Annotated in this window: 101 protein-coding genes, 1 tRNA gene and 3 pseudogenes (2 of these 105 only partly in view); 59 read left to right on the top strand and 46 right to left on the bottom strand. The window is 63.1% G+C overall.

Going from position 1 to position 115,343, the window contains the following annotated elements; all coding sequences use genetic code 11:
* The 3 genes in view from B597_RS27410 to B597_RS27420 are tightly spaced (at most 21 nt apart) and all read left to right on the top strand, a layout consistent with a single transcriptional unit that may run on beyond the window.
* On the top strand, window positions 1-1,221 hold the 3' portion of the coding sequence (locus tag B597_RS27410) for an aldehyde dehydrogenase family protein (RefSeq protein WP_003295930.1). It extends 222 nt beyond the left edge of the window; 1,221 of the gene's 1,443 nt are visible here — the last part of the coding sequence; the start codon falls outside the window, past its left edge; it ends in the stop codon at window positions 1,219-1,221.
* 21 nt (window positions 1,222-1,242) lie between these two features.
* Entirely contained in the window at window positions 1,243-2,193 is a 951-nt protein-coding gene (locus tag B597_RS27415; RefSeq protein WP_003295931.1) for a LysR family transcriptional regulator, read from the top strand.
* Complete coding sequence (locus B597_RS27420; protein WP_003295932.1) at window positions 2,180-2,812, top strand: UbiX family flavin prenyltransferase; 633 nt, start codon at window positions 2,180-2,182, stop codon at window positions 2,810-2,812. The genes B597_RS27415 and B597_RS27420 overlap by 14 nt, the downstream gene beginning before the upstream one ends.
* A gap of 41 nt (window positions 2,813-2,853) precedes the next feature.
* Here the strand turns inward: B597_RS27420 and B597_RS27425 are convergent, their stop codons facing one another.
* Entirely contained in the window at window positions 2,854-3,633 is a 780-nt protein-coding gene (locus B597_RS27425) for an alpha/beta fold hydrolase (RefSeq protein WP_003295934.1), read from the bottom strand.
* An 88-nt stretch (window positions 3,634-3,721) separates the two neighbouring features.
* Between B597_RS27425 and B597_RS27430 the strand changes: the two genes are divergently transcribed.
* The 10 genes from B597_RS27430 to B597_RS27475 all read left to right on the top strand — a co-directional run bounded on the left by B597_RS27430 (window position 3,722) and on the right by B597_RS27475 (window position 15,209).
* Entirely contained in the window at window positions 3,722-4,687 is a 966-nt protein-coding gene (locus B597_RS27430) for an XdhC family protein (protein ID WP_003295935.1), read from the top strand.
* Complete coding sequence (locus tag B597_RS27435; protein ID WP_024161693.1) at window positions 4,677-5,300, top strand: nucleotidyltransferase family protein; 624 nt, start codon at window positions 4,677-4,679, stop codon at window positions 5,298-5,300. The genes B597_RS27430 and B597_RS27435 overlap by 11 nt, the downstream gene beginning before the upstream one ends.
* Before the next feature lie 2 nt (window positions 5,301-5,302).
* The gene (locus tag B597_RS27440) at window positions 5,303-6,166 is read left to right on the top strand and encodes a helix-turn-helix transcriptional regulator (RefSeq protein WP_003295937.1); all 864 of its coding nucleotides are present in this window, start codon (window positions 5,303-5,305) and stop codon (window positions 6,164-6,166) included.
* Between the two features lie 330 nt (window positions 6,167-6,496).
* Window positions 6,497-7,261 (top strand): sulfite exporter TauE/SafE family protein, encoded by a 765-nt coding sequence (locus B597_RS27445; protein WP_003295939.1) that lies wholly within the window; start codon window positions 6,497-6,499, stop codon window positions 7,259-7,261.
* A gap of 568 nt (window positions 7,262-7,829) precedes the next feature.
* On the top strand, window positions 7,830-8,348 hold the full coding sequence (locus tag B597_RS27450; RefSeq protein ID WP_003241180.1) for an Hcp family type VI secretion system effector: 519 nt from the start codon (window positions 7,830-7,832) through the stop codon (window positions 8,346-8,348).
* Between the two features lie 108 nt (window positions 8,349-8,456).
* A complete protein-coding gene (gene tssI, locus B597_RS27455; protein ID WP_024161695.1) occupies window positions 8,457-10,508 on the top strand; it encodes a type VI secretion system Vgr family protein in 2,052 nt (683 codons plus the stop codon).
* A complete protein-coding gene (locus B597_RS27460) occupies window positions 10,505-11,080 on the top strand; it encodes a DUF4123 domain-containing protein (protein ID WP_226924948.1) in 576 nt (191 codons plus the stop codon). The genes tssI and B597_RS27460 overlap by 4 nt, the downstream gene beginning before the upstream one ends.
* Complete coding sequence (locus B597_RS27465) at window positions 11,077-13,758, top strand: toxin VasX (protein ID WP_003295944.1); 2,682 nt, start codon at window positions 11,077-11,079, stop codon at window positions 13,756-13,758. Before B597_RS27460 ends, B597_RS27465 begins: the two co-directional genes overlap by 4 nt.
* Complete coding sequence (locus B597_RS27470; RefSeq protein WP_024161697.1) at window positions 13,749-14,705, top strand: hypothetical protein; 957 nt, start codon at window positions 13,749-13,751, stop codon at window positions 14,703-14,705. Before B597_RS27465 ends, B597_RS27470 begins: the two co-directional genes overlap by 10 nt.
* Window positions 14,706-14,759: 54 nt before the next feature.
* Window positions 14,760-15,209: a hypothetical protein gene (locus tag B597_RS27475; protein ID WP_003295949.1), complete on the top strand. Its 450-nt coding sequence runs from the start codon at window positions 14,760-14,762 to the stop codon at window positions 15,207-15,209.
* Window positions 15,210-15,282: 73 nt separating this feature from the next.
* Here the strand turns inward: B597_RS27475 and B597_RS27480 are convergent.
* The 6 genes and pseudogenes from B597_RS27480 to B597_RS27500 form a co-directional block, all read right to left on the bottom strand.
* Window positions 15,283-15,689, bottom strand: a pseudogene (locus B597_RS27480) (type II toxin-antitoxin system HicB family antitoxin).
* A gap of 87 nt (window positions 15,690-15,776) precedes the next feature.
* Window positions 15,777-15,937 (bottom strand): annotated as a pseudogene (locus B597_RS47520) (type II toxin-antitoxin system HicA family toxin).
* Entirely contained in the window at window positions 15,924-17,180 is a 1,257-nt protein-coding gene (locus tag B597_RS27485; protein ID WP_003295951.1) for a tyrosine-type recombinase/integrase, read from the bottom strand. The pseudogene B597_RS47520 and the gene B597_RS27485 overlap by 14 nt, the downstream one beginning before the upstream one ends.
* Window positions 17,181-17,481: 301 nt before the next feature.
* A complete protein-coding gene (gene guaA / locus B597_RS27490; RefSeq protein ID WP_003295953.1) occupies window positions 17,482-19,062 on the bottom strand; it encodes a glutamine-hydrolyzing GMP synthase in 1,581 nt (526 codons plus the stop codon).
* 110 nt (window positions 19,063-19,172) lie between these two features.
* Window positions 19,173-20,642, bottom strand: a complete 1,470-nt coding sequence (gene guaB, locus B597_RS27495; protein WP_003295955.1) for an IMP dehydrogenase — start codon at window positions 20,640-20,642, stop codon at window positions 19,173-19,175.
* Between the two features lie 126 nt (window positions 20,643-20,768).
* Window positions 20,769-21,320, bottom strand: a complete 552-nt coding sequence (locus tag B597_RS27500) for a hypothetical protein (protein WP_003295956.1) — start codon at window positions 21,318-21,320, stop codon at window positions 20,769-20,771.
* Between the two features lie 128 nt (window positions 21,321-21,448).
* Here B597_RS27500 and xseA point away from each other — a divergent pair, with 128 nt between their 5' ends.
* From xseA to B597_RS27520, 4 genes are all read left to right on the top strand, one after another.
* A complete protein-coding gene (gene xseA / locus B597_RS27505; protein ID WP_003295957.1) occupies window positions 21,449-22,825 on the top strand; it encodes an exodeoxyribonuclease VII large subunit in 1,377 nt (458 codons plus the stop codon).
* A 108-nt stretch (window positions 22,826-22,933) separates the two neighbouring features.
* Entirely contained in the window at window positions 22,934-23,758 is an 825-nt protein-coding gene (locus B597_RS27510; protein ID WP_024161698.1) for a peptidoglycan DD-metalloendopeptidase family protein, read from the top strand.
* Between the two features lie 19 nt (window positions 23,759-23,777).
* Entirely contained in the window at window positions 23,778-24,320 is a 543-nt protein-coding gene (locus B597_RS27515) for a hydrolase (RefSeq protein WP_003295961.1), read from the top strand.
* A 93-nt stretch (window positions 24,321-24,413) separates the two neighbouring features.
* Window positions 24,414-25,703 (top strand): mechanosensitive ion channel family protein, encoded by a 1,290-nt coding sequence (locus B597_RS27520; protein ID WP_003295963.1) that lies wholly within the window; start codon window positions 24,414-24,416, stop codon window positions 25,701-25,703.
* A 46-nt stretch (window positions 25,704-25,749) separates the two neighbouring features.
* Here B597_RS27520 and B597_RS27525 read toward each other — a convergent pair.
* Together B597_RS27525 and B597_RS27530 are read right to left on the bottom strand one after the other, a co-directional pair.
* Window positions 25,750-27,934 (bottom strand): annotated as a pseudogene (locus B597_RS27525) (TonB-dependent copper receptor).
* Window positions 27,935-27,986: 52 nt separating this feature from the next.
* Window positions 27,987-28,337: a DUF2946 domain-containing protein gene (locus B597_RS27530; RefSeq protein WP_024161699.1), complete on the bottom strand. Its 351-nt coding sequence runs from the start codon at window positions 28,335-28,337 to the stop codon at window positions 27,987-27,989.
* A 319-nt stretch (window positions 28,338-28,656) separates the two neighbouring features.
* On the opposite strand from B597_RS27530, the gene leuA reads away from it, so the two are divergent.
* The 6 genes from leuA (at window position 28,657) to B597_RS27560 (ending at window position 34,687) form a co-directional block, all read left to right on the top strand.
* Complete coding sequence (gene leuA, locus B597_RS27535) at window positions 28,657-30,327, top strand: 2-isopropylmalate synthase (protein ID WP_003295970.1); 1,671 nt, start codon at window positions 28,657-28,659, stop codon at window positions 30,325-30,327.
* 449 nt (window positions 30,328-30,776) lie between these two features.
* Complete coding sequence (locus B597_RS27540; protein WP_003295971.1) at window positions 30,777-31,832, top strand: NAD(P)-dependent alcohol dehydrogenase; 1,056 nt, start codon at window positions 30,777-30,779, stop codon at window positions 31,830-31,832.
* 89 nt (window positions 31,833-31,921) lie between these two features.
* The gene (locus B597_RS27545) at window positions 31,922-32,776 is read left to right on the top strand and encodes a carboxylate/amino acid/amine transporter (protein ID WP_024161700.1); all 855 of its coding nucleotides are present in this window, start codon (window positions 31,922-31,924) and stop codon (window positions 32,774-32,776) included.
* A gap of 102 nt (window positions 32,777-32,878) precedes the next feature.
* Window positions 32,879-33,592, top strand: coding sequence for an endonuclease (locus B597_RS27550; protein WP_003295974.1), 714 nt, complete (start codon window positions 32,879-32,881; stop codon window positions 33,590-33,592).
* A 79-nt stretch (window positions 33,593-33,671) separates the two neighbouring features.
* Complete coding sequence (locus B597_RS27555; protein ID WP_003295976.1) at window positions 33,672-34,307, top strand: DUF2238 domain-containing protein; 636 nt, start codon at window positions 33,672-33,674, stop codon at window positions 34,305-34,307.
* The gene (locus tag B597_RS27560) at window positions 34,304-34,687 is read left to right on the top strand and encodes a DUF2784 domain-containing protein (RefSeq protein ID WP_003295977.1); all 384 of its coding nucleotides are present in this window, start codon (window positions 34,304-34,306) and stop codon (window positions 34,685-34,687) included. Before B597_RS27555 ends, B597_RS27560 begins: the two co-directional genes overlap by 4 nt.
* A 12-nt stretch (window positions 34,688-34,699) precedes the next feature.
* On the opposite strand, the gene B597_RS27565 is transcribed toward B597_RS27560, so the two are convergent.
* Window positions 34,700-35,494, bottom strand: a complete 795-nt coding sequence (locus B597_RS27565; RefSeq protein ID WP_003295978.1) for an amidohydrolase — start codon at window positions 35,492-35,494, stop codon at window positions 34,700-34,702.
* Complete coding sequence (locus B597_RS27570) at window positions 35,482-36,630, bottom strand: pyridoxal phosphate-dependent aminotransferase (protein WP_003295980.1); 1,149 nt, start codon at window positions 36,628-36,630, stop codon at window positions 35,482-35,484. The genes B597_RS27565 and B597_RS27570 overlap by 13 nt, the downstream gene beginning before the upstream one ends.
* A gap of 154 nt (window positions 36,631-36,784) precedes the next feature.
* Between B597_RS27570 and cysE (B597_RS27575) the strand changes: the two genes are divergently transcribed.
* Window positions 36,785-37,579: a serine O-acetyltransferase gene (gene cysE / locus B597_RS27575; RefSeq protein ID WP_003295981.1), complete on the top strand. Its 795-nt coding sequence runs from the start codon at window positions 36,785-36,787 to the stop codon at window positions 37,577-37,579.
* Window positions 37,580-37,691: 112 nt separating this feature from the next.
* Here cysE (B597_RS27575) and der read toward each other — a convergent pair whose 3' ends face one another.
* The 19 genes from der to trmJ form a co-directional block, all read right to left on the bottom strand.
* Window positions 37,692-39,188, bottom strand: a complete 1,497-nt coding sequence (gene der, locus B597_RS27580; RefSeq protein WP_003295983.1) for a ribosome biogenesis GTPase Der — start codon at window positions 39,186-39,188, stop codon at window positions 37,692-37,694.
* A gap of 102 nt (window positions 39,189-39,290) precedes the next feature.
* Complete coding sequence (gene bamB / locus B597_RS27585) at window positions 39,291-40,439, bottom strand: outer membrane protein assembly factor BamB (protein ID WP_003295985.1); 1,149 nt, start codon at window positions 40,437-40,439, stop codon at window positions 39,291-39,293.
* 3 nt (window positions 40,440-40,442) lie between these two features.
* On the bottom strand, window positions 40,443-41,084 hold the full coding sequence (locus B597_RS27590) for a YfgM family protein (RefSeq protein ID WP_003295987.1): 642 nt from the start codon (window positions 41,082-41,084) through the stop codon (window positions 40,443-40,445).
* A 27-nt stretch (window positions 41,085-41,111) separates the two neighbouring features.
* Window positions 41,112-42,401, bottom strand: coding sequence for a histidine--tRNA ligase (gene hisS / locus B597_RS27595; protein ID WP_003295988.1), 1,290 nt, complete (start codon window positions 42,399-42,401; stop codon window positions 41,112-41,114).
* A 14-nt stretch (window positions 42,402-42,415) separates the two neighbouring features.
* Window positions 42,416-43,528 (bottom strand): flavodoxin-dependent (E)-4-hydroxy-3-methylbut-2-enyl-diphosphate synthase, encoded by a 1,113-nt coding sequence (ispG, locus tag B597_RS27600; protein ID WP_003295990.1) that lies wholly within the window; start codon window positions 43,526-43,528, stop codon window positions 42,416-42,418.
* Between the two features lie 7 nt (window positions 43,529-43,535).
* Complete coding sequence (locus B597_RS27605; protein ID WP_003295992.1) at window positions 43,536-44,498, bottom strand: RodZ domain-containing protein; 963 nt, start codon at window positions 44,496-44,498, stop codon at window positions 43,536-43,538.
* The gene (pilW, locus tag B597_RS27610; RefSeq protein ID WP_003295994.1) at window positions 44,495-45,253 is read right to left on the bottom strand and encodes a type IV pilus biogenesis/stability protein PilW; all 759 of its coding nucleotides are present in this window, start codon (window positions 45,251-45,253) and stop codon (window positions 44,495-44,497) included. Before pilW ends, B597_RS27605 begins: the two co-directional genes overlap by 4 nt.
* Window positions 45,254-45,263: 10 nt before the next feature.
* The gene (gene rlmN, locus B597_RS27615; RefSeq protein WP_003295995.1) at window positions 45,264-46,412 is read right to left on the bottom strand and encodes a dual-specificity RNA methyltransferase RlmN; all 1,149 of its coding nucleotides are present in this window, start codon (window positions 46,410-46,412) and stop codon (window positions 45,264-45,266) included.
* A 19-nt stretch (window positions 46,413-46,431) separates the two neighbouring features.
* Window positions 46,432-46,863 (bottom strand): nucleoside-diphosphate kinase, encoded by a 432-nt coding sequence (gene ndk / locus B597_RS27620; protein ID WP_003284654.1) that lies wholly within the window; start codon window positions 46,861-46,863, stop codon window positions 46,432-46,434.
* A gap of 155 nt (window positions 46,864-47,018) precedes the next feature.
* The gene (gene iscX / locus B597_RS27625) at window positions 47,019-47,219 is read right to left on the bottom strand and encodes a Fe-S cluster assembly protein IscX (RefSeq protein WP_003295997.1); all 201 of its coding nucleotides are present in this window, start codon (window positions 47,217-47,219) and stop codon (window positions 47,019-47,021) included.
* 9 nt (window positions 47,220-47,228) lie between these two features.
* Complete coding sequence (gene fdx, locus B597_RS27630) at window positions 47,229-47,567, bottom strand: ISC system 2Fe-2S type ferredoxin (protein ID WP_003295998.1); 339 nt, start codon at window positions 47,565-47,567, stop codon at window positions 47,229-47,231.
* 5 nt (window positions 47,568-47,572) lie between these two features.
* On the bottom strand, window positions 47,573-49,435 hold the full coding sequence (gene hscA, locus B597_RS27635) for a Fe-S protein assembly chaperone HscA (RefSeq protein ID WP_003295999.1): 1,863 nt from the start codon (window positions 49,433-49,435) through the stop codon (window positions 47,573-47,575).
* 41 nt (window positions 49,436-49,476) lie between these two features.
* Window positions 49,477-49,998, bottom strand: a complete 522-nt coding sequence (hscB, locus tag B597_RS27640) for a co-chaperone HscB (RefSeq protein ID WP_003296000.1) — start codon at window positions 49,996-49,998, stop codon at window positions 49,477-49,479.
* Between the two features lie 7 nt (window positions 49,999-50,005).
* Window positions 50,006-50,329 (bottom strand): iron-sulfur cluster assembly protein IscA, encoded by a 324-nt coding sequence (gene iscA, locus B597_RS27645; protein ID WP_003296002.1) that lies wholly within the window; start codon window positions 50,327-50,329, stop codon window positions 50,006-50,008.
* Between the two features lie 14 nt (window positions 50,330-50,343).
* The gene (gene iscU, locus B597_RS27650; protein ID WP_003284664.1) at window positions 50,344-50,730 is read right to left on the bottom strand and encodes a Fe-S cluster assembly scaffold IscU; all 387 of its coding nucleotides are present in this window, start codon (window positions 50,728-50,730) and stop codon (window positions 50,344-50,346) included.
* Window positions 50,731-50,772: 42 nt separating this feature from the next.
* Window positions 50,773-51,987, bottom strand: coding sequence for an IscS subfamily cysteine desulfurase (locus tag B597_RS27655; RefSeq protein WP_003296005.1), 1,215 nt, complete (start codon window positions 51,985-51,987; stop codon window positions 50,773-50,775).
* Between the two features lie 31 nt (window positions 51,988-52,018).
* The gene (gene iscR / locus B597_RS27660) at window positions 52,019-52,510 is read right to left on the bottom strand and encodes a Fe-S cluster assembly transcriptional regulator IscR (protein ID WP_024161701.1); all 492 of its coding nucleotides are present in this window, start codon (window positions 52,508-52,510) and stop codon (window positions 52,019-52,021) included.
* A gap of 167 nt (window positions 52,511-52,677) precedes the next feature.
* Entirely contained in the window at window positions 52,678-53,451 is a 774-nt protein-coding gene (gene cysE / locus B597_RS27665; protein WP_003296009.1) for a serine O-acetyltransferase, read from the bottom strand.
* On the bottom strand, window positions 53,451-54,287 hold the full coding sequence (trmJ, locus tag B597_RS27670; protein ID WP_003296011.1) for a tRNA (cytosine(32)/uridine(32)-2'-O)-methyltransferase TrmJ: 837 nt from the start codon (window positions 54,285-54,287) through the stop codon (window positions 53,451-53,453). The genes cysE (B597_RS27665) and trmJ overlap by 1 nt, the downstream gene beginning before the upstream one ends.
* A 93-nt stretch (window positions 54,288-54,380) precedes the next feature.
* Between trmJ and suhB the strand changes: the two genes are divergently transcribed.
* The gene (gene suhB / locus B597_RS27675) at window positions 54,381-55,196 is read left to right on the top strand and encodes a type III secretion system regulator SuhB (RefSeq protein ID WP_003296012.1); all 816 of its coding nucleotides are present in this window, start codon (window positions 54,381-54,383) and stop codon (window positions 55,194-55,196) included.
* A 58-nt stretch (window positions 55,197-55,254) separates the two neighbouring features.
* Here suhB and B597_RS27680 read toward each other — a convergent pair whose 3' ends face one another.
* From B597_RS27680 to queA, 6 genes are all read right to left on the bottom strand, one after another.
* Entirely contained in the window at window positions 55,255-55,788 is a 534-nt protein-coding gene (locus B597_RS27680; protein WP_003296014.1) for a glycine zipper 2TM domain-containing protein, read from the bottom strand.
* A gap of 76 nt (window positions 55,789-55,864) precedes the next feature.
* On the bottom strand, window positions 55,865-56,776 hold the full coding sequence (secF, locus tag B597_RS27685) for a protein translocase subunit SecF (RefSeq protein WP_003296016.1): 912 nt from the start codon (window positions 56,774-56,776) through the stop codon (window positions 55,865-55,867).
* A gap of 12 nt (window positions 56,777-56,788) precedes the next feature.
* A complete protein-coding gene (gene secD, locus B597_RS27690) occupies window positions 56,789-58,657 on the bottom strand; it encodes a protein translocase subunit SecD (protein ID WP_003296018.1) in 1,869 nt (622 codons plus the stop codon).
* 64 nt (window positions 58,658-58,721) lie between these two features.
* On the bottom strand, window positions 58,722-59,051 hold the full coding sequence (gene yajC, locus B597_RS27695; RefSeq protein ID WP_003296020.1) for a preprotein translocase subunit YajC: 330 nt from the start codon (window positions 59,049-59,051) through the stop codon (window positions 58,722-58,724).
* A gap of 42 nt (window positions 59,052-59,093) precedes the next feature.
* Window positions 59,094-60,209, bottom strand: a complete 1,116-nt coding sequence (tgt, locus tag B597_RS27700; RefSeq protein WP_003296022.1) for a tRNA guanosine(34) transglycosylase Tgt — start codon at window positions 60,207-60,209, stop codon at window positions 59,094-59,096.
* A 14-nt stretch (window positions 60,210-60,223) separates the two neighbouring features.
* A complete protein-coding gene (gene queA, locus B597_RS27705) occupies window positions 60,224-61,273 on the bottom strand; it encodes a tRNA preQ1(34) S-adenosylmethionine ribosyltransferase-isomerase QueA (RefSeq protein WP_003296024.1) in 1,050 nt (349 codons plus the stop codon).
* A 111-nt stretch (window positions 61,274-61,384) separates the two neighbouring features.
* Here queA and B597_RS27710 point away from each other — a divergent pair.
* From B597_RS27710 to B597_RS27720, 3 genes are all read left to right on the top strand, one after another.
* Window positions 61,385-61,471, top strand: a tRNA-Leu gene (locus B597_RS27710).
* 479 nt (window positions 61,472-61,950) lie between these two features.
* Window positions 61,951-62,163, top strand: coding sequence for a cold-shock protein (locus tag B597_RS27715; RefSeq protein ID WP_003246255.1), 213 nt, complete (start codon window positions 61,951-61,953; stop codon window positions 62,161-62,163).
* A 96-nt stretch (window positions 62,164-62,259) separates the two neighbouring features.
* Window positions 62,260-62,757 carry an RDD family protein gene (locus B597_RS27720; RefSeq protein ID WP_003296026.1) on the top strand — a complete coding sequence of 166 codons (498 nt, stop codon included), beginning with the start codon at window positions 62,260-62,262 and terminating at the stop codon, window positions 62,755-62,757.
* A gap of 68 nt (window positions 62,758-62,825) precedes the next feature.
* Here the strand turns inward: B597_RS27720 and lptG are convergent, their stop codons facing one another.
* Window positions 62,826-63,887: an LPS export ABC transporter permease LptG gene (gene lptG / locus B597_RS27725; protein WP_003296027.1), complete on the bottom strand. Its 1,062-nt coding sequence runs from the start codon at window positions 63,885-63,887 to the stop codon at window positions 62,826-62,828.
* The gene (gene lptF / locus B597_RS27730; RefSeq protein WP_003296029.1) at window positions 63,880-65,001 is read right to left on the bottom strand and encodes an LPS export ABC transporter permease LptF; all 1,122 of its coding nucleotides are present in this window, start codon (window positions 64,999-65,001) and stop codon (window positions 63,880-63,882) included. Before lptF ends, lptG begins: the two co-directional genes overlap by 8 nt.
* Before the next feature lie 267 nt (window positions 65,002-65,268).
* Between lptF and B597_RS27735 the strand changes: the two genes are divergently transcribed.
* The 9 genes from B597_RS27735 (at window position 65,269) to rlmF (ending at window position 76,999) form a co-directional block, all read left to right on the top strand.
* A complete protein-coding gene (locus B597_RS27735) occupies window positions 65,269-66,756 on the top strand; it encodes a leucyl aminopeptidase (RefSeq protein ID WP_003296030.1) in 1,488 nt (495 codons plus the stop codon).
* Window positions 66,757-66,831: 75 nt separating this feature from the next.
* On the top strand, window positions 66,832-67,251 hold the full coding sequence (locus B597_RS27740) for a DNA polymerase III subunit chi (RefSeq protein WP_003296031.1): 420 nt from the start codon (window positions 66,832-66,834) through the stop codon (window positions 67,249-67,251).
* A 79-nt stretch (window positions 67,252-67,330) separates the two neighbouring features.
* Window positions 67,331-67,702 (top strand): hypothetical protein, encoded by a 372-nt coding sequence (locus B597_RS27745; protein WP_003296032.1) that lies wholly within the window; start codon window positions 67,331-67,333, stop codon window positions 67,700-67,702.
* A gap of 132 nt (window positions 67,703-67,834) precedes the next feature.
* Window positions 67,835-70,684 carry a valine--tRNA ligase gene (locus B597_RS27750; RefSeq protein WP_003296033.1) on the top strand — a complete coding sequence of 950 codons (2,850 nt, stop codon included), beginning with the start codon at window positions 67,835-67,837 and terminating at the stop codon, window positions 70,682-70,684.
* A gap of 382 nt (window positions 70,685-71,066) precedes the next feature.
* Entirely contained in the window at window positions 71,067-72,449 is a 1,383-nt protein-coding gene (gene nhaD / locus B597_RS27755; protein WP_003296034.1) for a sodium:proton antiporter NhaD, read from the top strand.
* 71 nt (window positions 72,450-72,520) lie between these two features.
* Complete coding sequence (locus B597_RS27760; protein WP_003296036.1) at window positions 72,521-72,817, top strand: winged helix-turn-helix domain-containing protein; 297 nt, start codon at window positions 72,521-72,523, stop codon at window positions 72,815-72,817.
* Window positions 72,818-72,823: 6 nt separating this feature from the next.
* Entirely contained in the window at window positions 72,824-74,650 is a 1,827-nt protein-coding gene (locus B597_RS27765) for an SLC13 family permease (RefSeq protein ID WP_003296038.1), read from the top strand.
* Window positions 74,651-74,757: 107 nt separating this feature from the next.
* Window positions 74,758-75,927: a YbfB/YjiJ family MFS transporter gene (locus B597_RS27770; protein ID WP_003296039.1), complete on the top strand. Its 1,170-nt coding sequence runs from the start codon at window positions 74,758-74,760 to the stop codon at window positions 75,925-75,927.
* A 97-nt stretch (window positions 75,928-76,024) separates the two neighbouring features.
* Window positions 76,025-76,999, top strand: coding sequence for a 23S rRNA (adenine(1618)-N(6))-methyltransferase RlmF (rlmF, locus tag B597_RS27775; protein ID WP_003296040.1), 975 nt, complete (start codon window positions 76,025-76,027; stop codon window positions 76,997-76,999).
* A 33-nt stretch (window positions 77,000-77,032) separates the two neighbouring features.
* Here the strand turns inward: rlmF and B597_RS27780 are convergent, their stop codons facing one another.
* Window positions 77,033-77,224 carry a hypothetical protein gene (locus tag B597_RS27780; RefSeq protein WP_003296042.1) on the bottom strand — a complete coding sequence of 64 codons (192 nt, stop codon included), beginning with the start codon at window positions 77,222-77,224 and terminating at the stop codon, window positions 77,033-77,035.
* 374 nt (window positions 77,225-77,598) lie between these two features.
* The gene (locus B597_RS27785; RefSeq protein WP_003296043.1) at window positions 77,599-78,810 is read right to left on the bottom strand and encodes an MFS transporter; all 1,212 of its coding nucleotides are present in this window, start codon (window positions 78,808-78,810) and stop codon (window positions 77,599-77,601) included.
* Between the two features lie 124 nt (window positions 78,811-78,934).
* Here B597_RS27785 and yejK point away from each other — a divergent pair, with 124 nt between their 5' ends.
* Both yejK and B597_RS27795 read left to right on the top strand, forming a co-directional pair.
* Entirely contained in the window at window positions 78,935-79,942 is a 1,008-nt protein-coding gene (yejK, locus tag B597_RS27790) for a nucleoid-associated protein YejK (RefSeq protein ID WP_003296044.1), read from the top strand.
* Between the two features lie 7 nt (window positions 79,943-79,949).
* Window positions 79,950-80,768 (top strand): polyphosphate kinase 2 family protein, encoded by an 819-nt coding sequence (locus tag B597_RS27795; protein ID WP_003296046.1) that lies wholly within the window; start codon window positions 79,950-79,952, stop codon window positions 80,766-80,768.
* A gap of 144 nt (window positions 80,769-80,912) precedes the next feature.
* On the opposite strand, the gene B597_RS27800 is transcribed toward B597_RS27795, so the two are convergent.
* Window positions 80,913-81,851 (bottom strand): glutathione S-transferase family protein, encoded by a 939-nt coding sequence (locus B597_RS27800; protein WP_003296048.1) that lies wholly within the window; start codon window positions 81,849-81,851, stop codon window positions 80,913-80,915.
* A gap of 110 nt (window positions 81,852-81,961) precedes the next feature.
* Window positions 81,962-82,237 (bottom strand): GIY-YIG nuclease family protein, encoded by a 276-nt coding sequence (locus tag B597_RS27805; protein WP_003296050.1) that lies wholly within the window; start codon window positions 82,235-82,237, stop codon window positions 81,962-81,964.
* A 172-nt stretch (window positions 82,238-82,409) separates the two neighbouring features.
* Here B597_RS27805 and mltF point away from each other — a divergent pair, with 172 nt between their 5' ends.
* Window positions 82,410-83,873 (top strand): membrane-bound lytic murein transglycosylase MltF, encoded by a 1,464-nt coding sequence (mltF, locus tag B597_RS27810; protein WP_024161706.1) that lies wholly within the window; start codon window positions 82,410-82,412, stop codon window positions 83,871-83,873.
* Between the two features lie 18 nt (window positions 83,874-83,891).
* Here the strand turns inward: mltF and B597_RS27815 are convergent, their stop codons facing one another.
* Window positions 83,892-86,609, bottom strand: a complete 2,718-nt coding sequence (locus B597_RS27815; RefSeq protein WP_024161707.1) for an HAD-IC family P-type ATPase — start codon at window positions 86,607-86,609, stop codon at window positions 83,892-83,894.
* A 210-nt stretch (window positions 86,610-86,819) separates the two neighbouring features.
* Between B597_RS27815 and B597_RS27820 the strand changes: the two genes are divergently transcribed.
* From B597_RS27820 to guaD, 8 genes are all read left to right on the top strand, one after another.
* Complete coding sequence (locus B597_RS27820) at window positions 86,820-87,500, top strand: SDR family oxidoreductase (RefSeq protein WP_003296053.1); 681 nt, start codon at window positions 86,820-86,822, stop codon at window positions 87,498-87,500.
* 239 nt (window positions 87,501-87,739) lie between these two features.
* Window positions 87,740-89,095: an 8-oxoguanine deaminase gene (locus B597_RS27825; protein ID WP_003296055.1), complete on the top strand. Its 1,356-nt coding sequence runs from the start codon at window positions 87,740-87,742 to the stop codon at window positions 89,093-89,095.
* A gap of 200 nt (window positions 89,096-89,295) precedes the next feature.
* On the top strand, window positions 89,296-90,387 hold the full coding sequence (locus B597_RS27830; RefSeq protein WP_003296057.1) for a BMP family ABC transporter substrate-binding protein: 1,092 nt from the start codon (window positions 89,296-89,298) through the stop codon (window positions 90,385-90,387).
* A 139-nt stretch (window positions 90,388-90,526) separates the two neighbouring features.
* A complete protein-coding gene (locus B597_RS27835) occupies window positions 90,527-91,501 on the top strand; it encodes a 2-oxoglutarate and iron-dependent oxygenase domain-containing protein (RefSeq protein WP_003296058.1) in 975 nt (324 codons plus the stop codon).
* Window positions 91,502-91,661: 160 nt separating this feature from the next.
* Window positions 91,662-93,110: a xanthine dehydrogenase small subunit gene (gene xdhA / locus B597_RS27840; protein ID WP_003296060.1), complete on the top strand. Its 1,449-nt coding sequence runs from the start codon at window positions 91,662-91,664 to the stop codon at window positions 93,108-93,110.
* Entirely contained in the window at window positions 93,103-95,499 is a 2,397-nt protein-coding gene (gene xdhB / locus B597_RS27845) for a xanthine dehydrogenase molybdopterin binding subunit (protein ID WP_003296061.1), read from the top strand. The genes xdhA and xdhB overlap by 8 nt, the downstream gene beginning before the upstream one ends.
* Before the next feature lie 265 nt (window positions 95,500-95,764).
* Window positions 95,765-96,607: a xanthine dehydrogenase accessory protein XdhC gene (gene xdhC / locus B597_RS27850; RefSeq protein ID WP_003296063.1), complete on the top strand. Its 843-nt coding sequence runs from the start codon at window positions 95,765-95,767 to the stop codon at window positions 96,605-96,607.
* Between the two features lie 170 nt (window positions 96,608-96,777).
* On the top strand, window positions 96,778-98,082 hold the full coding sequence (gene guaD, locus B597_RS27855) for a guanine deaminase (RefSeq protein WP_003296064.1): 1,305 nt from the start codon (window positions 96,778-96,780) through the stop codon (window positions 98,080-98,082).
* Window positions 98,083-98,217: 135 nt separating this feature from the next.
* Here guaD and B597_RS27860 read toward each other — a convergent pair whose 3' ends face one another.
* Window positions 98,218-98,973, bottom strand: a complete 756-nt coding sequence (locus B597_RS27860) for a GntR family transcriptional regulator (RefSeq protein ID WP_024161708.1) — start codon at window positions 98,971-98,973, stop codon at window positions 98,218-98,220.
* 348 nt (window positions 98,974-99,321) lie between these two features.
* On the opposite strand from B597_RS27860, the gene B597_RS27865 reads away from it, so the two are divergent.
* Both B597_RS27865 and B597_RS27870 read left to right on the top strand, forming a co-directional pair.
* Entirely contained in the window at window positions 99,322-100,668 is a 1,347-nt protein-coding gene (locus B597_RS27865) for an NCS2 family permease (protein ID WP_024161709.1), read from the top strand.
* 79 nt (window positions 100,669-100,747) lie between these two features.
* Window positions 100,748-101,374, top strand: coding sequence for a LysE family translocator (locus B597_RS27870; RefSeq protein ID WP_003296066.1), 627 nt, complete (start codon window positions 100,748-100,750; stop codon window positions 101,372-101,374).
* A gap of 242 nt (window positions 101,375-101,616) precedes the next feature.
* Here the strand turns inward: B597_RS27870 and uraH are convergent, their stop codons facing one another.
* A complete protein-coding gene (gene uraH, locus B597_RS27875; RefSeq protein ID WP_003296067.1) occupies window positions 101,617-101,970 on the bottom strand; it encodes a hydroxyisourate hydrolase in 354 nt (117 codons plus the stop codon).
* A gap of 278 nt (window positions 101,971-102,248) precedes the next feature.
* On the opposite strand from uraH, the gene puuE reads away from it, so the two are divergent.
* The 8 genes from puuE to B597_RS27915 all read left to right on the top strand — a co-directional run bounded on the left by puuE (window position 102,249) and on the right by B597_RS27915 (window position 111,066).
* Window positions 102,249-103,181: an allantoinase PuuE gene (puuE, locus tag B597_RS27880; protein ID WP_003296068.1), complete on the top strand. Its 933-nt coding sequence runs from the start codon at window positions 102,249-102,251 to the stop codon at window positions 103,179-103,181.
* Window positions 103,178-103,693, top strand: coding sequence for a 2-oxo-4-hydroxy-4-carboxy-5-ureidoimidazoline decarboxylase (gene uraD / locus B597_RS27885; RefSeq protein ID WP_003296069.1), 516 nt, complete (start codon window positions 103,178-103,180; stop codon window positions 103,691-103,693). The genes puuE and uraD overlap by 4 nt, the downstream gene beginning before the upstream one ends.
* 68 nt (window positions 103,694-103,761) lie before the next feature.
* Entirely contained in the window at window positions 103,762-104,757 is a 996-nt protein-coding gene (gene alc, locus B597_RS27890; protein WP_003296070.1) for an allantoicase, read from the top strand.
* Between the two features lie 86 nt (window positions 104,758-104,843).
* Window positions 104,844-105,356, top strand: a complete 513-nt coding sequence (locus B597_RS27895) for an ureidoglycolate lyase (RefSeq protein ID WP_003296071.1) — start codon at window positions 104,844-104,846, stop codon at window positions 105,354-105,356.
* 74 nt (window positions 105,357-105,430) lie between these two features.
* Entirely contained in the window at window positions 105,431-106,666 is a 1,236-nt protein-coding gene (locus B597_RS27900; RefSeq protein WP_003296073.1) for a urate hydroxylase PuuD, read from the top strand.
* Window positions 106,667-106,890: 224 nt separating this feature from the next.
* Window positions 106,891-108,441 carry a cation:proton antiporter family protein gene (locus B597_RS27905; protein WP_003296074.1) on the top strand — a complete coding sequence of 517 codons (1,551 nt, stop codon included), beginning with the start codon at window positions 106,891-106,893 and terminating at the stop codon, window positions 108,439-108,441.
* A 207-nt stretch (window positions 108,442-108,648) separates the two neighbouring features.
* Window positions 108,649-110,157 carry a uracil-xanthine permease family protein gene (locus tag B597_RS27910; RefSeq protein ID WP_024161710.1) on the top strand — a complete coding sequence of 503 codons (1,509 nt, stop codon included), beginning with the start codon at window positions 108,649-108,651 and terminating at the stop codon, window positions 110,155-110,157.
* 96 nt (window positions 110,158-110,253) lie between these two features.
* The gene (locus B597_RS27915) at window positions 110,254-111,066 is read left to right on the top strand and encodes an outer membrane protein OmpK (protein WP_003296079.1); all 813 of its coding nucleotides are present in this window, start codon (window positions 110,254-110,256) and stop codon (window positions 111,064-111,066) included.
* 734 nt (window positions 111,067-111,800) lie between these two features.
* Here B597_RS27915 and B597_RS27925 read toward each other — a convergent pair.
* Window positions 111,801-113,732, bottom strand: a complete 1,932-nt coding sequence (locus B597_RS27925) for a methyl-accepting chemotaxis protein (RefSeq protein WP_024161712.1) — start codon at window positions 113,730-113,732, stop codon at window positions 111,801-111,803.
* A gap of 215 nt (window positions 113,733-113,947) precedes the next feature.
* Between B597_RS27925 and B597_RS27930 the strand changes: the two genes are divergently transcribed.
* On the top strand, window positions 113,948-115,343 hold the 5' portion of the coding sequence (locus tag B597_RS27930; RefSeq protein ID WP_003296084.1) for a sensor domain-containing diguanylate cyclase. Its footprint extends 65 nt past the window's final position; 1,396 of the gene's 1,461 nt are visible here — the first part of the coding sequence; its start codon is at window positions 113,948-113,950; its stop codon lies beyond the right edge, outside the window.

The raw sequence follows: 115,343 nt of genomic DNA on the forward strand, positions 1-115,343 counted from the left end.
CTGAAGAGCCACCAGGACGAACTGGCGAGCCTGCTCACCCGCGAGAATGGCAAGCCGCTGGCGCAATCGCGCGGTGAGATCGGCGGCGCCATATCGGAAATCCTCTATTACGCCGGCCTTGCGCGGCACAACCCCGGCCATGTGCTGGAAGTCGCCCCCGGCGAGTTCTCCACCATGCTGCGTGAACCGGCCGGCGTGGCCGGGCTGATTATTCCGTGGAATGCCCCGGCGGTGCTCCTGGCCCGCGCACTGGCGCCGGCGCTGGCGGCCGGCTGCACCTGCGTAGTCAAGCCGGCACCGCAGACGGCACTGTTCAACGCCGCCTTCCTCACCCCGCTGCTGGAATTGCCGAGCCTGGCGCCCGGGGTGGTCAACCTGTTCGCCGAGACCGGGCACGCCGGGGCCGCTTTTCTTGCCGCCACGCCCAAGGTCGACGTGCTCAGCTTCACCGGCTCTACCGCGACTGGCACGCAGATCATGCGTGATGCCGCGCCGACCATGAAGAAACTGTCGCTTGAGCTGGGTGGCAAATCCTGTTGTGTGGTGCTGGAGGACGCGGACATCGCCGCGGTGGCGCCGAAGCTCGCTGCCGCTGCGACCATCATCTCCGGGCAGCAGTGCACCGCCGCCCGCCGTGTGCTGGTGCATGCCAGCCGCGCAGCGGAAATGAAGCAGGCGCTGGCCGCGGCGCTGGGCGAAGTGCGCCTGGGCCACGGGCTCGAGGTGGCCACACAGATGGGCCCGCTGATCGACTGGCGTTCGCGCGATCTCGTCGAGCAACGCATTCGCGAGTCGATGGACTGCTGCGACGAGGTGTTGCTGGCAGGCGCTCGGCCAGGCGATGCGCTGGGCCGCGGCGCTTTCCTCTCGCCAACGCTGATCGCGCATCAGGACAGCGGCGCATTCTTCTGCCAGGAGGAAATTTTCGGCCCTCTGCTGGTGCTGGAAACATTCGAAGATGAGGCCGAGGCTGTGCGCCGGGCCAACCACAGCGAGTTCGGCCTCTCGGCAAGCGTCTGGACCCGCGACGGTGCGCGGGCCATGCGCCTGGCCCGCGCCCTGCGCAACGGCACCGTGTGGATCAACGATCACAACAAGCTGTTCGCCGAGGCGGAAACCGGCGGCTATCGCAAAAGCGGGCTGGGGCGCCTGCACGGCTACGACGCACTGCTGGATTTTACAGAGCTCAAGCACGTCTACCAGAATGTCGGCACTCTATAGGTCGGTATCGACGAGGTTGAAATGGAACTGCGCCAGCTGAAGTACTTCACCTGCCTGTTCGAAGAAGGGTCCGTGACCAGGGCGGCGCAGCGGCTGAATATCGTGCAGCCGGCCCTGTCGATGCAGATCGCCAAGCTGGAGGAGGAACTCGGCCAGCCATTGTTCGAGCGCACCCCCAAGGGCATGACCCCGACCGAGGCCGGCGTACAGGCCTATCGCCTGTTCATGCCGATCCTCGGCGAGCTGCTCGAAGCGCGGCAGACGCTGATCGATCGCAGCGGCCAGATCGGCGGGAGGATCAACGCCGGGCTGATCGCCTCGGCCGCCAACCAGGCACTGGCCAGCACCCTGGCCTACTTCGTCGAGCACCACCCGGACGTCGAGCTGCAGGTCAGCTACGGCTACAGCCAGGACCTGATCGACCGCGTGTTGTCCGGCGCGCTGGATTTCGCGGTGATCAACCAGAGTTTTCAGCAGGAACACTTGCACCGTACCGACATCCTCGACGAGGAACTGCTGGTGGCGACCGGTGCCACGACCCGGCTGCGGCTGCCCACGCCGATTCCGCTCAGCGCACTGGGTGGCCTCAAGTTGGTGCTGCCTTCGCGCCGTCATGGTTTGCGTATGGTCATCGACCAGGCGCTTGCCGCGCAGAGCCTGGAGCTGACGCCGCACCTGGAGCTCGACGACCTCACGGTGATCGAGAGCTTTCTGCGCCGCAGCGACTGGATCAGCGTACTGCCGGCCACCGTGCTGCAACGCGGTCTGGAAGAAGGCGCCTTGCGCGCCTATCCGCTGGCGGCCCCCGGGATCACGCGGCGCATGGTCTGCGTGCACGACAGCCGTCGCCCGCTGACCCCTGCCGCGACGCTGTTCATCGACATCATCAGCAAGACGCTGGCCACTGCACTCAATGCCATCCACTTCTACAAGGAAGGCGCCATTCAGGAATCCGACCATGATCTCAACTAGCCCCCGTCCGCAGCGACTCGTCATCGGCATCTCCGGCGCGTCCGGCGCAATCTACGGGGTGCGCCTGCTTGAGCTGCTGCGCGACACGCCAATCGAGACCCACCTGGTAGTCTCGAAGTCGGCGCTGATCACGCTGTCCCACGAAACCGGGCTGACCTGGTCGCAGCTCAAGCCGATGGCCACCGTGTGCTACTCCAATCAGGACATCGGCGCGGCCATCGCCAGCGGCTCGTTCAAGACCATGGGCATGATCGTCGCGCCCTGCTCGGTGCGTTCGATGTCGGAGATCGCCAGCGGCGTGACATCCACTCTGCTGACGCGAGCCGCCGATGTGATGCTCAAGGAGCGTCGGCGCCTGGTATTGATGGTGCGCGAGACGCCGCTGCACCGAAATCACCTGCGCACAATGACCGAGCTGGCCGAGCTCGGCGCCATCATCGCTCCGCCCGTGCCGGCTTTCTATGCCAGACCGGCGTCATTGGCAGAGATGGTCGACCACACGCTCGGCCGCGTGCTCGACATGTTCGATATCGAACTCGGGGTGGTCAGGCGCTGGCGCGAGACGCCGGAAGACCTGCCTACCCTCGACGAGGTCGAGGCGATGACCTGCGAGCGCTGATGACCATGCCTGCGGCCGTCATCAACCAGTCGTTCCCTGGCTCAGCGGGCCAGCGTCGCCTGGAACTCGCCGATCAGTTCCAGTACGCGTGCGCGGGCCTGGTTCTGCGGGAAGTGCCGACAGTGCTCGAGCAAAAGCGTCCGGCAAGGGCCGCCAACCTTGCGGGCGATGGTTTCCAGCTGTGCCGCGGTGGCGAACTCGTCATCCTGGCCCTGGATGGCGAGCACCGGCACCTGGATGCGGGGCAGTGCCGGATAGAGATTCCAGCTAGCAAAGTCCGGCTCGAGCCAGGTTTCGCTCCAGCCGCGGAAGGCGCCGTCGAGGTTGTCGCCATGGTAGGCGTGCAGCCGTTCACGCAGGTCGCCACGGGCGTAGGCCTTCACCGTGCGACGCACGCCTTCGATACTCGCCGGTTCGACATCGACATGCGGAGCGAGTACCACGACGCCGACGATGCGAGGGTCCTGACGCGCAGCATAGGCGAGCGCGATGGAGGCACCGTCGCTGTGACCGATCAGAATCACCGGTTCGAGCGCCAGGCCGTCGAGTACGCGCTCGAGCTCGTCCGGCCCGTCCTGGCTCAGGTAGTCGAGCGGGCGCGGCAGCGTCACCGGGCTGGAGCGACCGTAGCCCTGCCGGCTGTAGGCCAGTACCGGGGCGGCACAGGCGTCGGCCAGCTGCGCAGGAAAGTCCTTCCACAGGTCGAGGCTGCCGAGCCCCTCGTGCAACAACACGAGCACGGGGCCGGTCGAATGCCGCGGACGCAGAAGCTGATATTCGAGCCTGGCAACGGCGGTCTCGATAAACTGTCGGTGCGTCATCACATGGGAACCTGTCTGCCTGAGGGTTCGAAGGTTAACCGATTTGCGTGGCGCGTCCGGCGACCGCGCATGCCAGAGGAACTCGCACATGCGCCAGCTTGATCTTCAGGTGCTGGATACCGCCTTGCAGTGGGGCCTTGAAGGCCACGCGCTCTGGCTGTGTACCGTACTCTCCACTTATGGCTCGGCGCCGCGCGCGCCCGGCGCGATGCTGGTGGCGCGCGCCGACGGCCAGTTCGTCGGTTCGCTGTCCGGCGGCTGTGTCGAGGAAGCCTTCCTCGAGGCGCTGGCTGGCGGCGAACTGCGGGCGCCGGCGCAGATCGTTCGCTACGGCGAGAGCGATGACGAACGCCAGCGGCTGCGGCTGCCGTGCGGTGGCATTCTCCAGGTGCTGGTCGAACACCGTACAGCGGACGAGGCCTGGATCGATCACCTGCGCGATCTGCACGATGCCCTGCTCGGGCAGCGTCGGCTGGTCCGCGACCTCGATCTCACCAGCGGCGCATTCAGGCTGGTACCCGATCAGGGCGGCGAAGTAACCCAAGTCCAGGCAGAGCACGTGCGTGTACGTATCGGTCCGGCACTGCGCCTGGTATTAGCCGGCCTGTCGCCAGTAGCCGAGTACTGCGCCAGCTTCGCCCGCGCCATCGGCTGCGAGGTGATCGCCTGTGACCCGCGAGAGGAAATGAATGGGCGCGCGCCCGACGGTGTCCGATTCCATCCGCAGATGCCGTCGGAATTCATCGCCGCCGGGCACTGCCACGAGGCTACCGCCGTGGTCGCCCTTACCCACGACCCGCGCATCGATGACCTGGCCCTGATGGAAGCGGTGCGCACTCCCGCCTTCTATATCGGTGCCATGGGTTCGCTGCAGACCTCCACGCGGCGTGCCGAACGGCTGGCGCGAATCGGCGGCCTGAGTGAAGAACAGATCGCCCGCATCCACATGCCCATCGGCCTCGACCTCGGCAGCAAGACGCCGGCCGAGATTGCCCTGTCGGTGGTTGCCGACGTGCTGCGCGTCTACCACGGCAAGGCACGCGATGAACTCTGAGCCGATGGTAGTGGGCCTGATGCTGGCCGCCGGGCGGGCCAGTCGCTTCGGCAGCGACAAGCGTCGCGCGCGCCTGGCCGACGGCCGCACGCTGCTGGAGGCGAGCCTGGCCAATGCCGCCGCCGCATTCGACGAGCTACTGCTGGTGCTGCGTGATGGCGATGTCATCGACGACCTCTGTCTGCCGCCGCGGGTCCAGGTGCTTCACACGTCCTTGGCCGAACGCGGCCTCGGTGCAAGCCTGGCGGCCGGTGTCGAGGCCTTGTCGGAGCATCGAGCAGATGCGCTGGCGGTGTTGCTCGGCGACATGCCCTGGCTGGGCACAGAGACTTGTGCCCAGCTGATCGCCGAGGTCGGCGCCGGGCGCATCGTGCAGCCAGTGCACGACGGCCGCCCTGGACACCCGGTGCTGTTCGGCCGTGCCTTCTGGCCAGCATTGCGTACCCTCGACGGCGATGAGGGTGCGCGTGGCCTGATCCGCCGCCATGCCGAGCATTACCGGCCGGTGCCGGTCGACGACCCCGGCATCCTGCTTGACGTCGACCGCCCCACCGACCTCGACGGGCGCACGGCTGCGGCCCCGCCCCCAACCCATCGCCCTGCGAGGATCTAGCCATGTCCACCGCTCAACGTGTCTTTCACGGCAAATTCGGGCGGGTCGCCCTGCTCGATATGGACCGCCCCCTGGTGACCCACTCGCATCACGAATGCCACGTGCTGGTGAAAGCCTCCGGGGCGGACACTTTCTTCAACGTCAATGGCCGCCAGGTGCCGCTGACTGATCGCTGCGCGGTGCTGGTCAACGCCTGGCAACCGCACTATTACGACTTCCAGCCGGGATCCGAGCAGACACAGATCCTCGCGCTCTATATCGAACCGGCCTGGCTGGCCGAGGCGCAGCAGTCGCTGGCCCTGAGCGCCCACCCGGGGTTCTTTGCCCAGCCCTGCATCGAGCTCAGTGCCAAGAACCGGGCGATGGCCGACCAGTTGATCGCCGAGGCTTGCAGCGCCGGGCTGGTGCCGCGCGAGCGCATCGAGTTCATGCTGTTCGACTTCCTCATCGAGCTGATCGAAGACTACTCGCAGTGGAAACAGCTGCGCCGCCTCGGCGCACAGGTCCGTCAGGGCTTTGGCGATGCACGTATCCGCCGCGCCTGTGAGTATCTGCAGACCCATCTGGATGACCCGGATTGCATCAGCAACGCAGCGCAAGCCGCCGGACTGTCGCGCGCGCACTTCTTCAGCCTGTTTCGCCAGGACACCGGCATGACCCCGACGCTCATGCTCAACGACGCGCGCATGCGCCGCGCCTTTATCTGGCTGGAGCGCGAGCGCAGCGGCACCCTCGGCCAGCTCGCCGAGAACCTCGGCTTCTCCGAGCAGGGCCACTTCACCCGCTTCTTCCGTCAGCATATAGGGGCGTCCCCAAGCCAGTATCGGCGAGTGGTGGATAGCTACGGCACGGGCAACAAGGGATGAAGCGCGGCACGCTGGTGCGTACCACCTGCACCTCAAGGACGCCGCTGAGACCGGACGCACGCCCTGCGAGGACTGGAAACGGCGGTAATCCGGACCTGCGACTGACGTTCCGGGCGCCTCAGGCTGGCATCGCTCGGTCCAGGCACGCCCAGACATCGGCGCAGCTTCGTCGCCAATCCATGCTGCCAGCGGGGCAACGCTCCCGGTGAGCACACAGGGCCGTCGCTTCAATCATCTGCCGCGCGATACCAGGGAGTTGGATAGCATGCGCTGCCCCACCCAAACGCGCCTTTCGCCGCCAGGCATCGCCACCGGACTCTGAGGCACCACATGCTGTCTGCCCTGCCTGCGATCGACATCGTTGTCATCGCTTACATCTTCGCCGTCTTTGTACTGGGCGGGCTGGTCAAGGGGGTTTGCGGATTCGGCATACCGCTGGTGACGGTGCCGCTCATCGCTCTGGTCGAGACGGTGCCGACAGCCATTGCCCTGGCGCTGCTGCCCATCATCATCTCCAACATCGCCCAAAGCTACGAATGCCGCCAGCATTACCGAGTGCTGGGCCTGATCTGGCCACTGCTGCTCAGCCTGGCGGTCTCGCTTGGCCTGGCGGTGCAGCTACTCGGCAGTTTCCGCCCGGAGATACTGGCCCTAATCATTGGCGTCATGATCCAGGTCTTCGTGATTTCCCAGCTCACTCCAGACCCACCGGCCATTCCGCAGCGCTGGCGTTTTGGCTCCTTGGTAGGTGCCGGCCTGAGCAGCGGTCTGTTCGGTGGCCTGACGTCCTTCTACGCATTCCCCGCGTTGCAGGCCCTGATGGCCCTGGGGCTGGGCCGCAACGAGTTCATCCTGGCGACCAGCCTGTTCTTCCTGGCCGGCTCCTCGATCCTGGGCATAGGGCTATTGGCACAGGACATCGCCACACCCATCCACCTGCTGCTCTCGCTAGCCTGCGTGGTGCCAACCCAGTTGGGCATGTATCTGGGGGAACTCATTCGCGAACGTCTGTCGCAAGCCATGTTTCGTGGCATCACGCTGTCTGTGCTATCGGCCACCGGCCTGACAATGATTGCCCGCGCGATTACCGCCTGATGCAGCCAGCGACGGCCATTGCGCCAACCGACGCACCTGATGACGGCGCGGCAGGACTATTCGGCATGCCCGGCTTGTCTCATCGGCACCCTCAGGTTCGGGTAGTCGCCGAAATCGTGAAGTGCTGGTCAAGGCCCTGCTCGAGATCCAGGCGAGTGACATGGGCCTCGATCACCCGCACCAGATGATCCTCCAGTAGCCGCGTCATCACTGGCGCTATGGCGTGCCTAATATGCTGCACTACGATCCACTGAGAGAGCCGCTTGAGCGAGCAAGATGTGCTGCCCAGCTGCGCAGTTTTTTGCTCACCAGTACGGTGCCTTTCCGCGACTTAAAGCTCTGTAACCGGCGTCTTTTCTGGGCTATAGGTCTTTGCGCAAAAACTTGCACAGCAGTGCGCAACTTGTTGCGCGAAAATCTGTGCGACGCCGCTCAATATGACCATGGGTGATTTTATAGTCACTTCAAGTTATTGATCTTATTGAAATTTAAATATCTGGCACGCCGCTCGCTATAGGTCTGGTTCCCGGATCGATCACGATCCATGACCCAGGCAAGGAGAGCACTCATGCCAACACCCGCGTATCTGTCCCTCGAAGGCACCAAACAAGGTCTGATAACCGCTGGCACCTTCACCGAGGACTCGGTCGGCAACATTTTCCAGGAAGGTCATGAAGACCAGATTCTGGTTCAGGCCTACAACCACCAGGTCATCATCCCGCGAGACCCGCAGTCCGGCCAACCGACCGGCCAGCGCGTGCACAAGCCGCTGATGATCACCAAGGTCTTCGACAAGTCCTCGCCGCTGATCTTCAACGCCCTGACCTCCGGTGAGCGTCTGAACAAGTGCCGCCTGGAGTGGTACCGCACCTCCTCCACCGGTACCCAGGAGCACTACTTCACCATCGAACTGGAAGACGCCGTGATCGTCGACGTTCAGTCGCGCATGCCGAACTGCCAGGACCCGAACATGGCGCACTTCACTCACCTGGAAGACGTCTACTTCACCTACCGCAAGATCGTCTGGACCCACGAAGTCTCCGGCACTTCCGGCTCCGACGACTGGCGTACCCCGATCTCCGCCTAATCGCAGGCTGAGTTCGTGCGTCACCGCAGCGGCCAGGCATCGTCCTGGCCGCTGTGCTTCACCCTGGAACGCAGCGCCCAATCACGGAATGATCGAGAGGAACAACGAATGTTCGCCCAGGCCAACCAGAGCCATTTCAGCTTGAGCATCGAAGGCGTCGAACACGACCTGCAGGTGCTCGAATTCAGCGGGCGCGAGGCGATCAGTCAGCCTTACGCCTTTGCGGTGGAACTGATCAGCGAACGGCCTGACCTCGACCTGGAAAGCCTGCTGCACCAGCGTGCCTTCCTCGCCTTCGACCAGAACAGCGCCGGCATCCACGGCATCATCCACCGCATCACCCAGGGCGAATCCGGTAAGCGCATCACCCGCTATCGCCTGACCCTGGTGCCGCAACTGGCCTACCTGGCACACCGCACCAACCAGCGCATCTTCCAGCACCTGACGGTGGAGAAGATCATCGGCCAGGTGCTCGAAGAGCATGGAATCCAGGCCGACGCCTACCAATTTCAACTCGGCTCGATCTACCCCGAGCGCGAGTACTGCGTGCAGTACGACGAGACTGACCTGCACTTCGTCCAGCGCCTGTGCGAAGAGGAAGGCATCCACTACCACTTCCAGCACAGCAGCGACGGCCATGTACTGACCTTCGGCGACGACCAGACCCCGTTCCCGCGCCTGGCGCCGCTGACCTACCAGCAGGACAGCGGCCTGGTGGCCGACGACCCGGTGATCAAGCATTTCGGCGCCCGCCTGGAAACCCGCACCAGCCAGGTCACCCGCCGCGACTACGACTTCGAGAAGCCGCGCCTGCAACTGGAAGCCAAGGCCGAAGGCGATGCCCAGCCCAAGCTGGAAGATTACGACTACCCCGGCCGCTACACCGACCGCGAGCGCGGCAAGCATCTGGCCAAGCGCGCGCTGGAGCGCCACCGCCACGACTTCGAACTGACCCAGGGCGACGGAGACTCGCCGACCCTGGTCAGCGGCCACTTCCTCGACCTGACCGAGCACCCGCGCAACGCCTGGAATCAGCTCTGGCTGCTCACCGAAGTGCTGCACGAAGGCAAGCAGCCGCAGGTGCTGGAAGAATCCGTCACCAGCGACACCCAGCCTGCCGACGGTTTCACCCAGGGCTACCGCAACCGTTTCACTGCCACGCCCTGGGACGTGCCCTATCGCCCACCCCTGGCTCACCCGAAACCGCGCATCCTCGGCAGCCAGAGCGCCGTTGTCACAGGCCCGGCTGGCGAAGAAATCCACTGCGACCAATACGGCCGGGTCAAGGTGCAGTTCTTCTGGGATCGCGAAGGTCAGGCGGATGAGAAAACCAGCTGCTGGCTACGCGTCAGCTCCAGCTGGGCCGGTGATCGCTACGGCGCCATCACCATCCCGCGTATCGGCATGGAAGTGCTGGTCACCTTCCTCGAAGGCGACCCCGACCAACCGCTGGTCACCGGCTGCCTCTATCACGCCGAACACGTGGTGCCCTACGACCTACCGGCGAACAAGACCCGCAGCGTGTTCAAGACCCTCAGCAGCCCCGGCGGTGGCGGCTACAACGAACTGCGCATCGAAGACCGCAAAGGTGCCGAACATATCTACGTTCACGCCCAGCGCGACTGGGACGAAAACATCGAGCACGACCAGAAGATCCGCGTCGGCCACGAACGCCACGACACCGTCGAAGCCAACACCTACAGCCACTTCAAGGCCGAAGAACACCGCACCACCCACGCCGACCGCAAGACCGAGATCAAGGCCAACGACCACCTCACGGTGGGCGCCAGCCAGCACATCAAGCTCGGCAACGGCCAGTTCATCCAGGCCGGCCAGGAAATTCACCTCAGCAGCGGCCTGAAAGTCGTGCTCGAAGCCGGCAGCGAACTGACCCTCAAGGGCGGCGGCAGCTTCATCAAACTCGACGGTGGCGGCGTGACCCTGGTGGGGCCGGTGATCAAGATCAACTCTGGCGGCGCGCCGGGCAACGGCTCGGGGGCAGCGCCCATCCTGCCGGGGGCGTCGAGGCCGGCGGATGCGGATATGCCGGGAATTCCACTGGAAGCCCTGGTAAAACAAAACATGCTGTTTCGCAGCACCCGAGCTGGCGTATGTGAAGTGTGCGAAGCCGCTAAGGCATCAAAGGGAGATAAGGCATGAGCGCCCCGATGCCCGAAGGAAACGGTGCCGTTCTGCTAGACGGAGCTCGTTACGAGAGCGCGACGGCGTGGCTTTATCAGTGCTTCCCTGGCCATCAACCAAGACCGTTATTGCTCGGTACGGCGTATGAGCCCATAGCGGACGCTGGCCCTATTTTGCTGGATGCTCCGGTTGGCAGCATGGCCTATGACGCCTGGAGACACGGAACCGAAATCAAGGATGGTCTCTGGCTGGAAAGCGATGCTTCGATGGACGATCTGCAGCGCATACTGCAGCGCCGCCTGCGCATCTTCACCCCAGAACATCGCGAACTCTGGCTACGCCTGGGTGACGCCCGGTCTCTGCATCAGGCATGGCAGCGCGAAGGGCAATGGCCGGAGGGATTCTGGCACCGAATCTCACGCATCTGGCTTCATCACGAAGGCACAATCTTCTGCGCCTGGCAGAACGAACAGCCCGAGAAAGACGACGCGCCAGCCACACTAGATCTCGCCGCGCAAATCACGCTCGACTGGCGACTGCTGGAAGCACTTGCCGAACAGGACGACACGGCACAGGAGGCACTGCTATGACTGCTCAAACTCCCGCCCCATCCAGCTTGACGGTCGCTGGATGCCCGCTGCTCAGCGCTGTACTCCCGCTACGCTATGCGCTCGGCCCGACCCTGACAGTGGATACCAGCGCCTATGGCTTGCCAGCTGTACAGGGAGACTTTCCCGCAATAGGCGATTACTTCGAGCCCCTCCAGGGCCGTCCGCTGAACTACACCGCCCGCCTGTTACGCGATGGCTGGCTGTACGTCTGGCAGAGTGGCCTAAAACAACTGGTCGAGTACCGTGTCAGCGCGGCGGCTTTTACCCAGACAGCGCGCGGCGGCAAAGTCATCGACGGGCGTAGCCTGCCCTATTTACTCCTTCCCGCAGGAACACCGGCCATGTTGGCATGGTCGCCTCGCCAGTGGAGCGATAGCCAGTTCAACTCAGCCAAGGGAAAAGAGGATGTACGTCAGCGCGTGATGCGCACCATCACCCCTGGAGCAGCGCCATTCAGCGGTCAAGCCCGCACGATTCACGAACGTATCGGCGACTACATGGACGCCAACTGGTATGGCTGGAGTTGCGAGCCCTCTACCAGTCACCGCCCGGCATGGCCAAAGCTGCTCGACGACATGCAGCGCTGCGAGCAACAAGCCTATGCCTTGATCGACGACCCGTGGGGCGTATTGCTGGATCTGGCCAAGTTGCTTCGCGCTCGTCAGCAGGCGTTCAAAGTCACCCGGCAAGTGCACGGCGAAGATTGGGCAATGGCAGGAGTGCTCAGATCTCTGGCAGAAGGCGACCCGCAAATCGGCGGCCAACTGCGCAGCATCACCAATTACCGCCAGCTACAAACTACCTGGCAGCAGCAAACGCAGGAGGAGGAAGAATACAGCGCCGATGTGCGCCGCCTCAGCGAGCTTTGGTCAGCCTGGCTAAATACCCTAGCGCAGCGCGGCCCTGCCAGCCTGGATACTGCCTGTGGCCACTTCGACATTACCCAGCCCGATCCACGTGCAGAGCTGGAACTCCATTTCGCTGCAGCCTGCCTCGGCCCGGCGACAACCGGCCCCGGAGCCAAGGCCATAGCGAATGCCCTGACACTCCAGCAGCAAGAGGGCAAACCCTGGCTGGTTTGGGCGTTACTGGGCTTGGGCAAACGCCTCGGTGTCGGCGAAATCAATTCCCTGGTAGGGCTGGCTGACGGCGCAAGAGACAACGGTGCAAGCGCGCTGAACGAAGCACACAAACTGGCGCAATTGCTGAACCAGGCAGCCGATAAACTGGGCCGGCATATTCTGGGTTCGCCATTGGAAGCCCTGTTTACAGCGCTCGCTCCCATCGTCGGTCTGGGCCTGCAGAAAGCCGACGACGGCTCCAAAGCCGCCGGGCGCCTCTACCTCGCCGCAGCTTTGGCACGAAGCCAGCAGCGCCTGGCTATCGAGGCCGTCAGTCAGCGGCAACTAGGCGAATGGATGAGCGATCTGATGGGCACACGCCCTAATCTGCCAGCCCGTCTAAAACCCACACAGCTCAGTGTTGCGGTCAGCGAGGCAATGCCGTTCTTCCGCCTGCTACCGGCCAAGGACTTGCCGCCCCTGCCTACATCCATGGCGTCGGATGTAAACCTCAAGGGAATACTTGATCTTGGCAAAAGGACACTAGAAAAAGCCCCCATCAAATGCCTGGTAGCACTAGTGGCGGGGGTGAATTTTGTTTGGGCAGGTAAAGAGTTTTATCAGGAGAGGAACGTCAAACGCTTCCTGAACGCAATGGGTAGCACGTTCGGTATTTCTTCTGCTGTTTTCGCAACCCTCCAAAAAGTTGCTGAAGTAGACTGGGAAGCAGCAGTCAAGCTCAATGGGGCCACGCACATCGCTTCGCAGAAAGCTTTGGCTGATGCACTGGGCGTGGGCGCTAAAGCATCGATCCTACAATCGGTGACCTCGGGCTTCGACGTATTGGTCTATGGCTTCGAAGCGCTAGAGAGCTACCAAGCAGGCGACCTGGACACCACAGCCATCAATGCCGGATTGACCCTGGCCTCCGCCGCCAACTTGCGCCTTTACGTGCAGAGCTTTCGAGCTATACGTGCCGCACGCGCCGCAGTCATCGCTGGCGAGGTTGCCGTCATAGGTCGCGGCGTTAGCGTGGCGCCACACCTGGCCGCCCGCGCTCTGGGGTGGACCATCCTGATCGTCGGCGGAGTAATTGCCCGCCAATATACCCAGGACACACCTCTTGAAACCTGGGTCAAACGTACCCGATTCGGCACCCGGCCTGCCGACTGGTCTAACAGTTACGAAAAGTCGATGACTGAGTTTTACAAGGTAGTATTCCCCATCAGTTTCGAGGCTTACCGTCTCAACGAATTGAATCCACATCGTGGCATGCAAACCACCACCTACGTCTTGCTAAGGCTGCCAGGCAAGAGCGCACTGACTGATGACATGATCCATTTCAAAGGGCACGAAACCTGGGGCAGCTTCTTCGGCTTGGGCGGCACACGCAAGGCCGTGGAATGGACCGGGAAGGACTTCGATCACCACGGCGGCACACGGGTCAAACCCGAACCTGGCGTGGCTGTCTACCGCCGCGTTTATCACGAAGAGAACGGTAACAAACTCGACGCCATTCGCGGTGAACTGAGCTATTCACCCGTCGAGGGACTGACTCTCCCCCCCATAGCAATCAAGGAACTTGCATGGCTGTAAGCGACCTGATCCAACAAGCCCGTAATCGCTTCGGGCAGGCCCCGAGTGTGCTGTTGCGCGCCAATGAGCCCACTGGTGAGAAGCCTTGGGAGATGTTCGTTACCGATGAACATACCGAGCATTACCTAGCGCTGAAGCCCGGCGGGGATACTGATCGAGGAATGCTCACCGGGGCAGTAGGAGGAACCGGCGGATTAGTGATGATTATGTTCTCCTTGGTCTTCGCATTACAGGGAGATATTAGTGATGCACTTTTTACACTCTTATTGACCACCAGTATTGTCCTACCAGTTTTCTTATGGGAAACCCGCCGTCCACTCCCCTTACCGATACTCTTTAACCGCCGCACCCGAGAAGTCTATTTCGATCACAATGGCAAGCTGTACCACAGCCCCTGGGACAGTATACAGGCGCTGGCAGGCGAGTTTGTTATGGTTGGCCCACATACCGGTGGTATGCGAAATGCCTCACTGGAAATCCTCGTACGCCGCCTCGGCGAGCCCGATAACGCCTTGCTGGTAAGCCTTGGTCTACCGATGGGCAAAACCCTGCAAATGCAAAAAGGCCTCTGGGAATGGCTACGCGCCTATATGGACAATGGTCCCTGGTTCGATGAGAACGGCCAGCGCAGCGACTCCGATGCATACGTAAAGAAAATGCTTTCTGCCCATACCAAACCCACAGGATTTCTTGCCTTCCGGCGACAAAAGATTACCGAGAAAAAAGTAGCCAATGAGGGCAAGAACTACTTGGAGTGGACCGATACGGTGCTGTATTTGGGGCATTTACTCTTCTATCCGATGAACTGGCTGCAGGAGTTCACCTATAAAATCGCCAAGCGCCGTTCCCGTAATCGCTGGCCACAGATTGTCACAGAACGCCTACAGCCAAACGGTCCGACTACGCGCCTTATCGATCTGGAACGTGAGCGTGGACTGGACGTATAGCATCGTCAGTCCGCGCGTAACCGTACATACACTCAAAGAAGTCAAGGAAAGACCATGCAACAAGCCACCTGGAACCATGCCCAATACCTCAGCGTACTCTCCTGGACCATGCTGAGTTCTGCCATTACAAGCGCACAGCTATTTCTTGTATTTTTCCCTTTTGGCAATATGGATGAGTACGTGCTTGGTTGGCCTCTCGGACTATCGCTGACCGCAAACGCCATTCTTGTTATTGCGTCTGCATTGGGCCGACGCGACCAACATGTTCGCGTCTCGTTGACGGATAACGGAATTCAATACGATGACGAATCCGAGTCCTACCGTCGCAAAGAACTGCTCCAAGCCAATGAGATCAAGAAAATCCGTGTTCGAAGAAATCCATTTTTCAAGTCACTGACAATTGACATGAAGGAAAATAACCAACGTTTCTTTTTGAGTAACGTTTCTATAACAGACGATTTTCTGGCTGGCGTACAAGCGTTAATTAACAAGGGAACAAGCTGAGGCTCATCAGGGCGATTCACCGCATAACTAAAAAGGGGCGCCAGTTGGTGCCCTTGTCGTTTCTCTTGTCTGCTTATGCCACCGACAGTTCCCGCAGTGCCGCAGTGGCCAAAAAGCCAGAGCGGGAGGCATAGCGGTGGCCTTTCTTCACCATCTCGTCAATCCGCTTCAGCAGATTTTCCGGCAGGGTGGCATTGAAGCGAATGGCTTCCCCCAGATACGGGATCACATCAAAATCGACTACAGCCCACACACCACCGGCATAGAGTCGGAATTTCCCATATGCGCGTCTACCTCCTGCGCACGCGGGAGCGGATCACCATCAGCCACCAAGCCTTCAAAGTGAAGGGCTAGGGCTTCCTGTGCGTTTTCCAGAGACTCCGAGACAGTGGCGCCTGCCGAGAAACAGCCCGGAACATCGAACACAGTCACCCCATAGTCCGAATCAGCGTCTTTGTGCAGTACGACTGGAAATTTCATTGCTTCTACCTCTAACGATTCATCTAACGAGCTGCTTATGCAGTCCTGGTCACACAACGGGCCGTCATTTGAGAGGTGTTGCCGGCCTCAATTTAGGCCGGCTTGTTTCAGTATGTTGTGCAGCGTTCCCTTTGATACTTCTGACTTCGGGTGTGTGGAACCGTCACCCGGCCTGGCTTGGTTGGATGCTTGAACTGATGATGACTACTTTTCACCGCCAACCTTGCCCTTTTCTTAAACGGTGGCACTCAACACCGGCACTACAACGCTGTCCGGCAGCAGTCGGGGGACATGAGTGCGGCCATCGATCCAAGCGTCGATCATGTCCGCCCACTCCTGCAGCATGTGCCGGCGCTGCTCCGCGTACTCGGCCTTGTTGTAGACCGAACGCGAGGAGCGACCCTCCTCGTGAGCCAGGCATTTCTCGATCCAGTCGCCGTTGAAGCCCACCTCGTTGAGCAGCGTGGAACCAGTCCTGCGCAGGTCGTGGACGGTGAACGGCTCCAACGGCAGGCCTGCTTCCTTCGCACGGGAGGCAATGAGCTGGGTGATGCGGTTCAGGGTGGCGTGCGACATGCAGCGGTAGATGTCATAGCGCGAGGGCAATACATAGCGGGAACCAGCCGCACAGGTGTGCAGCGCCACGAAGATGTCCATGGCCTGGCGCGACAGGTAGACAACGTGCGGGTTACGCCCCTTCATCCGCTCCTTGGAGATCGTCCAGGTGGCGTTCTCGAAGTCCACCTCATCCCAGGTCGCCTCGATCAGCTCGCTCTTGCGTACCAAGGTCAGCAGCACCAGCCGCAAGGCCAGCTTGATCGTGGGATACGCGGCGATAGTCTCCAGTTGATGGAAGGCCAGCCGAATTTCGGTCGGGCTCAGCGCCCGGTCCTTCGGCGCGAAAATAGCGATAGAAGACGCCTTAACGTCGTCAGCCGGATTCTCGACCTTCTCGCCATGCAGGATCGCGAACGCATAGACCTGTTTCACGATGTCGCGAATATGGACCGAAGTTGCCGGCGCACCGCGAGCCTTCACCTTGGCACACAGGGCTCGCAGGTCGTCAGGGGTGATTTCTGTCAGCAGCCGGTTCGCGAAGACCGGAAGGATGTCGCGGTCGATGATGCTTTTACGCATCGCGCGCGTGCTGTCCGCCATGCGCGCACCGGCCAACCACTTCGTCAGCGTTTCACCGAAATTCTTGGCAGCATTGAGGCGCCGCTTAGCGCGCTGCTGCTCCAGGGAGGGAGACTTGCCCAGAGCGACCATGCGCTTGGCATCGAGCAGCTTCTCGCGAGCCATGGCCAGGGAAATGCCAGTTGGCCCATAGCGGCCGATGGTCAGCGTTTCTCGGCGTCCATTGAGACGGTAGTCGTAGCGAAAGGTGACGGTACCGGTAGGCGATACCGTCACGTACATACCATCGCGGTCGGAAGCCTTGTACAGCTTGGACTTGGGCTTGAGATTGCGCAGTTTGGTATCAGTAAGCATCGAGGTTTTTACTCCTGTTCATGACGGCTTTTACCGTCAAGGGTCAGGAGACCTGTTGATGCCGGGAAAGCCGCACGGGGCAAGCTTTCCCAAGGAGCGATCTACCGTCAAAGACCGGTTTGGACCGGATAGTAAACAGAACGGTCTCAATCCGACCGCTGTTTACTACCGTCACCGCTACCGCCAATCCGTTCTGCTGATCGGCGATAGGCCTCGATAACCATTGCAACGAATTTTCTTTTAAATCAACACGTTGAAATTGGCTATCGATACATCTCAATGAGTCCAGAAGGACTCGACATCACTCCCACTCGATGGTGGCAGGCGGCTTGCTCGACACGTCGTAGGTGACGCGAGAGATGCCTTCGATCTCGTTGATGATGCGGTTGGACACCTTTTCCAGTAGCTCGTAAGGCAGGTGTGCCCAGCGCGCGGTCATGAAGTCGATGGTTTCCACCGCTCGCAGCGCGACGACCCAGGCGTAACGGCGACCGTCGCCGACCACGCCGACCGACTTCACCGGCTGGAACACCACGAACGCCTGGCTGGTCTTGTGGTACCAGTCGAAGTTGCGCAGCTCTTCGATGAAGATATGGTCGGCACGACGCAGCAGGTCGGCGTATTCCTTCTTCACCTCGCCGAGGATGCGCACGCCCAGGCCAGGCCCGGGGAAGGGATGGCGGTAGACCATGTCGTAGGGCAGGCCGAGTTCGAGGCCGATCTTGCGTACCTCGTCCTTGAACAGTTCACGCAGCGGCTCGACCAGCTTGAGGTTCATCTCTTCCGGCAGGCCACCGACGTTGTGGTGCGACTTGATCACGTGGGCCTTGCCGCTCTTGGCGCCAGCCGACTCGATCACGTCGGGGTAGATGGTGCCCTGGGCGAGGAACTGGATGTTGTCCAGCTTGCTGGCTTCGGCATCGAACACGTCGATAAAGGTGCGACCGATGATCTTGCGCTTCTTCTCCGGATCCGCCTCGCCTTCGAGGTTGCCGAGGAACTGCGCTTCGGCGTCGGCACGGATCACCTTGACGCCCATGTTCTCGGCGAACATGGCCATCACCTGGTCACCCTCGTGCAGGCGCAGCAGGCCGTTGTCGACGAAGACACAGGTCAGCTGGTCGCCGATGGCCTTGTGCAACAGCGCCGCGACCACCGACGAATCGACGCCACCGGAAAGGCCGAGCAGGACGTTGGCATCACCAACCTGGGCACGCACCTGGGCGATAGCATCTTCGACGATGTTGGACGGCGTCCACAGTGCTTCGCAGCCGCAGATATCGAGGATGAAGCGGGAAAGGATGCGCCCGCCCTGACGGGTATGGGTCACTTCCGGGTGGAACTGCACGCCGTAGTAACCACGCGAATCGTCGCCCATGGCGGCGATCGGGCAGCTCGGGGTGCTGGCCAGGATGTGGAAGCCGGGCGGAATCTCGGTGACCTTGTCGCCATGGCTCATCCAGACGTCGAGACCGAACACGCCGTCGTCATCCATATGGTCTTCGATGCCGTCGAACAGCTTCGATTTGCCGACCAGATCGACGCGGGCATAGCCGAACTCGCGAACGTCGGAGCCCTGCACCTTGCCACCCAGTTGCTCGGACATGGTCTGCATGCCGTAGCAAATGCCGAACAGCGGCACACCGAGATCGAACACGGCCTGCGGCGCGCGCGGGCTGCCTTCCTCGTGAACCGACTCCGGACCGCCGGCGAGAATGATGCCGCGTGGCGCGAAGGCACGGATGTCGTCCTCGCTCATGTCCCACGGATGCAGCTCGCAATACACGCCGATCTCGCGCACGCGGCGGGCGATCAGTTGGGTGTACTGGGAACCGAAATCGAGGATCAGGATGCGGTGGGCGTGAATGTCTTGGTGAGCCATGAGCTTTCCTTCGGAAAGAGCCTGAAGCTGAAAGCCGGAAGCTGGAAGCCGAAGCCAGGATTTCTCCCGACTCCCGCTGCCAGCTTCCGGCGCCTGTCTAGCTGAGCGGATCAACCCACTCGGTAATTCGGGGCTTCCTTGGTGATCTGCACGTCATGCACGTGCGACTCGGCCATGCCAGCGCCGGTGATGCGCACGAACTGCGGTTTGCTGCGCATCTCGTCGACGGTGGCGCTGCCGGTATAGCCCATGGAGGCACGCAAGCCGCCCATCAGTTGGTGAATGATCGCAGCCAGCGAGCCCTTGTAAGGCACACGGCCTTCGATACCTTCCGGCACCAGCTTCTCGGCACCGGCAGCGGAATCCTGGAAGTAGCGATCCGAGGAGCCCTGCGCCTGGGACATGGCGCCCAGCGAGCCCATGCCGCGGTAGGCCTTGTAGGAGCGCCCCTGGAACAGCTCGATCTCGCCCGGTGCCTCTTCGGTACCGGCGAACATCGAGCCCATCATCACCGCGTTGGCGCCGGCGACGATGGCCTTGGACAGGTCACCGGAGAAGCGGATACCGCCGTCGGCGATCATCGGTACGCCGGTGCCCTCCAGCGCGGCGGAGACATTGGCGATGGCGGAGATCTGCGGTACGCCGACACCGGCAACGATACGGGTGGTGCAGATCGAGCCCGGGCCGATGCCGACCTTGACCGCGTCGGCGCCGGCCTTGACCAGGTCCAGCGCCGCTTCGGCGGTGGCGATGTTGCCGCCAATCACCTGCACCTGCGGGAAGTTTTCCTTCACCCAGCGCACGCGATCGATCACGCCGCGGGAATGGCCGTGGGCGGTATCCACCACCACCACGTCGACGCCCGCCGCGGCCAGCGCCTCGACGCGATCACCGGTGTCGGCGCCGGTACCGACCGCGGCACCGACGCGCAGACGGCCCTGGCTGTCCTTGGAGGCCAGTGGGTAGGTCTTGGCCTTCTCGATGTCGCGGAAGGTCACCAGGCCGCGCAGGTGGAAGTTGCCGTCGACCACCAGCATCTTCTCGATGCGGTGCTCGTAGAGTTTGGTCTTGATCTCTTCCAGGCCGGTGCCTTCGAGCACAGTGACCAGCTTGTCCTTGGGCGTCATGATCGCCGCGACGGAATCACCGGCGTTCGGCGTGAAGCGCAGGTCGCGACCGGTGACGATGCCCACCAGTTCCTTGCCGGACACCACCGGGAAGCCGGAGAAGCCCAGCTCGTGGGCCTTGCGCAGCAGCTCGCTGATCTTGGTTTCCGGGGTGACGGTGACCGGGTCATGGACGATTGCCGTCTCGTGGCGCTTGACCTTGCGCACCTCGGCAGCCTGCTGCTCGATGCTCATGTTCTTGTGAATGATGCCGATGCCGCCTTCCTGCGCCATGGCAATCGCCAGACGGGCTTCGGTGACGGTGTCCATGGCAGCCGAAACCAGGGGAATGTTCAGCTCGATTTCGCGGGTCAGGCGGGTCTTGAGGCTGACATCCTTCGGCAGAACCTCGGAATAACCCGGGATCAGGAGAACATCATCGAAAGTCAGGGCTTCTTGGCTGATACGCAGCATGGCGGGGGCTCCCAGGCGGGAAAAAGGAAGCGCGGCATTATACCCACGCAGCCCACCACGCTCAATGCGGTTGTGCGCTCCGTCGCGCACGATCGAGATCGATGCCTTCGCGAAATGACCGAATGGTCACGGGCGATCGATCACCAGCGCCACCTTGAAGCCCAGACGCCCTGCGAACTCGTCGAGAAATGACTGGCGGAAACCGGCCTGCCCCCAACCGTTGAAGATGAAACCCAGGTTGGAGAAGGCGCAGGCCGGAATGAACAGGAAGCCGTTGATATCGTCCTCGAAGCCACACTCCGGACAGGTGAAGTTGTCGGTCTGCCTAGGCATCCACTCGTCGAGGCTTTCGAACAACGCCTCGCCAATCTCGCGGCGGCACTCGGGGCAGCCTGCCTCCTCGGCAAAATCCCGTGTCGGCGCATAGATGCAGCGCCTGGTCACCACCTCAAGGCCGTTGATGGCCTTGCCAAAGGGCAAGCGTTCCGGATGCTGCACGACACTGCGCGCACCGGAAGCGATGGCGTAGCCCATGCCGCCGACACCGCGACCGCAGGTGGTCGGCAACGCCTCGACAATACGGCGCTCGGCCAGCCAGCGCAGGATCATCCGTGCCTTGGCCTCATGGCCGGGGAACGTCGAAATGCGCGGCACGATGATGGCTTGGCTATGGCTCATGAGGACTCGGGGATGAACGGACGAAAGCGCCGCAGCTTAGCGCCGTGCCCGGCCCGGTCAAGGCCAAGCAGACGGACGAAATGCAGTTTCGGTTTCCGCCCGCCCGCGCCCGGCTTATCATCGCCGTCATGCTCAAAGATCCCTTCCAGCGTCTCAATCTCGATCGTGAAGTACTGACCGTCAGTCAGCTCAACGGCCGCGCCCGCCTGCTGCTCGAAGACGTGTTCGCCCAGGTCTGGGTCGAAGGCGAGATTTCCAACCTCGCCCGCCCGGCCTCCGGGCACATCTATTTCACCCTCAAGGACAAGAATGCGCAGGTGCGCTGCGCCCTGTTCCGGCAGAACGCGGCGCGGGTTCGCCAGGCCCTGCGCGACGGTCTGGCGGTGCGGGTACGCGGCAAGGTGTCGCTGTTCGAGGGGCGCGGTGACTACCAACTGATCCTCGACACCCTGGAGCCGGCCGGCGACGGCGCCCTGCGCCTGGCCTTCGAGGCATTGAAGGAAAAGCTCGCCAGCGAAGGCCTGTTCGCCGCCGAACGCAAGGCTGCCCTGCCCGCCCACCCGCGGCGCATCGGCATCGTCAGCTCGCCGACCGGCGCGGTGATCCGCGACATCATTTCGGTGTTCAAACGCCGCGCGCCGCAGGTCGAGCTGACGCTGATCCCCACGGCCGTGCAGGGCCGCGAGGCCACCGGACAGATCGTCCGTGCGCTGCAGCTGGCCGATGCCCAGGGTTTCGATGCGCTGATCCTGGCCCGCGGCGGCGGCTCGCTGGAAGACCTCTGGTGTTTCAACGAGGAAGCGGTGGCGCGCGCGGTGGATGCCTGTGTCACGCCGATCGTCAGCGCCGTGGGCCACGAAACCGACGTATCGATTGCCGATTTCGTTGCCGACGTTCGCGCACCGACGCCATCGGCGGCCGCGGAGTTACTGGCACCCAGCAGTGCGGACTTGCAGCACCGGCTAAGCGGCCTGCAGCAGCGCCTGGTGCTGCGCATGCGCGACCGTCTGCACCGCGACGCCATGCGGCTGGAAGGCCTGACCCGGCGCCTGCGCCATCCGGGCGAGCGCCTGCAGCAGCAGGCCCAGCGTATCGACGATCTGGAACAACGCCTGCTGCGCGCCGTCGACCGCCGCCTGTGCAGCGGCCAGGAGCGCCTCGCCCGCCTGGAAACACGCCTGGCCGCGCAACACCCGGGGCGTTCGCTGAATCTGTTGCGCCAGCGTCTCGAGCATCTTTCCTCGCGTCTGCCGCGGGCGATGCAGGCGAATCTGAAAGGCCGCCGCCAACAGCTACAGGGCCTCGCGCAGACGCTCAATGTGGTCAGCCCGCTGGCTACGCTCAGTCGCGGCTACAGCATCCTGCTCGACGAGCGTGGCCAGGCAATCCGCAGCGCCAGCCAGACGCAACCCGGCCAGCGGCTGAAAGCCCGACTCGGCGAGGGTGAACTGGAAGTCAGGGTGGAAGACAATCATCTGGAACCGGTCACGCTGCCGCTGCTGTAGAAATTGCAGCTGCAGCTTCGCCGGAAATTTCCGGACATCCCTCGCCCTTTCTCTCTTGCGGTGTTTACGCGAGGATGGGCCGTTCTTTGCCAGCGGACCCACCACCTCATGCCTCGCGTCCTTGCACTGCTGCTCTCTCTCGCACTCGCCCTGCCCGCTCATGCCGAAGGCTTCATCACCCGCCTGCTGAACAAGCCGGTGCCCGGCGGCGTTGCCGTCATCGAACTCGGTGACGACGCTACTGCACCGCAGGCCCGCTACCAGGGCAAACCGACGCTGGTGCTGCGTGAAGACGGCAAGCGCTGGATCGCCATCGTCGGCATCCCGCTGTCGGTGAAGCCAGGCACGCAGCAGCTGGAGGTCAATGGCCGCAGCACTGGTTTTCAGGTTGGCAGCCGCAACTATCGCGCCCAGCACATCACGCTGAAGAACCAGCGCCAGGTCAATCCGAACCCGGCGGACCTCAAGCGCATCGAGCGCGAACTGGACGAGCAGACCCGCGCCTACCGCCAGTTCAGCACCAACCAGCCGAGCAATCTGCTGTTCGATCGTCCGGTGGACGGTCCGTTGTCTTCGCCCTTCGGTCTGCGCCGTTTCTTCAACGGCGAGGAGCGCAACCCGCACTCGGGCCTTGATTTCGCCGCCAAGAAAGGCACGCCGATCAAGGCACCGGCGGCCGGCAAGGTCACACTCACCGGTGACTACTTCTTCAACGGCAGGACCGTTTTCGTCGATCATGGCCAGGGGCTGATCAGCATGTTCTGCCATCTTTCCGAGATCGGCGTGAAGGTTGGCGACCCATTGGCGCGCGGCCAGGTGCTTGGCAAGGTCGGCGCGACCGGCCGCGCCACCGGCCCCCACCTGCACTGGAACGTGAGCCTGAACGACGCTCGGGTCGACCCGGCCATCTTCATCGGTGCCTACAAACCCTGAACCACGAGGAAGCACTGCAATGCGTATCAAGGCAACGGATTCCACCCTGCTGATCATCGACATTCAGGAGCGCCTGTTCCCGGTGATCCTCGACAATGCAGCCATGGCCGAGAACACCGCCTGGTTGCAGCAGGTGGCGCGGCGCGTCGGCGTGCCGGTGCTGTTGACCGAGCAGTACAGCAAGGGCCTCGGCCACACCATCGCCAGCCTGCGCGACGGCGTGAACGAGACCGCCATCCTGGAAAAGCTGCACTTCTCCGCGGCCGGCGACGGCGAGCTGTTCAGGCGCCCCGGCGGCGAGCGCCGGCAGTTCGTCATCTGCGGCTGCGAAACTCATGTCTGCGTGCTGCAGACGGTGCTGGACCTGCGCGCCCGCGGCAACGACGTCTTCATCGTGGAAGAAGGCGTCAGCTCGCGCCGCGCCAGCGACAAGGCCCTGGCCCTGGAACGCATGCGGCAAGCCGGTGCGGTGATCGTCTCGCGGGAAATGGTCGCCTTCGAATGGATGGAGCGAGCCGGCACCGAGCTGTTCAAGGCCATCAGCCGCGAATTCATACGCTGAACGAGTGCGCGCGTAGCAGACTGTAACAACCGGCTGGGCCGCGGCCGCCGAGCTTTGCTAAGGTCGCGCCCGAATCCATTGATGGAGTAGAACATGTCCGACGATCTGGCTGGCTGGCTGGACTGGCTCAGAGCCCACCCCGAATTGCAGACGCTGCTGGCCTGCACCTCGCTGATCTTCGTTGCCTGGCTGTCCAACTGGATCGTCAAGCGCATTCTGGTGCGCGGCATCTACCGCCTGCTGCGCCACACCCGCGACGCCGAACTGCAGGACTTCGGTGTCATCAAGCGGCTGTCGAATATCGTCCCGGCGCTGGTGCTGTCGCTCGGGGTCACGACCATCCCGGGCCTGCCGGAAGCCGCGGTGACCGTGGTGCGCAACGTCTGCGGCGGCTTCATCGTACTGACCATCGCCCTCGCGCTCGGCGCCGTGCTGGACATCATCAACCTGCTCTACCAGCGCCGCCCGGATGCCCGCCTGCACCCGATCAAGGGCTACCTGCAGGTGGTCAAGATCATCGTCTACGCGATCGCCACCATCCTCATCATCGCGACCCTGATCGACCGTTCGCCGCTGATCCTGCTCTCCGGTCTCGGCGCCATGGCCGCGGTCCTCATGCTGATCTTTCAGGACACCCTGCTGTCGCTGGTAGCCAGTGTGCAGATCACCTCCAACGACCTGATCCGTGTCGGCGACTGGGTAGAGATGCCGCAGCTCAACGCCGATGGCGATGTGATCGACATCGCGCTGCACACCGTCAAGGTGCAGAACTGGGACAAGACCATCAGCAGCATCCCGACCAAGCGCTTCATTTCCGATTCGTTCAAGAACTGGCGCGGCATGCAGGAATCCGGTGGGCGGCGCATCAAGCGCAGCCTGTATCTGGATCAGCAGAGCGTGCACTTCCTCAGCGAGGACGAATGCAAGCACCTGCACCGCTTCAACCTGCTGGATGACTATCTCACCGAAAAGCGCCGCGAGATCGACGCGTGGAACGCCAGGCTCGAAGAGCGTGGCAAGGAGCCGGTGAACACCCGCCGGATCACCAACATCGGCAGTTTTCGCGCCTATGTGGAGCACTACCTGCGCGCCCATCCCGGCGTGCATCAGCAGATGACGCTGATGGTACGGCAGCTGAGCCCGACCGCGGACGGCCTGCCGCTGGAGATCTACTGCTTCACCAACACGGTGGCCTGGACGCAGTACGAGGCGATCCAGTCGGATATCTTCGACCACCTGCTGGCGATCCTGCCGGAGTTCGGCCTGCGTGTGTTCCAGCACCCGGGCGGGGCGGACATGCGGGGTTGGAGCGAGTCGCTGACGCAGCGCGGCGCACCGGCGCTGCAGCAGCCGGAAGGGCATCCGGCCGAAGTGACAAGTTAATCGTAGTCAGGAGCGGGAAGTGCTCCCGCCCCTGTCAAGCCATGAATCAGAAGCTCATGTCGACCCGCGCCCAGTAAGTGCGGCCGGGTTCGTTGACCCGCGAGGTCGGGTCGAGCCCGTAGTCGGCGAAGCCGGCACTGCCGGCGAGGTTGAGATGCTCGCTGTAGCTCTTGTCCAGCAGGTTGTCGATGCCGGCGCTGAGCTTGAGGGTCTTGTTCAGGCGATAGGCGCCATTCACCGCCAGCACGCCGAAACCGGCAGACTCGTCGAAGTCCTTGCCGACCACGGTACCCTGGTTCTCGGCTACCCGCCCCTGCGAGGCGACCATGCGCCAGAGGCCACTGGTACTCCAGTTCTCACGCTCGTAGGTCAGACCCAGACGGCCTTCCAGCGGCGGGATCTGCGGCAGGGCGCGATCGTCGCTGCGATTCTTGCCCCAGGCATAGGCCAGGCTGGCGTCTCCCTTCCAGTTGCTGGTGAAGCGGTAGCTGGCGCCCAGCTCGGCACCGGCGATGGTGGCCTCGACATTGCTGACCTCGGCGAGGGTCATGCCAGGCATCACACCGGCCACGTAGCTGAACAGGATGTAGTCCTCGACCACCCCGGCATAGGCGGAAACCCAGGCATCCAGCGGCCCCTTGGCATATTGCAGGCCGATATCCAGCTGCGTGGTCTTCTCCGGGCGCACCGTATCGAACGGCTGCACGGTGCCGACCGGCCCCGGATTGGAAACGAACAGCTCCCAGTAGTCGGGGAAGCGTTCGGCGTGACCGAGGCCGGCGTACCAGGTCGCCGGCAGGCTGGCCAGTTCCTCCTCGTAGCGGACGAAGCCGCTGTACAGCGTGTCGCGGCGGGTTTGGCCAGCGTTCGGGTTGGCCCAATCACGGGAGACGATGGGCATGCTCGAGGTGTCGTGACTGCGGAAGAACGCGCGCTCGTCGGTCGCTTCGTGCAGGTCCAGACGCAGGCCGCTGATGAGCTTCTCGCGCTCGCTGAGCTGCCAGGTCAGCTCGCCGAACAGGCCGTAGCTGTGCAGCATCGCGTCCGCCACCCAGGGCAAGGCGTCACTGCCGGCTGCGACGACCATCTGGTTGGCGGCGCCGGCCGGGTTCATCACCTTGCGGTGCTCGCTGCGCTGGGCATCGACCCCGGCCTTGAGTTCGACGTCGCCCCACTGCCAGGTGCCGACCAGCCGGCCACCCAGCGTGCGACGGTCGACTCGCGACAGCGTCGGGTTGGGCATCATCATCGACGGCACGAAATCGCGCAGGCTGTAGTTGTCCATGATGTGGTCGGCGTAATTGTAGTAGACCTGCGCCTCCAGCCCGTAGAAGGTCTCGCCGAGATTGGTCTTTTCGAAGCGCAGCCCCAGGCTTTCACGCTGGAACTGGCTACCGTCCATGCCGCGCCCGGCATAACGCGCGTAACCGTCACCACGGCCGGCAGTCAGCTCGACCAGGGTGTCTGCATCCGGCGCCCAGCCCAGGGCGACATCGGTGTTCCACTTGTCGTAGCGCGACGGCACGGTATCGCCGTTGCCATCGGCGTAATCGTCGGCCTGCGAGCTATTGGCCATCAGCCGTGCGTAGCCCTGGCTGTTGCCGGCGGCGGCGTCCAGGTTGCGGTCGAAGCGACCGTTGGAGGCGGTCAGCAGGCTGCCGTTGATACGGTAGTCCGGCTCGCTGAACTGCTCCGGCTCGCGCTCGAAGAGCACGGTGGCCGCCGACGCGCCAGGCCCCCAGAGCACCGTTTGCGGGCCTTTGATGACCGTCAGCTTGTCGAAGGTGTCCGGGCTGATATAGGAGCTGGGCGAATCCATGCGGTTCGGGCAGGCACCGAGCATCTCCCCACCGTTGGAGAGCAGTTTCAGGCGCGAGCCGAACATGCCGCGAAACACCGGGTCACCGTTCACCCCACCGTTACGCACCGAGGAAAAGCCGGGAATGGTCTTCAGGTAATCGGCGCCATCGCTGGCCGGCATCGGCTGGCGTGGGATCTTCGGATCGGTGACAACGGTGAGTGGCGATTGCTGGCCGACGCCGGTGATGACCATCGGCACCAGCTCGACGGTGTCGGCATGCGCGGCATGCTGATCTTCGGCCGCCAGCGCACCGCTGGCGAGCATCCCGAGCAACGCGGCATGGGCGAACTGCCAACGCTGGCGGGATGGTTGAATGGAAAAACGCTCAGACAGGCGCGCGCGCCGTACAGCCATGAGTAATGCTGGACATAAGAACTTCCACTTCTGCATGTGATTAGGCCGCCACGGGCGGCTGATGAATGTCAGCTGTGCAGATGCGGTGGCGCACGCGGATAACCGCTGCTACGGCGCGAGGCCGACGGCAGCGGCTGCTCGGGAAGCGGTTGCAAGTGGGCCGGTTCGTGGCGGGGCAGTACCAGCTCGACGGACAGGTTGAGCGGTGGGTTGACCGTCAGCAGCTCGCAATAGCCGCAGAGCTCAAGCGCTGCCAACCATGCCGGCTCGTCGCTCGCATCCTGGCGGTGGTGACCATGGGCCGAGTGCTCATGCTCGGCATGGTGGTGATGCTCGCGCGCCTGAGCGGCCTGGACTGCCGAATACAACGGGCCGACATGAATCATCAGCATGGCGAACAGGCCAAGCCAGATACTCATCGTCGAAAGCCGTTTGCGCGCCACCGGCATGTCCTTCAGTTGACCGCGACCTAACCCTGGGAAAGTGCGGCGGAATCATCGCACGGCTGCGCGACCTCGTCCGCTGCGACATGAGGCCGCAATACAGCGGCGCAATCAACGCTGAATTTCCCGGCTCGATGCAGCATAAATACCCAATAAATACTTAGTATTGGTACAAAACATCAATTTTTTAACAGGTGTTGCAATCCTCGACCTTGAAGCACTAGCTTTGCACCATAAACCAATGCCCGAAACGGGCAGACAAGTTGCTAGCTCAAGGATCGCCTGGGGAAACGCCATGACCATGCTCAAGAACCCATCGAATAAATACCGTGCCTTCCCGGCCATCGACATTCCCGATCGCACCTGGCCATCCAGGTCGATCACCCAGGCGCCGATCTGGCTGAGCTCGGACCTGCGCGACGGCAACCAGTCGCTGATCGAGCCGATGGACGCGGCCAAGAAGATGCGATTCTTCAAGACCTTGGTACAGGTCGGCCTCAAGGAGATCGAGGTCGGCTTCCCCTCCGCCTCGCAGACCGATTTCGATTTCGTCCGCGAGCTGATCGAGGGCGGTCACATTCCCGATGATGTCACCATCCAGGTGCTGACCCAGGCCCGCGAGGACCTGATCACCCGTACGTTCGAGTCGCTCAAGGGTGCCAAACAGGCCATCGTCCACTACTACAACGCCACCGCGCCGAGCTTCCGCCGCATCGTCTTCAATCAGGACAAGGCCGGAGTGATCCAGATCGCCGTGAATGCGGGCAAGATCATCAAACGCCTGGCCGAGCAGAACCCGGAAACCGCCTGGCGCTTCGAGTACTCGCCGGAGATCTTCAGCTCCACCGAGCCGGAGTTCGCTGTCGAGGTGTGCAACGCGGTGGTCGAAGTGTTCCAGCCGACCCCTGCGCAAAAGCTGATCCTCAACCTGCCGGCCACTGTCGAGGCAGCCACGCCGAATATCTACGCCGACCAGATCGAGTGGTTCTGCCGCCATATCGACCGTCGCGACAGCGTGCTGGTCAGCCTGCACACCCATAACGACCGCGGCACCGGCGTGGCGGCCACCGAGCTGGGCCTGATGGCCGGCGCCGATCGCGTCGAGGGCTGCCTGTTCGGCAATGGCGAGCGCACCGGCAACGTCGACCTGGTGACCGTGGCGCTGAACATGTACACCCAGGGCGTCAACCCACAGCTGGATTTCTCCGATATCGACGCCGTGCGCAAGGTGGTCGAGGAATGCAACCAGTTGCCGGTGCACCCGCGTCATCCCTATGTCGGCGATCTGGTGCACACCGCCTTCTCCGGCTCGCATCAGGATGCGATCCGCAAGGGCTTTTCCCAGCAGGACCCGAACGGCGTCTGGGAAGTGCCCTACCTGCCGATCGACCCGGCCGACATCGGCCGCAGCTACGAGGCGGTGATTCGCGTCAACAGCCAGTCCGGCAAGGGCGGCATCACCTTCCTGCTCGAGCAGGAGTACGGCATCAGCCTGCCGCGGCGCATGCAGATCGAATTCAGCCAGGTGGTACAGAAGGAAACCGACCGCCTCGGCCTGGAGATGAGTGCCAAACAGATCTATGCGCTGCTGGAAGCCGAATATCTGCAGGCCACCGCACCGTACACGCTCAAGGGCCATCGCCTGCAGGAGGAAAACGGCACCAGCGCAGTGGATGTGGAAGTCGCAGCCGATGGCGAAATCGCCCACTGGCGCGGCATCGGCAAGGGTCCGCTGGAAGCGCTGGTGGCGGCGCTGCCGGTCAAGCTGGAGATCATGGACTACCACGAGCACTCCATCGGCGCCGGCAGCAACGCCAAGGCTGCCGCGTACATCGAGGTACGCCTGGATGGCGAGCGCCCGCTGCACGGCATCGGCATCGACGAGAACATCACCACCGCCAGCATCCGTGCGCTGTTCAGCGCCATGAACCGGGCTCTGCGCGAAGCCGAGGCGAAAGCCGCCTGATCCTGCCCGCAGGGTGCGCCGCCTCGGTATCGGCCGAGCGGCGGTGGCGAGCAGTTTCGCAGGAGCCTTCTCCTCTTCTCCCCTTATCCGGCAGCCCGCAGGTAGGCTTTAGCCCACCAAAGCCTGCCCCGGTGGGCTAAAGCCCACCCTACGGCGGCAGCCAGGGAACCAAATGCTCCCGAGCCCGGTGGTGCACGGAACGCACCCTACGAATGGGCGATCATTGGGTGTCAAGCGTCGCCCCCGCACGGGCTAGCGGTGGCAACCAAGTGAACCAATCCCCGGCCCAAAGCCTCCCGACTCGATACCGATCATCCAACACCACCCGCCGTGCGAACCCTTCCGGCAGGAACGCGTCAGGTATCGGCAGGATCGTGCAACCGCTCCCGTGAATATCGGTATTAGGCTTGAATCCTCCACCCCCGAATGTTCAATCCAAAGGAGCCGTCATGAGCAACTCCATCGGTTACGCCGCCCTCGATCCGAACACCCCGCTCGCCCCCTATTCGTTTTCGCGCCGCGAAGTGGGCGCGAACGACGTGCAGATCGATATCCTGTTCTGCGGCGTCTGCCATTCGGACCTGCATACCGTACGCAACGAGTGGAACAACACCCTGTACCCGGCCGTTCCCGGCCATGAGATCGTCGGCCGGGTGACCGCCGTCGGCTCAGCCGTGAGCAAGTTCAAGGTGGGTGATGTCGCTGGCGTCGGCTGCATGGTCGACAGCTGCCGCAGCTGCTCGTCCTGTGGCGAAGGGCTGGAGCAGTATTGCGAGAACGGCTTCGTCGGCACCTACAACGGGCCGGCCTTCGGCGGTGGCGAGAACACCCTCGGCGGCTATTCCGACAACATCGTGGTGGATGAAAAGTACGTGCTGCGCATCAACCACACCGACAACCTCGCCGCCGTCGCGCCGCTGCTCTGCGCCGGCATCACCACCTACTCGCCGCTGCGCCAGTGGAAAGTCGGGCCGGGGCAGAAGGTCGGCGTGGTCGGCCTCGGCGGTCTCGGCCACATGGCGGTGAAGATCGCCAACGCCATGGGTGCGAAGGTCGTGCTGTTCACCACCTCGCCGGACAAGCGGGAAGATGCCCTGCGTCTTGGCGCCTCGGAAGTGGTGGTGTCGAAGAACAAAGAGGAGATGGCCGCGCACGTCAACAGCTTCGACTTCATCCTCAACACCGTCGCCGCGCCGCACAACCTCGACGCCTTCGTCAATCTGCTCAAGCGCGACGCCACCATGACCCTGGTCGGCGCACCGGCTTCGCCACATCCGTCGCCCAGCGTGTTTGGCCTGATTTTCAAGCGCCGCCGCATCGCCGGCTCGCTGATCGGCGGCATTGCCGAAACCCAGGAGATGCTCGACTTCTGTGCCGAGCACGGCATCGTCTCGGACATCGAGATGATCCGCATGCAGGACATCAACGAAGCCTACGAGCGCATGCTCAAGAGCGACGTGAAGTACCGCTTCGTCATCGACATGGCCACCCTGAAGTCGGCCTGATCGTTCGGCTGGCGCGCCTGCAGGCGCGCCAACCCTTCCCTCTTTCATGCGCAGCCGCTAAGGTCGCCGGCCTTCGTCGAGGAGGCGGCATGCGTTATCTGATCTTCGTCACCCTGCTCTGGGCCTTTTCCTTCAACCTGATCGGTGTTTACCTGGCCGGCCAGGTGGATAGCTATTTCGCCGTGCTGACGCGAGTGATCCTCGCCGGCCTGGTGTTTCTGCCGCTAACGCGCTGGCGCGGCGTCGCCCCCAGCTTCATCGCTGGCGTGACCCTGGTCGGCGCGCTGCAGTTCGGCGTCACCTACCTGTGCCTGTACATGAGCTTCAACGTGCTGACGGTCGCCGAGGTGCTGCTGTTCACCGTGCTCACGCCGCTGCACGTGACGCTGATCGACGATGCGCTCAACCGTCGCTTCAACCCCTGGGCGCTGGTCGCGGCAGCCGTCGCGGTGTTCGGCGCCGGGCTGATCCGCTATGACGGTGTCTCCGGCGACTTTCTCGGCGGCTTCCTGCTCATGCAGCTGGCCAACTTCACCTTCGCCGCCGGCCAGGTGTTCTACAAGCATCTGGCGCAACGCTATCCATCCGACGTGCCGTTGCATCGCCGCTTCGGCTACTTCTTCCTCGGTGCACTGCTGATCGTGCTGCCGGCATGGTTGCTGTTCGGTAACGTCGAGAAACTGCCGGCTACCACGACGCAGTGGGCGGTACTGATCTGGATGGGCGTGCTGGCCACCGCGCTGGGCCAGTTCTGCTGGAACAAGGGCGCCACGCTGGTGGATGCCGGCACGCTGGCGGTGATGAACAACATGGCGGTGCCGGTGGGTCTGGTGCTCAACCTGCTGTTCTGGAGCACCACGACCAACCTGCTGCTGCTCGCCGTGGGCGGCGCGATCATCCTCGCCTCGTTGCAGATCAATCGACTGGGCCAGATGAAGGCCTGATGACATCAGGCAAGTCTTTGTTTTTTATTACTTTTACCTGGCTTACAGGTAACATGCCGGCCCGCGCATGGATGCGACACTCGTTCAGTTGTCGAGAATTCCATGCGTCGCATCAGTCTGTTTCTGCTTGTCCTGTTCTGCTGCCCCACTGTCTACGCCGATGCACCTCGCACCTTCCGCGAGGCGAAGAAGGTCGCCTGGACCCTCTATGCCGACCGCCCGGTGGATTTCTATTGCGGCTGCAGCTTCAAAGGCAACCGCATCGATCTCGCCAGTTGTGGCTATGTTCCGCGCAAGCAGCCCAGGCGCGCCGAACGGGTCGAGTGGGAGCACATCGTGCCGGCTTGGGTCATCGGCCATCAGCGCCAATGCTGGCAGCAGGGCGGACGCAAGCACTGCACGGCCAGTGATCCGGTGTTCAGCCGCGCAGAGGCAGACCTGCACAACCTGGTACCGGTGGTCGGCGAAGTGAACGGCGACCGCAGCAACTATGGCTTCGGCATGCTCAACGAGAAGCCCAGCCAGTACGGCGCCTGCCCTTTCGTGGTGAATTTCAAGCAGCGCACGGCGATGCCGCCCGAGTACAGCCGTGGCGCCATCGCCCGCACCTACCTGTACATGAGCGAGCGCTACAGCTTGCGCCTTTCCCGCCAGGACAAGCGCCTGTACGACATCTGGAATCGTCAGCACCCGATCAGCGAATGGGAACGCACGCGCAACCAGCGCATCGCCTGCGTGCAGGGAAATGCCAATCCCTACGTGGGCGCGGTGGACCTGCGCAGCTGCCGCAAGGGCAAGGTGCTTGCCACGCGCTGAAGCATCGGCCGCTCGAACGCTTGCTGTGCTTCCCGCATACCGCCATGCTGTTTTCAGGATTCGGCCAGGACGGGACAAGATGCCTCGAAACATCCTCAACCTCACGCTCGGCCTGGTCGTCCTGCTGGCCCTGATCGCGTCAGGGATAGATCCCTACGACCGGGCGACCTGGCTGCTGGAGGTCGCTCCGGTACTGATCGCCGCACCGATCCTGATCTGCACGTATCGCCGCTACCCGCTCACGCAGTTGCTCTATGTGCTGATCGCCGCCCACGCACTGGTGCTCATTCTCGGCGGCGCCTACACCTATGCTCGGGTGCCGCCGGGTTTCTGGGTGCAGGAGATGTTCGAGCTGAGTCGCAATCCCTACGACAAGCTGGGGCACTTCATGCAAGGCCTGGTTCCGGCACTGGTCGCGCGGGAGATCCTGTTGCGTGGCCGGTATATTGTCCGTGGCCGGATGCTCGACCTACTGGTGGTCTGCGTGGCGCTCGCCATCAGCGCCTTCTATGAACTGATCGAATGGTGGGTAGCTCTGGCGGCCGGACAGGGTGCGGTCGAGTTCCTCGGCACCCAGGGCGATCCCTGGGACACTCAGTCGGACATGCTGCTGGCACTGATCGGCGCCCTGAGCGCCCTGCTGGCACTGGGCAAGTGGCAAGACCGTCAGCTCGCGGCACTGTCCGGCGCCGATACGCCGGTGGCCAGGCCATGATCTACCGCATCGGCGCCGATGCCCTGCTGCTCTTGCACCTGGCGTTCATTCTGTTCGCACTACTGGGCGGCCTGTTCGCACTCTGGCGCCTGAGCGCAATCTGCGTGCATCTACCGGCAGCGGCATGGGCGATATTCGTCGAAGTAGCTGATCGCGGCTGCCCACTGACCCACTGGGAGCAGCTACTGCGCGCTCGTGCCGGGAATGCCGGCTACAGCGAAGGGTTCATCGAGCACTACCTGCTACCCCTGCTGTACCCGGACTGGCTCACACTGCCCGTGCAATACGTGCTGGCGGGCATCGTCATGCTGTGCAACCTGCTGGTCTACGGTTGGGTGTGGTACCAGAGGCGCTCGACGCGCTGCCGAACCTCGCCATAAGACCGCGACCCATCAGGGCTTGAGCTCGAACTCATCGCCGTCATGGTAAGCCGGGAACCGTTCGCGGAAGGCGGCCAGGTCACGCGCCCGCAGCGTACAGCGAAGGACCCCGTCGCTTTCACCGCCGTTGAGCAAGGTGTCACCCTTGTAGTCGAGCACCTGGCTGTCACCGCTGTAGGGATAGCCCTTGCCGTCCTCGCCGATGCGGTTAACGGCCGCCACGTAGCACAGATTCTCGATGGCCCGTGCCGGCAGCAGGCGATTCCAGGCGTCACGCCGGGCGGCCGGCCAGTTGGCGGTGTAGAGCAGCAGGTCGGTGCCGTGTGGATCGCGGCTCCATACCGGGAAACGCAGGTCGTAACAGATCAGCGGGCGCACACGCCAGCCGTTCACCTCGAACAGCGCCTGTTGCAGCCCGGGCGTGTAGTGCTTGTGCTCGCCGGCCATGCGGAACAGGTGGCGCTTGTCGTAATGCAGCACCTCGCCATCTGGGCGCGCCCAGAGCAGCCGGTTGCGATGGCTGCCGTCGGCGGCCTCGATGATCACGCTGCCGGTGACCACCGCATCCAGCCGCGCAGCCTGAGTGCGCAGCCAGGCATAGGTCGGCCCCTCCTCCGGCTCCGCCAGGGCAGCCGAATCCATGGAAAAGCCGGTGGTGAACATCTCCGGCAGGACGATCAGATCGGCACCGCGGGCCTGTTCCAGCAGACCGGCGAAACGCTCACGGTTGGCCTCGGCGTCCTGCCAGAGCAGGCTGGTCTGGACCAGGGCCAGTTCGAGATCGGGCAGATTGTTCAGATCGCGCATAGTCGTTCCGCCGCCTGACGCAGCGTCTCCTCTCGTTTGGCAAAGCAGAAGCGTACCAGTCGCAGGTCGGCCGGTGCGTCCTGGTAGAACACCGATATCGGAATGCTCGCCACGCCGTGTTCGCGGGTCAACCACTCGGCCATCGCCACATCATCGAGATCGGGACGGATCGCCGAATAATCGGCCAGCTGGAAATAGGTCCCGGCCGCCCGCGTGAAGCCGAATCGGGAGCCGGCCAGCAGGTCGCAAAACAAGTCGCGCTTGGCCTGGTAGAACGCCGGCAGCTCGGCGATGTGCTCGGGATGGGCGGCCATGAAATCGGCCAGCGCCCACTGCAGCGGCGTGACGCCGGTGAAACTGACGTACTGGTGCACCTTGCGCAGCTCGCTGCCGAGCGTCGGCGGCGCCACTACATAACCGGTCTTCCAGCCGGTGACGTGATAGGTCTTGCCGAACGAGCTGACGACGAAAGCGCGCTGATACAGTTCGTCGTGGCGCAGCACGCTGGCATGCTCGCCGCCGTCGAACACGAGATGCTCGTAGACCTCATCGCTGAGCAGATAGATGTCCCGCTCGCGGATCAGCGCAGCCAGGCGATCCAGCTCGTCGCTTTCGATCAGCGCGCCACTGGGGTTGTGCGGCGTGTTCAGCACGATCATCCGTGTACGCGGCGTGATGGCGTCGGCCAGACGCTGCCAGTCGATACGAAAGTCCGGCAAGCTCAATTGCTGGTGAATGCAGACCCCGCCGGCCAAATGCACCGACGGCTCGTAGCTGTCATAGCAGGGGTCGAAGACGATGACTTCATCTCCCGGGCGGATCACCGCCTGGATCGCGCAAAAGATCGCCTGGGTGGCACCGGGGGTAATGGTGACTTCGCTCGCCGCATCCACCGTTCGCCCATACAGGCCGGCCACCTTGGCCGCGACCTGTTCGCGCAGTGCCGGCAGTCCGATCATCGGCGCGTACTGGTTGTGTCCCGCCATGACGTGACGGGCCAGAGCCTCGCGTAGTGCCTCGGGGCCGTCGAAGTCGGGAAAACCCTGGGACAGATTCAGCGCTCCGGTATCCGCAGCCAGCTGGGACATCGTGGTGAATATGGTGGTACCGACGTTGGGCAATTTACTGATGAGCATGGCAGCCTTCCGACAAGCCTGCCGCACGGGGGGCGGCAGGAAGGCCGACAGAATAGCCGATGACCGTCCGCCGATACGAGTGCGGGGCAGTCGCTCGCCCAGGGCTGCTACAGTTGCAGCACATGACACCCCCATCTCGACCATAAGGAATCCCATGTCCAGTCATCTCGTCAGCGCGCTGTGGAATGACCTGCGCACCCAGGCGCAACGCGCGCTGGATATCGAGCCGACATTGGCGGCTGTTTTCCAGCAATCCGTTCTCGAGCATGGCGACTTCGCAAGCGCGCTTGCATACCGAATCGGCCAAGCGATGGCCGATTCCGCTGAGCAAAGCCAGGCGCTGACCGATCGCTTCAGCGGCATACATCGACAAACCGCGCTACTCGCGGAAACCGCCTGCTGCGACCTGCAGGCGATCGTCAGTCGCGACCCGGCCTTCGATACGGCGCTGGAGGTATTCCTGTTCTCCAAGGGATTTCTGGCCCTGCAGGCCTATCGTGTCGGCCACCATCTGCAACGACAGGGCGAACGTCTATTGGCGATGTTCATTCAGGCACGCTGCAACGAACGCCTGGGCATCGATATCAACCCGGCCAGCCGGATCGGCAGCGGCATCATGCTCGACCACGGCACCGGCATCGTCATCGGCGAAACCGCGGAGGTGGGCGATGATGTTTCGATCCTGCAGGGCGTCACGCTGGGCGGCACCGGCAAGGAGAGCGGCGACCGCCATCCGAAAGTGCGCAGCGGGGTGATGATCGGCGCCGGGGCGAAGATCCTCGGCAACATCGAGATTGGCGAAGGCGCCAAGGTGGGCGCCGGCAGCATCGTCCTGCACCCGGTTGCGCCGCACACCACGGTGGTCGGTAATCCGGCCCGCCAGGTCGGCAAGCCGCGCCACGCCCGCCCGGCCCTGGATATGGATCAGTCGTTCGATGGCGATCACTGAGAACCTTGGTACGAACTGCCGCGCGTCGGACCTGCTGCCTTAACGGCAGCGGCCCGATGGTCATGGCGCCTTGCAGGACCCCAGCTCGAGAGATCGTGAAAGCCCCGAGCGATCAACGCTTCTTGTCGCGGCGCTTCTTCTCGGCTTTCTTGTGGTGCGACATGAGGCGGCGCTTCTTGTTCACCTGGCGGTCGGTCAGGGTATTCTTGCGGCCCTCGTAAGGGTTGTCGCCGCCCTTGTACTCGATGCGGATCGGCGTGCCGACCAGCTTCAGCACGCGCCGATAGGTGTTCTCCAGGTAGCGCGTGTAGGACTTGGGTACCGCATCGACCTGGTTGCCGTGGATCACGATCAGCGGCGGGTTGGCCCCGCCCAGGTGAGCATAGCGCAGCTTGATGCGACGGCTGTTGACCATCGGCGGCTGGTGCTCGCGCACCGCGTCTTCGAGAATTTGCGTCAGGCGGCTGGTGGGCCAGCGGGTGATCGCCGACTTGAAGGCTGCCTGGACCGACTTGTACAGGTGCCCGACACCGGTGCCGTGCTTGGCGGAAATGAAATGGATGTCGGCGAAATCGACGAAGAACAGCCGGCGCTCCAGCTCGGTCTTCACGTAATCACGCTCGCCCGGCTCCATGCCGTCCCACTTGTTCAGCGCGATGACCAGCGCGCGGCCGGTTTCCAGGACGAAGCCCAGCAGGTTGAGGTCGTGCTCGACGACGCCTTCGCGGGCGTCCATGACGAAGATGACCACGTTGGCGTCCTGGATCGCCTGCAGCGTCTTGACCACCGAGAACTTTTCCACCGCCTCGAAGATCTTGCCGCGACGGCGCACGCCAGCGGTGTCGATCAGGGTGTACTTTTCTTCATCGCGCTCGAACGGAATGTAGATGCTGTCGCGGGTGGTACCGGCCTGATCGTAGACGATCACCCGCTCCTCGCCGAGCATGCGGTTGACCAGCGTCGACTTGCCGACGTTGGGTCGACCGATGATGGCGATCTTGATGCCATCCTTCTCGCTCGGGCCGGGAATACGTTTCGGCTCCTGGCCTTCGGCAACGACCTCCTCGCCTTCGGCGAGCTCCACGCCCTCGCCGCCGTCAGCTTCCTGCGCGTCGTCCCTGGGGAAGATCCCCAGCGCCTCTTCGAGCATATGGCTGATGCCGCGGCCATGCGCGGCAGCGATCGGCAGCGCATCGCCAAGGCCCAGCGGGCTGAATTCGGCGCGCGCGATGTCGGGGTCGACGCTGTCGACCTTGTTCGCCACCAGGAAACAGCGCTTGTTCCGCTTGCGCAGGTGCTCGCCGATCATCTGGTCCGCCGCGGTCATTCCGGCACGGGAGTCGACCATGAAGAGGACCGCATCGGCTTCCTCGATCGCCTGCAGCGACTGCTCGGCCATCTTGGCGTCGATGCCTTCCTCGTCTCCGGAGATGCCGCCGGTATCGATCACGATGTAGGTACGCCCTTGCCACTTGGCCTCGCCATACTGGCGATCGCGGGTCAGCCCGGCGTACTCGGCAACGATGGCGTCGCGGCTCTTGGTCAGGCGGTTGAACAGGGTGGACTTGCCGACGTTCGGACGGCCCACCAGGGCGATTACGGGAACCATGCGGCTCTCCACTGCGATATTTCAGAAAACACGAAGGCCGCTGCAAGGCAGCGGCCGAATATTCAAGGCTCCGCCTGGCGGAGCCGTGGGCATGACGCGCGCTCAGTCAGCCTGACGGATCGTCAGCGCCACCAGCTTGCCGTCATTGCCGAAGGCATACAGCCACTCGCCCTCGACCACCGGGCGGGCACGCAAACCGGCGCTATCGATACGCTCACGCGCCACGAAACGACCATCGACCTGGCTGAGCAGGTGCAGATAGCCTTCCCGATCGCCAACGACCACGTAGCTGGACAGCACGGCAGGCGCCGAGAGCTGACGACGGGCCAACGAATCGTTGCGCCACAGGGCAGTCGTCGAACGCTCGTCGATGCCTTCGACCGTGCCGTCGGCGAGACTCAGATAGACGCTGCCATAGCCGAGCGCCACGCCCGAGTAACTGGAAGCATCACGCTGCCAGAGCACGCGGCCGCTTTCCAGTTCCAGCGCTGCGGCACGGCCCTGGTAAGTGGTGACATACAGCGTGCCGCCGGAAAGCAGCAGGCCACCGTCGATATCCACGACCCGCTCCAGTTCCGAGCGCCCCTGGGGAATGGCCACGCGCTGCTCCCATACAGGCAGTCCGCGACGGGTATCCAGAGCGATAACCTTACCGCTCGACAGCCCGGCGACAGCCAGCTGGTTGGTCAGCAAGGGCGCACCGGTTCCACGCAGGGTCAGGACAGCGGGCGAGCTTTCGTAGCTCCAGCGCTGCGCGCCGGTGTCGATTTCCAGAGCGATCAGGCGATCATCCTGGGTTTGAACCAGGACGATATCGCCGTTGACAGCCGGGGCTGCCAGCACTTCGCTGCTGACCTGGCTGCTCCAGCGTTCCTCGCCGGTGCTGACATCCAGAGCCAGCACCTCGCCGCCCAGCGTACCAACCAGCACGAGGCCGTAACCGGCACCCACCGCACCGGAAACCGGTTTGTCGAGCTTCTTCTTCCAGTTGACCTTGCCGCTCAACCGGTCCATGGACACCACCAGTCCCTCGACATCGGCGGCGTAGATCTGGTCGCCATAGACCACCGGCGTCAGCAGATTGTAGGTTTCGCCCTGGCCTTCACCTATCGTGCGGCTCCACTCCTTCTTCAAGGAGATTTCGGCTTCGAACTTGGTCAGCTCGGCCGGTTCCGGCTCTTTGGTGTCTTTGCTGCTGCAACCGGCGGCCAATACGGCCAGGGTCAGCAACGCGGCAGTCTTCCAGCGCATCGATTACGCCTCCCCTCGGGCCAGGTTATCCAGTTTCATTTGCAGACCGCCAACCGCCGCGTCCTCAGAGAGCGACTCCTTGGCCTTGCTGTAGGCGGCATGCGCCTCGTCGTTGCGGCCGAGTTGCACCAGCAGATCGCCCTTGAGCTCCTCGCGGCTGGCTGCGAATGCCGGATCGACGTCGCCAGCGAGCAGCTTGAGCGCCTCGTCAGCCTTGTCCTGCGCCGCCAGTACACGGGCCAGGCGCTGACGCGCCAACTCGTCGAGGGTCTTGTCGGCTGGCTTGTCGACGATGGCACGCAGCTCGCTTGCCGCTTCGTCCAGGCGCCCGGACTCCACCGCTACCTTGGCCAAGAACAGGCTGCCGTACTGCGCGTAGTGCGTGCCGGCAAAATCCTTCTTCAGCAGATTGCCCAGGCGGGAAACCTCTGCGATGTCGACTTCGCCCGACACCAGCGCAATGCTCAGCAGCTGCTGGTAGACGTTCGAGGCGCTCTGCGCCTGATTGATCTGGTGCTTCTGCCAGAACTGCCAGCCGAACACCAACACCAGGGCAATCACGGCACCGAGCATCAACGGCTTACCGTTGCGCTGCCACCACTCTTTGATCTGCGCCAGTTGTTCTTCTTCAGTACCCGAGGTCACGCTGTCACTCCTTTTATCCGCTAAGTCTCAGACCTGCTCGAGGCAGGCAGCCAGACGCTCGGGCAGAGCATCCCAGGCAATGCTTTGTTGCTCGCTGTCGTCGCGCAGCGGCTTGCAACCTACCACGCGACCTGCCAGTTCGTCGTCACCCAGAATCAGCGCATAGCGCGCACCACTCTTGTCCGCCTTCTTGAACTGGCTCTTGAAGCTGCCACCCCCGGCGTTGACCAGCAGGCGCAATCCCGGCAGTGCATCGCGCAACCGCTCGGCCAGGCCCAGCGCGGCCAGCTCCGCGGCCTCGCCGAAGGCACAGATGAAGGCATGCGGCGCACGATTCAACTCCGCCGGTACCAGGCCAAGGGTCTCCAGCAGCAGTACCAGACGCTCGACACCCATGGCGAACCCGACGCCAGGTGTCGGTTTTCCACCGAACTGGCTGACCAGGCCATCGTAGCGACCGCCGGCACAGACCGTGCCCTGCGCACCCAGCTTGTCGGTGACCCACTCGAAAACCGTGCGGCCGTAGTAATCCAGGCCACGCACCAGCTTCGGATTGATTTCGTAGGCGATGCCTACACTGTCGAGACGCGCCCTGAGGCCGTCGAAATGCGCCTTCGACTCGTCGTCGAGGTAGTCGTGCAGGGTCGGCGCATCCGCCAGCAGCGCCTGCGTCTGTGCATTCTTGCTGTCCAGGATGCGCAGCGGATTGGTGGTCAGGCGCCGCTGGCTGTCTTCGTCGAGCTGCTCGAATCGCTGTTCGAGGTAGGCCACCAGGGCATCGCGATAACGCGCACGCGCCTCGCTGGAGCCCAGGCTGTTGAGCTGAAGGGTCACCGCGTCGGCCATACCGAGCTGCTTCCACAGCCGCGCCGTGAGGACGATCAGCTCGGCGTCGATATCCGGTCCGGGCTGGTTGAAGACCTCTACGCCGATCTGGTGAAACTGGCGATAACGGCCCTTCTGCGGCTTCTCGTAGCGGAACATCGGACCGGTATACCAAAGCTTCTGGACCTGGCCACCACCGGTCAGCCCGTGTTCGAGCACGGCACGCACGCAACCGGCGGTGCCTTCGGGGCGCAGGGTCAGCGATTCCTCGTTGCGATCGCGGAAGGTGTACATCTCCTTGTCCACCACGTCGGTGCCTTCACCGATACCGCGGGCGAACAGGTCGGTGAACTCCAGGATCGGCAGCCGGATCTCGCTGTAGCCGTAGCTATCCAGCAACTGCGCGAAGGTACTTTCCAGATAGCGCCAGATCGGCGTCTGCGCAGGCAGAATGTCATTCATGCCACGAATGGCTTGCAGGGACTTGCTCAATGGGATTCCTTAAATCAGCTGCGCGCGATAACCGCCGCGTCGGCCGCAAGTTTTTCAGCGGCCTTGCGTCGGATGAGCTGTTCCAGCTCATCGACGAGGTTTTCGTTGTTCAGTTTCTGCGCCGGCTTGCCATCGATATAAACCAGGTTGTTGGGGCTGCCACCGGTCAGGCCGATATGCGCCTCCTTGGCTTCGCCCGGTCCGTTGACCACGCAACCGATCACAGCCACATCGAGCGGCACCAACAGGTCTTCGACCCGGTTCTCCAGCTCGTTCATGGTCTTGACCACATCGAAGTTCTGCCGCGAGCAGCTCGGGCAGGCGATGAAGTTGATCCCGCGTGAACGCAGCCGCAAGGACTTGAGGATATCGAAGCCGACCTTGATCTCCTCGACCGGGTCGGCTGCCAGCGAAACGCGGATGGTGTCACCAATGCCTTCGGCAAGCAGCATGCCCAGCCCCACCGCGGACTTGACCGTGCCTGAGCGCAGCCCGCCCGCCTCGGTAATGCCCAGGTGCAACGGCTGTTCGATCTGCCCTGCGAGCAGGCGATAGGCTTCCACGGCCATGAACACGTCCGACGCCTTGACGCTGACCTTGAAGTCCTGGAAGTCCAGCCGGTCGAGATGATCCACATGGCGCAGTGCCGACTCCACCAGGGCCTGCGGCGTCGGCTCGCCGTATTTTTTCTGCAGGTCTTTCTCCAGCGAGCCGGCGTTGACGCCGATCCTGATCGGGATGCCCTTGTCGCGCGCCGCATCGACCACGGCACGAACGCGGTCTTCCCGTCCGATGTTGCCTGGATTGATACGCAGGCAATCGACGCCGAGCTCGGCCACCCGCAAGGCGATCAGGTAGTCGAAGTGAATGTCGGCGACCAGCGGCAACTGGACACGCTGCTTGATACGACCAAAAGCTTCCGCCGCCTCCATGGATGGCACCGAAACCCTGACGATATCGGCGCCGGCGTTCGCCAGACGCTGGATCTGTCCAACCGTCGCCTCGACATCGCAGGTTTCGGTATTGGTCATGCTCTGTACGGAAATCGGCGCATCGCCACCGACCGGAACGCTGCCCACCCAGATCTTGCGGGACTGGCGGCGCTTGATGGGAGATTCGGAATGCATGGTCAGCTTACTGTCCGAGCTTGAGGCGCGCTGTCTCGCCGCGCGTGTGGGAGGCTAGGTTCACGACCTCGCCGTTGTAACTGAGCTGGGCTCCACGAGCATATCCCAGATGCACGTCCAGCGGCGCCTTGCCGCTGACCGAACTGCTGGTGCCGGCCTTGGCCAGTGCACTGAACAGTACGCGACCATCGGCATCGCTCACACGGGTCCAGCAATCGGCTGTGAAGCTCAGTTGCAGCACTGCATCGCCAGTCGCTGCTGCGCCCGAGGCAGTAACGGTAGCGACTGACGCTGAAGCCGTCTCGGCCGTTGGCTCGGCCTGATTCAGCGACAATTCCTGAGGCAGCTCGGCACCGGCCTCGCTGGCGCCCGGCTCAACCGGGGCTTGCGTAGCCTCGGCAGGTACGGGGGTCTGGTTCGACTCAGGCGCTGTCCCCGGCTCGGCCTGCCCCGCGGGCTCATCGGCTCGATCGAGCAGATGGATCTCGGTGGTCCCGTCAGCGCTTTCGACCTCGATCCGCTCCAGCGCGGAAACAGGCGGCGCGGAGGCCTCCCGGGCCGCACGCTCCTGCCACCAATACCAGGCCACCGCTGCCAGGATCAGCAATAAAGCGAAGCCGAACAGGCGCATGAGACTTCGCGACAAACGACCAGGCTCCTCGATACGTCCCAGGCTGTTGACGTTGCTGCCCGAGGCGTTGGTCCCGGTGTGCTGGTCGAACTCCCGCACCAGGCGGGTCTGATCCAGTCCCAGCAACTTGGCATAGGCACGCACATAGCCGCGGGCGAACGTATGCCCCGGCAACTGGCTGAAGTCACCGGCCTCGATGCGGGCCAGAGACCGCTCGGTAAGGTTCAATTGCTGTGCTACCGCCGCGAGGGTCCAGCCCTTTTCTTCACGGGCAGAACGCAACGTCTCGCCGGGATTATTGCCCATCGGTACAGCGGATTCTTGGTGCGGCGCGATCATCGTTGCTCCGAAAGATATTGCTTGTACTCATCCGTACCGGGATACAACCGTCTCAGCTGCAGTCCGAGGCTCGCAGCCGTGTCGCGGTCCTGATGGATGTTGGCCAGGCGAATACCGAGCAGCAGACTACGGGCATTCTGTTCGGCCAACTGACTGAAGCTATCGTAGTAACGCTTCGCTGGGACATATTGCTTGTCTTCGAAAGCCATGAGCGCCAGCTCCAGCAATGCTCTTGGCTGTCGGCTGTCGAGGCGCAGGGAGCGGGCGAAGTGATGCTCGGCCTCGTCACGCTGGCCCAGTTGCAAGGCGGTCATTCCGAGATTCTGGAAAACCCGCGCGCGCTCTGGATAGAGGTTGTCCTCGGCTGCCTGGCTGAAGCGCTCTTTCGCTTCGGCATAGCGCTTTTGCTCGAACAGGAAGCTGCCGTAGTTGTTTAGGATGCGTGCATCCTTGCGAGTCGAGAGCGCCTCCCGGTAGTGCTTGTCGGCCAGATCGTTCTCCATCTCGGTCTGGAAAACCAGCGCCAGAGCCGCATGCGCATCCGCGCTGCGAGGATCGATCTCCAGCGCTTTGCGCAACGGGGTCTTGGCGCGCGCGGCGGCGCCCTGCTGCAGGTAGCCGATACCAAGCTGAATATAGGCGTCACGGGCCTCTTGCCGACCCTCGTCGGTTTTCAGCGGATCAACGCTTCCAGAAGACACACAACCGGCCATCAGGCCGGTCAGTAGAAGCAGCAGCGCAGCGCGCAGAATCATCGGCACCCCCTCAGGATCGGTTCGAGGCAGTATGCGTCGCACCTGGCTCGCCCTGTAGTTCACGCACCGCGATGTATCGCTCGCTTCGACGCGTCCGGTCCAGAACCTGGCCGACGAGCTGACCGCAAGCCGCGTCGATGTCTTCGCCGCGGGTGGTACGCACCGTCACATTGTGCCCACCTTTGTGCAGGATGTCCTGAAAACGGCGAATGGCATTGTTGCTCGGCCGTTCATATCCGGAATGAGGGAAGGGATTGAACGGGATCAGATTGATCTTGCATGGAATGTCCGCCAGCAGCGCGATCATCTGCTCGGCGTGCTCGGGCTGGTCGTTGATACCCTTGAGCAGCGTGTATTCGACGGTCAGCACGCGCTTCTCGCCGAGCCTGGAGATGTAACGCTTGCACGCCGCGAGCAGGACATCCAGCGGATATTTCTTGTTGATCGGCACCAGTTGGTCGCGCAAGGCATCATTGGGCGCATGCAGCGACAGCGCCAGGGACACGTCAATGACCTTGGCCAGCTCGTCGATCATCGGCAGGACACCGGAGGTCGACAGGGTCACCTTGCGCTTGGAAATACCGTAACCGAGGTCGTCCATCATGATGTGCATGGCGGCGACCACGTTGTCGAAATTCAGCAGCGGCTCACCCATCCCCATCATCACGACGTTGGTGATTGCGCGATCGATTTTCGCTGGGACGGAGCCGAATGATTTGTTGGCAATCCAGACCTGCCCGATTACCTCGGCCGCTGTCAGGTTGCTGTTGAAGCCTTGTTTGCCGGTGGAGCAGAAACTGCAATCCAGCGCACACCCGGCCTGGGAGGACACGCATAGCGTTCCACGCCCGCCTTGCGGAATATACACCGTCTCCACGCAGCTGCCCGAAGCGACGCGCACGACCCATTTGCGGGTGCCGTCGCTGGAGATGTCTTCACTGACGACCTCCGGGCCGCGAATCTCGGCGCAGGCCTTGAGCTTTTCGCGCAGGGCCTTGCCGAGATTGCTCATGGCGTCGAAATCATCGACACCAAAATGGTGAATCCACTTCATCACCTGACCGGCGCGAAAACGCTTCTCCCCGATGGACTCGAAGAAGCTCTCCAGTTGCGACTGGGTAAGCCCGAGCAGATTCACTTTACCGGTCGTGGCAATCATTGAATTCACCTTCGCTCAATCAGCGAATGCGTGCGCACACTTCGGTGGCAGCGAAGAAATAAGCGATTTCACGGGCAGCGGAAGCTTCCGAGTCGGAACCGTGCACAGCGTTCTCGTCGATGGAAACGGCGAAATCGGCGCGGATGGTGCCGGCAGCCGCTTCCTTCGGGTTGGTGGCGCCCATCAGCTCACGGTTCTTGGCGATGGCGTCTTCGCCTTCCAGGACCTGAACGATGACCGGGCCGGAAGTCATGAAGGCAACCAGGTCCTTGAAGAAGCCACGCTCGCTGTGCTCGGCGTAGAAGCCAGCCGCTTCGCGCTCGGACAGTTGCACCATCTTGGAAGCGACGACGCGCAGGCCGGCCTTCTCGAAACGGGTGGTGATTTCGCCGATGACGTTCTTGGCGACAGCGTCAGGCTTGATGATGGAGAAGGTGCGTTGCAGGGCCATGTAGGACTCCAAAACTGATGGGTTAAAGCGAACGAGTAAACCCGCGGATTATACGCGGGTTCGTGTCAAAACATAAGGGTAGAGGCAGGCACGGGACCAGCCAGGTGACGGCATGACGTGCAGCGATCCCCACAGGAGGCGCCGCAACGCCGGACCTATTCGGCCTCTTCGATCCAGGCAGCCTGAATGGCTTCCAGCACCTTTTCGCCACCTCGGCGTGGCTCATCGACAAAATCAGGCAAGTCCAGCACCCAGCGATGCAGGTCAACGAAGTTCACGAAGCGCGGATCGACATCGGCCTTGCGCTCAGCCAGCTCGATGGCAATTTCCTGCACATCAGTCCATTTCAGCTGCATGATCGCCCCTCAATGCCCTTCGGAAACCTGGTTGATGGTGTACTTCGGTATTTCCACCACGAGATCGGCGTCCGCCACGACCGCCTGACAGGACAGACGCGAGTTCGGCTCCAGCCCCCAGGCCTTGTCGAGCATGTCGTCCTCGAGCTCATCGGAAGCGTCGAGCGAATCGAACCCCTCCCGCACCACCACGTGACAGGTGGTGCAGGCACAGGATTTCTCACAGGCATGCTCGATATCGATACCGTTGCGCAGCGCGGCATCCAGCACCGTCTCGCCCGCTTGAGCCTCGATCACGGCGCCTTCGGGGCAATGCTCTGAATTTGGCAGAAAAATGATTTGCGGCATCCGGGTCAATCCTCGATATCGTTTAGCCGCCGCCCGGCCAGCGCGGCCTTGACGGTGGAGTCCAGCCGACGCGCGGCAAATGCATCGGTAATCTGGCTCAGACGCTTGGTCTGACGCTCTATGGCAGCGATGTCCTGACTATCGAGCAGCACGCGCAACTCGCTCATCTGCTGCTCGATCGCCTCGCGCTCCTCGACAGAAAGCAAGCGGTCACCATCGGCAACCAGGGCCGCCTCGACGGCCTCCAGCAGACGCTGGGCGTCGACCAGTTGCTCTCTCAAGGCGCGCGCATGCCGATCATCGTCCGCCTTGCGGAACGAGTCCTCGAGCATCCTCGCTATCTCGCCATCGGTCAGACCGTAGGACGGCTTGACCTGAATGCTGGCCTCCACACCGGACGCCAGCTCGCGGGCGGAAACACTGAGCAGGCCATCGGCATCGACCTGGAAGGTCACGCGAATCTTGGCCGCCCCGGCAACCATCGGCGGAATGCCGCGCAGTTCGAAACGGGCCAGCGAACGGCAATCGGCGATCAGCTCGCGCTCACCCTGCAGCACATGAATCATCATGGCCGACTGGCCATCCTTGTAGGTGGTGAAGTCCTGCGCGCGGGCAACCGGAATCGTGGTGTTGCGCGGAATGATCTTCTCCATCAGCCCGCCCATGGTTTCCAACCCCAGTGACAGGGGGATCACATCGAGCAGGAGCAGCTCTTCGCCGTCACGGTTGTTGCCCGCCAGCGTCTCGGCCTGAATCGCCGCACCAATGGCCACGACCTGATCGGGATCGATGTCGGTGAGCGGCTCGCGTCCAAACAGCTGCCCCACTGCCGTGCGGACCTTCGGCACGCGCGTCGAACCACCGACCATGACCACGGCCGTGATCTCCTCCAGCTCGACACCGGAGTCACGCACAGCGCGCCGGCACGATTTGAGGCTACGGGCGATCATCGGCTCGACCAGGGCATCGAATGTCTCTCGACGCAACTCCCCCGCCCAGCCGGCATAAGCGATGGCGGCCGCATCGGCAGCACTGAGGCGTTCCTTGGCATCGCAGGCAATCTTCAGCAGTTCGCGCTGCTTTCCTGGCTCGAGATCCCCCGAAACGCCTGCCTGCTCGAGAATCCAGCCAGCCACAGCATGATCGAAATCATCGCCACCCAGCGCGGTATCGCCACCGGTGGCCAATACTTCGAAGACACCCTTGGTCAGCCGCAGGATGGAAATGTCGAATGTGCCACCGCCCAGATCATAGATGGCGACCACGCCTTCGGCCTGCCGATCGAGTCCGTAGGCAACGGCTGCAGCGGTCGGCTCGTTGAGCAGGCGCAGCACATTGAGCCCGGCGATACGCGCGGCATCCTTGGTCGCCTGACGCTGGGCATCATCGAAGTAGGCCGGCACGGTTATCACCGCACCAACCAGGTCACCACCCAGAGTCGACTCAGCTCGCTGACGCAGCGTGCGAAGAATTTCGGCAGAAACCTCCACAGGGCTCTTGGCACCCTGAACCGTCTCGATGAACGGCATCTGCGACTCGGCTTCACGGAAGCGATAGGGCAACTGCTCGCCCAGCTGCTTCACGTCGGCAAGACCACGCCCCATCAGACGCTTGACCGAACTGATGGTATTGAAGGGGTCCGTCGCAGCAGCGAGCCTGGCCTGCGCACCGACCTCGACGTGATCGGCGTGGTAGCGTACGACCGAAGGCAGGATCACCTGCCCGTCGGCATCGGCCAGCGGCGCGGTAATGCCGCTGCGCAGCGCAGCGACCAGGGAGTTGGTAGTACCCAGGTCTATTCCGACAGCCAGGCGTCGCTGATGAGGCTGAGGGCTTTGTCCGGGCTCGGCAATCTGAAGTAAGGCCATGTCTGTCTGATATCGGGCGCAACGCAGGACGTTGCGCGGGGTTAATCGTCGAGGCGCTCTTCGAGTTGGCGCACTTCCTGAGTCAGCTTGTCGAGAAACTGCATGCGCCGAACCAGACGCTCGGCATCGGTGCGACTGGTCGGCTCCCGCCAGATGCGTGCGAACTCCTCGTTGAGCCCCTGCTGAGCAAGCTTCAAACGCGCCTTGAACGCCGCCACGCCAGCCAGATCCGCCTGCTCGTGCAAGTCTTCGAGCTCCTCCCGCCACTGCATCTGCTGCATGAGGAAGGCCGGATCCTGGACGGTGGCCTCCAGCGGCACTTCATGACCCTCGATTGCAAGCAAATAGCGCGCGCGGCGGCTCGGGCTCTTCAGCGTCTGGTAGGCCTCGTTGAGATTTGCCGAGCGCTCCAGTGCCTGACGCTGCTCGCTTTCGCCAGCATCGGCAAAGCGGTCCGGATGAACCTGGCGGGCAAGCTCGCGATAACGGTCGGCGAGCAGAGCAAGATCGAGCTCGAACTCAGGCTTCAGGTCGAACAACGCAAAATGGCAAGGAGTTCCCACGGCACCCTCAGATATTGAAGCTCTCGCCGCAGCCACACTCGCCGCGCACGTTCGGGTTGTTGAACTTGAAGCCCTCGTTGAGGCCCTCACGAACGAAGTCGAGCTCGGTTCCGTCAAGATACACAAGGCTTTTGGGATCGATGATCACCCTCACCCCATGACTTTCGAACACAGCATCTTCGGCTGCAGTTTCGTCGACGAACTCGAGCACGTAAGCCAATCCGGAGCAACCGGTGGTGCGCACTCCCAGCCTCACGCCCACACCCCTACCCCGTCCATCCAGCGAGCGGCGGACATGCTGGGCTGCAGCGGGCGTCATGGTGATAGCCATCGCAACCTACCTCCTTAAAGCAGACCTTTCTTCTCGCGATAATCGCGCACGGCTGCCTTGATCGCATCTTCGGCCAGCACCGAGCAGTGAATCTTGACTGGCGGCAGCGCCAGCTCTTCAGCCAGCTGCGTGTTCTTGATGGTTTCGGCCTCTTCGAGCGTCTTGCCTTTCATCCACTCGGTTGCCAGCGAACTGGACGCGATAGCGGAACCGCAACCGTAGGTCTTGAACTTGGCATCTTCGATCACGCCCTGCTCGTTGACCTTGATCTGCAGGCGCATCACATCCCCACAGGCCGGCGCGCCAACCATGCCGGTACCGATGCTCGGATCTTCCGCGTCGAACTTGCCGACGTTGCGCGGGTTTTCGTAGTGGTCGATGACCTTATCGCTGTATGCCATGGTGAAATCCTCTCTAGATCAGGCTATGCGGCTCGACGCCGGTCAGTGGGCCTGCCACTCGACCTTGGAAATATCGACGCCTTCTTTGAACATGTCCCACAGGGGCGAAAGCTCTCGCAGCTTGGTCACGGCCTCGCATACTTTCTGCGCTGCGTAGTCGATTTCTTCCTCGGTCGTGAATCGGCCAAAGGTGAAACGAATGGAGCTGTGCGCCAGTTCGTCGTTGCGGCCCAGCGCACGCAATACATACGACGGCTCAAGCGACGCGGAGGTGCACGCAGAACCGGAAGAGACAGCCAGATCCTTGAGCGCCATGATCAGCGACTCGCCCTCAACATAGTTGAAGCTGAGATTGAGATTGTGCGGAACCCGGGCAGTCATGCTGCCGTTGACGTACAGCTCTTCCAGATGCTCGACCTGCTTGAAGAAGCGATCGCGCAGCGTCCGGACGCGCTCGTTTTCCTGAGCCATTTCCACCTTCGCAAGATGGAAGGCTTCACCCATGCCAACCAGCTGATGGGTGGCCAGGGTACCGGAGCGCATGCCCCGCTCGTGACCGCCACCATGCATCTGGGCTTCCAGACGCACACGCGGCTTGCGGCGAACATAGAGCGCACCGACACCTTTCGGCCCGTAGGTCTTGTGCGCCGAGAAGGACATCAGATCGACCTTCAGTTTTTCCAGATCGATCTCCACCTTGCCGGTGGACTGGGCCGCATCGACATGGAACAGGATGCCGCGGGCGCGTGTGAGCTCGCCGATGGCCGCGATGTCGTTGATGGTGCCGATCTCGTTGTTCACATGCATCACCGACACGAGAATGGTGTCGTCACGCAGCGCCGCCTCGACCATCTCGGGCGTAACGAGGCCGTCTTCACCCGGCTCGATGTAAGTGACTTCGAACCCCTCACGCTCGAGCTGGCGAGTGGTATCAAGTACCGCCTTGTGCTCGATCTTGGTGGTAACGATGTGCTTGCCCTTCGACGCGTAGAAATGCGCCACACCCTTGATGGCCAGGTTGTCCGACTCTGTCGCACCCGAGGTCCAGACGATCTCGCGCGGATCGGCGTTGACCAGCTCGGCCACCTGGCGACGTGCATTCTCCGCCGCCTCCTCGGCCTTCCAGCCGAAGGCATGAGAACGCGAGGCCGGATTACCGAAATTGCCTTCATTCGTAAGGCACTCGATCATCTTGGCGGCGACGCGTGAATCCACCGGGGTGGTCGCAGAATAGTCCAGGTAAATCGGCAATTTCATTCAGATATCTCCTATCAGGCAGTCGCCCTGCTCATTCGACGGCGGACGCTTCTATCTTGTCCATCTGCGGCAACTTACCGCCGGCCTTGCGCATGTCCTGGCGCAGGGCGACTTGTTGCACGTCCTGGCGATTGACCAGGTCGGCCAGACTGATGCCGCTGAGGAATTCGTGGATCCGATCACTGAGGTCACACCACAGATGATGGGTAAGACAGGTGTCGCCGGAGTGACATCCACCCAGCCCCTGGCAGCGCGTAGCATCGACCGACTCATTGACTGCATCGATCACCTGAGCCACCTGGATACCGGCCATGTCGCGCGAGAGCTGATAGCCCCCACCAGGACCACGCACACTGGTAACCAGGCTGCTGCGACGAAGCTTCGCGAACAGTTGTTCGAGATAAGAAAGCGAAATTCCCTGCCGCTCGGAAATGTCGGCCAGGGAAACCGGCCCATGCTGCGCATGCAACGCCAGATCGAGCATGGCAGTGACGGCATAACGGCCTTTGGTGGTTAATCGCATCGGTCTGCACCAAGCATTACGGTTTGATGCGATTATGCAATTCCCGAGTATTTAAGTCAACTATAAGACCTATTAAATCAGTCAGGCTTTACTCGCTGCGCACTCGGAATTACCTGCCAACCGACAACCGCGGCCGAATGATATCAGCTGCGACCGGACCCCGCACTTCAGGTGCGCGGCTCACCATCAGACTTCACCTCGACGAAGTCCTCTTCGCGCAACTCGGGGAGCTCCTTGGCGCAGTAGTCGCTGCCTAACGCCTTGAGCGCACCACACATACCCTCCAGCCGCTCCTCCACCGCCTGCACATGATCGAGCAACTGGCCGATTGCCCGCGCAACCGGATCAGGCATGTCTTCGCTGACGCCATAGGCATCGAAGCCGATCTTCTCTGCAATGGCCTTGCGCCTGGCCTCCTGCTCGTCATTGGTCTTGACGATGATGCGCCCGGGAATTCCCACGGCAGTGGCACCGGGCGGCACTTCGCGAGTGACCACCGCATTGGAACCGATCTTCGCGCCCGCGCCGACAGTGAAGGGGCCGAGAATCTTGGCGCCCGCCCCGACGATCACCCCATCCTCAAGCGTGGGATGTCGCTTACCCTTGTTCCAACTGGTGCCGCCGAGCGTCACGCCGTGATAGAGCGTCACGTCATCACCGATCTCCGCCGTCTCCCCGATCACGATACCCATCCCGTGATCGATGAAGAAACGGCGCCCGATCCTCGCGCCGGGGTGGATTTCGATTCCGGTCAGCCAGCGCGCGAGATTCGAGGACATGCGCGCCAGCCACTTCCAATCGTGCAACCACAACCAATGCGAGAGCCGGTGAATCCAGATGGCATGCAAGCCCGGATAGCAGGTCAGGACTTCGAACGCATTGCGTGCCGCCGGATCGCGATGAAATACGCTCTGGATATCTTCGCGCATGCGTTCGAACATCAATCATTTCTCCGCTTGTGAGGCTCGCCGCGAGCGGCCTTCTGTGTTTCGGTGAGAATACCGCGCAAGATGTTCATTTCCAGCTTGCTGATACCACTGCGCCCGTAGAGCCGGCGCAAGCGTGGCATCAGGTGCCGCGGCTTGGCAGGATCGAGAAAACCGATATCGACCAGAGTCTGCTCGAGGTGGCCGAAATAGTTCTCCAGCTCATCGACGGTAACCGGCTGAGCGTCCAGCATCGCGGTGGTTTCCAGCTTCTCCACCTTGGTCGGGCGACCTTCGGCAGCCAGCCAGGCCATGCGCACTTCGTAACTCAGCACCTGCACGGCCGCTGCAAGATTCAACGAACTGAATTCGGGATCAGAGGGAATGTGCACATGAAACTGGCAGCGCTGCAGCTCTTCATTGGTCAACCCGGCATATTCGCGACCAAAAACCAGCGCCACTTCACTTCCCGAAGCGGCCTGCTCCACCGATACTGACGCGCATTCGCGAGGGTCGAGTAGCGGCCAGGGAATGCGCCGATCACGCGCACTGGTGCCAAGCACCAGGCTGCAGCCGACCAATGCCTGTTCCAGCGTATCGACGACCTGTGCGGCGTCGAGAATGTCGGTTGCGCCGGACGCCCGGGCGACGGCATCGGAGCTCGGAAAGTCTTCCGGATCGACCAGCACCAGCCGCGACAGTCCCATGTTCTTCATGGCACGGGCAGCGCCACCGATGTTGCCGGCGTGACTGGTATTGACCAGCACCACACGAATGTTCTGCAACGACACAATGATTCTCTGCCTGAAAGCGAGCGGAAAGCTTACAGGAAGCAGCGCTCGATCCGCCATCCGCGCCCCTGCTGGTGGCGCCGGTGCCCCTACATGCAACGGCGCTTTCCTGATAGAATTTCGCGCTTTCTTTAACGACCAGGTAATTGATCCATGCAGCCCATGCTGAATATCGCGCTGCGCGCCGCCCGCAGCGCCGGCGAACTGATTGTCCGTTCCACCGATCGCCTGGACACAATCTCGGTCAACGAGAAAGAAGCGAAGGATTACGTCACCGAAATCGACAAGGCCGCCGAACAATGCATCATCAATGCATTGCGCAAGGCCTACCCGAATCACGGCATCCTTGGCGAGGAAGGCGGGCTGCTCGAAGGAACCGGTGATGGCGCCGATTACCTGTGGATCATCGACCCGCTGGACGGCACCACCAACTTCGTTCGCGGCATACCGCACTACGCCGTCAGCATCGCCTGCAAATATCGTGGACGCCTGGAACACGCCGTCATTATCGACCCTGTACGCCAGGAAGAATTCACCGCCAGCCGCGGCCGCGGCGCAGCCCTGAACGGCCGGCGCCTGCGTGTCAGCTCGCGCAAGAGCCTGGACGGCGCACTGCTCGGCACCGGCTTTCCGTTCAAGGATGGCCAGATGGACAACCTGGACAGCTACCTGAACATGTTCCGCAGCCTGGTCGGCCAGACCTCCGGCCTACGTCGCGCCGGCGCTGCCAGCCTCGACCTGGCCTATGTCGCCGCAGGCCGCTTCGACGCGTTCTGGGAGTTCGGCCTCTCCGAGTGGGATATGGCGGCAGGCGCACTGCTGATCCAGGAAGCCGGTGGCCTGGTGAGCGACTTCAGCGGCGGGCACGACTTCCTGGAAAAGGGGCAGATCGTTGCCGGCAACACCAAATGCTTCAAGGCGGTACTGACCACGATCCAGCCATATCTGACGCCTTCCCTGAAGCGCTGAGAATGGTAGCGATAAAAAACGCCCCAATGGGGCGTTTCTTTTTGCACGACCGCTCAACTCACTGCTGCGACAGCAACAACTGCCCATCCTGCACCGGAATCTGGCTACCTGGATCGCGATCCATCCGCACACGACCGACCTTGCCGGCAAGGTCGTACTTCACGTCGTAGCCGACGATCTTGTCATGCGTATCGGTAACCGTGCTGCAACGCGTTTCGGTAGTGGTGTAGGTGCTGTTGGCCTGCATCCTACCCTGCACCTGATTGCCGGCGTAGCCGCCTCCGACCGCACCGGCGACCGTCGCAATCTTCTTGCCGGTGCCGCCACCGATTTGATTACCGAGCAGACCACCAACCACTGCCCCCACCGCCGTGCCTGCAATGCGATGCTGATCCTGTGCTGGTTTCTGCCGAGTGACCGTGACGTCCTTGCAGACTTCACGCGGAGTCCGAATAGTTTCCTTGATGGGCTCCACTGCCAGCACCTCGGCGAATTTCGGCCCGCGATCAACCAGACTATAAGTAGCGAAAGCGCCGCCAGCCGTGGCGACCACCACTCCAAGTGCCGTACCGACCAACATGGACTTGTTCACTGTGACTTCCTCTTCCTTCGGGCTGCGCCCGCTCCGCAGCCTTGGACTACTCCAGGCTGCGGAAGTTCGAAGAAGATCAGGGACGCTCGTCCGCTTCCTCTTCCACCACTGGCGGAATCAGGTCATCACGGGTGAGCTTCAGCCAGACGAGCAGCATGCCTGCGACATAGACCGACGAGTAGGTGCCCGCCCCTACGCCGATCAACAGCGCCAGTGAGAAGCCCCACAGATTCTCGCCACCAAAAACCATGAGCGCGCCAACCGCCAGCAGCGTGGATACCGAAGTAGCCATGGTGCGCAGCAAGGTTTGCGTGGTGGAGATATTGATGTTTTCCAGCAGCTCCGCCTTGCGCAGCATGCGGAAGTTCTCGCGGATTCGGTCAAAGATGACGATCGTGTCGTTCAGCGAATAACCGATCACCGCCAGCACTGCGGCAAGCACGGTCAGATCGAACGAGATCTGGAAGAAGGAAAACACGCCCAGCACGACGATCACGTCGTGGAAGAGCGACAGCACGGCCCCCAGACCGAACTTCCACTGAAAGCGGAAGGCCACGTAAACCAGAATGCCGCCGAGCGCGAGCAGCATGCCGAGGCCGCCCTGGTCACGCAGCTCTTCGCCCACCGCAGGCCCGACGAACTCGACTCGCTTGACGCTGACCGAGTTGGCACTGTCGGCGCTGCGCAAAGCGTCAGCGATGCGCTCACCCAGCTGCGGATCATCACCCGGCATGCGTACCAGCACGTCAGTGGTCGCACCGAAGCTCTGCACCACAGCGTCAGCAAACCCGGATTGCTCCAACTGCCCACGCACCTGTTCGAGTTCAACCGGGCGCTCATAGCCGAGTTCGATCAGCGTACCGCCGGTAAAATCGAGGCCGAAATTGAGCCCCTTTACCGCCAGACTCGCCAGCGAGGCGACCGTTAGAAGCACGGTGAGGGCAAATGCCGCATGCCGAACGCCCATGAAATTGATTACGCGTTTCATCGTGCTAGCCCCTTAAATCCACAGCTTCTTGAGATCGCGGCCACCGTAGATCAGGTTGACCATGGCCCGCGTCACGATGATTGCAGTGAACATCGACGTCAGAATGCCGATCGACAGAGTAACCGCAAAGCCCTTGATGGGGCCGGTCCCCATGGCGAACAGAATGCCGCCAACCAGCAACGTGGTCAGGTTGCCATCGACGATCGCCGAAAACGCCCGATCGAAGCCCTCATGAATGGCACGCTGGATCGACATGCCATTGGCGATCTCCTCCCGGATTCGCGAGAAGATGAGGACGTTCGCGTCCACCGCCATACCCATGGTCAGCACGATACCCGCGATACCCGGCAAGGTGAGCGTGGCATTGAGCATCGACATCAACGCCGTGAGCACGACCATGTTGAATAGCAAGGCAACTGTCGCCAGAAGGCCGAAGAACTTGTAAATCACCACCATGAAGATGGCGACGAAGAGGAAGCCCCACATCGCGGCCTGGACGCCCAGCTTGATGTTCTCTGCACCGAGACTCGGCCCGATCGTGCGCTCTTCGGCGAAGTACATCGGCGCTGCCAGACCGCCCGCACGCAACAGCAAGGCAAGCTCGGACGATTCACCCTGACCGTCGAGGCCGGTGATGCGGAACTGACTGCCGAGCGGCGACTGGATGGTCGCCAGACTGATGATCTTTTTCTCTTCCTGGAAGGTCTCGACCCGCACTTCCTGCTCGACGCCGTCGACAACCTGCCGTACGTAGCGGGTCATCGGCCGCTGCTCGATGAAGATCACCGCCATGCTGCGCCCAACGTTGCTGCGCGTGGCACGATTCATCAGATCGCCGCCGTGTCCGTCGAGGCGAATATTGACCTGTGGGCGACCGTTTTCGTCGTAGCTGGCCTGAGCGTCGGTCACCTGATCACCAGTAATGATCAGCGTGCGCTCCAACTGAACCGGCGGACGACCCTCCTCGCGAAACTCGAACGACTCGGTGGACGCACGCGATGCGTCGGATTCAGCGGCGAGGCGGAATTCCAGGTTCGCGGTCTTGCCAAGAATGCGCTTGGCTTCGGCGGTATCCTGCACGCCTGGCAGCTCAACCACGATGCGATTGGCGCCCTGGCGCTGCACCAGCGGTTCGGCCACGCCCAGCTCGTTGACCCGGTTACGCACCGTAGTCAGGTTCTGCTTGATCGAATACTCGCGAATCTCCGCCAACTTGGCCTCGGTCAGCGTCAGGCGCAACACGTATTGCCCGTTACGCTCGCTGGTCGTCAGCTCGAAGTCAGTGAAATTCTTGCGAATCAGCGACTGCGCATTGCCGAGCGTAGCCTCGTCGGCGAAGCCCAGCTGCACGGCGTCCTTCAGATTCGGCAGACTGCGATAACGGACGCGCTCCTTGCGCAACAGGCTCTTCACCTCGCCTTCGGACACGTTCAGGCGCGTCTCGACGGCCTTATCCATGTCGACTTCCAACAGGAAGTGCACACCGCCGGAAAGGTCCAGGCCCAGCTTCATCGGACTTGCGCCAAGGTTGCGCAGCCAGTCCGGGGTGGTCGGCGCGAGGTTCAGCGCAACGACGTAGGCATCGCCTAGCGTGCGGCGGACGATGTCCTTCGCAGGCAGCTGATCGTCCTGACGCTCGAGGCGGACAAGGCCACCACGACCCTGCTCATCCAGCGACGCGGACTTGACCGCGATACCGCCCTCCTCAAGCGCCTTGCTGATGCGCTCGAGGTCTGCCGCTCCGATTTCCTGCGCCGTGCTGGCGCCGGTAACCTGGATTGCAGGATCGTCCGGATAGAGATTGGGCGCCGAGTAAACGAAGGCGACCGCGAGCACTGCCAGAATCAGCAGGTATTTCCAGAGTGGGAATCTATTGAGCATGACGCAGCCCGTTTAATGAACGCGGGGCGCCTTGCGCGCCCCGTCGGTGTTGAATGAAGTCAGCTCAGATGGCTTTCAGAGTGCCCTTGGGCAACGTTGCGGCGATCGCCACTTTCTGGAACTTCAGCTCAACGTTGTCGGACACTTCGATCACCACGAAATCATCGGCGACCTTGGTGACCTTGCCGGCGATACCGCCGGAGGTGACCACCTCGTCGCCCTTCTGCAGGCCGGCGATCAGGTTCTTGTGTTCCTTGGCACGCTTGGACTGGGGGCGCCAGATCATCAGGTAGAAGATGACCAGAAAACCGACCAGAAAGACCCACTCGAAACCGGTGCCGGCAGGACCAGCGGCAGCCTCCTGGGCATAGGCGGCGGGAATCAGAAAGCTCATGTAGCACTCCTGTTGCAGAAAGGATTGTTTTGTTCTGGCACGTCACGCAAGCGGCGGCGTTGGCAGACCGCGCTTGGCATAAAAGGCGTCGACAAAGGCCGCCAATGTACCCTGTTGAATAGCATCGCGTAAACCAGCCATCACCCGCTGGTAATGCCGCAGGTTGTGGATGGTATTCAACATGCTACCGAGCATTTCACCGCATTTATCCAGATGATGCAGATAGGCCCGCGAGAAGTGTTTGCAGGTGTAACAATCGCAGCCCGGATCCAGCGGCGAGTCGTCGTGCTTGTGCACGGCATTGCGGATCTTGATCACGCCGGTATCGACGAACAAGTGACCGTTTCGCGCATTGCGCGTGGGCATGACGCAATCGAACATGTCGACACCGCGCCGCACGCCCTCGACCAGATCCTCGGGCTTGCCCACCCCCATCAGATAACGCGGCTTGTCAGCCGGCATCTGCGGCGGCAGGAAGTCCAGCACGCGGATCATCTCTTCCTTGGGCTCGCCCACCGAAAGCCCGCCGATCGCCAGGCCGTCGAAGCCAATCTCGCACAAGCCTTCCAGCGAGCGCATCCGCAGCGATTCGTGCATGCCGCCCTGAACGATGCCGAACAACGCCGCCGGGCTGTCGCCATGGGCGACCTTCGAGCGCTGGGCCCAGCGCAGCGACAGCTCCATCGAGCGACGCGCCACGTCTTCATCGGCTGGATAAGGCGTGCACTCGTCGAAGATCATCACGATGTCCGAGCCGAGGTCGCGCTGCACCTGCATGGACTCCTCGGGCCCCATGAACACCTTGGCGCCGTCCACCGGCGAGGCAAAATAGACGCCTTCTTCCTTGATCTTGCGCATCGCCCCCAAACTGAACACCTGGAAGCCACCGGAATCAGTGAGAATCGGTCCCTGCCACTGCATGAAGTCATGCAGATCGCCGTGACGCTTGATGACCTCGGTTCCAGGGCGCAACCACAGGTGGAACGTATTGCCCAGAATGATCTGCGCCCCGATGGCCTCGATGTCGCGCGGCAGCATGCCCTTTACGGTGCCGTAGGTACCCACCGGCATGAATGCAGGGGTTTCGACCGTTCCACGCGGAAAGGTCAGACGCCCCCGCCGTGCCTTGCCATCGGTGGCAAGCAGCTCGAAGGACATGTGGCAGGAGCGACTCATTGATTTTCCTCGGGACCGCGCGCAGCGGGATTTCGGGTAATGAACATGGCATCGCCATAACTGAAGAAGCGATAGCCCTGGGCCACGGCCTCGGCGTACGCGGCCATGGTTTCCGGGTAGCCGGCGAAGGCGGAAACCAGCATCAGCAGCGTGGACTCGGGCAAATGGAAATTGGTCACCAGGGCATCCACCACATGGAAGGCCTTGCCTGGATAAATGAAGATGTCGGTATCACCGCTGAACGGCTTCAACTCACCATCACGCGCCGCCGTTTCCAGCGAACGCACGCTGGTCGTGCCGACGGCAATCACCCGACCGCCACGCGCTCGGCATGCCGCAACGGCATCGACCACCGCCTGCGTCACCTCCAGCCACTCGCGGTGCATGTGGTGCTCTTCAATACGCTCAACGCGCACGGGCTGGAAGGTACCGGCGCCGACGTGCAGCGTGACGTAGGCGGTTTCCACACCGCCGTCACGAAGCGCCTGCAGCAGTGCCTCATCGAAGTGCAGTCCCGCTGTAGGCGCCGCCACGGCTCCGGCGCGCTGGGCATAGACAGTCTGGTAGCGCTCGCGATCGGCGATGTCGTCAGCCCTGTCTATATAAGGAGGCAACGGCATGTGGCCGATACGCTCGAGCAGCGGCAGTACATCCTCGTCGAAAGCGAGCTCGAACAGCGCGTCGTGCCGGGCGATCATCTCGACCTCCCCGCCCCCGTCCAGCAAAATCCTCGCCCCGACCTTGGGCGACTTGCTCGAGCGGATATGCGCCAGAACGCTACGACTACCCAGCACTCGCTCGACAAGAACCTCCAGCTTGCCGCCGGTGGCTTTCCGACCGAACAGCCGCGCCGGAATCACCCGGGTATCGTTGAAAACCATCAGGTCGCCCGGCCGGACGTACTCGAGCAGGTCGGCAAACTGACGATGCGACAACTGGCCGGTCTCACCCTCGAGCACCAGCAATCGACTTGCGCGGCGCTCGGCCAGAGGGTGCCGGGCGATCAGGGCGTCGGGAAGCTGGAAGGAAAAATCGGCGACTTGCATGATCAGGTTCGGGACGCGGAAAGGGCGCAAATATTATCTGAAACACGTCGATCTGGCCACGCCAAACGATTGACCACCGCCTACGGCATCCCTATACTGCGCCGCCACTGTGCCTCGATGGCGGAATCGGTAGACGCAGCGGATTCAAAATCCGCCGTTGGTAACAACGTGAGAGTTCGAGTCTCTCTCGAGGCACCATCAGTGAATCGCTAAGATGCAGGCCGGTCATCGAACCTGTGATCATATGGCAGCAAGGCGATGGCCTACGCTGCGATGCTTGGGCGAAAGCAGCGCTGCACCTGTCGTCACTCGACATGACGCACCAGCAGCAAGACCGATCATTGCTTCACCGCGTATCCGCAGACTGACGTCCGATACCGACTCAGCCCGCCAGCGGCCCCGACCCTGTCGCAACAGTGAGTCGCAGCCGCCTCAAAAAAGCGCAGAATTGGCGCCGCCTGAACAGGCAAATTCTATGGCTCCGAGGGCTTGGCATTCCCTGGCGAGTTATCGTAGAGTGTGCCCACTGTGTTTGCATGGGTCGCTGTTGAATCGTGACCTGGTGCAGTAGATCTTCAGATCCGCTACTCCGCTCGACTCTCTTACTCCTTGCAACCAGTTCCAGCTTCCTGCTCTGCGGGGGCAATTCTACTTTTGAGTTTCAAGGATACAAAGACATGTCGAATCGTCAGAACGGTACCGTCAAGTGGTTTAACGACGAGAAAGGTTTTGGTTTCATCACTCCCGAGAGCGGTCCGGATCTGTTCGTGCACTTCCGCGCGATCGAAGGCAACGGCTTCAAGAGCCTGAAAGAAGGCCAGAAAGTCAGCTTCATCGCAGTGCAAGGTCAAAAGGGCATGCAGGCAGACCAGGTTCAGATCCTGGGCTAAGCCTCCTCTCCGAAAGCCCCTGATGGCAACATCAGGGGCTTTTTTATGCGCGCGATTCCGTAGAATGCTCCACCCGACCACTCATCGAGATACGTAATGCGCCGACACCTGCTAAGCCCGCAGGGCCAATTCCCCGCAGCCGGCCTGCTGCGCCGGCTAGCGGCCATGTTCTACGACAGCCTGCTGTGCATCGCACTGATGATGGTGATCACCCTGCTCTACCAGCAGGTGCTGCTGCGCCTGCTCTACGGCAGCGAGCAGCTCAAGGCGCTGGCCGACACCGGTGGACTGGACATCGACCCGCTCTTGTCGACTTTGCTGCTGTTCTGCCTGTTCGGCTTCTTTGCGAAGTTCTGGACCCATAACGGCCAGACACTGGGCATGCAGGTCTGGGGCATACGCATCCAGAATGCCGACGGCAGCGCCATCGACCTGTGGCAGGCACTGCTGCGCTTCCTGATCGCGATCATCTCCTGGCTTTGCCTGGGAATGGGCTACTGGTGGATGCTGGTGGACAAGCGCAAGCGCACCTGGCACGACATCTATTCCGAGAGCCAGGCCGTCCAGCTCCCGAAGAATATCCATAAGAAATAGCGACAAGCCGGGATTCGCTCCCGACGCGAGGAGCCTTTCGAGCGTTCCTTGCAGCTTTGCTGCCGTTCTTATCCCGCCCGGCGCAGCAGCCAGATACCAACCAGCGCGCAAGCACCGGCCGGCAACACCACGGCAAGCAATGGCGAGAAGCCGAACACCTGGCTTGCCGGGCCAAGCAGATCCTGAATGATGCGGAAGACGAAGCCGACCACAACGCCGGTAAAGATTCGCTGCCCGAGCGTCACGGAACGCAGCGGCCCGAAGATGAAGGAAATTGCCAGCAAGACCAGCGCAACGGTGACCGCGGGTTGCAGAAGCTTGGTCCAGAAAGCCAGCCAGTAACGCGCATTGTTCAGGCCCTGCTCACCCAGATAGTGGATATAGCGCCACAGACCGGTGATGGACAGCGCCTCGGGCTCCATTACCACCGTGCCGAGCAGCTGCGGAGTCAGCTGCACGTCCCAACGCTCGTCCTTCGCGCGCACCACCTCGGTGTGGTCGCCACGAAAATGCGTGGTCGAAATATTTTCGAGCCGCCAGTAATCCTCCTGATAGCTGGCACGGCGAGCAAAACTGGACGACAGCAGACGACGTTCATCGTCGAAGCGATAACGCGTCACCCCGACCAGAACCCCACCGGGCTGCACCGCATTGACATGGACGAACTCGTTTTCCTGCCGATGCCAGAGACCACGCTTGCTGCTCTGCGCCTCACCCTCCCCCTGCGCCAGTGAGCGCCGGGCCTGGGCGATGTCCTCCGCCCAGGGCGCCGCGTATTCGCCGATCAGGATGCCGGCCACCAGCAGCACCAGCATCGGCTTCATCACCGCCAGCACGATACGCCCCAGCGAGACTCCGGCAGCCCGCATGACAGTCAGCTCGCTGCTGCTGGCGAGCGTGCCAAGGCCGATCAGGCAACCGATCAACGCCGCCATCGGCAGCATTTCGTAAAGCCGACGCGGCGACGTCAGCAGCACGTACTCGAGGGCATCGGTCAGACCGTACCCACCCTGCACATCACCCAGCTCGTCGATGAAGGCGAACAGCAGTGCCAGGCCGACGATGATGCCCAACACACTGAGAATGGCAAAAAAGACATGGACGCCAATATAGCGATCGAGCTTAACCACGAGCCACCTCCCGCTGCACGCGGCGTTTAGTCATTCGCAACCTGATCGGCTCCCAGAAAAGCAGCAGCAGGCCTATCGCCAGAAACAGGCCATGCACCCACCACAGCCCCAGTGCCATTGGCATACGCCCCTTGTCCAGCGCACCACGGGCGGCGATCAACAGCGCCAGATAGGTCATGTACAGGAGAATCGCGGGCAACAACTTGAGAAAGCGCCCCTGCCGCGGATTTACCTTTGCCAGCGGTACGGCAAGCACCGTGACGATGAACACCAGCAGCGGAAGCGACAGACGCCACTGCAGCTCGGTCTGATGACGAATATTGTCGCTACCCAGCAACTCACGGGTCGGCAACGCCTCGCGCTCACTCAACTCGGCGGCCACTTCCGGCTTGGGCAGCAGCACCCCATAGGTGTCGTACTGGATCGCACGGTAGTCGGCCTGCCCCGGATTGCCATCGTAGCGATAGCCATTCTCGAGAATCAGGTAGCGACTGCCATCGGGCTGGATTTCCTGCCGCCCGCTTTCGGCCACCAGCACCGATAGCCCGCTCTGCTTGCCGGTCTCGCGCGACACGCTGGTTTCGGAAATGAATACCCCGCCCAGTTCGCTGCGGTCTGCCGACAACTCACGGGTATAGGTTACCCGCGAGCCACCACGCAGCGTCTGGAAGCGGCCGGGCACCAGGGTGTCGAATTCGGTCAGCGAATCCTGCTGATTGAGAATGCGCTCGACCTCGGCAATTCCCTGCGGAGCCAGGCCCAGGCTCAGCCAACCGACCAGCGCCGCGACCAACGCAGCCGGCGCCAGGCTGTAACACAACAGGCGCCGCTGACTCATGCCCGTGGCGGACAGCACGGTCATCTCGCTTTCCAGATACAAGCGCCCGTAGGCCAGCAGGATGCCGAGGAACAGCCCGAGCGGCAGGATCAGCTGCAGGAAACCGGGCAGACGAAAGCCCATGATCAGCAGCAGCACGCCGGGATCGAGCACCCCCTGCGCGGCCTGGGCCAGGTACTTGATGAAACGGCCGCTCATGATGATCACCAGCAGCACGGCGCTGACCGCGCTCATGGTGACCAGCAGCTCTCGGGACAGGTAACGAAAGACGATCAAACCAGACACTCCAGGGTTGTCAGGCTCTGGCGGCAACGCTCAAACTAGCCGCCAGTTGCCGGCCTGCCGCAGCAGACCGTTGGAAATGGGTAATAGCGAACCGGCCGGACGCGGATGGCCGCGTCGTCACGATCACTGCAAGCGCGGTCGATCGCAACGTTTCTAGCCTAGTGCAGTCGTCAGCAACGACCGAACAGGCGAACCACCGGAAAAATCGGCCCGGCATTATCCTGCAAACCCGACTCTTTGTCTTGGGGACACCACGTCATGGAATTCGTTGTCAAAAGCGCCAAAGCTTCCACCCAGAAGACCGCCACCCTGATTCTGCCGCTTGCCGATGACTGCCTTCTCGGCAGCGTCGCGCAGAGCGTAGACAGCACCAGCGGCGGCGCGCTCAGCGCTGCGCTCAAGCGTGGCGACATCCAGGGCAAGGCGGGTCAGACCCTGCTTTTGCACGGCCTGCCAGGCCTCAAGGCCGAGCGCGTGCTGCTGGTCGGGATCGGCAAGACCGACGAGCTGGACAGCCGCCAGTGGCGCAAGATTGCCAATGCCGCGCTCGCCGCAATCAAGAACCTCGGCGGCGGCGATGCTGCCTTCGCCATGCAGGACGTCCAGGTCAAGGGCCGCGACAGCCATGCCAGCACCCGCCTGCTGGTGGAAATCCTGGCTGACGGCCAGTATGTCTTCGACCGCTTCAAGAGCAAGAAGGCCGAGCCCCGCGCGCTGCAGAAGATCATCCTGCTCTGCGACAAGGCCGAGCAACCTGCCGTGGAGCGTGCGGCACGCGAAGCCTCGGCGATCGCCACCGGCATGGCTTTCACTCGCGACCTCGGCAATCTGCCGCCGAACGTGTGCCATCCGACCTACATCGCCGATCAGGCGAAGCAGATGAGCAAGGCCTACAAGGGCCTCAAGGTCGACGTACTCGACGAGAAGAAGCTGCGTGACCTGGGCGCCGGCGCGTTCCTCGCGGTATCCCAGGGCAGCGATCAGCCGGGCTGCATCATCGTCATGCAGTACAGCGGCGGCAAGAAGGGTGACAAGCCCTACGCACTGGTGGGCAAGGGCATCACCTTCGACACCGGCGGCATCAGCCTCAAGCCAGGCCTCGGCATGGACGAGATGAAGTACGACATGGGTGGCGCCGCCAGCGTGCTCGGCACCCTCAAGGCCGTGCTCGAACTGCAGCTGCCAATCAACCTTGTGTGCCTGCTGGCCTGCGCCGAGAACATGCCCAGCGGCGGCGCTACTCGCCCGGGCGACATCGTCACCACCATGAGCGGGCAGACCGTGGAAATCCTCAACACCGACGCCGAAGGTCGTCTGGTGCTGTGCGATGCCCTGACCTACGCCGAGCGCTTCGAGCCCCGCGCAGTCATCGATGTTGCCACCCTGACCGGTGCCTGCATCGTCGCGCTGGGCAGCAATACTTCCGGCCTGCTGGGCAACGACGACGCGCTGATGCAGCAACTGCTGCAGGCGGGTGAAAGCGCTGCCGACCGCGCCTGGCAACTGCCGCTGTTCGACGAGTATCAGGAACAGCTGGACAGCCCCTTCGCCGACATCGCCAACATCGGCGGGCCGAAGGCGGGCACCATCACTGCCGCCTGCTTCCTCTCGCGCTTCACCAAGAAGTACCCCTGGGCACATCTGGATATCGCTGGCACGGCCTGGATCAGTGGCGGCAAGGAAAAGGGCGCCACTGGCCGCCCCGTGCCCCTGCTGACCCAGTACCTGCTGGATCGGATCAGCTGAGATGCGCTCGATCGTCGTGCATGATTCCATCGGCCGCAGCCACCTCGCGTGGCCCGGCCCGGGTGGAACGCGCCCATGACGCGTGTCGAGTTCTACGTGCTGCCGGACGACAACCCGCTCGGCCGCCTGCGGGCGGCCTGCCAGCTGGCGGCCAAGGGTTGGCAGCACGGCATGCAGGTGTTCATCCGCTGCGCTGACGAGACACAATCCAGCCAGCTGGATGAGCTGCTCTGGAGCTTTCGCGCCGAGCGCTTCATTCCTCATGGGCAGCACGCCGACGATCCGCAGGTCCCCGTGGTCATCGGCCTCGAGCAGGCGCCTGCGTTTGCCCAGGGCCTCCTGATCAACCTGGCGTCGACGCTTTCGTCACACATCGACCGGTTCAGCCGAGTCATCGAGATCGTCAACCAGGAGCCTCAGTTGCTGACCGCCTGCCGGGAGAATTTCCGCCTGTATCGACGCCAGGGCTATGATCCGCAAAGAGTCGAGCTCTAGCAGGTCGACCTTCCTCATTCGACAGCAAGGGATAACCCCTGGCAGCAGCCGGGATGCTCCAGCCCCGGAAACCTTCGAGATGACACCGAAAGCCCCGAACAAACCTGCCGAACTGCTGAGTGACCTCGAGTCCATTCGCGCCCTGCTGGGCGACGACTTTCCTGATGCCCCCGCGAACAGCGGCGCGCTGGACCCGGACAGCATCCCGCTACTGTCCGATATCGTCGAGTTCGCCCCAGGCGACTCCGGCAATGCCGACGAGCCACGCGAGACCAGCGTCCGCAGCGCCTTCCGCTCGCTGGCCGAGCGACACATCGACCACGAACTGCGCACCGCGGCCAACCTGATTCTGCAGGAAGTGATCGACGACTTCGTGCCGCAGATCGAGGCGGAGCTCAAGCGCCGCCTGGAAGCACGGATCGAGACCCTGGTCCGCACGCCCCGCCCCTGAGCGCCCGAGCCGTCCTCGCGCCAGTCCGCATTCAAGACAATCCGCACTTAATAGGCACAGCCGTAAACCTCGAGGCTGTTTGCCTTTATACTTGCGCGTTTTTCCGACCAGCCGTTTTAAGGGTCCCGCCGCATGGACAAGACCTACCAGCCGCACGCCATCGAGACTTCCTGGTACCAGACCTGGGAATCGAACAACTATTTCGCCCCGCAAGGTTCCGGCCAGCCCTACACCATCATGATCCCGCCGCCGAACGTCACCGGCAGCCTGCACATGGGCCACGGCTTCAACAACGCCATCATGGATGCGCTGATCCGCTGGCGCCGCATGCAGGGCCGCAACACCCTGTGGCAGCCGGGCACCGACCATGCCGGTATCGCTACCCAGATGGTGGTCGAGCGCCAGCTGGCCGCCCAGGGCACCAGCCGTCACGACCTCGGACGCGAAAAGTTTCTCGACAAGGTCTGGCAATGGAAGGAGGAATCCGGCGGCACCATCACCCGCCAGATCCGCCGCCTCGGCTCCTCGGTGGACTGGTCGCGCGAACGCTTCACCATGGACGAAGGGCTGTCCGAAGCGGTCAAGGAAGCCTTCGTACGGCTGCATGAAGACGGTCTGATCTACCGCGGCAAGCGCCTGGTCAACTGGGACACCAAGCTGCACACCGCCATTTCCGATCTCGAAGTGGAGAACCATGACGAGAAGGGTCACCTCTGGCACCTGCGCTACCCGCTGGCCGATGGCTGCAAGACCGCCGATGGCCTGGACTACCTGGTGGTCGCCACCACCCGCCCGGAAACCGTGCTCGGCGACACTGCCGTGGCGGTGCACCCCGAGGACGAGCGCTACAAGAGCCTGATCGGCCGCCACGTCATGCTGCCGCTGGTGAACCGCCTGATCCCGATCATCGCCGACGACTACGTCGACCTGGAGTTCGGTACCGGCTGCGTGAAGATCACCCCGGCGCATGATTTCAACGACTACGAGGTCGGCAAGCGTCATAACCTGCCGCTGATCAACATCTTCGACCAGAACGCCTGCGTACTGGCCCGCGCCCAGGTGTTCAACATCGACGGTTCGGTGAACGACAAGATCGACGGCAGCCTGCCGGACGGCTATGCGCACATGGACCGCTTCGATGCGCGCAAGGCCATCGTCGCCGAGTTCGAGGCCATGAGCCTGCTGGAGAAGATCGACGACCACGCGTTGAAAGTGCCGCGCGGCGACCGCTCGGGCACCATCATCGAGCCGTGGCTGACCGACCAGTGGTACGTCTCCACCAAGCCGCTGGCCGAGAAGGCCATCGCCGCCGTGGAAAGCGGCGAGATCCAGTTCGTGCCCAAGCAGTACGAGAACATGTACTTCAGCTGGATGCGCGACATCCAGGACTGGTGCATCAGCCGTCAGCTCTGGTGGGGCCATCGCATTCCGGCCTGGTACGACGAAGCCGGCAACGTCTACGTCGGCCGTGACGAAGCCGAGGTACGCAAGAAGTACGGCATTCGCAACGACGAGCCGCTGCGCCAGGACGAGGACGTGCTGGACACCTGGTTCAGCTCCGGCCTGTGGACCTTCTCCACCCTCGGCTGGCCGCAGCAGACCGAGTTCCTCAAGACCTTCCACCCGACAGACGTGCTAGTCACCGGCTTCGACATCATCTTCTTCTGGGTCGCCCGGATGATCATGCTGTCGACCCACCTGACCGGGCAGATTCCGTTCAAGACCGTCTATGTGCACGGCCTGGTGCGCGACGGCCAGGGCCAGAAGATGTCCAAATCCAAGGGCAACGTGCTCGATCCGCTGGACATCGTCGACGGTATTACCCTGGACGAACTGCTGACCAAGCGCACCAGCGGCATGATGCAGCCCAAGCTGGCCGAGAAGATCGCCAAGCAGACCCGCGCCGAGTTCCCAGAGGGCATCGCCAGCTACGGCACCGATGCCCTGCGTTTCACCTTCTGCTCGCTGGCCTCCACCGGCCGCGACATCAAGTTCGACATGGGTCGCGTCGAGGGTTATCGCAACTTCTGCAACAAGATCTGGAACGCCGCCAACTTCGTCTTCGAGAACACCGAAGGCAAGGATACCGGCGTCAATGACGAGACAGCGGCCGACGCTCCGGTCGAACTGTCCTCGGTGGATCGCTGGATCATCTCCGCGCTGCAGCGTACCGAGGCCGAAGTGACCCGCCAGCTGGAGGCGTTCCGCTTCGACCTGGCCGCTCAGGCGCTGTACGAGTTCATCTGGGACGAGTACTGCGCCTGGTACCTGGAGCTGGTCAAGCCGCTGCTGTGGGACGAGACCGCAAGCGCCGAACGCCAGCGCGGTACCCGCCGCACCTTGGTGCGCGTTCTGGAAACCGCGCTGCGCCTGGCACACCCGTTCATGCCGTTCATCACCGAGGAGATCTGGCAGCGCGTGGCGCCGCTCGCCGGCAAGTCCGGCCCGACGCTGATGCTCCAGCCCTGGCCGGAATTCGACCCGGAGCGCATAGACGAAGCCGCCGAAGGCGATATCGAGTGGGTCAAGGCCTTCATGCTGGGCATCCGCCAGATCCGTGGCGAGATGAACATCTCCATGGCCAAGCGCATCGACGTGGTGCTGGGCAATGCCAGCGAATCCGATCAGCGTCGCCTGGCCGACAACGAGCCGCTGCTGAAAAAGCTGGCCAAGCTGGAAAGCGTGCGTCTGCTCGGTGCAGGCGAACAAGCGCCACTGTCGGCCATCGCCCTGGTCGGCGACATGCAGGTATTGGTACCAATGGCCGGGCTTATCGACAAGGATGCCGAACTGGCCCGTCTGGACAAGGAAATTGCCCGCCTGGACGGCGAGGTCAAGCGCGTTGGCGGCAAGCTCGGCAATGCCGGCTTCGTCGACAAGGCTCCCGCCGAGGTGATCGACAAGGAACGCGCCAAGCTGGCCGAGGCCGAGCAGGCCAGGGCCAAGCTGCAGGAGCAGCGCGAGCGCATCGCAACGCTCTGATCCGCAAAGCGGCAAAAAATGAAAAGGCCAGCCCGAAAGGTGCTGGCCTTTTTGCTTAAGGGGCTCATCTTGATTGATGACAAGTTATTACCGGCAACGCTGATACACTATGTCGCACATGAAATACCCGTTTACATACTGGCAGGCCTTCAAAGCCAAGACGATCAGCTCGACGACATGAAATAAGCCTCCAGCAGCGAGGCGCGCTGCTCTGCAGCATTTCGCTGGACGCGCAACCGTTTCCCCGCGGCAGGCGACTGCCGCTTCTTCGCGGTTCCCGACTTGTTTCACCTTCGACAGCCAATCGCCTCCCTGCCAGCCGCCGAGGCTGCATCGCCACGTCCGCATGCCCGGCAAGGTTCCTCAAGATGGAGTCCCTCCGATGTATGCACTCATGGCTGTCGTGTTCGTCATAGGCTACCTATGCATAGCCTTCGAACATCCGCTGAAAATAGACAAGGCCGCCGCAGCGATCCTCACCGCGGTGCTGACCTGGACCATCCTGGTGCTGGGTGCCGACCAGATCCTGCCGCTGCTGCAGCATGGCAGCCATGACCCGGCGGACTCCTCCGCCGTCGTGGTCGAAGCGCTGCGACATCATCTGGGCGAGGTGTCGGAAATCCTTTTCTTCCTGCTCGGGGCGATGACCATCGTCGAGCTGATCGACTCCCATGAAGGCTTCAAGGCCATCACCGACCGCATCCAGACGCGCAAGCGCGTGCACCTGTTGTGGATCATCGGCTTCCTAACCTTCTTTCTGTCCGCAGCGCTGGACAACCTGACCACCACCATCGTCATGGTTTCGCTGCTGCGCAAGCTGATCCGTGGCCGCCCCGAGCGCTGGCTGTTCGTCGGTGTGGTGGTGATCGCCGCCAACGCCGGTGGAGCCTGGTCGCCGATCGGCGACGTGACCACCACCATGCTCTGGATCGGCAACCAGATCACTGCGTCCGGGGTGATCGGCGGGCTGTTCCTGCCGAGCCTGGTGTGCCTGCTGATGCCGCTGATCGTTCTCAGCTTCACCCTGCGCGGCGAAGCACCGCGGCCGCGCCCGCGAGCTCACCTGGCCGAGAAGAGTCCGCCGTCCACCAGCGTATTCGAGCGCAATCTGGTCCTCGGGCTCGGCCTCGCTGCCCTGCTGTTCGTCCCAGTGTTCAAGACGGTGACGCACCTGCCCCCGTACATGGGCATCCTCTTCGGTCTCGGCGTACTCTGGGTCACCACCGAGTTCATCCATCGCAACAAGAATGCCGAAGACAAGCACCCGCTTTCGGTCGTTGGCGTGCTGCGCAAGGTCGATACTCCCAGCGTACTGTTCTTCCTCGGCATCCTGCTGGCCGTGTCCAGCCTCGCTACCGCCGGGCATCTGACCCAGGTCGCCACCTTGCTGCGCGAATCGCTGGGCCATATCTACGCGATCAACTACGCCATCGGCCTGCTGTCTGCGGTGGTCGACAACGTGCCGCTGGTGGCCGGTGCGATGAAGATGTACCCGCTGGTCAGCGACAAGATGCTCGCCACGGCCGCTCCCGCGGAGCTGGACTGGATGTCCCAGTTCATCGTCGACGGCAATTTCTGGGAAATGCTGGCCTACTGCGCCGGCACCGGCGGCAGCACGCTGATCATCGGCTCGGCCGCCGGCGTCGCCGCGATGGGCATGGAAAAAATCAGCTTCACTTGGTACGTCAAGCGCGTCAGCCTGCTGGCCTTCCTCGGTTACACTGCGGGCGCCGCGACCTACATCGGCATGCTCGCCCTGCGCTGAGCCGCACCCGCCGTCCCTGTCAGGTCGTTGCCGCCGAAAAGCGTTCTCGATGACCTGGCAAGGAGCCCGGCATGACCGTCAGCAAGACCACAACCAGTTTCTATCGCCGGCTCTATGTCGCCTGGCTGATCGATAGCGGCACCGCCTGCAGCGTCCCGGCGCTGATGGCGGCTACCGGCATGCCCCGGCGCACCGCCCAGGACACCCTCGCCGCCCTCGCCGACCTGGATATCGACTGCGGCTTCGAGCAGGACGACGGAGAACGGCACAACGCCGGCCGTTATGCCATCCGCGACTGGGGGCCGATCGACAAGGGCTGGATCGAGCGCAACCTGCCCCGCATCAAATCCATCCTCGCTTATCCCTGACCGGCCATGAGTGGCGATCTGCTGCTGGTACTCGCCTTGCTGGGCGGCTGCATCGGCCTGTTCGTGCTGAACAGGCCGCGCATGGACGTCGTGGCGGTGCTGGCGATGATCGCGCTGCCGCTCACCGGTGTGCTCAGCGTGCAGGAGGCACTGGCCGGTTTCAGCGACCCGAGCGTGGTGCTGATCGCCGCGCTGTTCGTCATCGGCGACGGTCTGGTGCGCACCGGCATCGCCTACCGCCTGGGCGACTGGCTGCTGCGCGCCGCCGACAGCAGCGAAACGCGCCTGCTGGTGCTGCTGATGCTGGCCGTTGCCGGGCTCGGCTCGGTGATGAGCTCCACCGGCGTGGTGGCCATCTTCATTCCTGTGGTGCTGGGCATCGCCAATCGCATGAAAGTGTCGCCGCGACGCCTGCTGATGCCGCTGGCCTTTGCCGGCCTCATCAGCGGCATGCTGACCCTGGTGGCGACGCCACCGAACCTGGTGGTCAACAGCGAGCTGCGCCGCGCCGGCCTCGACGGCTTCGCCTTCTTCGACTTCACGCCCATCGGCCTGGCGATCCTGCTTCTCGGAGTCGGCTACATGCTGCTGGCGCGTCGCTGGCTCGGCTCAGACAAGCACGGCCCGGCCATGGAACCGCGGCACACCCTGGCCGATCTCGCACGCGACTACCGACTGGACGAGCGCGAGCGGCGCTTGCGGGTACTGCCAGGGTCGATCCTGGCCAACCAGGCGCTGGACGCCCTGCGGCTGCGCAGCGAATACGGCATCAACGTGATTGCGGTGGAACGGCATGACCGCTTTCGCAACCTCCTGCTGATGGCCACAGGCAATACCGAGCTGTTCGTCGGCGACGTGCTGCTGGTGGACCTGGCCAGCCCTGCCATCGGCCTGCTCGGCGCCTACCGGGAGCTCGGCCTGCAGCCGCTGCAGCTCAGAACCTCCTACTATGCCGACCATGCCCGCGAGCTTGGCCTGGCGGAAGTCGCCCTGCCGCCGGATTCGCGCCTGCCGGGCAAGACCATCCAGCAACTGGGCTTTCGTAGCCGGCACAAGCTCAACGTCGTCGGCCTGCGCCGCAACCGTGAGGCGCTGCAGGGCCTGCTGGTGGACGAGAAGCTCAAGCCGGCCGACACCCTGCTGGTTGCCGGCAGCTGGAAACACATCCACCGGCTGCAGGGCATGAGCCGGGATTTTCTGGTACTCAGCCTGCCGGCGGAAGTGGATGACGTCGCGCCAGCCGCCAGCCAGGCACCGTTCGCGCTGCTCGGACTGGCAGCGATGGTGGCGCTGATGGTCAGCGGCCTGGTGCCCAACGTGCTCGCCGCGCTGATCGGCTGTCTGGTCATGGGCCTGTTCCGCTGCATCGACATGGACAGCGCGTACAAGGCGATCCACTGGCAAAGCCTGGTGCTGATCGTCGGCATGCTGCCGTTCGCCCTTGCACTGCAGAAGACCGGGGGCATCACCCTGGCCACCTCCGCACTGGTCGGCCTGTTCGGCGATGCCGGCCCGCATGCGCTGCTCGCCTGCCTGTTCCTGCTGACCGCACTGATCGGGCTGTTCATCTCCAACACGGCAACCGCGGTACTGATGGCACCGGTGGCGCTTGCCACGGCCGAGCAACTGGGTGCCTCGCCCTACCCGTTCGCCATGATCGTCGCGCTGGCAGCCTCGGCGGCGTTCATGACGCCCATTTCCTCGCCGGTCAACACCCTGGTGCTCGGCCCCGGCCAATACCGCTTCGCCGACTTCGTGCGCGTCGGCGTGCCGTTCACCGCCTTGGTGATGGTGGTTGCGGTACTGCTGGTACCGCTGATGTTTCCCCTTTGAGGCAATCGCCCTGCGATCCGCGGCGCTTCGGTACCAGATAAAAGTGGCATGGCGGAGCTAAAGTCCAGCCGTTAAGCTCGGGCCATCATTCGAAAAAGAAGAACTCCATGCCCCAGCGTGTCGCTCTGTTTCCGGTCCTGCTGGCCGGTGCCATCCTACTGTTGGTCGTCCACGGCCTCGGCCGTTTCGTCTACACGCCGCTGCTGCCCTGGCTGGTAGAAGACGGCCTGCTCAGCGTGCAGCAGGGCGCCAGCATCGCCAGCTGGAACTACCTCGGCTACCTGGTCGGTGCCCTGCTCGCGGTGCGCTGGCATCGCGTCGCCCAGATCCGCCGCAGCCTGCCCTGGGCGCTGGCGTTGCATGTCCTGAGCAGCCTTCTGCAGACCCAGGCCGAATCTGCCGACGCGCTCGCCGCGCTGCGGCTGGCCAACGGCATCAGCAATGGCCTGGTGTTCGTCCAGGCGCCCTCGCTGATCATGGAATGGCTCGCGCGACAGCAGCGGGTTTCGTCCAGCGGCCTGGTCTACCTTGGCGTCTGCATCGGCCTGATTGTTTCCAGCCTGCTGGTCAGCCTCAGCGACGGCCTGCTGGTCGGCGCCGAGCGCTGGTGGCCGGCGGCGCTGTTGTCGATACCACTCGCCTGGTGGGGCTGGCGCCGGCTATCGCAGCTGGACATGCCAGCAGAGCAGACCGAGCACTCGTCTGCAGTGCCGCCGAGCGGCAAGCTGCTCGACCGCTCCAGCACCCCGCTGTTCCTCTCCTATGCCGGCGCTGGGATGGGCTACATCCTGCCGATGACATTCCTGCCGATGGTCGCGCGCCTGCAGGTCGAGCCAGGCGACTTCCTGATCGGTGGCAGCTGGCTGGTGGTGGCATTGGCCACGCTGCCGTCGCCCTGGCTATGGAATCGTCTTGGCGTGCGCATGGGTGACGACATCGCCCTGCGCCTGAGTTATCTGACGCAGCTGCTGGGCGTGCTGGCCGCGCTGTTGCTGCCCGGCGCGGTCGGCATTCTGCTCTGCGCAGTACTGGTCGGCGGCACCTTCCTCGGCACGGTGCTGCTGACCCAGCGCCTGGCGCGCACGCTGCATCCCCATCAGGGACCGCGACTGTCGGCGGCGCTGATCGCACTCTACGGCCTGACCCAACTGGCTGCGCCCTGGCTGACCAGCATCTGGATGGGCATGGGTGGCAGCCTGCACAGCGCGTTCTGGCTCGGCGCCGGGGCACTGCTCTGGGGCCTGCTGTGGATGCTGGCAGTACCGCGCCATCGTTAGCGTACTTATCGACCAGGCACGAGCGGCGAGCGGTTGTGGGACAATGCGCACCCAAGCCGCAACCAGCACCGTCCCAATGCCGAGCAGAACCCCAAAAATGCCAGCGCGCCCCGCCGGGGACCGGCCCAGCAAGGCCGCGCTGCACCCGCGCAACCGCCATACAGGCCGCTATGACTTTCCGCAGCTGATTGCCGCCTGTCCGGAGCTGGCCGAATACGTCATCGTCAACCCATACGGCAAGCAGAGCATCGATTTCGCCAACCCGGATGCGGTCAAGGTATTCAATCGCGCACTGCTCGGGCAGTTCTATGGCATCGAGCACTGGGATATTCCACCGGGCTACCTCTGCCCACCGGTTCCCGGTCGCGCCGACTACCTGCATGGGCTGGCCGACCTGCTCGGCCAGGACCAGGGCGGCACGATTCCCCGCGGCGGCGCCATCCAGGCCCTGGATGTCGGTACCGGCGCCAACTGCATCTATCCGCTGATCGGCCACCGCGAGTACGGCTGGCATTTCGCGGGCACCGATATCGATGCCACAGCGCTGGCCTCGGCGCGCACCATCATCTCGGCCAACGGGCTTGCCAAGGCCATCGAACTGAGACAACAGGCGGCAGCGAAACAGATATTCAAGGGCGTGCTGCTGCCGGAAGACCGCTTCGACCTGACGCTATGCAACCCCCCGTTCCACGCCTCGCAGGCGGAAGCCAGCAGTGGCAGCCAGCGCAAGTGGCGCAACCTCGGCAGGCTCGATCCGAGCCGCAAGTTGCCGGCGCTGAACTTCGGCGGTCAGGCGGCAGAACTCTGGTGCGAGGGCGGCGAAGCGGCGTTCATCGCGCGCATGGCCGAGCAAAGCGCGCTGTTCACCGGCCAGGTGTACTGGTTCAGTACACTGGTTTCGAAAGGCGCTAACGTGACGCCGCTGATCACGCGCCTGAAGCGCCTCGGTGCACGCCGGATACAGACCGTGGACATGGCACAGGGGCAGAAGAAGAGCCGCTTCGTGGCCTGGACCTACCTCAGCGACAGCGAGCAGGCTGTCTGGCGAGCCGAGCGCTGGCCGCGAAACTGATGCGCGGCGACGGCTGCCGACATCGTGCTCGGCTCAGACCGCGATATCCCAGACCTGGCGGTCCTTCAAAGCCAGCGTACGGATGTAGCGTGGCTCGCCGTTGATTTCTTCCAGCTCGGTCATTCCCGCCAGCTCGCCGACGACGCGGTAACGCTTGTTGGCTCGCTTGTCCTGCAGCGGGTAGAGCTTGGCGATTTGCTGGGCGAGTTCGGTGAGGGTGGACATTGGCTTCTTGCTCCGTTGACTGCGTGCGGCAGGTATTTACCAACAGTTGATGACGGTTATGCGACAGCCGAACCAGTCAAGGCCAGTTCCAGGCTGCCACCTGATCGCGAGCAGGCACGCAAAAATGCCGACAGTTGCCGCGAAGAGCCAGCGATCTGTTCTAAACGTCAGCTTCGCCGCTTCGCTGTTGGAGCAACGATTTGCCAATTGATTCCCTGGATTCGGTACCAATGCCGAGCAACGCGCGCGCCAGCTTCAACAGGTGCCCAGCCCCAGCTGCAACAGTGCCAGGCCGCCACGCTGCCAGCCCCACCAGGCCAGCATCAGCAGACCCAGCACCAGGGCGACGGTCAAACCCAGCCAGAGCGGCCTCATCAGTTGACCTGCGCCTCGCGCAGCCGCTCCACCGGCTGCTCACGAATCGGCCAGTTGAGCACCGCCGCCATCAGGCTCAGGGCGATCGCGATCTGCCAGACCAGGTCGTAGCTGCCGGTGCGATCGTATAGCCAGCCGCCCAGCCAGCCGCCGAAGAACGAACCCAACTGATGGAAGAGGAAAGCGATGCCGCCAAGCATCGACAGGTTGCGCACGCCGAACATCGTCGCCACCGTGCCGTTGGTCAGCGGCACCGTGGACAGCCAGAGCAGGCCCATTGCAATGCCGAATGCGTAGGCACTCCAGACGCTCAGCGGCGCCAGCAGGAAGATGCTGATCACCACGCCGCGGATCAGGTAAAGCCCCGCCAGCAGCTTCGGCTTGGAATAGCAGCTGCCCAGCCAGCCGGCCGTGTAGGTGCCGACCACGTTGAACAACCCGACCAGCGCCAGCACGGTGGTACCGACCTGCGCCGGCAGATGCTGATCGACCAGATAGGCCGGCAGGTGCAGGCCGATGAAGACCACCTGAAAGCCGCAGACGAAGAAGCCCAATGCCAGCAGGCGAAAGCCGGAATGCCCGGCTGCCTCGCGCAGCGCCTCGCCGAGCGACTGCTGCGCACCGGGCGCGGCCGGGGCCTGCGCCGGGCTGCGCATCATTGCCGCCAGCGGCACGATCAAGGCGACCAGCAAACCCAGCGCCAGCAGCGCCGACGACCAGCCCAGCCATTCGATCAGGCCCAGGCTTCCCGGCAGCATGATGAACTGGCCGAAGGAGCCTGCGGCGCTGGCGATCCCCATCGCCATGCTGCGTTTTTCCGGCGGCACCGCTCGGCCCACCGCGCCGAGGATCACCGAGAACGAGGTCCCGGACAGGCCCAGCCCGATCAACAGACCGGCGCTCAGGGTCAGGCTCACCGGCGAATCGGACATCGCCATCAGTGCCAGGCCTACGGCATACAGAATGCCGCCGATCAGCACCGCCCGCGCCACACCGAAGCGATCCGCCAGCGCACCGGTAACCGGCTGCGCCAGCCCCCAGATCAGATTCTGCATGGCGATGGCGAACGCGAACACCTCCCGGCCCCAGCCGAATTCGGCGCTCATGGGTGGCAGGAACAGGCCGAACCCGTGGCGCACACCCAGCGAAATGGCGAGGATCAGCGATCCACCAGCGAGAATCCAGGCAGAGTTGCGCCACACAGCGGTCATGAGCGTCATTCCAGGGGAAAAGGCGACCAGTTTACTCAGGAACCCCCGCCCCATCGCAACTACTCATCGAACTGTCCCGCTCGGTTAAACTGCAGCTGTTTTGCCCATTCTTAACGAGTACCCCATGCCGATTCGCCACTGCATTGTCCATCTGATCGAGAAAAAGCCGGACGGCACCCCTGCCGTGCTCCACGCCCGCGACTCGGAGCTGGGAGCCTCGCAGGCCATCGAAAACCTGCTGGCCGACCTCAACGAAAGCTACAACGCCAAGCAAGGCAAGGCCTGGGGCTTCTTTCACGAGGAATCGGGCGCCTACCCGTTCAGCGGCTGGCTGACGCAATACATGGAAGGCAATCGGGACTTCACCGCATTCAGCCGGCAGGCGGTGGAGCACCTGCAGAAACTGATGGAAGAGTCCAATCTTTCCACCGGCGGGCATGTGCTGTTCGCCCACTACCAACAGGGCATGACCGACTATCTGGCCATCGCCCTGCTGCACCACAGCAACGGCGTCACCGTGACCGACTCGCTGGATGTGGCCGAAGCGCGGCATCTGGATCTCGGCCAGTTGCACCTGGCGACCCGGATCAATATCTCCGAGTGGCAGAACAACAAGCAGTCCAAGCAGTACATCTCCTTCATCAAGGGCAAGAACGGCAAGAAGGTTTCCGAGTACTTCCGCGACTTCATCGGCTGCCAGGAGGGTGTCGACGGTCCCGGCGAGACGCGCACGCTGCTCAAGGCCTTCAGCGATTATGTCGAGAGCGAGGACCTGCCCGAGGAAAAGGCCCGCGAGAAGACCAGCGCCCTGGTCGGTTACGCCAGCAGCCAGGCCAAGATCGGCGAACCCATGTCGCTGGAGGAACTCTCCGGCGTGATCGACGAGGAACGCCCGCGGGCCTTCTACGAGCATATCCGCAACAAGGACTACGGCCTGTCGCCGGAAATTCCCGCCGACAAGCGCACGCTCAACCAGTTCCAGCGTTTCACCGGGCGTGCCGAAGGTCTGTCGATCAGCTTCGAGTCGCACCTGCTGGGCTCGAAGGTGGAATACGACGAGGCTCGTGACATGCTGATCATCCGCCAGTTGCCCACCCAACTGAAGGACCAGCTCAAACGCCGCAAGGAGTGACATCGCCATGCGCCTGCCGGACGCGGTTCTCGATGATTGCCTGTGCGACCCGGCTGCGCCACTGGCAGGCGATCCGGCACGGCGCTACGGCCTCGACAAGCTGCAGGCGCAGACACAGCTGGCAAACCTGAAGGACTGGCTGCGCGAGCAGCAGACGATGCTCTGGGCCAACCGGCGCGATGCGCTGCTGCTGGTGCTGCAGGGACCGGACTGTTCAGGCAAGAACGGAGTCATCCGCCGCGTGCTGGGCGGTCTCGACCCACTCGGCCTGGCGCCGCGAAGCTTCCAGCCGCCGAGCGAGGAAGAGCGACGCCACGACTTCCTCTGGCGCTACCGGGAACACCTGCCCGCAGCGGGCATGCTCGGAGTGTTCAACCGCAGTTATTACGAGGCGCTGGTCAGCGACCTGCGCGACGGTCTATGCAGCCAGGCCGACATCCCGCAGCGCCAGGCAGCGATCGAGACGTTCGAGCGTCAGTTGGTGGCCACCGGGATTCACCCGCTCAAGTGCTACCTGCAGCTCTCCGCCGACGAGCAGAGACAACGCCTGCATCGGCGCCTGGAGCAACCGCGAAAGCGCTGGAAGCTGACCCTGGGCGACCTTCAGGATCACCGCCACTTCGCCCGGCAACAGGCGCAATGGGCTGAGGTGCTGGGCAGCAGCCACAACGCCGCGGCGCCCTGGTATGTGATCCCCGCCGACCACCGCTGGTTGCGCGACCTGATCGTTGCCAGCCTGCTCGCCCGAGCGTTCGAACGCCTGGCACTGGATTGGCCGACGCGCCCTGCGCCGTTCAGCCATGCCGATCTGGACAGCACGGCTTGAGGCCATTCGCCCCGGCCAGCGGACGTCGAGTGCAACCGGACCGGCAGAGCATTCACGCTCTGCCATGACACATCGCCTGGCCTCGTGGATTGCGCGCTGCCGCCACCGCGCGACACCGAACCCGCGATGCCACGGCAAGCCGCTTCAACGCGCCTCGATCCGATAGCCGACCCGAGGAAAGTGCACATGGACGACGCCGGTACGGTCATCGCTGCGACGCAGGATCAGCTCCTCCGCACCGGCAAATACCAGCTCGCCTTCGACCGGATCGGCACCGTAATCCACCGCGGCGATGGCTACCTGCTGTCCCTCCTGGAAACCGTTGGGCTCGCTGAACGCTTCGTCCGGCAGCGCGGCCGGCTCGGCCTCCAGTGCAATGCGCAGGGCCTCTTCGGCAGAAAGCTCGCTGCTGGAGCCATGCCCCACGCCGAGCACCTTGCCTAGCCAGGCATGGACCTCCGGATAGCCATCCACCAGCGGCGCGGTGACCGGCGTCGCGCGCAGGAACCAGAGGCAGTGCGCGACGGCGAAATCGGCGATCGAAGGCGCGCCACCGAGCAAGAACTCGCCTTCCTCGCGTGTCAACTGCTGTTGCAGGCGCGCCATGAACGCAGGCCAGTCGCTCTTCGCCTGCTCCAGCGGCACACGACTCACCGAGCCGTTGGCGAACAGCTGCGCACGATCCTTGCTGAACGTCTGGATGAACTCCCTGGGCACCTGGGCAAAACGCAGGGCCATGGATTCAGGCTGAAATACCAGGCTCACGGCATTGAGGAACAGCACCGAGTCGGCCCATTGCGCGAGCGTCGCGGCGTTGAACTCCTGCCCTTCGGGAAACAGCGCCGGCGTGGCCTTCTCGGCCTCCAGCCGACGGGCGATCAATGCGGTATCGCAGTAGATGTCAGCGCCGGCCTGCAACACCGGCGTACGTCGATAGCCCCCGGTCAGGGCCGTCAGATCGGGTTTGGGCATGACCGGCGGGATCGTCACCGAGCGCCAGGACAACTGCTTGAACCCCAGCATCAGACGCGCCTTTTCGGCGAAGGGCGAGGTGGGATAGTGGTGCAGGATCAGCTCGTGCATGACAGGCTCCGCCAGTGGATGTGTCGAGTTCGGGGCCCTTGCCCCGCATTTGGAGAGCCCAAGCTTAGACGCTCCGCTCGCTCGAGCCTACCGGCTGATTAGGCCACCATTCACGCGACGGGACCGGCCAGGCTGACCAGGCGTTCCTTGGCACGCTTGTCCAGCCGCTTGATGGCGATTTCCCGGCGCAGCGCATCGCCCTTGCTGGCGCAGGGCTCGACATAGACCAAAGCCTGCGCAGGGCTGGAGTGGAAGAACCGCGCCCCACGCCCGCGCCGATGCTCGGCGAAACGCCGCTGCGCATCGTCGCTGATGCCGCAGTAGAGCGCACCATTGGCGGCACGCACCAGGTAGACGAACCAGGGTTTGGGCTGGACCTCGGTCATCGGACGGCAACGCCTCTCAGGCAATGACAGATCGGGCCGGCATTATGCCGAACTCGGGCGGCACATCCAGCCGTCCCCCCGGTCGCCCGACATCCGCTGCAGCGCTCACTTAACAGAGAGCAGCTCAACTGTCCAGATATGGTGGCGGTTCGCCTTTGCGTATACTGCGACGATGTTTGCCCATACTGTGTTCCGCAAGCGCTGCGCCATCTGGCTGTTGGCGACCGGACTCTTCCTGATGCTCAGCAGCTGTGCCGAGAAGCCCAGCGAACTCGAGCGCATACAGGAGGAAGGCGTACTGCGCGTGATCACCCGCAACAGCCCCTCCACCTATTTCCAGGACCGCAACGGCGAAGCCGGCTTCGAATACGAACTGGCCAAGCGTTTCGCCAACACGCTCGGCGTCGAACTTCAGATCGAAACGGCCGACAACATCGAAGACATCTTCAACCGCCTGAATCGCCCCGGCGGCCCGGCGCTGGCCGCGGCTGGCCTGGTCGCCAGCGATGGTCGGCAGGAGCTGGCGCGTTTCACCCGCTCCTATCTGGAAGTCACCACTCAGGTCGTCTACCGCAACGGCCAGCGGCGGCCGACCAACCCGCAGGACCTGATCGGCAAGCGCATCCTCGTGCTCAAGGGCAGCAGCCAGGCAGAGAAGCTGGCGGCGCTGCAGGCGCAATATCCGGAACTGCGCTACGAAGAATCCGATGCAGTGGAAGTGGTCGACCTGCTGCGCATGGTCGATGAAGGACAGATCGACCTGACTCTGGTGGAATCCAACGAGATGTCCATGAACCAGGTGTATTTCACCAACATCCGCGCCGGCTTCGATGTCGGCGAGCAGAACAGCCTGGCCTGGGTCGTGGCCAAGGGCGAGGACGACAGCCTGCTCAAGGCTGCCGACGCCTTCCTCGAACAGGCCCAGCAGAACGGCACGCTGCAACGCCTGCGCGAGCGCTACTACGGTCATGTCGATGTGCTCGGCTACGTCGGCGCCTACGCCTTCGCCAAGCACCTGCAGCAGCGCCTGCCGCGCTACGAGAAAGCCTTCCGCGAGACCGCCAGGAAGCATGGCATCGACTGGCGCCTGCTGGCTGCCATCGGCTATCAGGAGTCCCACTGGCAGCCCGAGGCCACCTCCAAGACCGGCGTGCGCGGCCTGATGATGCTGACCCTGCGTACCGCCAACGCCATGGGCGTGACCAACCGCCTCGACCCGGTGCAGAGCATCCAGGGCGGCGGCAAGTATCTGGTCAAGGTTCATGCGCGCCTGCCGGATAGCATCGAAGAGCCCGATCGAACCTGGTTCGCCCTGGCCGCCTACAACGTCGGCGGCGGCCACCTGGAAGATGCCCGCAAGCTGGCCGAAGCCGAGGGCCTGGACCCCAACAAGTGGCTGGACGTGAAACAGATGCTGCCACGCCTCTCGCAGAAACAGTGGTACAGCAAGACGCGCTACGGTTATGCCCGCGGCGGCGAGCCGGTGCACTTCGTCGCCAACATCCGCCGCTACTACGACATCCTCACCTGGGTAACCCAGCCGCAGATGGAAGGCCAGCAGCTGGCCAGGAGCGAGCTGCACATACCCGGCGTGCATGCTGCGACCGACCTGATGGAAGAGCTACCGCCGCTCTGATGCCGACGGCGCCCGCCATCAGGACGGGCCGGCGCCGAAGCGGCGCAACAACGCCTTCTCGATCTCCAGGATCACCAGCACCGCGCATCCCGCCAGCAATACCGCCATGCCGGAGCCCAATGCCAGGGCTTCGCTGGCGAACAGCGCCTGCATGAACGGCGCGTAGGTGAACAGCAGCTGCAGGGCGAACACCCCGAATACCGCCACCAGCACCCGCGGCGTGCCCCTGACCCCCTGCAGGGTGAATGAAGGCGCCTTCAGGTAGCGCACGCTGAACAGGTAGAACACCTCCATGCAAACCAGCGTATTGACTGCCACGGTCCGCGCCGCCTCCACCGTTGCGCCGAGCGAACGCATCCATTCGTACATGCCGAAGATGCCGACCAGGAAAAGCGCGGAGACGAAGAAGATCCGCCAGATGACGAATCGCGACAGCATCGGCTGGTCCGGGCGCCTTGGCGGGCGCTGCATCACGTCCGCCTCGGTCGGCTCGAACGCCAGCACCAGGGCCAGCGCCACCGAGCTGACCATATTGACCCACAGCACCTGCGCCGGGGTGATCGGCAGTGCGACGCCGAGCAGCACGGCCAGCAGCAGCGACAGCGATTCGCCGCCATTGATGGGCAGGAGGAAGGTCACCGTCTTGCGCAGGTTGTCGTAAACGGTGCGCCCTTCCTCCACCGCGTGGGCGATCGAAGCAAAATTGTCGTCGGCCAGCACGATGGCACCGGCCTGCTTGGCCGCCTCGCTGCCCTTCATGCCCATGGCAACGCCCACATCGGCCTGTTTCAGCGCTGGCGCATCGTTGACCCCGTCGCCAGTCATCGCAACCACCTCGCCATTGGCCTGCAGGGCACGCACCAGACGCAGCTTGTGCTCCGGGCTGGCGCGGGCGAAGACACGCGCCTCGGCTACGGCGAGGCGCATGGCCGCCTCGTCCATCTGCTCCAGCTCCGGCCCGGTGATCGCCCTGATGTCATCGCCCATGCCGAGCTGCCTGGCGATGGCGCTGGCGGTCACACCATGGTCCCCCGTGATCATCACCACCCGAATACCGGCCACACGACATTGCGCGACGGCACGGATCGCCTCCTCCCGTGGCGGATCGATGATGCCCACCAGCCCGAGCAGCGTCAGCTCGCGCTCGACATCGGCGTGTTCGATCACATCCTTGCCGGCCGGCAGCCTGCGCCGGGCCAGCGCCAACACTCGGCGACCGGCACGCGCCTGCTCCTCGATCTGCGCATGCCAGTACGCCTCGTCCAGCGACCGCACCACGCCATCGGCCTCGAGCTGGTCCGAGCACATGGCCAGGATGCGCTCCGGCGCCCCCTTGACCAACACCTCGCTGCCGCCCTCGCAGGCATGCAGGGTCGCCATGAAGCGATGCTCGGACTCGAAGGGAATCACGTCCAGCCTCGGGCGATCCACCTGCAGCAGCGCGGGCGAGAGCCCGGCCTTCATCGCCAGGGTCAGCAGCGCACCCTCGGTCGGGTCACCGGCGAGCGTCCAGATCCGCTCCTTCTGGTGCAGGCTGGCGTCATTGCACAGCGCGGCGGCTTCCACCAGCGCGCGGACTGCCGGCGTGCGCGTCTGCAGCGACGACGGCTCCAGCGCTGCACCCTCCAGCAGCAGCGACCCTTGCGGTGCATAGCCAGCGCCTTCGACTTGCAGGGCCTGGCCGGCGCAGATCACTTGCTGCACGGTCATTTCGTTGCGCGTCAGCGTGCCGGTCTTGTCCGAACAGATCACCGTCACCGAGCCCAGCGCCTCCACCGCGGGCAGGCGCCGGATCACCGCATTGCGGGTCGCCATGCGTTGCACACCGATGGCCAGGGTGATGGTCATGATTGCCGGCAACCCCTCCGGAATCGCCGCCACCGAAAGCCCTACGGCAGCCATGAACATCTCGCCGGCGCCCATTCCGCGTACCAGCGTGCCGAACAGGAACAGCAGCACGCCGGCAGCCAGAATGACCACGGTCAGGGCTCGACCGATCTCAGCCATCTTGCGCAGCAGGGGCGTGGTGCCCTGCTCCACCGACTCCAGCATCCGCCCGATGCGGCCGATCTCGGTCGTCGCACCAGTGGCGACCACCACCGCGCGGGCCTGGCCCTGAGTCACCAGCGTGCCGGCATAGCCCATGCCGAGGCGATCACCGATGGCCGCATCGTCGGCCACCGCATCGACCTGCTTGTCCACCGGCGCCGACTCCCCGGTCAGCGCCGCCTCGTCGATACGCAGGTTGCGCGCCTGCAGCAGCCGTACATCGGCCGGCAGGCTGTCGCCGGAGGCCAGCAGCACCACGTCGCCCGGAACCAGCTCGGCGGCATCGATGTCCTGCTGGCGGCCGTCGCGCAGCACCACGGCGTGCGGCGCGAGCAAATGGCGAATCGCCTGCAGCGCCCTCTCCGCCTTGCCTTCCTGCACGAAGCCGATCACCACGTTGACCACCACCACCGCCATGATCACGCCGGTATCGACCCAGTGCCCCATCAGCCCGGTGACCAGTGCCGCAGCCATCAGCACATAGAGCAGAAGGTTGTCGAGATGGCGCAGCAGACGCTGTCCGATGCCTGCTGGCCTGGCCTCGTCGAGACGATTGGGGCCGAACCTCGCCAGCCGCTCGCGAGCCTGTTCGTGCGTCAGGCCAGCGCCCGACGATTCCAGCGCGCGCAACACCTCGTCGGGCTGGCGAGCGTGCCAGTGGTTCGCTTGTAACGGCTCTGCGGACATGTGATCTCCCCAGCTTCGCGTCAATGATCGGACGTGGCCAGGGCCTTGCGGAGGCCAGACCATGAAAGCCGAAGCGCATCAGCATGGCCATCACCGTGACACGCCTTGCAATACCCGGCTGGCGGTCGAATGTCGCATGCGAGACCGGCGCCCATGCGTGTCGCCGCCGCGCTATCCTTGTCCGCAGTCATGACCTACAGAGGATCTTCCATGCAAAAGACCGCACTCATCATCGGCGCCTCCCGCGGCCTGGGCCTCGGCCTGGCAAAACAGTTTGCCGGCGAAGGCTGGCAGGTGATTGCCACAGTGCGCAATCCGCAGCATGCCGACGCGCTCGGCCAGATAGCGCAACTGCGCGTGGAAACCCTGGACATGGACGACGCAAGAAGCGTAGACGAACTGGCCACGCGCCTGGCCGGCACCCGACTGGATGTGCTGTTCGTCAACGCAGGGATCGCCGGTCCGCAGGGCAAGCCGGCAACCCAGGCGAGCGAGGCGGAAGTAGGCCAGCTGTTCTTCACCAACGCGGTAGCCCCCGTGCGCCTGGCCGAACGCCTGCTGCCGCTGGTGGATGCCGGGCAAGGCGTGATCGTCTTCATGAGCTCCATCCTCGGCAGCGTCGAAACCGGCCCCGGCATGGGCATGGACCTCTACGGTGCGAGCAAGGCCGCGCTGAATCACCTGACGCGCACCTTCGTTGCCGGCCTCGGCGAGACCAAGCTGACCGTACTGTCGATGCATCCGGGCTGGGTGAAGACCGACATGGGCGGCGACCAGGCCCCGCTGGATGTCGAGACCAGTACCCGCGGCATACTCGAGCAGGTCACCCGCGCCATTGGCCAGGGTGGGCATCGGTATATCGATTACCAGGGGCAGGCGTTGCCCTGGTGAGCAGGCAAGAGTTGCCATGAGGATCAGACCGACCGTGAACGGACTCATCCCGGTGAGCTCCATTCGCGGTCAAGCCGCTCCCACCAATGAGCCCCCTGCCAAGCCCCTGTGACAAATCCACTCCAAACCTTTATCTTCCTCCCCCGGCAAGGCATCCATGCCTGCGCCCCCCTGGATCAGCAGACAGGGCATAACTGAGCTGGCTACTCTGAACCCAACCATTCAGGAGAAAGCCGGCCATGGCTGCTCATCGTATCTGGATCAAGAACCCCCTCGCCCTGTTCACCGCCAACGACCTCCGCGCCCCGGGTGGGCTGGTGATCGAAAATGGCGTCATCAGCGAAATGCTTGCCGCTGGCGCCTCGCCTGCGCTGCCTGTGGACGAAACCTTCGACGCCCGCGAACACGTGGTGCTGCCCGGCCTGGTCAATACCCACCATCACTTCTACCAGACGCTCACGCGCGCCTGGGGGCCGGTGGTCAACGAGCCGCTGTTCAACTGGCTGCTGACCCTCTATCCGGTCTGGGCCCGGCTTACGCCGAAGTCGCTGGAGCTGGCGAGCAAGGTGGCTCTGGCCGAACTGCTGCTGTCTGGCTGCACCACTGCCGCCGACCACCACTACCTGTTCCCTGCCGGGCTCGAGGAAGCCATCGACATCCAGGTCGAGGCCGTACGCGGGATGGGCATGCGCGCGACGCTGACGCGCGGCTCGATGAACCTGTCCAAGGAAGACGGCGGCCTGCCATGCAAGAGCGTGGTGCAGGACGCCGAGACCATCCTCGCCGACAGCGAACGATTGATCGATCGCTACCACGAACGCGGCGACGGCGCGCAGATCCAGATCGCCCTGGCGCCCTGCTCGCCCTTCTCGGTCACTACCGACATCATGCGCGCCTGCGCCGATCTCGCCGAACAGCACGATGTGCGCCTGCACACCCACCTGGCCGAGACGCTGGACGAGCAGGAGTTCTGTGCGCAGCGCTTCGGCATGCGCACCGTGGACTACCTGCAAAGCGTCGGCTGGCTGGGACCGCGGACCTGGCTGGCACATGGCATCCATTTCAACCAGGTGGAGATCCATCGCCTGGGCGCTGCCGGCGTCGGCATCTGCCATTGTCCGAGCTCGAACATGCGCCTGGCCTCCGGCATCTGCCACACGCTGGAGCTCGAGGAAAAGGGCGCCATCATCGGCCTGGGCGTCGACGGCTCGGCGTCCAACGACGCCTCGAACATGATGCTCGAAGCGCGTCAGGCGCTGTTCATCCAGCGGCTGCGCTACGGCGCCGAGAAAATCACGCCGGAAAAGGTGCTGGGCTGGGCAACCCGCGGCTCGGCGGGCCTGCTCGGGCGCAGCGATATCGGCGAACTGGCTGTCGGCAAGCAGGCCGACCTGGCGCTGTTCAAGCTTGACGAGCTGCGCTTTTCCGGCAGCCACGACCCGATCGCCGCACTGCTGCTGTGCGGCGCCGATCGTGCCGACCGGGTCATGAGCGGCGGTCGCTGGCGGGTCGTCGACGGCCAGATCGAAGGACTCGACGTGCAGGGGCTGATCGCCGATCACCAGCAGGCGGCCCGGCGACTGATAAACGGCTGATCGACGACGCGCGAGGCTTGCACCAATGCAGGGCGCCGTGGATTACTGGCGCACCAGCGCAAGCCTCGCCCTGGCTTCACCGCCGAGGCGGGGGCGCCGTATTTCGGCGCAGTGAAGGTATCTGTCCAGTTGGTCAGCTTTTTGCTAATCGACTATCAGCCAACACAGGCTCAAGCCAGACAACAGGAGCGTCACCCGCCATGCAGAACAACCCACGCAAAACCCTGCTGCGTACCCTCGCCGCAGCGATCGGCTTCAGCGCCGCCCTGACCACCGCTGCCGCATCGGCGGCCGACCCCCTGAAGGTCGGTTTCGTCTACATCGGCCCGATCGGCGACCACGGCTGGACCTACCAGCACGAGCAGGGTCGCAAGTACATGGAAGAGAAGCTGGGCGACAAGGTCACCACCAGCTTCGTCGAGAACGTGCCGGAAGGCGCCGACGCCGAGCGGGTCATCCGCAACATGGCCAAGAGCGACTACGACCTGATCTTCACCACCTCCTTCGGCTACATGAACCCGACGCTGAAGGTCGCCAAGCAATTCCCGAACGTCACCTTCGAGCACGCCACCGGCTACAAGCAGGCGAAGAACGTCGGCACCTACCTGACCCGCTCCTATGAAGGTCGCTATGTCGGCGGCTTCCTCGCGGCGAAGATGACCAAGAGCAAGAAGATCGGCTACATCGCCTCCTTCCCGATTCCGGAAGTGATCCGCGACATCAACTCCATCCAGCTGGCCCTGGACAAGTACAACCCCGGCACCGAGATCAAGGTGGTGTGGGTCAACACCTGGTTCGATCCGGGCAAGGAAGCCGATGCCGCCAACGCACTGATCGACCAGGGCGTCGACGTGATCTTCCAGCACACCGACAGCCCGGCCCCCATCCAGGCCGCCGAGCGCCGTGGCGTCTACTCCGTCGGCTATGCCTCGGACATGCAGCACTTCGGGCCCAAGGCCGTGCTGACCTCCATCGTCAACGACTGGGGCCCGCACTACACCAAGTCCGCCGAAGCGGTGATCGCCGGCAACTGGAAGTCCGAGGACTTCTGGGGCGGTCTGGCCCAGGACAGCATCAGCCTGCCGATCAGCGATCTGGTGCCGGCCGATGTGAAGGCCGAAGCCGAGGCGATCATCGCCAGCATCAAGAGCGGTGACTTCCACCCGTTCACCGGCCCGATCAAGGACCAGGCTGGTGAAGTGCGCATCGCCGAGGGCGCGACTGCCAGCATCAAGGATCTCGCCTCGATGAACTACTACGTCGAAGGCGTCAAGGCCGAGATGCCGAAGTAAGCGTTACCCGCGCCGGCCTGCTGCCGGCACACTGCGGAATCTGCGTGCCGTCCCGCCACAAGGCGAACCGCACGCAGGGGGCATTGCCCTCGAAAGCCGCCGGTACGAGAAGACCGGCGGCGCCGTACCGGAGTCAGCCATGAATTCACTGCCCATCATCAACATTTCCCCGCTCTACGAAGCCGACGAGGCCGGCCACCTGGCCGTCGCCGAGGCAATCGATCGCGCCTGCCGCGAGTGGGGCTTCTTCTATATCAAGGGGCATCCGATCAGCGCCGAGCGCATCGCGACGCTCGCCGAACATGCAAGGCGCTTCTTCGCCCTGCCGACCGAGCAGAAGCTCGAGATCGACATCACCAGGAGCCAGCATCACCGGGGCTACGGTGCAGTCGCCACCGAACAACTGGACCCCAGCCAGCCGTGCGATCTCAAGGAAACCTTCGACATGGGTTTCCACATGAGCGCCGACCATCCCGACGTGCTGGCCGGCAAGCCGCTGCGCGGCCCCAATCGCCACCCGCCCCAGCTGCAAGGCTGGAGCGAGCTCATGGAAGGCCACTACCGCGACATGCAGGAGCTGGCCGGCACGCTGCTGCGCGCCATCGCCCTGGCACTGGGCATCGAGCGGGACTTCTTCGACCAGCGCTTTTTCGAGCCCATCAGCGTCTTCCGCATGATCCACTATCCGCCGCGCAGCACGGCTTCCAGTGCAGAACAGCAGGGTGCAGGCGCGCACACCGATTACGGCTGCATCACCCTGCTCTATCAGGATCAGGCCGGCGGCCTGCAGGTGCAGAACGTCAAGGGCGAATGGATCGACGCGCCCCCCATCGAAGGCACCTACGTCGTCAACATCGGCGACATGATGGCGCGCTGGAGCAATGACCGGTACAAGTCGACGCCGCATCGCGTGGTCAGCCCGCTGGGCGTGGATCGCTACTCCATGCCGTTCTTCGCCGAGCCACATCCGGACACGGAGATCAGTTGCCTGCCGGGCTGCCACAGCGACGCCAATCCGCCGAAATACCCGAGCACCACCTGCAGCCAGTACATGCTTTCGCGCTTCGCCGCGACTTACGCATACCGACGCCAGGACGAGGCCGAGCCGGCTTGAGCACGCTTTAATTGAAGGAGACAACGTGGGCGATGGCAATGAAAACCTCGCCCAGACTGCGCGCGCTCGCCACATTGACTTTTGAGTCAGGAAATAGTTGACCGAAAAGTCAGATAGCGATAGTTTGAGCATCAGAACAACAACAGTCGGAGGCATCGCCTTGATCCAGTTTCTTCTCAATCGTGAGCTGCGCAGCGAGCAGGCTCTCGACCCCAACACCACGGTGCTGCAGTACCTGCGCGAGCATCGCGGCAAAACGGGCACCAAGGAAGGCTGTGCCTCCGGCGACTGTGGCGCCTGCACTGTCGTGGTCGGCGAGCTGGTGGGCGAGCGCCTGCGCTATCGCACGCTGAACTCCTGCCTGACCTTCGTCTCCGCGCTGCACGGCAAGCAGCTCATCAGCGTGGAAGATCTCAAGGAGCAGGGCCGGCTGCACAGCGTCCAGCAGGCGATGGTCGACTGCCACGGCTCGCAGTGCGGCTTCTGCACGCCTGGCTTCGTCATGAGCCTGTTCGCCCTGCAGAAAAACGCAGGCGCGGTGAACGAATACGATCCGCACCAGACCCATGAGGCCCTGGCCGGCAATCTTTGCCGCTGCACCGGCTATCGTCCGATCCTCGAAGCAGCCGAACAGGCCTGTTGCGGCAAGCAGCCGGACCAGTTCGACGCCCGCGAGGCCGAAACCATTGCCCAGCTAAAGGCCATCGCTCCGCGTGAAATGGCCGAGCTCAGCGACGGCCAGAAGCGCTGCCTGTCGCCGCTGACCGTTGCCGAACTGGCCGAGGTCTACACTGCCAACCCCGATGCCCGCCTGGTCGCTGGCGGTACCGACCTGGCGCTGGAGGTGACTCAGTTCCATCGCGAGCTGCCGCTGATGATCCATGTCGGACAGATCGCCGAGATGAAGCAGGTTCAGGTCAGCGAGCGCCATATCGAGATCGGTGCAGCCGCGCCGCTGACCGACTGCTACGCCGCGTTGGCCGCCGAGTACCCGGACTTCGGCGAGCTGCTGCAGCGCTTCGCCTCGCTGCAGATCCGCAACCAGGGCACGCTTGGCGGCAACATCGGCAACGCCTCGCCCATCGGCGACTCGCCGCCGCTGCTGATCGCCCTGGGCGCCGAAGTCGTCCTGCGCAAGGGCGCCAGCAGCCGCACCCTGCCGCTCGAGGATTACTTCATCGACTACAAGGTCACCGCGCGTCAGCCCGGCGAGTTCATCGAGAAGGTCCTGGTGCCGCGCGCCGAGTCGGATCGTCTGTTCCGCGCCTACAAGGTCTCCAAGCGCCTGGACGATGACATCTCCGCGGTCTGCGGGGCCTTCGACCTGAAGATGAGCGACGGTGTGATCGCCGAGGCCCGCGTCGCCTTCGGCGGAATGGCCGCGATCCCCAAGCGCGCCGCTGCCTGTGAGGCAGTGCTCAAGGGTGCGACCTGGGATCTGGCGACGGTGGAGCAGGCCTGCGAGGCGCTGGCCAACGATTTCACCCCGCTGACCGATTTCCGTGCCAGCCGCGAGTACCGGCTGCTGGTAGCGCAGAACCTGCTGCGCAAATGCTTGCTCGAACAACATTCGCCGAAGACCGAGACGAGGGTGACCGCTTATGTCTAACCACAGCCCTGCACGCACCCAGGACGAAATCGCCGCCCTCTTTACCCAGGACCTGGTCACAGGCGTCGGCAAGAGCGTCAAGCACGACAGCGCGCCCAAGCATGTGTCCGGCGAAGCGGTGTATGTCGACGACCGCCTGGAGTTTCCCAACCAGCTGCACGTCTATGCGCGCATGAGCGACCGCGCCCATGCCCGTATCATCAGCATCGACACGACGCCCTGCTACGAGGTGCCAGGCGTCACCATCGCCATCACAGCCAAGGATGTGCCGGGTCAGCTGGACATCGGCGCGGTGATGCCCGGTGATCCGCTGCTGGCCGACGGCAAGGTCGAATTCGTTGGCCAGCCGGTAATCGCCGTGGCCGCCGACAGCCTGGAGACCGCCCGCAAGGCGGCGATGGCTGCAGTGATCGAATACGAGGATCTGGAGCCGGTGCTCGACGTCGTCGAGGCACTGCACAAGAAGCACTTCGTGCTCGACAGCCATACGCACCAGCGCGGCGACTCGGCCTCTGCGCTCGCCGCCGCACCGCGCCGGCTGCAGGGCTCGCTGCATATCGGCGGCCAGGAACACTTTTACCTGGAAACCCAGGTGTCCTCGGTGATGCCCACCGAAGACGGCGGCATGATCGTCTACACCTCGACGCAGAACCCCACCGAGGTGCAGAAGCTGGTGGCCGAAGTGCTCGGCGTGGCGATGCACAAGATCGTCATCGACATGCGCCGCATGGGCGGCGGCTTCGGCGGTAAGGAAACCCAGGCCGCCGGGCCTGCGTGCCTGTGCGCGGTGATCGCACACCTGACCGGACGCCCGACCAAGATGCGCCTGCCACGCATGGAAGACATGACCATGACCGGCAAGCGCCACCCGTTCTACGTCGAATACGATGTCGGCTTCGACGACGATGGCCTGCTGCACGGCATCGAGATGGATCTGGCCGGCAACTGTGGTTATTCACCGGACCTCTCCGGCTCCATCGTCGACCGCGCCATGTTCCACTCCGACAACGCCTATTACCTGGGCGATGCCACCATCCATGGTCACCGCTGCAAGACCAACCAGGCGTCGAACACTGCCTACCGTGGCTTCGGTGGCCCGCAGGGCATGGTCGCCATCGAGGAGATCATGGATGCCGTGGCACGCCAGCTCGGCAAAGATCCGCTGGAAGTTCGCAAGCGCAACTACTACGGCAAGACCGAGCGCAACGTCACCCATTACTACCAGACCGTCGAGCACAACATGCTCGAGGAAATGACCGCCGAGCTGGAGCAGAGCAGCGAGTATGCCCGCCGCCGCGAGGAAATCCGTGCCTTCAACGCCAGCAGCCCGATCCTGAAGAAAGGCCTGGCATTGACGCCGGTGAAGTTCGGTATCAGCTTCACCGCCAGCTTCCTCAATCAGGGCGGAGCGCTGGTGCACGTCTACACCGACGGCAGCATCCACCTGAACCACGGCGGCACCGAGATGGGCCAGGGCCTCAACACCAAGGTCGCCCAGGTCGTCGCCGAAGTGTTCCAGGTCGATATCGAGCGCATCCAGGTCACTGCCACCAACACCGACAAGGTGCCGAACACCTCGCCGACCGCAGCGAGCAGCGGCACCGACCTCAACGGCAAGGCGGCGCAGAATGCGGCGCAGACCATCAAGCAACGTCTGGTGGAGTTCGCCGCGCGCAAGTGGCAGGTCTTCGAGGAAGACGTCGAGTTCAAGAACGGCCAGGTGCGCCTGCGCGACCAGTACATCAGCTTCGAGGAGCTGATCCAGCAGGCCTATTTCGGCCAGGTCTCGCTGTCGTCCACCGGTTTCTACCGTACGCCGAAGATTTTCTATGATCGCAGCCAGGCGCGCGGCCGGCCGTTCTACTACTTCGCCTATGGCGCGGCCTGCTCGGAAGTGATCGTCGACACCCTGACCGGCGAATACAAGATGCTGCGCAGCGACATCCTGCATGACGTCGGCGCCTCGTTGAACCCGGCCATCGACATCGGCCAGGTGGAAGGCGGCTTCGTCCAGGGCATGGGCTGGCTGACCATGGAAGAACTGGTCTGGAACGACAAGGGCAAGCTGATGACCAACGGTCCGGCCAGCTACAAGATTCCGGCCGTGGCGGACATGCCGCTGGATCTGCGGGTCAAGCTGGTGGAGAACCGCAAGAACCCCGAGGACACGGTGTTCCACTCCAAGGCTGTCGGCGAGCCGCCGTTCATGCTCGGCATCTCGACCTGGTGCGCAATCAAGGATGCGGTTGCCAGCCTGGCCGATTACAAGGTGCAGCCGAAGATCGACGCCCCAGCCACACCGGAGCGGGTGCTGTGGGGCGTGGAGCAGATGCGTCAATTGAAGCGGCAAGCTGCGGTCGCAGGCACCACGGAAACTGCGCCAGCCTGACGCAGGGGTAGTCCGGACGCGCTCTGCATGAGCGCAGGGTGGCCGTAGGGTGGGCTAAAGCCCACCCTACGGAACTGGTTCATTCAGGGCCAGGTGAGTGACCACCCGCTATCACGGCGTCAAACCGTAGGAGCGAGCTTGCTCGCGAAGCTTTTGGACACCGCGCCGAGGCAGCTAACGAGCCGCCACCGCGATCATGCACAGCGCGCCCCAGGCTTCTACCCAACAGAGAAAATCTCATGCCTTCGGGCATTGGAGAACAGATATGAACAGCTGGATCGACGCGCTCGCGGATCTGCAACACCAAGGCGAACCCTGCGTGCTGGTGACCATTATCGAAGAGCGCGGATCGACACCGCGCAATGCCGGCTCGAAGATGGTCGTCAGCCGCGAGCGCCTGTACGACACCATTGGCGGCGGCCACCTGGAATACAAGGCGCAGCAGATCGCCCGCGACATGCTGGAAAATCGCAGCCGCGAGACCCGCCTGGAGCGTTTCTCCCTCGGTGCCAGCCTTGGCCAGTGCTGCGGCGGCGCCACGGTGCTGCTGTTCGAGCCCATGGGCCAGCCGCAGGCACATATCGCCGTGTTCGGTGCCGGACACGTGGGCCGCGCGCTGGTACCGCTGCTGGCCAGCCTGCCGTGCAAGGTGCGCTGGATCGACTCGCGTGAGAGCGAATTCCCGACGGAAATTCCGCGCGGGGTGGAAAAGGTGGTGAACGACGAGGTGGTCGAGGAAGTGGAGAACATGCCCGCCGGCAGCTACTTCATCGTCATGACCCACAACCACCAACTGGACCTTGAGCTGACCGCGGCGATCCTCGCGCGCAACGACTTCACCTACTACGGCCTGATCGGCTCGAAGAGCAAGCGCGCCAAGTTCGAACACCGCCTGCGCGACCGCGGTTTCCAGCCCGAGACGGTGCAACGCATGCGCTGCCCGATGGGCATTGCCGAGGTCAAGGGCAAGCTGCCGGTCGAGATCGCGGTCTCCATTGCCGGCGAAGTGATCGCCATCTACAACGCCAACTTTGGTGAGAAAGCCGAGGACGGTGAAAAGCCGGTGCCGATGCTGGTTCCGGCGTCACGGCGGTCGCAGGCAGGTTGAACTGCACCAATACATCAGCTTGAGGCGTACGACGGTCTGTAGGAGCGAGCTTGCTCGCGAATGGGCTCAAGCTAAATCTTCGCCAGCAAGCTGGCTCCTACAGGTCAAGCGCTTGCGCGCATCTCGACTTTCTTAAGCAACCAACACACACCGATTTTTCGAGACTCACCATGCCCAGCACCAAAGCCTACCGTGCCGCCCTGCTCCACTGCCTCGCCGACCCGCGCGAGGTGGGCAGCGAGCAATCCCATGAATACTTCGAGGACGGCCTTCTGGTCATCGCCGATGGCAAGGTCGCGCAGATCGGCCATGCCGCCGAGCTGCTGCCGACGCTGGCGGCCGGCACCGAGGTCGTCGAGTACCCGAACGCGCTCATCACCCCTGGCTTCATCGACACCCACATCCACTACCCGCAGACCGGCATGATCGCCTCCTATGGCGAGCAATTGCTCGACTGGCTCGAGACCTATACCTTTCCCACCGAGCGCGCGTTCGCCGACAAGGCCCATGCCGGCGAGGTCGCCGAGGTCTTTCTAGACGAGCTGCTGCGTAACGGCACCACCACTGCCCTGGTATTCGGCAGCGTGCACAAGGAGTCGGTGGACGCCTTCTTCGAGGCCTGCGAAAAGCGCGACCTGCGGATGATCGCCGGCAAGGTGCTGATGGACCGCAACGCCCCGGACTACCTCACCGACACCGCCGAGTCGGGCTATGCGGACAGCCGCGAGCTGATCGAGCGCTGGCACGGCAAGGGCCGCCTGCATTACGCCGTCACCCCGCGCTTCGCGCCGACCAGCACGTCGGAGCAGCTTGCCCTGGCCGGCCGGCTGTTCAAGGAGTACCCGGACCTCTACATGCATACCCACCTGTCCGAGAACCGCAAGGAGATCGAGTGGGTGCGCGAGCTGTTCCCCGATCGCAAGGGTTACCTGGACGTCTACGACCACCACGGCCTGATCGGCGCACGCTCGGTGTTCGCCCATGGCGTTCACCTGTGCGACGAGGAATGCCAGCGGCTCGGCGAAACCGGTTCGGCCGTGGCCTTCTGCCCGACCTCCAACCTGTTCCTTGGCAGCGGCCTGTTCGATCTGGAGAAGGTCGAAGGTTTCGGCGTGCGCGTCGGTTTGGGCACGGATGTCGGTGCCGGCACGAGCTTCTCGCAGCTGCAATCGCTAAACGAGGCGTACAAGGTGATGCAGCTGCAGGGCAAGAAGCTCGACCCGTTCAAGTCGCTGTACCTGGCCACTCTCGGCGGCGCCCGCGCGCTCTACCTGGACGATCGGATCGGCAACCTGCAGCCGGGTAAGGATGCCGACTTCGTGGTGCTCGACTACAAGGCCACGCCGCTGATCGACTACCGCCTGAGCCAGGCCCCAACGCTGGAGGAAAAGCTCTTCGCCCTGATGATTCTCGGCGACGACCGCGCCGTGAAGGAAACCTATGCCGCCGGCGTCTCGGTGCACAGGAAGGCCTAAGGCCAACCCCTAGGATGGAAACGTGCGAAGTGGTTTTCCACCCAGGGACGTGCATGAATACGGCTCGTGCGGGAAAACAGGCAACGCATCGCGTGGATGGCCTCGGCCATCCACGCTACGGATTTCCGTCAGCCTTCAGCGCTTTTTCGCGGTTTTTCCAGCCTTTGCCACGATGTGCGAGAACACCGCATGCAGATCGCCCGAGGCACTGTCCTCCTCAAGGTTGAGCTTGCTGTCGATGTGATCCATGTGATGCATCATCAGCCGCACGGCCGTTTCGCTGTCGCGTGCGGCAATGGCGTCGATCAGCTCGTTGTGCTCGTCATAGGAGCAATGCGAGCGGCTGGCGCCTTCATACTGGGCGATGATCAGCGAAGTCTGCGATACCAGGCTGCGCTGGAAGCTTACCAAGGGTGCGTTCTTCGCCGCTTCCGCGAGCTTGAGGTGAAACTCTCCGGAAAGCCGGATGCCGGCCCCCCGGTCGCCGCGGGCGAAGCAATCACGCTCATCGATCACCATCCGCCGCAGTTCGGCGAGCTGCGCGTCGCCAGCGCACTGCACAGCCAGTTCGGTGATCGCGCGTTCCACCATTCGTCGGGCGAAAAATATCTGCCGCGCCTCCTCGGCGCTCGGGCTGGCCACCACGGCACCACGATTGGGTCGCAGCAGCACCACGCCTTCATGCGCCAGGCGTGACAGCGCGCGGCGGATGATGGTGCGGCTGACGCCGAATATCTCGCCCAGCGCCTCTTCGCTGAGCTTGGTGCCCGGCGCGAGACGCTGTTCGAGGATGGCATCGAAGATGTGCGCATAAACGATATCGTCCTGCGTCCCGGTGCGAGTCTTGCCGGTCTTGGTCGGCTTCTTCAGGGGCTGCAACTGTTCGTTCATCGATGGCTCGCAAATGGGATGTCGGCAAGGCCGAACTTTACTGCGTTCATGGCATTCCTGGCAGTTCGCTAGACAAAAAAAGCGGCTAAAAAGCCGATTACCTTGTGCACAATCAATATTCTACAGGCCTGACTCTTCGGAAGTGAGGCCAGCAGTCATTGCACATAGGGCACGCGCCCCTGAGGTAATCGTTCAATTAGTGATTGCAAATTTTGTATACAAAAGTATAATCCGAAAAGTCTTTCTGACCTTTCGGTCAACTACCGAAGCAGAAAGTGCCACATCACCCGCCCCTCGGGAGTTCTTACGCTCCGGGTGATATACAACAAGAACGATGAGGAATGCCCAGTGGAAAGCATCAAACCGAAAACTCAGACAGCGTCCTTGCAGCGCACTCCCCCCGCCTGGCTGGACCGCCTGTTCAAGCTCACCGAGCACCGCACCAGCATACGCACCGAACTGCTCGCCGGCGTGACGACCTTCGTCACCATGGCCTACATCATTTTCGTCAACCCGAACATCATGGCTGACGCCGGTGTCGATCACGGTGCGGCCTTCGTCGCGACCTGCATCGGCGCGGCGCTGGGCTGCCTGCTGATGGGCCTGTACGCCAACTGGCCGGTAGGCCTGGCACCCGGCATGGGGCTGAATGCCTTCTTCACCTATACCGTGGTCGGCGAGATGGGCTACAGCTGGCAGATCGCACTCGGCGCGGTGTTCATCTCCGGCGTGATGTTCATGATCATGAGCCTGTCGCGCATTCGCGAATGGCTGCTCAACAGCATTCCCATGAGCCTGCGCTTCGCCATGGGCGCCGGGGTCGGACTGTTCCTCGGGCTGATCGGCCTGAAGACCGCCGGCATCGTCGTCGACAGCCCGGCCACGCTGCTGACCATGGGCTCCTTCGCAGAACCTTCGGCGCTGCTGGCTGCGGTGTGCTTCCTGATGATCGCCGTGCTCAGCCATCGCAACGTGTTCGGCGCCATCCTCGTCAGCATGCTTGTGGTTACCGGCATCGGCTGGACGATGGGCCTGGTCGAGTACAACGGCCTGGTATCGATGCCGCCGAGCCTGGCACCAACCTGGCTGGCCATGGACATCGCCGGTGCGCTCAACGTGGCGATGGTCAGCGTGATCCTGGCTTTTCTCTTCGTGAACATGTTCGACACCGCCGGGACACTGATGGGCGTCGCTCATCGTGCCAACCTGGTGAACGAGGACGGCAAGATCGAAAACCTCTCGCGCGCATTGAAAGCCGACAGCAGCTCCAGCGTGATTGGTGCCTTCGTCGGTTGCCCGCCAGTGACCAGCTACGTGGAAAGCGCCGCGGGTGTTGCTGCTGGCGGCCGCACCGGCCTGACCGCAGTCACCGTCGGGGTGCTGTTTCTGTGTGCGATGTTCTTTGCTCCGCTGGCGGGCATGATTCCGGCTTACGCTACCGCCGGTGCCCTGATCTACGTAGCGATGCTGATGATGAGCGGCCTGGCCAATATCGACTGGAAGGACCACACCGATACCATCCCGGCAATCGTCACCGTGGTGATGATGCCACTGACCTTTTCCATCGCTAACGGCATCGCCCTGGGCTTCCTGACCTACGCGACGCTCAAGCTGTTGACCGGCCAGCGCGACAAGGTTTCCATCAGCCTGTACGTGCTGTGCGTGATCTTCATCGCCAAGTTCGCGTTCCTCTGAACCGGGCCGGCAGCGCCCGGCTCATTGACAGGCCTCACCGCTACGCGGTGGGGCCTTGGCGTTGGCCGAAGGAGGCCTCATGACCTTGGAAACATGGCTGCTGTTCGCCAGTGCGGCGCTGGTGGTTATCCTGATCCCGGGGCCGCTGTCGCTGCTGATGATCAGCAACAGCCTGAACTATGGTGTGCGCCGTTCCTGGCCAGCCTTCCTCGGCGGCGTGACCGCCTCCATCATCCTGCTCAGCGCATCGGCGCTGGGGCTCGGCGCACTGCTGATGGCCTCGGAGCGGCTGTTCAGCCTGCTCAAGCTGATTGGGGCACTGTATCTGTTCTATCTGGCCTGGCAGAGCTGGCAGGACGCCCGCCGCACGCCGACTACCCGCGAATTCGACACCTGCACCCACGCACCACGCTTCAGCCGGCTGTTCGGACGGGCGTTCCTCCTGGGCGGCAGCAATCCGAAGGACATCCTGTTCTTTGCGGCCTTCCTGCCCCAGTTTCTCAGTGCCGAGGGCGCCCTGCTGCCGCAGCTGCTGGTGATGGTCGCGACCTGGGCCATGCTGGATCTGCTTTGCAAGCTGGCCTACGGCCTGGGCGCGCAGGGTGCGGCACGCTACCTGCGCACCGGAAAGGGGCACGTGTGGTTCAACCGAACCAGTGCGGCACTGTTCGGGAGCGCGGGGGCGGCTTCGTTGTTAAGTCGATGAGGGCGTTGCACCCAGTCCATCGGCTGGGTGACAACCGATAAGGCCGAGCCCTGACTGCAAGTCAGGGTTCCATCGGCGCGACGCGTCCATAGCTGGGCAGGGCACAAGGATCGCCATGAGTGCGCCACGCCTCTTGCAGTAACGCCCCCCGCACGAACAGCACCACCCACCACGCATAAAAAACCCGCCATAACGGCGGGTAAGAAGGACCCAACAAGAGTCAGCACTGAAAGTGAACGGCCTCAGCTACCCCGATACGTCGAATAGCTGTACGGCGAAATCAGCAACGGCACGTGATAGTGATCCTGTCCGGCATCGATGCCAAAGCGCAGCACCACTTCATCCAGGAACGCCGGCTCGCCCAGTTTCACACCGCGGCCGCGGTAGTAGTCTCCGGCGTGAAAATGCAGCTGGTAGACACCGGACCGGTAAGCCTCGCCTTCCAGCAGCGGGCTGTCACAGCGGCCATCGGCATTGGTTTCACGGGTCACGACCAGAGTCAGACCCTGATCCTCGACACGATACAGCTCCACCTTGATTCCGCTGCCCGGGCAACCATGGGCGGCATCGAGTACATGTGTGGTCAAACGGCCCACGGGCACCTCCGCTTCGTTGAATGGAAACTGCCCCGAGCATAGCCATGCATCCTTTTACATTCAAGACAATTTCGATATATTTTTGTACACAATCTACGCAACAGCAATTGGCCCGTTCTCTGCAGGCAGCGGATGCCGCGTGGACTCACTGCCACACAGCACTGGGGAAATATCGAGAGGGATTCGATGAAGATCGCTATTTACAAACTGCACATCAATTTGTATACAATTCACCATCCGGTCATTTCATCACGACCTACCACACAGGAATCACCCCAGTGAGCGCCGACTACCCACGCGACCTGATCGGTTACGCCAGCAATCCACCGCACCCGCATTGGCCGGGCGATGCGCGTATCGCTCTGTCCTTCGTCCTCAACTACGAGGAAGGCGGCGAGCGCTGCGTGCTGCACGGCGACAAGGAATCCGAAGCCTTTCTTTCGGAAATGGTTTCTGCCCAGCCGTTTCAGGGCGTACGTCACATGAGCATGGAGTCGCTCTACGAATACGGCAGCCGCGCCGGCGTCTGGCGTCTGCTCAAGCTGTTCGACAAGCACGACATTCCGCTGACCATCTTCGCCGTGGCCATGGCCGCGCAACGTCACCCGGACGTGATCAAGGCGATGGTCGCCGATGGCCACGAGATCTGCAGCCACGGCTATCGCTGGATCGACTACCAGTACATGGATGAAGAGCAGGAACGCGAGCATATGCTCGAGGCCATCCGCATCCTCACCGAGATCACCGGCGAACGTCCGCTAGGCTGGTACACCGGCCGGACCGGGCCGAATACCCGGCGCCTGGTTCGTGAGGAAGGTGGCTTCCTCTACGACTCCGACACCTACGACGACGACCTGCCCTACTGGGATCCGGAATCGACGCCGGACAGACCGCACCTGGTGATTCCCTACACGCTGGACACCAACGACATGCGCTTTACCCAGGCGCAGGGTTTCAACAGTGGCGACGACTTCTTCACCTACCTCAAGGACGCCTTCGACGTGCTCTACGCCGAGGGCTGTGAAGGCGCGCCGAAAATGCTTTCCATCGGCATGCATTGCCGGTTGCTCGGCCGCCCGGCGCGCCTGGCATCGCTGGCCCGCTTCATCGATTACGTGAAGAGCCATGAGAAGGTCTGGTTCGCCCGCCGCGTCGATATCGCCCGCCATTGGCACGCCACCCACCCGCTTACCACGGAGCGCACCGTATGACCCCGTTCAAGACGATCAAGCCTTCGACCCTCGACCGCGACGCCTTCGTCGACGCCTTCGCCGATGTCTACGAGCATTCGCCCTGGGTCGCCGAAACCGTCTACCAAGCCGGTGTCGACGCGACGCTGGACCAGGTCGAGGTGATGCACACTCGCCTGTCCCAGACCATGCTGGCCGCGGACCACGATACGCAACTGGCCCTCGTCAATGCCCACCCGGATCTGGCTGGCAAGGCTGCCGTAAGAGGCGAACTGACCGCCGCCAGCACCTCCGAGCAGGCCGGTGCCGGCATCCATGAATGCACGCCCGAGGAGTTCGCCCGCTTCACCGAACTCAACGATGCCTACAAGGCGAAGTTCGGCTTCCCCTTCATCATGGCGGTCAAGGGCAGCAACCGGCACCAGATCCTCGCCGCGTTCGAGGAACGCATCCACAACAACCCCGAGCAGGAGTTCGCCCGGGCGCTGGCCGAAATCAACAAGATCGCCCTGTTCCGACTGCAGGCGATGTAACAGGCAACATCCGTAGCAAAGGCAGCAATCGACAGAAACCGCTTCTCTCAGCCAAGGCAGACGAGTCCATGAAAGCTTACGCCGTACCTTTCGAAAAATACGTCAACCTGGCCGATGCCCGCTTGGGCACTCGCGCCATCTCCGTCACCGACGACTGGTTCGCCGACGTCAACCGGTTGTTCCAGCCGACCCCGGCCGTATGGAAGGAGGGCGTGTTCGATGACAACGGCAAGTGGATGGACGGCTGGGAATCCCGCCGCAAGCGCTTCGAGGGCTTCGACCACGCGGTGATTCGTCTGGGCGTGCCGGGCTGGATCAAGGGCGTCGACATCGACACCAGCTTCTTTACCGGCAACTACCCGCCATCTGCCTCGCTGGAAGCCTGCTTCATCGCTGAAGGCGACCCGACCGACGACACCGTCTGGACGGAAATCCTTCCGGCGGTCGAACTGCAGGGCAACAGCCATCACCACCACGAGATCGCCTTCGACAAGCCAGTCAGCCACCTGCGCTTCAACATCTATCCGGACGGCGGTGTCGCGCGCCTGCGCGTACACGGCATTCCGTTCCGCGACTGGAGCAGCATCGGCGACAACGAACAGATCGACCTGGCGGCGGCGCTCAACGGTGGCCGTGCCCTGGCCTGCTCCGACGAGCACTTCGGGCGCATGAGCAACATCCTCAACCCGGGCCGCGGCATCAACATGGGCGACGGCTGGGAAACTGCACGCCGCCGCACACCGGGTAACGACTGGGTCATCGTCGCGCTGGGGCATCCGGGCGAGATCGAACGCATCGTCGTCGACACGCTGCACTTCAAGGGCAACTACCCGGACAGCTGCAACATCCAGGCGGCCTACGTGAAGGGCGGTACAGACAGCCAGATCGAGACCCAGAGCCTGTTCTGGCGCGAATTGCTGCCGAGCCAGAAGCTGGAAATGCACGCCGAACACGAGTTCAGCGAGCAGATTGCCAAGCTCGGCCCGATCACCCACGTACGCCTGAACATCTTCCCGGACGGCGGCGTCAGCCGGCTGCGCCTGTTCGGCAAGGTGGCTAAGTAACAGTTGTAGGGTGGGCTTCAGCCCACTGAAAACCAGCCCCGCAATGGCGCGGGGCTACAACGCATAATTCTGGCAACGAGAACCGCATGCGCACACTGACCATAGAACCGCTGACCAAGGATGCCTTCGCCCCCTTCGGCGACGTCATCGAAACCGAAGGCAGCGAGTACTTCATGATCAACAACGGCTCCACACGTCGCTACCACAAGCTGGCCGCGGTGGAGACGGCGCAGCCCGATGACAGCGCAATCATCAGCATCTTCGCCGCCGAAGCGCTGCAGATGCCGCTGGCCATCCGTATGCTCGAACGTCATCCGCTGGGCAGCCAGGCTTTCATTCCGCTGCTCGGCAACCCCTTTCTGGTCGTGGTCGCGCCGGTTGGCGATGCACCTGTACCGGGCCACGTCCGCGCCTTCGTCAGCAATGGCAGGCAGGGCGTCAATTACCACCGCGGCGTCTGGCACCACCCGGTGCTGACGATCGAAAAGCGGGATGAATTCCTGGTGGTCGATCGCAGCGGTTCTGGCAACAACTGCGACGAGTACTTCTTTCCGGAGGATCAACAACTCCTCCTCGACCCCCAACGGGAATCGACATGAGCGCTGCTGTGCTCAAGCCGGCTCCAAATAAGAAGAAATACGGCGGCCTGCAGGCCGCAAGAGGTGCATGACAAATGGACGCTCATTTGACCGAATGGCTGAACCTGGGAATTCGCTGGATACACATGATCGTCGGCATAGCCTGGATCGGTGCTTCCTTCTATTTCGTCTGGCTGGAGAACAATCTCAACCGCAGTAACCCGCGTGAAGGTCTGTCGGGTGACCTGTGGGCCATCCACGGTGGCGGTATTTACCACCTGGAGAAGTACAAGCTGGCCCCACCGCAAATGCCGGAGAACCTGCACTGGTTCAAATGGGAGGCCTATACGACCTGGCTGTCGGGTGTGGCGCTGTTGATGGTGGTCTACTACCTCAACCCGAGCCTGTACCTGATCGCACCGGGTAGCGACCTGGCGCCGGCCATGGCCATCGCCATCGGCTTCGGCTCGCTGATCGTCGGCTGGTTCGTCTACGCCCTGCTGTGCGACTCGCCCCTGGGCAAGACGCCTGCCCTGCTCGGCCTGGTGCTGTTCATCCTGGTGATCGCCGCCTGCTGGGGCTACTCGCAGATCTTCAGTGGCCGCGCTGCCTACATCCACACCGGTGCGCTGATCGGCACCATCATGGTCGGCAACGTCTTCCGCGTCATCATGCCGGCACAGCGCGCGCTGGTGACAGCCATCGAGCAGAACCGCACGCCCGATCCGGTACTGCCGGCCAAGGGCCTGCTGCGCTCGCGGCACAACAACTACTTCACCCTGCCGGTGCTGTTCATCATGATCAGCAACCACTTCCCCAGCACGTACGGCAGCCAGTACAACTGGCTCATCCTCGCCGCACTCGGCGCGCTGTCGGTGCTGGTAAGGCACTACTTCAACACCCGCCACGCCGGCAACCGCTTCGCCTGGGCACTGCCCGCCGCGGCATTGGGGATGATCTGCCTGGCCTTCGTCACCGCGCCGAATCGCCAGCCTGCCGCTGCGAACCCGGCCGCGACCTCGCCGGAGCAGGCCGCCGCCAGCGCACAGCGCAACAGCGGCGCAGAAAGCTCCGAGTTCGCCAAGGTGCGCAAGGTGATCGACGAGCGCTGCAGCGTATGCCATGCGGCACAGCCGAGCAGCCCGCTGTTCAGTGCCGCTCCGGCCGGGGTGATGTTCGATACGCCCGAGCAGATTCGTCAGCAAGCCGCCAAGATCCATGCACAGGCCGTAGCAAGCCAGATCATGCCTCTGGGTAACATGACCGGCATGACCCAGGATGAGCGCGATCTGCTCGGCGCCTGGATCGACAAGGGCGCGCCCATCGACTGATGCGCCCGCGCCGCGCCGGACAGGCGCGGCGTTCTCCCGCCTACACGCTGCGCCCCGTCGGACAGGGCAGGTCCGGCAGAGCCTTTGCCGGCTTCGACCTGCCAGCACGAGGCCGCAGCGCACGCGTGCCTCGGACAACCAGCGAACAGCCCCCAGCAGAGCTGCCTATTCGCTGACATCCCGTTAAAATGCCGCGCCCCCCCTCGACACCGGACGCCGCCCCCGTGATTGAAGCCAGCTGGATCGCCTTCGCCTTCGTTCTCGGGCTGCTCGCCCGTTTCATCGGCCTGCCGCCCCTGATCGGCTATCTGGGCGCCGGCTTTGCACTCGCTGCGGCAGGCGACTACGTAGGCGTCGACCACGACGACAGCATCATTCTCGACCACCTGGCACACCTTGGCGTGCTCCTGCTGCTGTTCACCGTCGGGCTCAAACTCAAGCTCGGCAATCTGGTGCGGCGCGAAGTCATTGGCGGCAGCCTGCTGCACTTCTTCATTTCCAGCGTGCTGGTGATGCCGGCGATTCTGCTGATCCTCGACAGCAGCTGGCAGGAAGCGATGCTGCTGGCCATCGCACTGTCATTTTCCAGTACCGTGCTGGCGGCCAAGGTGCTGGAAAGCAAGCGCGAACTGCGCGCCTTCCACGGCCGCGTTGCCATCGGCGTGCTGATCATTCAGGACCTGATCGCCCTCGTGGTCATGAGCCTTGCAGCCGGCAAGGTACCTTCCGCCTGGGCACTGCTGGTGTTTCTGCTGCCGCTGCTGCGGCCCGTGCTGTTCCGCCTGCTCGATGCCAGCGGACACGAGGAACTGATGGTGCTGCTCGGCCTGATGCTCGCGCTGGTGGTTGGCGGCTACGGTTTCGAGACGCTGGGGCTGAGCTCCGAACTGGGTGCGCTGGCCTTCGGCGCCATGCTCGCCAAACACAAGCGCGCCAGCGAATTGTCCAACTCGTTGTGGGCGATCAAGGAAGTGTTCCTGGTAGGTTTCTTTCTCAAGATCGGAATCGGCGGGCTGCCAGATGCCGATGCCCTGTGGTTCGCCTTTGCCATGGCCCTGCTGCTGCCGCTCAAGGCCGTGCTGTTCTTCGGCTTGTTCGTCGCCTTCCGCCTGCGCGCGCGCAGCGCCTTCCTCAGCGCCGCCAGCCTGACGAACTACAGCGAGTTCGGCCTGATCGTCGCCAGCGTGGTGCTGCCGCAATGGCTGATGCCGCTGGCGATCACCGTGGCGTTTTCGTTCATCATCTCGGCGCAGATCAACCGTATCGCCCACCCGCTTTACGAACGCCTCGCGCCGCGGCTGATCCGCTGCGAGCGCAACATTCGCCACCCCGACGAGCAACCGGTATCGCTCGGCGACGCGCGCATCCTGATCATGGGCATGGGACGGACCGGGCGCGCGGCCTACGACTATCTGGCGCGCAAAGGTTTCAACCTGGTCAGCCTGGACTCCGACCCGGTGATGGTGGAGAAGAACACCGCCGAAGGCCGCCACATTCTATTCGCCGATGCCGAAGACCAGATGTTCTGGCAGAACCTGGAAATGAACGGCGTCGAGGCAGTGATCCTGGCGATGAACGATCCCGAAGCCAAGATCATTTCCACCCGCAAGTTGCGCGCAAGCGGCTTCGGCGGCCTGATCGTGTCGCACGCCATGTACGAAGACATCGCCCAGCGCATCCAGGAGGCTGGCGCCGACCGCACTTACCTGACCATGAGCGAAGCCGGTGCGGGCCTGGCCGAGAACGTTGCCCGGGCGCTGCAAACGCCGCGTTGATGATTGCTCGAACCGCGCTCGCTGCTGCGCTGGGCGTGCCGCCAATTTTATTGTGCACAATTTTGTTATTTATTGTTTATTTGCCTGTCTACAGATTGTTATAGTCGCAGCATCCTGACCGAACGATCAATTTCGCCAGTCAGTGACAGAGGTGCCGTGAAGCCTCGAAAGCCCATGACCGTACAACAACAAATGGCAGGCTTAACAATGACCGCAACCGAAAACAGGAGCGGCGGCGCTCCACAGGCGAATCAGGACCTCATCTATCAGCTCGATGATCGTCCCGGCCCGCTGCCCGCGACATTTGCCGCCCTGCAGCATGTGCTGGCCAGCTTCGTTGGCATCATCACCCCCACGCTGATCGTCGGCAGTGTGCTCGGCCTCAATCAATACGTCCCCTACCTCGTCAGCATGGCGCTGTTCGTCTCCGGCCTCGGCACCTTCGTCCAGGCCAGGCGCTTCGGCCCCATCGGCTCCGGACTGCTATGCCTGCAAGGCACCAGCTTCGGCTTCCTGAGTGCGATTCTCAGTGCAGGCTTCATCGTCAAGGCACGCGGCGGTACACCGGAGGAAATTCTCGCCACGCTGTTCGGCGTGAGCTTCTGCGCGGCGTTCGTGGAGATTGCCTTCAGCCAATGCATCAACAAGTTGAGGCGAGTGATCACCCCGGTGGTCACCGGCACCATCATCTGCCTGATGGGGCTGTCGTTGATCAAGGTGGCCATGACCGATATCGCCGGCGGTTACGGTGCCGAGGATCTCGGCGCGCTGCCCAACCTGGCGCTGGCCGGACTGGTGATCGGCATCATCGTGGTGCTCAACCGTTTCCCCTGGCCGGTCCTGCGCCTGTCGGCGGTCATCGTCGCACTCACCGCGGGCTATCTGGCGGCCTGGTCCATGGGCAAGGTGGACTTCACCGGGCTGGGCGAACTGCCACTACTGAGCGTGCCGCAACCGTTCCGCTTCGGCTTCGCCTTCGACTGGATGGCCTTCATCCCGATCGCTGTCATCTTCCTGATCACCCCGCTGGAAACCGCTGGTGACCTCACCGCCAACTCGATGATCTCGCGCCAGCCGGTACGCGGGCCGGTATACCTGCGGCGAATCAAATCGGGGATCCTCGCCGATGGCTGCAGCTCGGCGGTCGCCGCGGTGTTCAACAGCCTGCCGATGACCACGTTCAGCCAGAACAACGGCGTCATCCAGCTCACCGGCGTCGCCAGCCGCTATGTCGGCTTTTACATCGCGGCCATTCTGGTGCTGCTGGGGCTGTTTCCCGCCGTCGGCGGCGTACTGCAGCTGATGCCCAAACCGGTACTCGGTGGAGCCACCCTGATCATGTTCGGCACCGTGGCCATCGCCGGTATCAAGATCCTTGCCGAAGCCGGCCTGCATCGACGCAACATGCTGATCGTGTCGATTTCCCTCGGCCTCGGGCTGGGCGTGGCCGGCGTGCCGGAAGTACTGAGCGCGATGCCCGATGTATTGAAGAACATATTCGGCTCGCCAATCACCATCGGTGCCTTTAGCGCCATCCTGCTCAATCTGTTTCTGCCGCGTGAGCCCAGTGAACTGGATGCGTTCGATCCCGAGGAGCTGATCGAGGATTCCATCGGCACCAATACGCTTTCAGTGAACATCCCTGACTACCAGCAGGGCAACCGCGAAAGCTGCGACGCCATGCCGCGGCCTGCCAAGGCCAATTCCACCAGCTGAACGGCGCACTACTCGCTTCACGCCGTACCGGCCTTGCACCAGAATACGCGCCGGTCGGGCACGGCCTCGCCAACAAAAACACAAAGGAACCATCCCATGCATTACAAAACTGCCCCACTCTGCCTCGTCATCACCGGCACGCTGCTCGCAACCCCGGCGCTGGCCGGCGACCTGATCCACTGGCATAGCAACAGCCTGACCTATCTGTACGGCAAGGATTACAAGGTTGACTCGCCGATCCAGCAGACCGTTACCTTCGAGCATGTCAACGGCTGGAAGTACGGCGACACGTTCCTCTTCCTCGACTCGATCCACTTCAATGGCAAGGGCAACGACAGCGGCAACGACGACAGCACCTTCTACGGCGAATTCTCGCCGCGCCTGTCGTTCGGCAAGATCTTCCAGCGTGACCTGAGCTTCGGCCCGATCAAGGACGTGCTGGTCGCCATGACCTACGAGTTTGGCGAAGACGACGTCGAGACCTACATGATCGGCCCGGGCTTCGACCTGGACGTTCCCGGCTTCGACTACGTCTCGGTGAACGTCTACCACCGCGACACCGACGGCGACCGCGCCGGCGACGGCGTCTGGCAGGTCACTCCGGTGTGGGGCTACACGCTGCCGGTGGGTAACTCCGACATCCTCATCGACGGCTTCATCGACTGGGTGGTGGACAACGATCGCAACGCCCGTGGCGATGAGTACCACGCCAACCTCCACTTCAACCCGCAGATCAAATACGACCTGGGCAAGGCTCTGAACTGGGGCGAGAAGCAGCTCTACGTCGGTATCGAATACGACTACTGGTCCAACAAGTACGGTATCGAAGACGGTGGGTTCGTCAGCGAAAACTTCGTCGGCAAAACCGACCAGAACACCTTCAGCGCCATCGTCAAGGCGCATTTCTGATCGAACCGGCCGGGGCTCCTGCCCCGGCCACCCTGCTTCATCCTCCCGCTTCGCTTCCTGCTTCATCCTCCCCATGCATCCCATCCTCCTCGCCCCCTGTCGACCGTCGTCCCCGATCGGCAAGCCTGCTTGATCATTGGCCGAGCGGTATTCACGAGCCGAGCTGCTCGGCGTACCTGGCGCACATCGCAACAACGTCCACGACGTCAGCAAACGAGGTCGCCGTCAGATCATCGTGGCAGCTCACGCTGAGCCCCAACCAGGCGTGGTACGGCAACCTGATCCATATCTGGGCGGGTGACCGCTGGGTCTGCCTGGCGGCAGTCATGGAGCCGTCTACGCGCCGCATCGCGGGTTGGCGCTCTCCAATCGCCCCGACTGGCAGCTCGCAACGCCCCGCTTTGCGCGCGGCCTCTGAGTCACGTGCTCGTCCGCAGCAGCCGACGTTCATGCTGACCAAGGCTGCCCGTTACACCCATCGAGTTCCGGCAGGGATAACGCACCGATAGAGCGCTTATTCAGGAGTCTGAAAACAAAGTGGATGCCGGAACACGGCCATGCTTGCCAGGGTCAGGCTGAGGCGCAGATGCTGCGTTACCTGAAGAACGACCACGATCATCTGCGGCCAGGCAGCTACATCGGGCATCAAACGCCAGTTGAAGACGAGTCACCGGCCTCTGAACCAGTGCCCAGAATTTGTTGACCCGCCGTCCCTGGCGCAGCAGGTCGATGCCTCAAAGGCGGAAATTGCCCATCTGCCGCCCCAGGTCCTCGGCCAGTCGCGACAGCGCCTGGCAGTCGGCTCTGCAGTTCTGCACATCGACCGCAGTGGCCTGGGCCAGATCGGCGATACCCTGCACGTTCTGGGTGATCTCCTCGGTGACGCTGGTCTGCTCCTCGGTGGCAGCCGCAACCTGAATGTTCATGTCGTTGATCGCATCCACCTGCGCGGTGATCGCACCCAGCGACTGGCCGGTGCGCTGGCTGGCCTGCACACCGGTACCCGTGGAGGCCTGCCCGGCGAGCATCGCGCCGACAGCAGTCTCGGTGCCGTTCTTCAGACGCTGGATCATCTGCTGGATTTCGTCGGTAGAGGCCTGGGTTCGACTGGCCAGGGTCCGCACTTCATCGGCCACCACGGCGAACCCACGCCCCATCTCGCCGGCCCGAGCAGCCTCGATGGCGGCATTGAGTGCCAGCAGGTTGGTCTGCTCGGAGATGCTGCGAATCACCGCCAGCACCTGGTCGATGGACGCGACCTGCTGAGCCAGATCGGTGACCGACTCGGCGGCACTGCCTATCTCGCCGGACATCCTTTCAATATGGACAATCGATTCACTGACCACCTCGCGAGCCTCCATCGCCTCGCCGCGCGCACTTTGCGAAGCCTGCGCGGCACTGTTGGCGTTGCGGGCGATCTCCTGCACGGTCAGGCCCATTTCATGCACGGCGGTGGCAACCATGTCGGTCATTTCGTGCTGACGCCCGGCGCGGGTCGCGGTGTTGTCCACCACCTGGGCCACCTGCCCTATCGCGGTACGCAGTTGCTGACTGGTGTTCAGCACATCGCCGATCAACTCACGCTGGCTGTCGATGAAGCGGTTGAAGCCACGCGAAAGATCACCCAATTCGTCGGCGCGGTCTTCATCCAGGCGCCGCGTAAGGTCGCCGCCGCCACCACCGATTTCTACCAGCGCGTTGGTCACCTGACGAATCGGCTTCACCAGCCCGCGGGCCAACAGTACCACCAGTCCGAGAAAGAACAGGGCAATACAGGCCGCAACCAGGCTGATGGTCCACAACGTACGGCGTGCCTCGACGAAGATTTCCGCTTCCGGGACCTCGCTTACCAACACCCAGCCAAGGGTTTCCAATGGCTGGGCGATGGCCAGGAACGTCTCACCGTTGCGCTCGTAACGCACCGCCTCGCTGGAACCGCCAAGCAGCGTTCGCGCGGCTTCGCTACCCACCAGGGCGCCGAGTTCGGTTCGATCATTGTGCTCGGTATCCGGGTGTACCTTGATCCGACCATCCCCACTGACTAGATAGACTTCGCCGTGCTCGCCGAAACGAAAATTGCTGACCAGCTCGGACATGCTTTTCAGGCTGAAGCCCAACCCCGCCACCCCCAGCGTCTTGCCAGCGGACTCGATGCGCTGGTTGATGAACAGGGTCGGCTGACGTGTGGTCTTTTCGATGTCGATGTCGAAGCGCTGATCGATACCACTGTCGACCAGGCTGTAAAACCAGCCATCGCCAGCTGCAGCTCTGTCCAGCGTGCGCGACAGCCCGGTCTCGGAGTAATAATTGCCGCTTCCAAGCACCGCGATCGAAGTGGTCAAGGCCCCCTCCTGCTGCTTGACGCCGTTCAGGTAGCGGCCAATGGCATCGGCCCCGATCCCCGACTCACCGCTACGCAGCCAATCGTGCACCAGGGTATTGCTGGCAATACCAGCGGTTGCGGTGATCGGTGCCATCAGAGTGCGTTCGATATCGTTACGGATCGAGGCGATCGTGGCCGGTAGCGCTCGGCCTACCAGGTATGCTTCAGCCAGCCGATTGACAGCCGATGAATAGACAAGGATGACAATCAGAATGCTGGCGAGCAGGGCTGCCCCCATGCTGACGATCAATTGCCATTGGATACTGCGTCGCATGAAGGACATTGCCATAACCTCATTGAAAGCTTCGAAGGTGTACACAATATTACATTGATATGTATACGCTCATGCAAACCTGGCACTAATACTCTATCGACCCGGAAATCCGGATCTTTATGACCATTGGGCGGAACGGTGGCTATCAGCGCCAGCTGCGAGCCCGTACTGCAGTCTAGAATTCGGCGGGCAGCGTGCCGCCCACAGAACGGCAGGAACAGTCGATGGCGCTACTGACCCTGAAGCAGGGCTCTCTTCTTCCAATCCTCGCCCTGATCATCGGGCTGGGTTTCGGAATCAGCAGCCTTGCCAGCTATTACACCTCCCGTGAAATCATCCGCCAAAGCATCATCGGCACGGAGCTACCGCTGACGGCAGACGTCATTTCCGGAGAAATCCAGAAGGATCTGGTCCGCCTGGTTCAGGTGTCGGCCGCCATGGCCGAAGAACCGTTCGTCCTCGACTGGCTGGAACAGGGCGAATCCAACGCGGCGCTGATCAGCCGTTATCTGCAAGCCATCCAGCAGCGCCACGACACCTCGACCGCATTCTTCGCCTCTCAGGCGTCGCAGACCTACTACACCAACGGCTCCGTACAAACGATGGAACCCGGTGACCCAGCAGATCACTGGTTCTATCGCTTCGAGCAAAGCGGCACGCCCTGGGAAATCGTCGTCGATGCCAAGCGGCTGATCCTGTTCATCAACTACCGAGTCACGGGGTCCGATGGCAGCTTCCGCGGAGTGGCCGGTGTTGGCCTTACGCTCGAGCGAATGGTCGGATTGATCGACACCTACCAGCGCCACTATCAGCGCAACATCTACTTCGTCGATGCACAGCGCCGCATCGCCATGAGCGGCCAGCAGGGCGGGCCGGACGGCCAGCCACGCCAGACGGCGCTGGATGATATTCCAGGCCTGGCGGACCTCAACCAGCAACTGCCCCAGCTTCGCCCCGGCTCTTTCGCTTACCGGAGCCAGGGCGAGCAGCATTTCATCAACATCCGCCATATCCCGGAGCTGGGCTGGTTTTTGATGGTCGACAAGCAGGAGAACGGCGTCATGGCCCCCGTGCGGCGCGCGCTATGGATAAATCTGATGATCTGCTTCAGCGTGACTGCCACCGTGCTGTTTCTGGTGAGCGTGATCAGTCGTGGCTATCTGCAGCGCATCGAAACCATGGCGACTCACGATGCCCTGACCGGGCGGCTTAACCGCCACGGTTTCGGCCTGATTGCCGAACACGCCGTAGTGGAAGCCAGGCGACACGCCAGCAGCCTGTGCGTACTGATACTGGACATCGATCACTTCAAACGCCTCAACGACCAGCATGGCCATCTCGCCGGCGACTCGGTCCTGCGCCACTTCGCCGAGCTTCTCGCGCGGCAGGTCCGACAGGCCGATCTGGTGTCCCGCTGGGGCGGCGAAGAATTCGTGGTGCTGTTCAAGGACACCGAACTCGACACCGCCGCTTCGTTGGCGGAACGAATCCGCGCCGCGACCGAAGCCGAACGCTTCGAATTCGAGGGCAATCGCCTGGAGGTCACGGTAAGCATTGGCGCGGCTCGCCTGCCCCCCAGCGGTGCACTGGAGGACGTGTTGCATGATGCGGACCAGGCGC

It is taken from the genome of Stutzerimonas stutzeri KOS6, assembly GCF_000307775.2.
Lineage (GTDB): Bacteria > Pseudomonadota > Gammaproteobacteria > Pseudomonadales > Pseudomonadaceae > Stutzerimonas > Stutzerimonas stutzeri_B.

Bases quoted from the DNA above. Each gene is read 5' to 3' on its own strand.
- B597_RS27415 (WP_003295931.1), top strand. From the start codon at position 1,243: ATGGAACTGCGCCAGCTGAAGTACTTCACCTGCCTGTTCGAAGAAGGG.
- B597_RS27420 (WP_003295932.1), top strand. From the start codon at position 2,180: ATGATCTCAACTAGCCCCCGTCCGCAGCGACTCGTCATCGGCATCTCC.
- B597_RS27425 (WP_003295934.1), bottom strand. From the start codon at position 3,633: ATGACGCACCGACAGTTTATCGAGACCGCCGTTGCCAGGCTCGAATAT.
- B597_RS27430 (WP_003295935.1), top strand. From the start codon at position 3,722: ATGCGCCAGCTTGATCTTCAGGTGCTGGATACCGCCTTGCAGTGGGGC.
- B597_RS27435 (WP_024161693.1), top strand. From the start codon at position 4,677: ATGAACTCTGAGCCGATGGTAGTGGGCCTGATGCTGGCCGCCGGGCGG.
- B597_RS27440 (WP_003295937.1), top strand. From the start codon at position 5,303: ATGTCCACCGCTCAACGTGTCTTTCACGGCAAATTCGGGCGGGTCGCC.
- B597_RS27445 (WP_003295939.1), top strand. From the start codon at position 6,497: ATGCTGTCTGCCCTGCCTGCGATCGACATCGTTGTCATCGCTTACATC.
- B597_RS27450 (WP_003241180.1), top strand. From the start codon at position 7,830: ATGCCAACACCCGCGTATCTGTCCCTCGAAGGCACCAAACAAGGTCTG.
- tssI (WP_024161695.1), top strand. From the start codon at position 8,457: ATGTTCGCCCAGGCCAACCAGAGCCATTTCAGCTTGAGCATCGAAGGC.
- B597_RS27460 (WP_226924948.1), top strand. From the start codon at position 10,505: ATGAGCGCCCCGATGCCCGAAGGAAACGGTGCCGTTCTGCTAGACGGA.
- B597_RS27465 (WP_003295944.1), top strand. From the start codon at position 11,077: ATGACTGCTCAAACTCCCGCCCCATCCAGCTTGACGGTCGCTGGATGC.
- B597_RS27470 (WP_024161697.1), top strand. From the start codon at position 13,749: ATGGCTGTAAGCGACCTGATCCAACAAGCCCGTAATCGCTTCGGGCAG.
- B597_RS27475 (WP_003295949.1), top strand. From the start codon at position 14,760: ATGCAACAAGCCACCTGGAACCATGCCCAATACCTCAGCGTACTCTCC.
- B597_RS27485 (WP_003295951.1), bottom strand. From the start codon at position 17,180: ATGCTTACTGATACCAAACTGCGCAATCTCAAGCCCAAGTCCAAGCTG.
- guaA (WP_003295953.1), bottom strand. From the start codon at position 19,062: ATGGCTCACCAAGACATTCACGCCCACCGCATCCTGATCCTCGATTTC.
- guaB (WP_003295955.1), bottom strand. From the start codon at position 20,642: ATGCTGCGTATCAGCCAAGAAGCCCTGACTTTCGATGATGTTCTCCTG.
- B597_RS27500 (WP_003295956.1), bottom strand. From the start codon at position 21,320: ATGAGCCATAGCCAAGCCATCATCGTGCCGCGCATTTCGACGTTCCCC.
- xseA (WP_003295957.1), top strand. From the start codon at position 21,449: ATGCTCAAAGATCCCTTCCAGCGTCTCAATCTCGATCGTGAAGTACTG.
- B597_RS27510 (WP_024161698.1), top strand. From the start codon at position 22,934: ATGCCTCGCGTCCTTGCACTGCTGCTCTCTCTCGCACTCGCCCTGCCC.
- B597_RS27515 (WP_003295961.1), top strand. From the start codon at position 23,778: ATGCGTATCAAGGCAACGGATTCCACCCTGCTGATCATCGACATTCAG.
- B597_RS27520 (WP_003295963.1), top strand. From the start codon at position 24,414: ATGTCCGACGATCTGGCTGGCTGGCTGGACTGGCTCAGAGCCCACCCC.
- B597_RS27530 (WP_024161699.1), bottom strand. From the start codon at position 28,337: ATGAGTATCTGGCTTGGCCTGTTCGCCATGCTGATGATTCATGTCGGC.
- leuA (WP_003295970.1), top strand. From the start codon at position 28,657: ATGACCATGCTCAAGAACCCATCGAATAAATACCGTGCCTTCCCGGCC.
- B597_RS27540 (WP_003295971.1), top strand. From the start codon at position 30,777: ATGAGCAACTCCATCGGTTACGCCGCCCTCGATCCGAACACCCCGCTC.
- B597_RS27545 (WP_024161700.1), top strand. From the start codon at position 31,922: ATGCGTTATCTGATCTTCGTCACCCTGCTCTGGGCCTTTTCCTTCAAC.
- B597_RS27550 (WP_003295974.1), top strand. From the start codon at position 32,879: ATGCGTCGCATCAGTCTGTTTCTGCTTGTCCTGTTCTGCTGCCCCACT.
- B597_RS27555 (WP_003295976.1), top strand. From the start codon at position 33,672: ATGCCTCGAAACATCCTCAACCTCACGCTCGGCCTGGTCGTCCTGCTG.
- B597_RS27560 (WP_003295977.1), top strand. From the start codon at position 34,304: ATGATCTACCGCATCGGCGCCGATGCCCTGCTGCTCTTGCACCTGGCG.
- B597_RS27565 (WP_003295978.1), bottom strand. From the start codon at position 35,494: ATGCGCGATCTGAACAATCTGCCCGATCTCGAACTGGCCCTGGTCCAG.
- B597_RS27570 (WP_003295980.1), bottom strand. From the start codon at position 36,630: ATGCTCATCAGTAAATTGCCCAACGTCGGTACCACCATATTCACCACG.
- cysE (WP_003295981.1), top strand. From the start codon at position 36,785: ATGTCCAGTCATCTCGTCAGCGCGCTGTGGAATGACCTGCGCACCCAG.
- der (WP_003295983.1), bottom strand. From the start codon at position 39,188: ATGGTTCCCGTAATCGCCCTGGTGGGCCGTCCGAACGTCGGCAAGTCC.
- bamB (WP_003295985.1), bottom strand. From the start codon at position 40,439: ATGCGCTGGAAGACTGCCGCGTTGCTGACCCTGGCCGTATTGGCCGCC.
- ispG (WP_003295990.1), bottom strand. From the start codon at position 43,528: ATGCATTCCGAATCTCCCATCAAGCGCCGCCAGTCCCGCAAGATCTGG.
- B597_RS27605 (WP_003295992.1), bottom strand. From the start codon at position 44,498: ATGATCGCGCCGCACCAAGAATCCGCTGTACCGATGGGCAATAATCCC.
- pilW (WP_003295994.1), bottom strand. From the start codon at position 45,253: ATGATTCTGCGCGCTGCGCTGCTGCTTCTACTGACCGGCCTGATGGCC.
- rlmN (WP_003295995.1), bottom strand. From the start codon at position 46,412: ATGATTGCCACGACCGGTAAAGTGAATCTGCTCGGGCTTACCCAGTCG.
- ndk (WP_003284654.1), bottom strand. From the start codon at position 46,863: ATGGCCCTGCAACGCACCTTCTCCATCATCAAGCCTGACGCTGTCGCC.
- iscX (WP_003295997.1), bottom strand. From the start codon at position 47,219: ATGCAGCTGAAATGGACTGATGTGCAGGAAATTGCCATCGAGCTGGCT.
- fdx (WP_003295998.1), bottom strand. From the start codon at position 47,567: ATGCCGCAAATCATTTTTCTGCCAAATTCAGAGCATTGCCCCGAAGGC.
- hscA (WP_003295999.1), bottom strand. From the start codon at position 49,435: ATGGCCTTACTTCAGATTGCCGAGCCCGGACAAAGCCCTCAGCCTCAT.
- iscA (WP_003296002.1), bottom strand. From the start codon at position 50,329: ATGGCTATCACCATGACGCCCGCTGCAGCCCAGCATGTCCGCCGCTCG.
- iscU (WP_003284664.1), bottom strand. From the start codon at position 50,730: ATGGCATACAGCGATAAGGTCATCGACCACTACGAAAACCCGCGCAAC.
- B597_RS27655 (WP_003296005.1), bottom strand. From the start codon at position 51,987: ATGAAATTGCCGATTTACCTGGACTATTCTGCGACCACCCCGGTGGAT.
- iscR (WP_024161701.1), bottom strand. From the start codon at position 52,510: ATGCGATTAACCACCAAAGGCCGTTATGCCGTCACTGCCATGCTCGAT.
- cysE (WP_003296009.1), bottom strand. From the start codon at position 53,451: ATGTTCGAACGCATGCGCGAAGATATCCAGAGCGTATTTCATCGCGAT.
- trmJ (WP_003296011.1), bottom strand. From the start codon at position 54,287: ATGGCGGATCGAGCGCTGCTTCCTGTAAGCTTTCCGCTCGCTTTCAGG.
- suhB (WP_003296012.1), top strand. From the start codon at position 54,381: ATGCAGCCCATGCTGAATATCGCGCTGCGCGCCGCCCGCAGCGCCGGC.
- secF (WP_003296016.1), bottom strand. From the start codon at position 56,776: ATGAAACGCGTAATCAATTTCATGGGCGTTCGGCATGCGGCATTTGCC.
- secD (WP_003296018.1), bottom strand. From the start codon at position 58,657: ATGCTCAATAGATTCCCACTCTGGAAATACCTGCTGATTCTGGCAGTG.
- yajC (WP_003296020.1), bottom strand. From the start codon at position 59,051: ATGAGCTTTCTGATTCCCGCCGCCTATGCCCAGGAGGCTGCCGCTGGT.
- tgt (WP_003296022.1), bottom strand. From the start codon at position 60,209: ATGTCCTTCGAGCTGCTTGCCACCGATGGCAAGGCACGGCGGGGGCGT.
- queA (WP_003296024.1), bottom strand. From the start codon at position 61,273: ATGCAAGTCGCCGATTTTTCCTTCCAGCTTCCCGACGCCCTGATCGCC.
- B597_RS27715 (WP_003246255.1), top strand. From the start codon at position 61,951: ATGTCGAATCGTCAGAACGGTACCGTCAAGTGGTTTAACGACGAGAAA.
- B597_RS27720 (WP_003296026.1), top strand. From the start codon at position 62,260: ATGCGCCGACACCTGCTAAGCCCGCAGGGCCAATTCCCCGCAGCCGGC.
- B597_RS27735 (WP_003296030.1), top strand. From the start codon at position 65,269: ATGGAATTCGTTGTCAAAAGCGCCAAAGCTTCCACCCAGAAGACCGCC.
- B597_RS27740 (WP_003296031.1), top strand. From the start codon at position 66,832: ATGACGCGTGTCGAGTTCTACGTGCTGCCGGACGACAACCCGCTCGGC.
- B597_RS27745 (WP_003296032.1), top strand. From the start codon at position 67,331: ATGACACCGAAAGCCCCGAACAAACCTGCCGAACTGCTGAGTGACCTC.
- B597_RS27750 (WP_003296033.1), top strand. From the start codon at position 67,835: ATGGACAAGACCTACCAGCCGCACGCCATCGAGACTTCCTGGTACCAG.
- nhaD (WP_003296034.1), top strand. From the start codon at position 71,067: ATGTATGCACTCATGGCTGTCGTGTTCGTCATAGGCTACCTATGCATA.
- B597_RS27760 (WP_003296036.1), top strand. From the start codon at position 72,521: ATGACCGTCAGCAAGACCACAACCAGTTTCTATCGCCGGCTCTATGTC.
- B597_RS27765 (WP_003296038.1), top strand. From the start codon at position 72,824: ATGAGTGGCGATCTGCTGCTGGTACTCGCCTTGCTGGGCGGCTGCATC.
- B597_RS27770 (WP_003296039.1), top strand. From the start codon at position 74,758: ATGCCCCAGCGTGTCGCTCTGTTTCCGGTCCTGCTGGCCGGTGCCATC.
- rlmF (WP_003296040.1), top strand. From the start codon at position 76,025: ATGCCAGCGCGCCCCGCCGGGGACCGGCCCAGCAAGGCCGCGCTGCAC.
- B597_RS27780 (WP_003296042.1), bottom strand. From the start codon at position 77,224: ATGTCCACCCTCACCGAACTCGCCCAGCAAATCGCCAAGCTCTACCCG.
- B597_RS27785 (WP_003296043.1), bottom strand. From the start codon at position 78,810: ATGACCGCTGTGTGGCGCAACTCTGCCTGGATTCTCGCTGGTGGATCG.
- yejK (WP_003296044.1), top strand. From the start codon at position 78,935: ATGCCGATTCGCCACTGCATTGTCCATCTGATCGAGAAAAAGCCGGAC.
- B597_RS27795 (WP_003296046.1), top strand. From the start codon at position 79,950: ATGCGCCTGCCGGACGCGGTTCTCGATGATTGCCTGTGCGACCCGGCT.
- B597_RS27800 (WP_003296048.1), bottom strand. From the start codon at position 81,851: ATGCACGAGCTGATCCTGCACCACTATCCCACCTCGCCCTTCGCCGAA.
- B597_RS27805 (WP_003296050.1), bottom strand. From the start codon at position 82,237: ATGACCGAGGTCCAGCCCAAACCCTGGTTCGTCTACCTGGTGCGTGCC.
- mltF (WP_024161706.1), top strand. From the start codon at position 82,410: ATGTTTGCCCATACTGTGTTCCGCAAGCGCTGCGCCATCTGGCTGTTG.
- B597_RS27815 (WP_024161707.1), bottom strand. From the start codon at position 86,609: ATGTCCGCAGAGCCGTTACAAGCGAACCACTGGCACGCTCGCCAGCCC.
- B597_RS27820 (WP_003296053.1), top strand. From the start codon at position 86,820: ATGCAAAAGACCGCACTCATCATCGGCGCCTCCCGCGGCCTGGGCCTC.
- B597_RS27825 (WP_003296055.1), top strand. From the start codon at position 87,740: ATGGCTGCTCATCGTATCTGGATCAAGAACCCCCTCGCCCTGTTCACC.
- B597_RS27830 (WP_003296057.1), top strand. From the start codon at position 89,296: ATGCAGAACAACCCACGCAAAACCCTGCTGCGTACCCTCGCCGCAGCG.
- B597_RS27835 (WP_003296058.1), top strand. From the start codon at position 90,527: ATGAATTCACTGCCCATCATCAACATTTCCCCGCTCTACGAAGCCGAC.
- xdhB (WP_003296061.1), top strand. From the start codon at position 93,103: ATGTCTAACCACAGCCCTGCACGCACCCAGGACGAAATCGCCGCCCTC.
- xdhC (WP_003296063.1), top strand. From the start codon at position 95,765: ATGAACAGCTGGATCGACGCGCTCGCGGATCTGCAACACCAAGGCGAA.
- guaD (WP_003296064.1), top strand. From the start codon at position 96,778: ATGCCCAGCACCAAAGCCTACCGTGCCGCCCTGCTCCACTGCCTCGCC.
- B597_RS27860 (WP_024161708.1), bottom strand. From the start codon at position 98,973: ATGAACGAACAGTTGCAGCCCCTGAAGAAGCCGACCAAGACCGGCAAG.
- B597_RS27870 (WP_003296066.1), top strand. From the start codon at position 100,748: ATGACCTTGGAAACATGGCTGCTGTTCGCCAGTGCGGCGCTGGTGGTT.
- uraD (WP_003296069.1), top strand. From the start codon at position 103,178: ATGACCCCGTTCAAGACGATCAAGCCTTCGACCCTCGACCGCGACGCC.
- alc (WP_003296070.1), top strand. From the start codon at position 103,762: ATGAAAGCTTACGCCGTACCTTTCGAAAAATACGTCAACCTGGCCGAT.
- B597_RS27895 (WP_003296071.1), top strand. From the start codon at position 104,844: ATGCGCACACTGACCATAGAACCGCTGACCAAGGATGCCTTCGCCCCC.
- B597_RS27900 (WP_003296073.1), top strand. From the start codon at position 105,431: ATGGACGCTCATTTGACCGAATGGCTGAACCTGGGAATTCGCTGGATA.
- B597_RS27910 (WP_024161710.1), top strand. From the start codon at position 108,649: ATGACCGCAACCGAAAACAGGAGCGGCGGCGCTCCACAGGCGAATCAG.
- B597_RS27915 (WP_003296079.1), top strand. From the start codon at position 110,254: ATGCATTACAAAACTGCCCCACTCTGCCTCGTCATCACCGGCACGCTG.
- B597_RS27925 (WP_024161712.1), bottom strand. From the start codon at position 113,732: ATGTCCTTCATGCGACGCAGTATCCAATGGCAATTGATCGTCAGCATG.